Genomic DNA, 115343 nt, shown 5'->3' on the forward strand with positions numbered 1-115343 from the left:
TGGTGGGCCGGGCCAGCCGGGCCAACGACATTCAGCTGGCCTTCAATCCGCGCTACCGTACCCAGGTCCCCACTTGGTGGGTGCAGACGAACACCTCCGGCGCCACGGCCACGGACGAGATCTTCACCTACTTGGTGGGCGCGGACAGTTTGTGGTCGGGCAACGAACTGCTGGAGGTGGTGCCCGACACCTTTCAGGACCTGCTGGTGGGGCGGATCTCGGTCTACAACGGGACCCAGTTGACGGACTACCTGCGCAAGCATCGGGAATACCGCGAGCGCAGCGTGCCCGGCAAGTGGATGGAGACCCAGGTCATGGCCGCGGACGGCGGCAACGACCAGGTTTTCGAAGTGGGTAATGAGTTCATCGTCCGGGGCGTCATTCCCGAGGCCTATCCGGCGGCGGAAATCCACGTGCGGGCCGATTCCCCCTACCACGGCGGGGCGTTGGATTTCATCGACCTGTTCAATGACGGCTGCACGGTGCTCAACTACAACGGGCACGGCGCCATCGGCATCCTCTCCTCGAGCAGCCTGTTCCGGGCCACGGATATCCGCTTCCTGACCAATCGCGGCAAGTATCCCATCAGTTTCGCCTGGTCCTGTCTGGTGGGCTATTACGACGACCCGGACTCGGCCTCCATGGCCGAGCTGCTGCTGCGCAAAGCCAACGCGGGCTCCATCGCCTTCTACGGCTCCTCGGCCAAGGCCACCATCAACGTGGACAACCCGTTGATGATGCAGTACTTCTACAACCAGTACGCCGAGGAGCCCCTCACGCTGGGCCAGATCGTCCAGTTGACGGAGAACAGCCTGCTGCTCACCGGCAACACGGCGGACATCATCCACATGTACAACCTGCTGGGCGACCCGGCCCTGGTGCCGGCCTTCCCGCGCCACCACCTGCGGCCCGAGCCCGGGCTGCTCCAGCTGGACGGCGGCCAGCCGGCCCAGTTCATCCTGCGCACGGATCCGCCGGGGCTCAGCGGCACGCTGGAGGCCACCTTCCTGCCCCACGCCCGGCGGCCCAGCAATTTCCAGGGCAGCAACCTGCGCACCTACAGCCTGGCTTTCAGCGACGGCCAGAGCGTGAGTTTCAACCTGCCCACCATCAACGAGACCCGGGAAGCCAAACTGCTGCTGGCCCTGAACACCAGCCAGGGCCGGGCGGTGGGCGCGCTGCCGCTCTTCCTCAATGCGCCCTATGCCGCGCTGGGCAGCCACAGCCCGGAGCGCGGGCTGGCGGGCGCGCCGCTCCAGTTCCGCTTCGAGTCGCCCCTGGCCGTGGACTCGGTGCGCGTGCTCACAAATCTCAGCGAGTCCTCGCTGGCCAGCATGAACATGGGCTCCCTGGGCGGCGGCGTGTTCGTGCGCCAGATCGACGCGCTGCCGGCGACCGGCCCGAACACCTACCTCGCCCTGACCGCGGACTGGCTGCAGGGCTGGAACGTGGAGGTGGAGGACTACCCCTACTTCCAGTCCGGCGGCCTGATCTACCGCTTCCGCATTTTCGACGGCGAGCCCTGGACGGATGCCGACGGCGACCGCCGCCACGACGCGGAGGAGGCCTACGAGGATCACAACGGCAACGGCCAGTGGGATCCGCCAGGGGAGCCCTTCGTGGACGCGGACGGCAGCGGCGCCTGGAGCCCGGGCGAGAGCTGGACGGACGTCAACGCCAACGGGCTGCGCGACGGCTGGATCGACCTGGACGGCCGCTACGTGAGCATCCTGGAGAATGAGCGGATCGCCGCCGTGGACACGTTGATCGCCGTGCGGCAAGGCGCAGGCGGCCTGAGCGCCGGGCTGCGCTGGACGGCCTCCGTCAACCGGCCCCTCAACCAGGCCAGCGCGCGCATCACGCGGCAGGACGGCGAGACGTGGACGCCGGTCTGGGAAGGGCGCGTGCCTGCCGTGACGGGTCCGCAGACACTGGAAGCCCTGGTGGCGCTGGCCCCGGGCGCCCAGCGTCTGCGCTGCGTGGTGGGTCCGCTCTGGCAGGACGACGTCGCCCTGGGCGGCGTGGACAGCCTCGTCCTGGCGGACGCCTTCACCCTGCTCACGCCGCTGGCGGGTTCGGGCGGCGGGCTACCCCTGGACGCCGCGGGCCATTGGAACCTGCAGGTGCCGGCCGGTCAGCTGCAGGCTCCCGTGCAGCTGGATCCTGTTCTGCACGACGTGGCCGTGCCGCCCCTGCGCGAGGCCGAGCAGGGCCAGCCCGGACTGGGTCTGCTGCGGGCCTCCGACACTCATCCCAACCTGCGCGCGCTGGATCTGGCCCCTCGGCCGGCCGAGCGCTCCGCCGCCGACCGTCAACCGGCGTCCTCCAGTCTGGCCTGCAGCCTGCCCGCCGGCCCGCGTTTCCAGTTCCCCGACGCCGTGCTGGGCGACAGCCTGCCGCTGGCCCTGGCCCGCTGGGTGCCGGAGCGCGGCCTCTGGGTGGTCCAGCCGGGTAGCGCCAGCCAGGACGCGGGTACCTGGCGGCTGGAGAGCGCGCTGACCTTTGAGGACGGCTGGGTGCTGCCCGTGGCCCTGCGCGACCAGCAGGGACCCGCGCTGAGCATCCAGGCCGCCGGCCAGTGGTTCGCGCCGGGCGACGTGGTGCCCAGCGAGCCGACCTTCCAATTCCTGCTCAGCGACCCCGACGGGCTGGACCTGGGCGAGGGCCTCTCGGCGCCCCAGCTTCTGCTGGACGGCGTGGCCGTGCCCGCCGAGCAGCTGCAGGTGGGTGAGGGCACCACGGGCGTCCAGCTGCAGTGGAGCCCGGGCCTGCAGGCGGCGGGCTCGGAACACCAGCTGACCCTGCGCAGCTGGGACGCCCTGGGCAACGAAAGCGAGCTGGTCACGCCCTTCCGCGTGGCCACGGGGCTGCGGATGGAGTTCTTCGCCAACCACCCCAATCCCTTCCAGGACGAGACCACCTTCGCCTGGCAGCTCAGCAACGTGCCGCGCAGCCTGCGCTTCGAGATCTACACGGCCGCCGGCCGGCTGGTGCGGCGCATCCAGATCCCCACGCCACGCATCGGCTACGACGAGTACACGTGGGACGGGCGCGACCAGAAGGGCCGCGACGTGGCCAACGGCGTCTACTTCCTGCGCGTGGTGGCCGACGGCAGCGCCGCCGTCGACGAGGTCTACAAGCTTGCGAGGCTCCGCTGATGACGACCCCCACCTGCACTTCGCGTCCGGGGCGGCGCGCGTCCCGGCTCGCCGGCGGCTGGACGCGCCGGGCCCTCTGCCTGCTGCTGCTCGGTCCCGCCGGACTTCAGGCCAGCGAGTACGCGGCGGACTTCATCCACCTGGGCACGGGCGCCGACGCCGCGGGCATGGCGGGCGCCTGGAGCACGAGCAAGTCCTACGCCACCAGCTTCTTCTGGAATCCCGCACTGGTTGTGGACGACCAGCCGCTCAAGGTCTATGCCGAGGGCGTCAGCCTGTTCGACGGCCTCTCGTCCTACCAGAGCGCGGCCCTGCAGTGGCAGGTCCGGGAACGCTGGGCGCTCAGCGCCGGAGCCCAGGTCAACCTGGTCACGGACATCCCGCGCTACGCGGCCCTGGCCGACGGCCGGGATCCCAGCAACCCCGACGACCGCTCCAACGGCGCCACGAGCGGCAGCGCCTTCGACAGCCGTTCCACGGCCCTCACCGTGGGCCTCAGCCGCGAATTCTGGTTCGACATCCTGCTGGGGCAGGGTCTGCTGCGCAACCGGCTGCCCGCGCGCCTGGCCGTGGGGTCCTCCCTGCGCCTGGTGCGCGAGAACCTGGACGAGGTGGGGGCCAGCGGCAGCGGCGTGGACCTGGGTATCAAGCTGATGGTCGCCGAACCGGCGCGGGTGGGCGAGCGCGGCCGGCGCGAGTTCGTGCTGGCCGTGGCCCGGCACAACCTGGTGGCCCAGGACCTGGACTGGGACACGCCCTCGGGCCAGCAGGACGCGCTGCCCGGCGGCATGCGGGCCGGCTTCTCCTACCAGGACGAGTGGCGCCGCCTGGCCTTGGGCTGGCGCGTGGCGCTGGAGTACGACGACCTCTACGACGGCACCTGGCATCTGGGCACGGAGTGGGATCTGCGGCGCGTGCTGATCCTGCGCGGCGGCGTGGCCGCGCCGGACTTCGGCGAGGCCCAGCTCAGCCTGGGGGCGGGCTTCCACCTGCGCCACGCCCAGGTGAACTACGCCTTCACCCAGCACGAGCTGGGCGGCAGCCACCGGGTGAGTCTGGAACTGCGCTACTGAGCGACTGAGCGACTGAGCGACTTCAGGTCCTTCCGCCCTTGACCCCGGGGCGGAAGGACCTTATGTTATCACCAAAACAGAACTAAAATAGTCCAAGAAGGAGAACCCCTCATGACCTGGTCCGACATGCCGAGCTACGATCCCGTGGCCGTCCAGCCCATGCGCGAGGAACTGCTGGCCGTGGGCTTCCGCGAGCTGCTGGATCCCGCCGCCGTGGACGAGGCCCTGGCGCAGACCGGCGGCAGCACGCTGGTGGTGATCAACAGCGTCTGCGGCTGCGCGGCGGGCAACATGCGTCCGGGCGTGGCCCTGGCCCTGCAGAACGGCCGGATCCCCGACCGCCTCTGGACCGTCTTCGCCGGGATGGAGAAACTGGCCGTCCGGCGCGTGCGCGAGCACCTGGGCCCCCTGCCCGAGTCCAGCCCCTTCCTGGCGCTGTTCCGCGACGGCGAGCTGGTCTGGGCCCTGCCCCGGCCCCAATTGGAGCAGCGCACGGCCGTGGACGTGGCCGCCGCCCTGGTGGAGGCCTTCGAGCAGCACTGCCAGCGCAGCGGGCCCTCCATTCCGCCCGCGCAGTTCGAGCAGCTGGGATTCACGGCCACCTGCGGCTGCTCGCTGCAGGCCTAGGCTCGAGTTCCGCGGCCGTTCGCGGCGGGACAAGCAAAAGGGGAAGGCCGGGCCTTCCCCTTTCTCATGGCTCGAAATGACGTGGGACTTAGCGGCCGGCGCTGGCCGCGGCCCGGGCCGCGCGGACCGTCCGGGCCCAGCCCGCGCCCTCGGCCGCCAGCCGGGCCGCGCAGGCCTCCGTGTCCACCAGCAGCAGGGTCGAGCCCTGCACCAGGGGCAGCGGCTTGCGGGGCAGCGCTTGGCCGCAGGCCAGGCAGTCCTGCAGCGGATAGTCGGGCCCGTCCCGCTTGAGCAGGGCCTTGGTGATCGTCTTGCGGAACAGCTCCTCGCGCTCCTGGGCCTCGGCGTTGCAATGGTCGCAGCAGAGCTGCACGCTCAGCCCGTGGAGGTCCAGCTGGATGACTTCGCCCATGCTGCCCAGCGGTGCGCCCGTGATCAGGCAGCGGGTCAGCGGATAGCGTTCGGGCTCCAGGACAGGCCCGGCGCTGGCCGCGCTGTCGGGCACGGCTACGGCGGGCAGGGCGGGGGTCGGTTCCGCGCCCACCTGGGCGCGCCCGGCGGCGCCCAGCAAGAGGAGGAGCAGCAGGCGGACGAGGGGCTGGTTCATGACGGTTCTCCCACGCTGTTGACCCGCCCGGGCGGGCCGGAAAGAAACCGTCTCAAGGGCGCAAGCGCAACGAGGCGGGCGACCGAGCTTCGGTCCAGATTTCTACTTTCTGGCAGTTCAAACCACAGGACCCGCCATGAAGACCCTGCTGATCCTCCTTCCTGCCTGGCTGGCCACCGGTGCTTTCGCCCAGGTGGTCACGCTGGAGCCCGCCGCGCCGCTGGTCGGCCAGACCCTGACCATCACCTACGACGCCGTGGCGGGCGCCCTGCCCGACGCGCCGGCCCAGGTCAAGCTCCACTGGGGCCTTTACGACCCCGACACGGGCGGCTGGAGCCTGCCGCCGGCCGCCAACTGGCCCGCCGGCTCCGTCTCGCCGGACGGTTTCGCCCTGCAGTCGCCCCTGCTGGCCCAGGGCGGCGGGCTGTTCCAGGTGGCCGTGCCCTCCGTCGAGCCGATGGAGCACATCGCTTTCGTCTTCACCGACGGCGCCAACTGGGACAACAACGGCGGTGCCAACTGGATCGTCGATTACATGGCCAGTGACGTGGCCTGCTGGTGGACGCCCCTGGAGCCCGAGACGGGCGACGTGGTGAGCGTGTTCTACAACACGGGCCCGGGCACCCTGCCCGGCGGCCCGGTACTGCTGCACTGGGGCGTGAACGAGTCCGGCGCGGGCAACTGGGTGGAGCCGCCCCAGGCCGTCTGGCCCGCGGGCACAGTGGCCGTCGGGGACGGGATGGCCGTCCGCAGCCCGATGGTGGACGAAGGCGGCGGGGTCTGGTCCATCCAGCTCACGGCGGTGGAGGAGATCAACAGCCTGCACTGGGTCTTCACCAACGGCAGCGCCTGGGACAGCAACGGGGGCGGCAACTGGAACCTCTTCGTGGGCGAGCCGCCGGTCTTCGCCCAGGTCTGGCACCGCTTCCGGCTGGATCCGCGCTCGAGTTTCTACACCGGTCCGGCGCAGATCAGCACGGTGAATCTGGCGGGCACCATGAACGGCTGGAACTCCACGCTCACGCCGCTCAGTCTGGGCGCGGACGGCACCTGGAGCGTCGAGCGCGTGCTGCAGGAGGGGGCCTACCAGTACAAGTTCGTGGTCAACGGCAGCGATTGGTCGTCCGACCCGGACAACCCGCGCATGAACGCGAACGACAACAACAACAGCATGCTGGACCTGGCGCCTGCCCCCGGTCCGCGGGCCACGGGCTGGTCCCGGCCCGACGGCCTGGTGCGGCGAGAGCCCGCCAGCCTGGAGCTGGCTCTGGGCGTGCGCGCCCCGGACGGCGGCGAGGAGCTGAACCCGGCGGCCTTCACGGCCCGGATCAACGGCGCGCTGGTCGCCCACAGCTGGGACGGCGACTCGCTGCGGCTGACCGTTCCCCTGACCCAGGCCGGCGAGGCCCGGGTGGAGGTGGGCCTGGCCGACATGGACGGCGACCTGGCCACGGCGCGCTGGTGCGCGGCCCTGCAGCCCGAGGGCTGGCTGCGCCTGGACGCCGACCGCGACGACGACGGTCCCGGCTTCTACGGTTATCCCACGCCGCCTGGCGGCTACGCCGACCTGGAGGCCGTGGAGCTGCGCGAGGCGGCCCTGGGCGACTCGCTGCAGGTGCGCGTGCGGCTGCGCCTCTTGCACGATTACAGCCGGGTCAACCTGCTCCTCTTGCCCACGCTGGCGGCGGATCCCTCCGCCGATCACCTGCGCGACGAGCTGGAGACCCCGGACTGGGCCACGGCCGGGCTCTTCCTGTCCCTGCTGAAGCCCACCTCGCCGCACCTCAACCCGGAGCAGGACAACCGCCTGCTGACGGACTACAATCCGCTGATCGCCGGCGCGCCGCTCAGCGTCTGGACCAGCGGCCAGACCCTGGTGGCCAACCTGCCCATGGACCTGCTGGAGGAGCGCCTGGGCAGCTGGCAGGAGGATTGGTTCCTGGGCTGCTTCGCCACGATCACGGGCGTGGCGCCGTTGGAAGGCGGCGTGACCGAGGTGGGTCCCGGCCAGGGCGGCCTCAGCGAAGCCTGGGACTGCGACGTCTACGATGCGGCCTGCGTCGAGCCCGCCGGGTGGGAGGACGTCCTGCTGGCCAACAGCAGCCTGGGCCGGACGGCTCGCCTGGACGCGGCGGGACGCGGCTTCGCGCCTGTGCTGCCGGAGGACGTGGGTCCGCACATGGCCTCGCCCGGCCCCGTGGTGCGCTTCCTGACCCAGGGCGGCTCCACGACCCTGGCCGCGCGCACCGTGCGCGGCACGGCCACGCCCAACACCGCCGGCAGCGTGCGGCTGGTGCGCCAGGCGGGCGCGCTGGCGGACTCCATCGAGGTGGCCCTGGTGGATGGAATCTGGAGCACGAACCTGACGCTGCTGGACGGTCTCAACCGCTTCCAGGCCAAGGCCCAGGACGCGGACGGCTTCTGGGGGTCCAGCTCGGCGCTGGAGATCACCCTCCTGCGCGAACACGCGCCCCAGCCCCAGATCAGCCTGCTGCTGCAGGAATCGGTGCTGCAGCTCTACGGCACGGCCACGGTGGATATCGACGGCGACATCACGGGCTGGCTCTGGGAGATGGAGGAGGGCAACCCCGAGGCCGTGGCGATCACGAACTCCGGCTCGATGGTGGCCTCCGTTCCGCAGCTGCCCGCCACGGACGGCGCCTACTGGTTCCGGCTGACCGTGACGGACGCCCAGGGCCACACGGGCACGGCCCGCGGCCTCTTCGAAGTTGAAAACGGCCGCACCCGCCCGGTGGGCCAGAACGACTACCCGCTCTGGGTGCGCGACGCCATCGTCTACGAGATCTTCGTGCGCAGTTTCGACTCCCGCCGCAACCTGGCCGCCGTCACCGAGCGCCTGGACGAGATCGTCGAGCTGGGCGCCAACACCATCTGGTTCATGCCTGTCTTCGAGGGCCCCAGCGACCACGGCTACGCGGTGAACGACTACTACGCCGTGGAGCAGGATTACGGCACCGAGAGCGACCTGCGCACCCTGGTGGAGGAGGCCCACGCCCGGGGCCTGCGCGTGGTGCTGGACATGGTGCTCAACCACAGCTCCATCGACCATCCCTGGATGCAATCGGCATTGGAGTACGGCGACGACAGCCTCAACCGCGGCTGGTACATGTGGAATCAGGACGGCACGCACCAGTATTACTACGACTGGAGCAGCCTGCCCAACTTCAACGTCTCCCATCCGGACTACAAGCGCGAGGCTGCCCAGCTCAGCCGCTACTGGATCGAGGAGGTGGGCGTGGACGGCTACCGCTGCGACGTGGCCTGGGGCCCGCAGGAGCGCGACGGGCAGTTCTGGCGCGACTGGCGCCGCTCCATCCGCGTGACCCGGCCAGACCTGCTCCTCTTGGCGGAGGCCGGGGCCGACGACTTCTCGATCTTCGACGGCCGCTTCAACCTGGCCTACGACTGGCCGCTGTTCTGGAACGCCCTGCAAGAGATCAACAATGTGGCGCCCTCCACGGTGCAGGACCGTGTGAGCAACGTGGGCTTCTGGTACCCGGACAACGCCCTGCCCTTCCGCTTCCTCGAGAATCACGACGAGGCGCGCTTCTACCCCGCGCACAACGCGGACCAGACCCGCTGCGCGGCGGCCCTGCTCTTCAGCCTGCCCGGCGTGCCGCTGATCTACGCCGGCCAGGAAGTGGGGGAGACCACCCCGCGCGGCCTGATCAACTGGAGCGATCCCCAGAATCTGCGCCCGTACTACCAGCAGCTCTGCCGCACGCGCGGCGCCTGGCCCCAGTTCCGCACCAACCGCTCCCTGCAACTGGTCAACAACGATCCCAGCCAGGTCTACAGCCTGGCCCGCGTGCCCGAGGACCCCGCCACGGACGGCGTGATCCTCTGCGTCTACAACTTCAGCGACAACACGCGCAGCGCCCAGTTGACGCTGCCGGTGGCCGACTGGGGCATGGAGGCGGGCACCTGGTATCTGACCGACTTGTTCGGCGGCGGCGTGCACGAGTACACGGGCGGCGTGGACACCCACGTGAGCGTGGATCTGGCGAACTGGGACGCGCGCTGGTTCATCCTGGGCAACGAGGCCGTGGACGTCAGCCCGCCCGACCCGGCGGTGCTGCCCGTGGAGTTCCAGCTGGGCGAGCCCTGGCCCAACCCCTTCAACCCGCGGGTCTCCATTCCCCTGACGCTGCCCGCGGCCGCCCAGGTGGAGCTGGAGATCTTCAACCTGGCCGGCCAGCGCGTGGCCACTCTGGCGGACGGCTGGCTGCCCGCCGGGCGTCGCGTGTTCCACTGGAACGCCGGCCACCTGGCCAGCGGCACCTACGTCGTGCAGGCCCGCGCCGGCGCCTGGCGCGGCTCGCGCAAGCTCAGCCTGGTGAAGTGAGATGAGAGTCCTTGCCCTGTTGACGATGCTGTCCCTTCTGCCGGCGGCGCAGGCCCAGCGCGTGGAGTGGGACACCCCCACGGAGCTGCGGGTGAGCGGCGCGGACAAGCTCAAGCTGGACGGCGCGCGCGTGGCGGAGTGGCGCCAGAACGGCCCGGAAGCCCTGCTGCCCCTGAGTGTGTCACAGGAAGGGCCGGACTGGCGCCTGCGCAGCGCCCGGCCGCTGGACCTCCAGGCCCAGCACGCCCTGCTTCTCAAGAACGGCAAGCGCCTGCCCGTGATTCCCGCCGGCGTGCTCGACGCTTTCGTCTGCACGGAAGCGCTGGGCGTCTCCGGCGCCGGCCCGCGGGTCTTCCGGCTGTTCGCGCCCCGGGCCACGGCCGTGCGCCTGCACGTCTACGCCCGGCCGGACGACGAGCAGGCCCTGTTGGTCCGCGAGGCCGTGGCCGCCGCCGACGGCAGCTGGAGCGTCGCCTGTCCCGAGGCCGCGCCGGGCATGGCCTGGACCTGGTCGCTGAGTTCCGCCACGGGCGTGCAGGACTGGACCGATCCCGCGAGGGAGTTCGCCGACCCCTGGGCCACGGCCGTGGCCACGCGCAACCACTACACACACTCCGGCCGCGCCCTGCTGCTGGACGAGAGCTTTGCGTGGACCTGCGCAGACTGGACGCCGCCCCCGGCGGACTCGCTGATCATCCTGGAGACCCACCTGCGCGACGCCACGGCGGGGCCGGGCGCCGGCGCCGGCGCCCTGGCGGGCACTTACCCGGGCTACTGGAGCAGCAACACGGGCGGGCTGGCGCACCTGAAGAAGCTGGGCGCCACCGCCGTGGAGTTCCTGCCCCTGCAGGAATTCGGCAACTATGAGATGGACTACAAGAACCCCAAGGCGCCGCTCTTCAACGACTGGAACCCCTACGCGCGCAACCACTGGGGCTACATGACCAGCGCCTTCCTGGCGCCGGAGGCCTACTTCGCCAGCGAGCAGAACCTGAAGCCCGGCGGCTGGTGCGGGCTGGACGGCCGCCAGGTGCGCGAGCTCCAGGAGCTGGTGGACCGCTGCCACCAGGCGGGCGTGGCCGTGATTCTCGACGTGGTCTACAACCACGTCTCCCAGTACGACCACAACCCCTTGAAGATGATGGACACGGCCTACTGGTTCCGGCTGGGTGACGACGGCGGGATGAGCTCGGCCTCAGGCTGCGGCAATGACCTGCAGACGGAGCGTCCGCTGGCCCGCCGGCTGATCCTGGACTCGGTGACCCATTTCGCCGAGGTCTACCGCGTGGACGGCTTCCGCTTCGACCTGGGGGCGATGATCGACGACGAGACGCTGCGCCAGCTGCACGAGTTCTTCGCGGCCCGTGGCCTGTTCCACACCGCCGAGCCCTGGGGCGGCGGGGCCTACGAGCCCGAGACCTTCGCCCGGCTGGGCTGGTCCTGGTGGAACGACCAGTACCGCGTGGACCTGCGCGGCCGCCAGCCCGCCGAGGCCCGGGGCTTCCTGTTCGGCTCCCTCCACCCCGAAAGTTCGCCGGCGCGCCTGGTGGCCAACCTGGCGGGCTCGGCCGCGAGCCTGGGCGGGCTCAATCCCGATCCGCGCCAGGCCGTCAGCTACGTGGCCGCCCACGACGACCACGATCTGGCCGACTGGATCAAGCTGGGCCTGGGGCTGGCCAGCGAGGACACGGTGGTGGCCGACCGGCTGGCTTTCCAGCGTCTCACGCCCGCCGAGCTGGCCCTGCACGGCGTGGCCGCCCTGCACCTGCTCTCCAGCGGCGGCGTGCCCATGCTGCACCTGGGGCAGGACCTGGGGCGCAGCAAGCTCATCGCCCGGGGCTGCGAGGCGGAGACCCGGGTGGGGCGCATCGATCACAACAGTTACGACAAGGACAACGCCACCAACTGGATCGACTGGCGCCTGCTGACCCTGAACAAAGCGTTGGTGGAGCTCTACCGCCAGGCCGTGGTCTTCCGCCGTTCCCATCCGGGGCTGGCCGCGGCCCGGCGCGACGTGCTGGAGGAGAGCCTGACCGGCGCGCAGCTGGCCTGGACCAGCGCGGACGCCGGCGCGGCGGCGGCCTTCAACACGCACCCCGACAACACCTGGACCCTGCGCCTGCCGGGCACGGCCCGGGTGGCGCTGGCCTCGGGACGCGTGGAGCTGGATCTGGACGGGCACACGCTGCGGGTGGGACCGCGCAGCGCCGTGCTGCTGGACTGGACGCCCTGAGTCCGCTCGGACGCCCGCCCGGAGCGGCGGGCCGCGCGCCAGGGTGAACGCGGAGGGGAGGGTGTTCGGAGGTGGGCGGGCTGTCCCACCTGCGCGTGGTTTTGGGCGCCTCGCGTCTTTTCTACATTCAAGCGTCGCACACGCCGTGTCGTGATCGCCGCGCTGCCGGCGCCGCGTCGCCCACGGGCCAAGTCAGGAAACCAGATGGCAGCCATTCAACTGGAACGCCTCCGCAAGGTGTATCCCAACGGGTACGTCGCCGTGGAGACCTTCGACCTGGAAATCCGGGACGGCGAGTTCCTGGTGCTGGTAGGGCCGTCGGGCTGTGGCAAGTCCACCACCCTGCGGATGATCGCCGGGCTGGAGGAGGTCTCCTCGGGCCGGATCGTCATCGACGGCCGCGACGTCACCGAGATGGCTCCGGCGGACCGCGACATCGCCATGGTCTTCCAGAACTACGCCCTCTACCCGCACATGTCCGTGCGCGAGAACATGGCCTTCGGCCTGCGCATCCGGAAGCTCCCCGAGCGGGAAATCGACGCCCGCGTGGGACAGGCCGCGGAGATCCTGTCCGTGGAGTCCCTGCTGGAGCGCCGGCCGCGCGAGCTGTCCGGCGGCCAGCGTCAGCGCGTGGCCCTGGGCCGGGCCATCGTGCGCCAGCCCAAGGTCTTCCTCTTCGACGAGCCCCTCTCGAACCTGGACGCCAAGCTGCGCGTCCAGATGCGCACGGAGCTGGCCCGCCTGCACGCCCAGCTGGGCACCACCATGATTTACGTCACCCACGACCAGGTGGAGGCCATGACCCTGGGCGACCGCATCGTGGTCCTGCACAAGGGCGTGATCCAGCAGGTGGACACCCCCATGGCCCTCTACCAGCGGCCGGCCAACCGCTTCGTGGGGGGCTTCATCGGTTCGCCGGCGCTGAACGTGCTGCCCGGCGAGCTGCGCGCTGGCTGCTTCCGGCCCACGGGCTCCGAGCGCGATCTGCCCGTGGCCCCCGGGCTGCCCGAGGGGCCGGCCCTGCTGGGGCTGCGGCCCGAGGGTCTGGACCTGGATCCCGGGCTGCCCGCGCTGGGCGAGGTCAGCCTGGACGTGGTGGAACGGATGGGTCACGAGACCCTTGCCTATTTCCAGTTGTTCGGCCAGCCCTGTGTCGCCCGCCTGGCCCCCGACGCCACCCTGGCGATGGGCAAGCGCGTGACCCTGGGTCTCAAGCCGGCCGGTTGGCACCTCTTCGCCGCGGAGGGAGAACAGCGGCGTCTGAGCGGAACACAAGCATGACGTACCCACGCCGTGCCGGAACCGGATCCCGCCCGCGCCGCGGGCAGACCGGCCCCCGGGCGGCAGGACAAGCAGAGAGTCGCCGATGAGAACCGCCATCCGCGTGTTGTGCAGCCTGCTGCTGCTGGCCCAGGCCTGGGCCGGCGTGACGGGCAAGATCACGGGCCAGGTGAAGGACCCCCAGGGTCAGCCCCTGCCCGGAGTGAACGTGGTCGTGCTGGGTCAGACCCGCGGCGCCGCCACGGACTTCGACGGGGAGTACTCCATCCTCAACGTGCCGCCGGGAACCTATACGCTGGTGTTCAGCAGCGTGGGCTACCGCGGCCTGCAGGTGGACAAGGTGGGCGTCAGCGTGGACCTGACCACGCGCCAGGACGCCACCCTGCAGGAGAGCATGGTGCAGGGCGAGACGGTGACCATCGTGGCCGAGCGTTCGCTGGTCCAGGTGGACCAGACCTACAGCGCCAGCTACGTGGACGCCAACAAGCTCAAGAGCATGCCTGTGACCGAGCTCTCCCAGGTGGTCAGCCTGCAGGCGGGCGTGGTGGACGGCCACTTCCGCGGTGGCCGCTCGGGCGAGGTGCTCTACCTGGTGGACGGCATCCCCGTCACGGACGTCTACGACGGCTCCCGCGGCGTGGACGTGCAGGTCTCCATGGTCCAGGAGCTGCAGGTGCTCTCGGGCACCTTCAACGCCGAGTACGGCCAGGCCATGAGCGGCGTGGTCAACACGGTGACGCGCGACGCCGGCGACAAGCCCGACGTCACGGTGAGCGGCTGGCTGGGCGACTACGTCAGCAACCACAAAAAGCAGTTCTACAACATCGACGAGCTGGATCCCCTCAACCTCTCCAACGTCGAGCTGGGCTTCTCCTCGCCCACGCCGCTGCCCTGGCTGAGCGTGAACGGCAGCCTGCGCTACTCGGACAACAACGGCTGGCAGCAGGGCCGGCGCCTGTTCAGCCCCCAGGAGCAGATCGGCGCCTGGGAGTCCGACGGCGTGCCCTACCGCTTCTTCAACGCCAGCGAGGTCATGGGCTTCCAGATGGACGACATGTTCGGCGGCCACTTCTTCCTGGTGGACGCGCTGATGGACAGCGCCTTCACGGCCACCATCCAGCAGGGCTTCTATCCGATGGAGGACGCGGCGGACAGCGCGGTCGTCCAGTCCGTGCTGGAGTGGGCCGACGGCCGCAGCCGCCAGCTCTATGAATCGGCCTCGGGGGACGGCGAGGACGTGCCCATGGACGTGGAGGTCAAGCGCAGCGCGCAGCTCAAGTTGCGGGCCGACCTGGGCCCGGGCAGCGTGCTGCGCGCCATGTGGCTGGGCAGCGACCGCAGCTACCAGGAGTACAGCCACAGCTGGCGCTACACGCCCGACGGCCGCCTGCGGCGTTACAGCCGCAGCCAGCTGCTCAGCCTGAAGTGGGACAAGGTGCTGAACCCGGAGACCTTCATGGACCTGGCCCTCAGCCAGACCCTGAACACCTACAACCACCGGCTCTACAGCAGCATCATGGATTCGCGCTATCGCTCGGACGAGTGGTTCCCGGCGGAGAGCGGCTTCTACTACTACACGTTCAACGAGGCGGACCCGCAGAACCCCGTCCGCTATCCCGACGACGTCTACGTGGGCTTCGCCCAGATGGGCGGCACGGAGAACGAGCACTTCGAGCGCCGCACGGACACCTGGGATTTGAAGGGCAACCTCAGCCGGCAGTGGGGCAAGCGCCACCTCTGGAAGGGTGGCTTCGAGTTGCGCAGCCACCGGCTGATCTTCGACCAGCGCAGCGTGAGCTTCAACGGGGACCAGATCGTCGCCCCCCAGGGCGCCAACGACAACCGCTACACGCGCTATCCCTGGGAGGCCTCGACCTACCTCCAGGACAAAATCGAGTTCAGCGACGTGACGGTGAACGCGGGCGTGCGCCTGGACGTCTTCGACGCCAACGCCAGCCTGCCCGCCGACCTGCGCGACCCCACCAACGCGACCCTGGGCCGGGACGAGATCGCGCCCAAGTGGCAGCTCAGCCCGCGCCTGGCCATCGCCTACGTGGTCTCGGAGAACGGCGTGCTGCACTTCAGCTACGGGCACTTCTTCCAGCGCCCGGCCTTCGACGTCCTTTACCAGAACCCGGACTTCGAGCTCACCGGCCTGAACACGGTGGTGGGCAACCCGGACCTGGACGTGGAGCGCACGGTGCAGTACGAGATCGGCCTGCAGCAGAAACTGGGCGAGGACGTGGCGCTGGAACTGAGCTTCTACAGCCGCGACATCCGCGACCTGGTCTCCACCGACCTGCAGATCGAGACCATCAACGTGGACAAGTACTACATGTACACCAACCGCGACTTCGGCAACATCAAGGGCTTCGTGCTCAGTCTGGACAAGCGCTACCAGGGCGGCTTCAGCGCCGGCCTGGACTACACGTTCCAGGTGGCCGAGGCCAACGCCTCCAGCGCCGACGCCGCGCGCAACGCCGTGGAGGCGGGCAAGGAGGTCAACAAGTACCTCATCCCGCTCAACTGGGACCGCCGGCACACGCTCAACGGCAACATCTCGCTGGACCGCGGCGGGATCTGGGGCCTGAGCCTGCTGGGCAGCTACGGCAGCGGCCTGCCCTACACGCCCACGCCCAAGAGCGAGGACCTGGTGGTGGGCCTGCTGGAGAACAGCGGGCGCAAGCCGACCTACGTCAACTTCGACTTCTCCGGCTACTGGAACGTCCTGAAGTCGCCGGACCTCCAGCTCAACATCCAGGTCAAGAACCTGCTGGACCGCCTGAACGAGAACAACGTGTTCGCCCGGACGGGGCGCGCGGGCTACGACATCGACTGGCAGGACACCCAGTCGCAGCTGGTGGTGGATCCCGGCAACTACTCGCGTCCGCGGGAAGTCATCCTGGGCTTCCGCCTGTCCCTGTAGCACGGCGCACGGCCTTCAACCTCGAACGGCGAGAGGATTTACATGCAGCGCACCCTCATCCTCCTGATCCTGGCCGGCGGCCTGGTCCGGCTCACCCCCGCGGCCTGGTACGACGACATCTGGTCCAGTCCGGAGGCCAAGAAGAAGAACCTGCACTCGGGCAACCTGGTGCAGACGACCTTTTACAACACCGGTCTGGTGGGCCGCGTGGGCGCCGAGTACTCCTTCGAGTGGCCCAAGGGCACGGGGGACGAGTACATCGGCGACATCTCCATCTGCGTGGGCGTGGAGTACTTCAACAAGCTCCTCAACAAGCCCGTCCGCAGCGTGGCCGTCACCCAGAGCCCGGCCCGCGGGCGCGACGAGGTGAACCCGGCCAACCCGGCCGAGTACTGGACCTTCATGCCCCTGCCGGGCTTCGCCAACCCGGAGACCACCCTGGTGGGCATGAGCCACCAGCGCCTCTCCTGGCCCGACGTCTGGCCGGACAAGGGCTGGCCGGGCTCGTGGAACGGCTACTTCGGGCGCGACGTGAACAACGCCGACCAGGAGAGCTACTTCTGGGTGGACGACAGCCGCGACCGGGAGTTCCTGGGCACCCAGTGGGCATTCCGTGACACGGTGGAGACCTACTTCCCCGGCCTCTGGGCCCAGACCTTCCCCGGCGAGCCGGACTCCATGCTGGTGCCGCGCATCCAGCCCTGGGCGGACGACACGACCCACGCCGGCCTGGGCCTCAAGGTGGCCGTGCGCGGCTTCCAGTGGTCCCACGCGCTGGCCGAGGACGTCACCTTCTGGCTCTACGACATCACCAACACCAGCGAGATCGACTACGACAAGGTGGCCTTCGGCATGGTCTGCGGAACCCTGGTGGGCGGCGACGGCGACTCGGGCGACGACGTGAACCAGTTCTCGCGCGACGACGAATTCACCTACACCGAGGACTTCGACGACCGCGGCGCCAGCGGCTGGACGCCCGTCCACCCCGGCGTGCGCAACGTGGGCATCGTGGGCTACGCCTTCCTCGAGAGCCCGGGCAACTCGGTGGACTGGCTGGACAACGACGGCGACAGCCGGGCCACGGATCTGCCGCGCCTGACCCTGGACCGGCTGGCGGCCTGGGTGGACACCACCAGCGTGCTGGCCGCCGACCAGGTGGTGGTGGCCATCGACTACAACGATCCGCTCTACCCGCGCCATCTGGTGCGCGTGCCTGTCCCCAGCGTGCCGCCCCAGGCCGCGGACACCCTGGTGCTGACCTGGCGCAACCTCGAGATCCCGATCTACGCGGGCAAGGTCGTGCGCGAGGATCCCAGCAACCTGGTGGACGACAACTTCAACGGCGTCATCGACGAGAGCGACGCCTACCTGGACGCCGTCTACGTGGACTGGACCCTGCTGGGCCTGAGCGAGCCCGCCGCGGGCTCGACGGAGATGGTGGAGGTGCCGCTGGCCCTGCTGCAGGAGTACGACCTGCTGGTGGACGAGCGCCGGGACGACGGCCTGGACAACGACGGCGACTGGAACGCCGAGTTCGACGACGTGGGCGGCGACGGCCAGCCGGTCACCGGTGACACGGGGGAGAACGACGGGCTGCCCACCGCGGGCGAGCCGCACTACGACGCCCTGGACATCACCGAGAGCGACCAGCTGGGCCTGACCTCCTTCAACGAGTTCACCTTCAGCGAATTCTCCAGCCGCAACGACGACGACATCTGGCTGCGCATGGTGCCCGGCGAGTTCGACAGCACGGCGGGCGCCCCGGCGGACCACGACTTCCTCTACGGCGCCGGCTACTTCCCGCTGCGCTCGGGCGAGACCCAGCGCATCAGCCTGGCCGTGGTCTTCGGCGAATCCCGGGATGACATCTTCGGCAACCTGGCCACGGTCCGGACCATCTACAACGAGAACTACAACTTCATCCAGCCCCCCAGCAAGCCGGCCGTGCAGGCCGTGCCCGGCGACGGCCGCGTGACCCTCTACTGGGACGATCGCGCCGAGCGCAGCGTGGACCGGATCAGCCACCTGCGCGACTTCGAGGGCTACCGCATTTACCGCGCCACGGACCCGGGCTTCCTGGACACCTACAACATCACCGACGGCCGGGGCAACGCGGCCTCGTTCTCGCCGGTGGCCCAGTTCGACCTGATCAACGAGGTGGAGGGCTTCTTCCCCATCGCGCTGAACGGCACGCAGTACTACCTGGGCAGCAACAGCGGCCTGGTGCACAGTTGGACGGACACCACGGCGGTCAACGGCCAGAACTACTTCTACGCCGTCGCGGCCTATGACCGGGGCGATCCGGAGTCCGGCTTCCTGCCCGCGGAGACGGCCAAGCAGGCCAGCATCGACGCCGCGGGCCGCGTGACCCTGGACGTCAACACGGTCTACGTCAGCGCCGCCGCCGCCGCCTCCGGCTACCAGCCCGGGCTGGTGCAAGAGGAGGCCGAGCACCTGAGCGGCAGCGCCACGGGCGGCGTCATCCCCGAGATCGTGGACGAAACCCGGCTGGTGGACGGCGCGCGCTACCAGGTCAGCATCCTGGCCGACACCACGGCGCGCATCCAGGACGTGCTGGGCTGGCAGTACACGGCCTGGCAACCGGACACGACCTTCATCTGGAACGCGGACATCGGCGGCTACGTGGCCCACATCGACAGCGTGGGCTACGATTCCACCCGCGTCCTGCTGGGCGAGGTGATCGTGCCGGCCTTCGCGTTCTCCATGCGCCGGGACGGGATGGAGCCGGTCATGGAGAGCTTCCCGATCAACACCGACACGCCGCAGCAGTCGCTGACCTACTCGGGCGTGGACGTGGACTTCTTCAGCGCCCGGCGCCTGGACACCGGCGACACGCTCCACGTGCGCGTGCGGCTGGACACCGGCGACACCCTGCGCGCCGACGGCGAGTTCGACTTCGATTTCGATCAGGGCAAGGTGATCTACACGCCGGAGTTCCTGGCCGGCGTGCCCGCCGGGCTGGTGGAGGTGCTGTTCTACTACCGGCACAACCTGGTCCACAAGCACCTGGTGCCCAACCTGACGGGCTACGCCACCGTGGTCCAGGCCTACGATCCGGTGGTGGAGGGCCTGCGCCTGCGCTTCCAGAACGACTGGTTCCTCCAGGCGGACCCGACCTTAAGCGGCTGGCAGGACGCGCCGGCCAACATGCTGCCCTGGACCCTCAGGACCGTGACCATGCTGGACAACAGCGCGGGCTTCACGCGGGAATTCACGGGCACGGCGCTGCCCCGCGACTACCGGATGGAATTCGTGGGCGAGGAAGCGGGCAGCGTCAGCCTGTCCCCCGCCCTCTTCCCGGACCAGAGCATGAACACGCTGTTGCCGCGCATCGTGCCCAGCCTGCAGACCAACTACCGCATCTGGGACATCACCGATCCCGACGCGCCCCAGCCCGTGGAGTTCTGGGTCTACAACCCGAACCTCAACCAGGGACCGCCGCCCTTCGGCCGCAACACGACGGACTCCTTCGAGTACCGCGACTTCATCCTGCTGGCGGCGGACGATCCCGCCCACCCGGGCACGCGGCTGGTCAGCTGGGCCTTCGGCGTGGCCGTGGACATCCCCACCAACCGGATCGGGGACTACACCCTGCCCGCGGCGGGGGACCGCTACACGGCCGTCACCAAGAAACCCTTCACGGATGAGGACCGCTACGCCGTGGACGTGGCGGCGCCTTCCTACAGCCTGGCCCAGGCCGCGCGCGAACTGTCCCGCGTGCGCGTGGTGCCCAATCCCTACCTGGCCACCGCGGAGTGGGAGCCCAAGCCCATCAAGGGCAACCGCGGGGACCGCAAGATCCAGTTCACCCATCTGCCGCCCACGGCCACAGTGCGCATCTACACGGTGCGCGGCGAGCTGGTGGCCACCCTGCACCACGACTCGGAGGCCTGGGACGGCAGCCTGGACTGGAACCTGAAGAGCAGCGAAGGCCTGGACGTGGCCTACGGCATGTACATGTACCACGTGGACAGCCCGGCCGGCGAGAAGACGGGCAAGTTCGCCCTGATCAAGTAGGAGGCCCACCATGCGCGCACTGATTGGCTTGACGGCGCTGCTGGGCGGCGCTTTGGCGGCGGGTCCCGCGCTGGCGGTGAGCCGCGTGGGCACCACGGCCGCGGCTTTCCTGGGCATCGGCGTGGGCGGACGGTCCCTGGGCATGGGCGGCACGGGCACGGCGTCCGTCAACGACGCCTCCTGCCTGTATTGGAACCCCGCCGCGGCGGTGAACCTCCAGGGCAACGAGGCCCTGTTGGTGAAGACCAATTGGCTGGTGGACACGGACCTGCATTACCTGGGCATCGTCTCGCCCTTGAGCGAGAACCTGGTGGTGGGCCTCTCGGCCACCTACCTGGACTACGGGGACGAGGAAGTGACCACCCTGGCCGAGCAGGACGGCACGGGCGAGTTCTACGAGGCCAGCGACCTGGCGCTGGGCGTCAGCCTGGCGCTGCGCATGACTGACCGCTTCAGCTTCGGCGCCACGGCCAAACTGGTGCAGACCAAGATCTGGCACAGCAGCGCCTCCAGCGTGGCCTTCGACGTGGGCACCCTCTATCGGACGGGGTTCCGCGACATGCTGCTGGGCATGAGCATCCAGCACGCCGGCCTGAACATGGAGATGGCGGGCACCGACCTTTTGCTGGGACACGACATGGACGAGACGGAGAACGGCGACAACCCTGCCGTGCCCGTCAACCTGGACGTCTACCGATGGCCCCTGCCCATCACCTTCCGCATCGGCGCGGAATTGCCTGTCTACGAAAGCCCGGAACACTCCCTCGTGCTGGCGGCGGACGCCGTCCACGGCGTGGACCGGGCCTCCGAATCCGTGTCCCTGGGCACGGAGTACAGCTTCCGCGAGCGCTTCCAGCTCCGCGGTGGTTATCGCGACCTGTTTCTGCATGATCGGGAGGGCGGTCTTGCCTTGGGAGCCGGATTCACCTATCCTTTGGGGGCAGGCAGTCGCCTGCAGGTGGACGCTTCCTGGGAGGACTACGGCCGGCTGGATTCCGTCCTGCGCTACAGCCTGGCCTTCCGCTGGTAATCCTTGAACGTTCCAATTCTGAGGAGAGAGTGACATGAAGAGACTAGCCAACACCCTGGGTCTGCTGCTGCTGGCCGGCTGGGCCTGCGCCCAGAACCCGGTGACCTTCCAGATCCACATGGACATCCAGCAGGAGCTGGGCAACTTCAACCCCGACACCGACCAGGTGGTGGTGCGCGGAACCTTCAACGGCTGGGGCGGCGCCAATCCCACCCTGGTCAATGCGGGCGACATGCTCTACACCGGCACCTACGACATGCCCGATGAGCTGTTGGGCACGCTGGTGGAGTTCAAGTACGTGACCCTGCCCGCCGGCGGCGCGGACAACTGGGAGAGCGTGGACAACCGCTCCTTCACCCTGGTCGCGGGCGCCACGACGCTGGAGCCCGTCTACTTCAACAACCAGGACTCGGCCGGAGAGTTGACCAACGTGGAAGTCCTGTTCCAGGTCAACATGCAGGTAATGACGGCCAACGGCACCTTCGACCCGCTGACGGATTGGATCGTGCTGCGCGGCGGCCACGCCAACCTGGGCAACTGGGGCGGCGCCGTGGTCATGAGCGAGGAGGGCGGCAACCCGGGCCACTACTACCTCAACATCCAGTTCGACAACGTCGAGGTGGACTCCAACCTGGAGTTCAAGTACGTCATCCTGGAAGACCAGAACGAAGCCTCCGCCCGCTGGGAGAGCGTGGCCAACCGGCTGATCCCCATCACCACCGGCCTGCCTGACAACGACAGCGACGGCTACGGCGAGATCGTGCTGGGCGAGGCCTGGTTCGACGACGTGACCTGGAACGACATCATCGCCCAGGACGTGACCGTGCACTTCGGCGTGGACCTCTGGCCCGTCCAGGCCTGGTTCGTGGAACATCCGGGGGAGACCAACCAGGGCCTGAGCTCCTATGGCGAGATCACCTACACGTCCATCTGCGGCCCCTGGAACAACTGGCCCTGGGACCTGGTCCCGCCGGCCTACCAGCTGGTGAACACCACGGGCACGCTCTTCGAGGGCGACGTGCTCTTCACCCAGTTCAGCTCCCGCCGGATCACCTACAAGTACGGCGCCAACGGCCACGACAACGAGGCCGGTTTCCAGGCCGACCACGTGGTGGTCATCGACGACACCAATCCCACCTACGACGTGCTCAACACCTTCGGCGAGCTGGGCGACTGGTGGACCCTGACCGACGTGGATCCGGCCCTGAGCCGTCCCGCGGCCCTCGAGCTGCGCGAAGCCTATCCGAACCCCTTCAACCCGGTCACCACCCTGCGCTTCGTCAACCGTGAGGCGGCGGACCTGCGCCTGAGCGTGATCAACCTGGCCGGCCAGGAAGTGGCCGTCCTGAGCCAGGGCCTGCACGCCGCCGGCGAGCACCAGGTGAGCTTCGACGCCTCCGCGCTGGCCAGCGGCCTCTACCTGGCCCGGCTGGAAGGCCAGGGCGTCAGCGCCACCCAGAAGCTGCTGCTGGTCAAGTAAGCGGCGGCCTCCCTTCGTGAGACAAAGCGCCCCGGCATTCGTCGGGGCGTTTTCTTGTGGGGGAAGCGGAGGTGGCGCACTCAGGCCGAGGGCTCGAGCTCGTCCAGCAGGGTCTGCACGCAGTGGCGCAGTTCGACCATCTGGTGGCGCGTGGCCCGCTGGCCGCGTTGGGCGATCCCATGCAGGAGCAGCAGGAGCAGGCCGGCGCCGGGCAGCGCCCAAAGGATGGTGGGCCGGCCGCCCAGCAGCCAGACGGAGCTGCCCCAGAGCAGGGCCAGCCCCGCGCAGAGCACGGTGAAGGCGTAGAGGGCCAGGAAGAGAGTCCAGGCGCCGGGCGCCGGTCCGAACTGGCCGCTGATCCGCAGCCGCCCCGCGGCCTCTTCTCGCAGCTGGAGTTCCAGCACGGGTGACCAGAGGCGGCGCCTGTCCTTGGGCAGGCTGAGCCAGATGTGGTCGCTCAGTACGGCGCCGGCGAAGGGACAGTCCGGCCGGCCCAGTCGTTCCCGGGCCGCGTGCACGAGCGTGGCCCGGGCCACCGCGTGTTCCGTCTCGAAGCGGGGCCGCAGGCCCGGGGTCTAGGGCGTGTCCGGTGCGACGGTCATGAGCTTCCTCCCGATTCCGGTGTCCCCTTCACGGTAGGAATCGCGGGGGGGAGTCGCCCGCCCGAGCGGCGGGTGCCAGGAATTTGACAGCCCCGCCCGCGGGGTGCTCGTGGAGAAGGGGCTTCGAAATCCCCCGCCGACAGGCTACCTTGGAGCCCTGAACACAACTTTGGAGTCATCCATGCATGCCAAGAGCATTGAACTGTTGAACCGGGCCGTGGCCGACGAACTGGCCGCCGTCCACCAGTACATGTTTTTCCATTTCCACTGCGACGACCAGGGCTTCGAGCTGCTCTCCAGCCTCTATCGGCGCATCGCCATCGAAGAGATGATGCACGTGGAGCGGCTGGCCGAGCGGATCCTGTTCCTGAAGGGCGAGGTCCTGATGAAAGCCGGCCACGAGGTCCAGCCCGTCACGGACGTGCGCGAGATGCTGGCCATGGCTGCGCGCATGGAGCAGGAGAGCGCGCGCGACTACAACCTCTGGGCCAACGAGTCCGGCGCCAACGCCGACTCCGCCACCAAGAAGATCTTCGAGGGTCTGGTGGAGGACGAGGAGCGCCACCTGGAGCAATTCGACCTGGAGACCCAGAACCTGAGCCGCTTCGGCGACCGCTATCTGGCGCTGCAGTCCATCGAGCGCGCCAAGAAGAGTTCCATGGGTCCCGCTGCCTGAACCGGACAGGCCCGGCTCCGGCCGGGCCTTCGTTCTCCCTATGGACGCCGCCTCCTTCTGGCCCCCCAGTCTGCCCCCGCCCCGCGCGCTGGAAGTGCGGCCGGGCGCCGCGCTCCACCCAGGCCAGGCCTTTCACCTCCACTTCACTCCGTCGGAAGCCGCGCAGGAGCTGGACCCGGAGGCCCGGGCCCGGCTGCTGGCCCATGCCCGGCGGCGCGCTCTGACACCGTCGGATGCGCGGGAGCGGATCCCGCTGGACCTGAGTCTGCGCCCGGACCTGGAGCCGGAAGGCTTCGAACTGGAGCTGCGGGCGGAGGCCTCGACGCTGGCCGCCGGCGGCGAGGCGGGCCTGCACGCGGGCCTGGAGACCCTGGCCCGGCTGCGGACTTGTGACACGGCGCTGCCCGCCCTGCGGGTGGCGGACTCCCCGCTTCAGGCCTGGCGCGGCGTGATGCTGGACTGCGCGCGCCATGCCTGGCCTGCGCCACGCCTGCACGCCCTGCTGGAGGAAGTGGCCGCCGGGCGCGGCAACCGCCTGCACCTGCACCAGACCGACGACCAGGGCTGGAGCCTGCCCCTGCCTGGCCGGCCCGAGCTCGCGGCCCTCTCCCCGCAACTGAGCGTGGACGAACTGCGCGCCCTGGTGGCCCACGGCCGCGAGCTGGGCGTGGAGATCCTGCCCGAGGTGGACCTGCCCGGGCACTGCGGCGCCCTGCTGGAGGCCCGGCCCGACCTGGCCTGCCCCGGTCGGGGCGGTCCGCGACCCCGCGCCTGGGGCTGCCACGAGGCCCTGCTCTGCCTGGGGAATCCCGCCTTGCCGGAGTTCATGGGCGAGCTGCTGGACGAACTGGCCGCGCTCTTTCCCTTCGGCGTCGTCCATCTGGGCGGCGACGAGGTGCCCGCCCGGGCCTGGGCGGGCTGCCCGCGCTGCCGCGAACAGGCGCGCCGGGCCGGCCTGCCGGGCGTGGAGGCCCTGCCGGGCTGGTGGCTGCGCCAGCTGGAACCGCTCCTGCGCGAGCGCGGCCTGCGCGGCGCCTTCTGGGACGAGGCCCTCGACGGCCCGCCACCCCCCGGCTCCCTGCTCTTCGCCTGGCGCGGCGCCGCCGCCGTGGAACGCTGCTTGGCGGCGGGCTTCGCCACCGTGGCCTGCCCCCAGCACCCGTGCTATCTGGATCATTACCCGGGTTCGGGGAGCGAGCAGCCGCGGGCCATCGGCGGCTGGAATTCCTGGCAGGACCTGCGGGCCTTCGATCCTGCCGGTGGAGCCTCGGCCGCCGGGCTGCTGGGCGCCCAGGGCAACCTCTGGAGCGAGTACGTGGCGGATGAGGACCTGCTGATGGAACGCCTGCAGCCGCGCCTGGCCGCGCTGCTGGAGACGCTTTGGGCCGGGCCGCGGGGTGCTGCGGACTTTGCTGGCCGTTTGCCCGCCCTGCTGCGCGATCAGCAGGCCCGGGGCTGGCGGCCCCGGCTGGATCCGCCCCACGTGTCCGGCGCCCCGCTGGCCCTGAGCGGCGAGTCCCTCGACCTGCGCATCACCCGTTGCCTGCCGGAGACCGAGTTGGAGGCGCGCTGGGACGACGGCGACTGGGAGCCGCTGGCGGAGGGGACGCTACGAATGGCTCCCATGGCCGGGCGGCGCCGGCTGGCCCTGCGCCAGCGCCTGGGAGTGCTCGGCAGCCGGCCGCTGGAGCTGGAGCTGAACTGGGTCGAACCTTGGCCCGCGCGGATTCCGGCCGCGTCGGAATCCATCGTCACGGCCCGCTGGCTGCTGGCCGCCGAGCCCGACTGGCGCCTGGTGGCGCCGGATTCCCAGGCGGAGTTCACGCTGGAGACGCTGGACTGGCCGCGGGCCGCCGTGGAGGAGCGCTGGGCCGAGCCGCTGTCGCCCCCGCCGCCGCCCGCCGAACCCTGGGTCTCCGGGCCCGCCACGCCTACCCTGCCGCCGCTGGCACCCTGGGGTCCCGTGCGCGGCTTGCAGCGCCGCACGACGATCACGGTCCCCCACAGCGGCATCTGGCGCTTCCGGCTGGAGAGCTACAGCCTGGCGCGGCTCTGGCTGGACGGCCACCTGCTGCTGGACCACGATGGATTCCAACCGGCGGCGTGGCTCGAAGGCTGGGCGCCCCTGGCAGCGGGCGCGCACGAGCTGCGGCTGGACTGGCTGGACCTACGCGGCGGGAGCTGCCGGCTCGAGTCCGGCGCGGCTCCGCCACTCCCTGCCTGAGCGTTTCTCTCGAATCGTCCTTAACCCTGGACCGCGTCCCGGGCCGCTTGCTCCGAGAGCCGGCCGGCCGCCCGCAGGCTCTCCACCTGCAGCATGGGCTCGTCGGCCTCGAGTTCCACCCGGCCCTCCAGGTGGAAGGGACCCGGATCGCGGCAGAGCAGCGCGTGGCGCTCCCAGACGGCGGGGAAGAGCACGGCCTCGAAGGTGCCGCTGGCGTCCTCCAGCGAGAGGAAAGCCATCCGGGCCTGGTCGGTGCGCGTGCGGATCACTTTGCGCGCGAACACCCAGCCCAGCAGGCCCACCCGCTCCCCCACGTGGGCACCGAGTTCCGCCGCCCGCACACAGCGCTCAGGCAGCGCGCCGAAATCGAACAGCTCCAGCGGATGGCGGCAGAGCCCGAAGCCCAGCGCCTCGCGCTCCCGCGACCAGGTCTCGATCCAGCTCCAGCGGCCCTGGCCGGCAGGCACGCGGTCCTCTGTGGCGAACAGGCCGGGCTCGTCGCGCCGGATGTCAGGGGCCAGCTGCAGGTGCCAGAGCAGGGCCGGGCGCCGCTCGCGGGGATCGCCCGAGCCCGCCAGGGCGTCCAGCGCCCCGCTGTGGATCAGGGATTCCAGCTCGCCGCGGCCCGCCCCGCTGCGCCGGCGGAAATCCGCGAAGCCGCGGAAGGGCGCGCGCCCGCGCTCCCGCAGGATGCGCCGCCGGGTCGCGCGTTCCAGCCCCTTCACCTGCTGCAGGCCCACCCGCAGGCGGCCGGACCCGCCACTGTAGCGGTCGGCGCCGTGGACCACGCAGGGTCCGTCCACGCTCAGGCCCAGCCGCCGGGCCTCCTGCACGTAGGCCGCGCTGGAGAAGAAGCCGCCCTGGTTGGTGAGCACGGCGGCCATGAATTCCGCCGGCCGGTGGGCCTTGTACCAGGCCAGCCGGTAGCTGAGGACGGCGAAACTGGCGCTGTGGGCCTTGCAGAAGGCGTAACCCGCGAAGGAGGCCACCTGGCGCCAGATCTCGCGGGCCACGGCCTCGGGCACCCCGCGTCCGGCGCAGCCGCCCAGGAAGCGTTCTTCGAAACTGACCAGGGCCAGCTTGTCCAGCCCCTTGCCGCTCATGGCGCGCCGCAGCAGGTCGCCCTCGGCCAGGCTCATGCCGGCCAGGCCGCTCACCACGTGCATCACGTCCTCCTGGTAGACCATCACGCCGTAGGTGTCCTCCAACAGGTCCTGGAGCAGCGGGTGCGGGTACTCCACGGGCCAGGGGGCGCCGGGGGGCAGCGCGGCCACCGCGCGGTGCCGCTCCACGAAGGCCTGCATCATCCCGGACTCGGAGACGCCCGGGCGGATGATCGAACTGGCGGCCACCAGATCCTCGAAGCAGCCGCAGCGCAGCTTGCGCAGCAGCGACTGCATGCCCGGCGACTCGATGTAGAAGCAGCCCATGCTGCGCCCGTCGCGCACCAGGGCGGCGGTGGGCGGATCCAGCTCCAGTTCGTAGGGCGTGCGCGGCGGCGGCGGCAGGCCGGCGGCCGCGCCCTCCCGCGTCAGGTCGCTGTAGACGCCCAGCCCGCGCTGGGCCAGCAGGTCGATCTTGAGCAGGCCCAGCTCCTCCACGGGGTGCATGTCCAGCTGGGTGACGGTCACGCCGCGCCCGGCGCGCTGCAGGGGCAGCCAGGTGGTGATGGGTTCGGGCGTGATCAGCACGCCGCCCACGTGGATGCCCAGGTGGCGAGGCAGGCCCACCAGCCGCCGCACCCAGGGCAGCAGGCCGCGCAGAGGTTCCTGCTCGGGCTTCAGGCCGTGGCGCTCGGGATGCTCCAGCACCTCGCGCTCCCAGTCGCCCGGGGAGCGCGGAAAGTGCCGGGTCAGCTCCTCCAGCTCCCGGCCGCCCAGCCCTTCCACCTTGGCCAGTTCGCGCAGCGCGCCCCGCGGACCCAGGGTCACGGTGGTGCAGAGCAGCGCCGCGTGCCGGGCTCCGAAGCGCTCCAGCACGAAGCGCAGCACCTGGTCGCGGTCGGCCCAGGAAAAGTCCAGGTCGATGTCCGGCGGCGTGGAGCGCCAGGGATTGAGGAAGCGCTCGAAGGAGAGCCGGTGGCGGATGGGATCCACCTCGGTGAAGCCCAGGCAGTAGGAGACCAGCGAGTTGGCCGCGCTGCCGCGCCCGATCATCGGCAGCCCCTGCTCCTGCACGAAGCGGACGATCTCGCGCACCACCAGGAAGTAGCCGGCGAAACCCAGCCGGCCGATCACCTCCAGCTCGCGCTCCAGGCGCTCCCGGGCGCGGGCCGGATCCGTCTGGCCCACGCTGCCCGGCCGGCCGTCCGGTCCGCGGCGGCGCCAGGGTCCGGGGGCCGGGTAGCGGCGCGGCAGGGCCTCCAGGCAGTGGGCGCGCAGCCGCTCCAGGTCGTCGCCGGGTTCGTCCAGGCGCGGCAGGTGCAGGCGGCCGGTCTCCACGCCCGGCGAGCAGCGCTCCCAGAGCGCCTCCAGCCGCCGCAGGGCCGCGGGCAGGCGGGCGAAGGGCCGCTGGAATTCGCCCCAGGTGGGCAGCGCGCCCCGGGGGTTCCAGCGCCCGCTGGCCAGGATGCGCTCCCGGCTGGTGTTCTCGTGCAGGGCGCGGACGCGCTGCTGCAGGGGGGCGTCGGCCTCGTCCAGGTAGTCGCAGACGCCGTGGGCCAGCACGGGCAGCTCCAGTTCCCGGGCCCGGCGCCAGAGCCGGTTGGCCGCCCCGCGGTCGGCGGCGGGGTCCAGGGCCACGCTGAGCCGGTCGCCCTCCGGGCGGAAGGAGTCTCCGGCCTCCGGCACGAGCAGAGCAAGCGCCGGTTCCGGCAGCACCAGCTGGCAGTGCCGCAGTTCGCGGCAGGCCGCCAGCAGCGCCCCGCGCCACTCGTCCTCCCCGACGGGCGGGGGGGCCTCGGCGCTCGCCGGGTCTTCGTCCACGCTGCCCTCGTCCGCGGGACCGAGCTCGTCCGCGGGGGTGGGAAGCGCCAGCGGGATGTCCCGCCCAGCCCAGCCCAGGGGCGGCCGCGTCTCCCAGCCCGGCCCCAGCTGATCCAGCGTGGTCAGGCGGCAGAGCTCGGCCAGGCCCGCGGCGCCCTCGGCCAGCACCAGGGCGCCCCCCAGCCGCGGGAAGCCGGCCCCGAGTACGGGGCGCAGGGGGATGCCCTCCTCGGCCAGCCGCGTGCTGGCGCGCTGGAGTTCCACCATCCCGTAGAGTCCGCGCCGGTCACAGAGGCTGAGCGCCGGCCAGCCCCGGGCCGCCGCCGTCCGGGCCAGTTCCTCCACGGACGCGCAGCCCTGGCCGAAGCTGAAGTGGCTGTGCGCCTCGAGCACGGCATCACCAGCCGGGCACGAAGAGGCGGTGGATCCAGTGCCCTAGGGTGAAGAGGGCCTCCCGGCCCAGTCCGAGGGTCGTCAGCCAGAGGGGGCGGGCCCGCCGCAGGGCGGGCGCGTTCAGGGTCCAGGCCAGGGTCGTCATCGTCGGCTCCATCGCTTATGATTCGTGTCACGCTGCGTCCAAGGGTCCGGCGTCCGCCTGCCGGGGTCCCAGCCGCACCACCTGGGCCCCCCAGCGCCGCCGCAGCTGGCCCAGCGCCTGGTCCAGCCGCCGCTCCCGGTTCTCGGCCCGTCCGTTCTCCTGGAAGAGCGGCAGCTGGGCGGACTCGGCCTCCAGCTCCAGTTCCAGTTCCAGTTCGCGCACGCGCAGGCGGCGCGCGGCCAGGGCCTGCCCGAGCAACTCGCGCCCCACGCGCCGCAGGGACTGGCGCCGGCTCTCCCCGTCCCGGACCCGCAGCCGCCGCCCGCCCAGGCTGCGCTGGCCGTCGTTCCAGACCAGCCGCAGCAGCAGGCGCCGGGGCTGGCCGGCCGCTTCCCGCGTGCGGCCGAGCAACTCTTCGAGCAATTCCAGCAGCACGTCGCCCAGCCGGGCCGGATCGGCGCTGTCCGCGGCCAGCCGGCGCCGGGCCCGCAGGCGCTCGGGCGCGGCGACCCCGGCGGCCGGATCCAGCTCCTCGAGCAGGGCGCGCAGCCGCCCGCCGGCCTCGCCGTGCAGGCGCTCCAGCTGCTCGGCAGGCAGGGCGCGCGCCTCCCCCACGAAGCGGATGCCCCCCCGGGCCAGCGCGGCCAGCAGGCTTAGGGAGAGGTCCGGCAGCCCGGCCAGGGGCAGATCGTCCAGGATGCGCCGCTCCTGGGCCCCGTCCACGGCGTGCAGCTCGCCCGGGCCGGCGCGCCGGGCCAGCAGTTGCGCGGCCAGGGGCGAGGACCCCAGCCCCGCGGCGGCCAGCACGCCTTCGCGGACCTGCAGGGTTTCCAGCAGCCGGCGCCCCAGCGCGCGCTCGTCCGGGTGCAGCAGGCCGCTGCCGCGCAGGTCCAGCAGGAAGAGCCCGTTGCGCGGCGAGCGCACCTGGGGAACCAGCTCTTCCAGTCGGAGCCGGATCCCCGCCAGCAGGGCCTCCACGCGTTCCGGCCGGCCCTCCAGCACCAGCAGTTCCGGCTGCCGGCGCAGCCAGGCGGCCAGCGGCGCCCCGGGCTGGAGGCCGCCGCGGCCCAGGGCGGGGGAGAGCCCCAGCACCTGGGCGCGGGATTCCCGGCTGGTGGCCACCACGAAGGCGCGTTCCCGCAGGGCGGGATTCAGGCGGATTTCCACCTGGGCGAGCAGGTGGGGAATGCGCAGTGCCAGGGTTCGTGCGACCATCATGCTGTCCTTTTGTTCACATCATAGTGAACAGATGCACAGCAGGCAAGAACAATCCGCTGCGCGGGCACCATCGGCGCCCGCTGCGATCAGTGGCGATCCCCGACCACCTGTTGATTGTTTCACATAAAAACCCCACACTCAGGTAGCAGAACAGCCGACGCTGGGTTGCGGAGAGGAGGAGGCATGAGCGAGGAAAGAGCCCCGCGCGGCGGAGGCGGAATCCGGGCCCGCTGGGTGGCCCTGGCCCTGCTGGGCGGCCTGGCCCTGGGAGTGGGGGCCTTCACCTTCCACTACGCCGAGGGCCTGTCCTACTTCAGCACGGATCCGGCGGCCTGCATGAACTGCCACATCATGCGGCCCCAGTACGACTCGTGGCTGAAGGGCAGCCACCATCAGGCGGCGGGCTGCGTGGACTGCCACCTGCCCGTGGCCTTCGTGCCCAAGTACCTGGCCAAGGCCTCCAACGGCTGGCACCACTCCAAGGGCTTCACCCTGGAGAACTTCCACGAACCCATCCTCATCAAACCCGGCAACAGCGCCATCCTGCAGGAGAACTGCCTGCGCTGCCACGGCGAGCTGGTCCACCCGCTGCTGGCCGGCGCGCGCACGGACCGGGACGCGGTGAGCTGCGTGCACTGTCACGCGGCGGTGGGACACGGCGAGAGCGCGGGCCTGGGCGGCCCGGAGCGCGGAGAACAAGCGGAAAGGACGCAGCATGAGTGACGCGAATTCCTTCACCCGGCGCCCGGTCTTCTGGGGCCTGCTCCTGGGGACGGCGCTCGCCGCGGCGGGCGCCACGGCCCTGCTGGTGACCATCGTCGAGCGCAAGGGCGAGGCGGCCGCGCCGCTCACCCGCGTGGTGGAGGTCACGGAGGACACCACGGATCCGGCGGTCTGGGGCAAGAACTGGCCGCGCCAGTACGACGCCTACCAACGCACGGCCGTCACCACCCGCACGCGCTTCGGCGGCCACGGCGGCAGCGAGGCCCTGCCCGACGAGAAGATCGAGCGCGACCCCTGGCTCAAGCGCATGTTCCTGGGCTACGCGTTCTCCATCGACTACCGCGACCGGCGCGGCCACGCCTACATGCTGGCGGATCAGGAGGCCACCCAGCGCCTGAGCAAGCCCCAGTCGGGCTCCTGCATCCACTGCCACGCCTCGGTGATGCCCCTCTACCGCGAACTGGGCGGCGGCGACGCGATGAAGGGCTTCGCGGAATCCTACAAACTCAGCTACCAGGAGATGAGCCAGAAGCTCCACGACGGCGGCCACGCCCATCCGGTGAGCTGCGTGGACTGCCACGACCCGGCGACGATGGCGCTGCGTGTGACACGGCCGGGCTTCATCCTGGGCATCCAGGCCCTGGCGGCCTCGGACTCTCCCGTGCCCATGCTGCCCTCGGTGGAGCGCTGGCGCCAGGGACCCAAGAGCGCGCCCTACGATCCCAACACCGACGGCACGCGCCAGGAGATGCGCTCCTTCGTCTGCGGGCAGTGTCACGTGGAGTACTACTGCTCGACGAAGATGCCGCTGGAGTTCCCCTGGTCCAAGGGACTGAAAGTCGAGGACCTCGAGACGCACTGGAACGGCACCACCTTCCCCGACGGCGCTCGCTTCTTCGACTACAACCACAAGGAGTCCGGCGCGCAGATCCTCAAGGCCCAGCACCCGGAGTTCGAGCTCTGGAGCCAGGGCGTCCACGCGCGCAGCGGCGTCTCCTGCGCCGACTGCCACATGCCCTACATGCGCGAGGGCGCCACCAAGGTCAGCGACCACTGGGTGCGCAGCCCGCTCCTGAACATCAACCGCGCCTGCCAGACCTGCCACCACTTCCCGGAGGAGGAGCTGAAGGCGCGCGTCGACCTGATCCAGGACCGCAACCAGAAGCTGCTCCAGCAGAGCGGCGCGGCGTTGATGGACCTGCTGGACGCCGTCCAGGCCGCCAAGGCCGCGGGCGTGGACAGCCTGGCCCTGAATCCGGCCCGCGAGCTGCAGCGGGCGGCCCAGTGGCGGCTGGACTACATCGCGGCGGAAAACTCCATGGGCTTCCACGCCCCGCAGGAAGCGGCGCGCATCCTGGGCGAATCCATCGACCTGGCGCGCCAGGGACAGATCGCGGCGCTGAAGGCGACGAAGAAGTAGCGCCTTGCTTGGCTTGAACCCGAGGCTCGGGAGTCGACTCTGCGGAGGAGATTCTCGAGCTTCGGCGTGTCCAGGCGTCACAGGCGAGCCGGCCGGACGCGGCAAGCGGAAGCGAGGGACTCATGTGCGGACGCTACGCCTTCAGTCGAGTGGACAAGCACCTGCTCGAGCGCCTGGCTCTCGAGCAGGACGAGTTGCCTGAGGGGCTGGAGCCGCGCTGGAACCTGGCGCCCGGCCAGTCCGCGGCCGCCCTGCGCCTGCTCGCGGGGAAGCGCCGGTTGGAACGCCTGCACTGGGGCGTCAAGCACCCGGCGCGCCCCATCGGCCTGCTGATCAACGCCCGCGCCGAGACCGCCGCCCGCTTGCCCGCCTTCCGCCTCGCCTTCGCGGCCGCTTCTGAGGAGGCTGGTCGCTGTCTGGTGCCCTGCGAAGGCTGGTACGAGTGGCAGCGCGAGGGGCGCATTCGACGCCCCTGGTTCATCCGGCCCGCCGCCGGCGAGGTCGCGCTCATGGCCGGGCTCTGGTGGGAGGCGCGCCAGGGTTCGGGACGCGCCTTCACGATCCTCACCTGCGTGGCAAGCGCGCCGATCTCCCACATCCACGAGCGGATGCCGGTGGTGATGGCGGAAGCGGACTGGGCGAGCTGGCTGGGCGGACTGGGCGGCGAGTCCGAGTGGCGCGACCGGCTGCTGCCCTGGCCGGCGGAGCACCTGGAGTGCTGGGAAGTGGGCCCCGAGGTCAACGGTATCGCCAGCGACCATCCCGGGCTGATCGAGCCGGCGACGGCCGTCCAGGGCTCCCTGTTTCCCTGAGCGCCGCTGGATCTCCGCCGGGTGCCCGTCTGCCTGAAAAAGAGCACAAACGGGCCGCGACCGGGCGCTCCGGCGTCTTCTCCCTCTTGACAAACTGCCCCGCGCGCTGTTACTTGTTGGCACTCGCAGCAAGTGAGTGCTAACAGACAGCGATCGAACCTCTTTCAATACTCAACCAATCGAACGGAGGAAGCCATGAAGCTGAAGCCCATGGACGACCGGGTCATCGTCACCCGCCTGGACGAGTCCATCGAGAAGAGCGCCGGCGGGATCATCATCCCGGACACGGCCAAAGAGAAGCCCCAGATGGGCAAGGTGATCGCCGTGGGCAACGACGCCCCCGAGGGTCGCAAGCCCATTCAGGAGCTGGTGAAGGAAGGCGACAAGGTGGTGTTCGCCAAGTACGGCGCCACCGAGGTGAAGGTGGACGGTGAGACCTACCTGATCCTCAGCCGCAGTGACATCCTGGCCGTGGTCGAGTAGTTCTTCAGAAGAAAGGAAGCGAATCATGGCAAAGGCCATCACCTATAACACCACCGCCCGCACCGCCCTCAAGGCCGGTGTGGACAAGCTCGCCGACGCCGTCAAGGCCACCCTGGGCCCCAAGGGCCGCAACGTGGTCATCGACCGCAAGTTCGGCGCTCCGCTGGTCACCAAGGACGGTGTCACCGTCGCCAAGGAGATCGAGCTGAAGGACCCCATCGAGAACATGGGCGCCCAGATGGTGCGCGAGGTCTCCAGCAAGACCAGCGACCAGGCCGGCGACGGCACCACCACGGCCACGGTTCTGGCCCAGGCCATCCTGCGCGAAGGCCTGAAGAACGTCACCGCCGGCGCCAACCCGACGGAGCTCAAGCGCGGCATCGACGCCGCCGTCGAGGTCGTCTGCGCCAACCTGAAGGCCATGTCCGTGCCGGTCCAGGGCAAGGAAGACATCGCCCAGGTGGGCGCCATCTCCGCCAACAATGACAAGAAGATCGGCGACCTGATTGCCGACGCCATGGACAAGGTGGGCAAGGACGGCGTGATCACGGTGGAGGAGAGCAAGGGCAACGAGACCTACGTCGACACCGTGGAAGGCATGCAGTTCGACCGCGGCTACCTGAGCCCCTACTTCGTCACCAACCCCGAGTCCATGGAAGTGGAGCTCGAGGATCCCTTCATCCTGATCTACGACAAGAAGGTCAGCACCATGCGTGACCTGCTGCCCGTGCTGGAGAAGGTGGTCCAGAGCGGCCGTCCGCTGCTGATCATCTCCGAGGACGTGGAGGGCGAGGCCCTGGCGACCCTGGTGGTGAACAAGATGCGCGGCGTGCTGAAGGTCGCCGCCGTCAAGGCGCCGGGCTTCGGTGACCGCCGCAAGGCCATGCTCGAGGACATCGCCATCCTGACGGGCGGCACGGTGATCAGCGAGGAGACGGGCTTCAAGCTGGAGAACGCCGGCGTGGAGCACCTGGGCCAGGCCAAGCGCATCAGCATCGACAAGGACAACACGACCATCGTCGACGGCGCCGGCGCCAGCGCGACCATCAAGGGCCGCGTGGACCAGATCCGCAAGCAGATCGAGGACACCACGTCCGACTACGATCGCGAGAAGCTCCAGGAGCGGCTGGCCAAGCTGGCCGGCGGCGTGGCCGTGCTGCACATCGGCGCCGCCACCGAGGTGGAGATGAAGGAGAAGAAGGCCCGCGTCGAGGACGCCCTGCACGCCACGCGCGCGGCGGTGGAAGAGGGCATCGTCCCCGGCGGCGGCGTGGCCCTGCTGCGCTCCATGTCCAAGGTGGACGAGCTCAAGCTGGACGGCGACCAGAAGGTGGGCGCCCGGATCGTGCGGCGCGCGCTGGAGGAGCCCATCCGCCAGATCGTGGCCAACGCCGGTCTGGAAGGCGCGATCATCGTGCAGGAAGTCCTGAGCAAGTCGGACGTCAACTACGGCTTCAACTGCGCCAGCGAGACCTACGGCGACCTGAAGGCCATGGGCGTGATCGATCCGGCCAAGGTGACCCGCACGGCGCTGGAGAACGCGGCCTCCGTGGCCGGCCTGATGCTGATGACCGAGATCACGATCCACGAGATCCCGGAAGAGAAGTCGGGCGGGATGCCCGGCGGCGGCGGCATGGGCGGCATGGGCGGCATGGACGGCATGATGTAGGTCGTCCCCTACGACGACGACGACGGACACCCCGGCCGCGGTCGGGGTGTCCCTGTTTTTGGCCACACGGACGGGGTTGAAACCCCGGAGTGGCGGATCAGCCCCGGGCCTCGAGAGATTCCGGATGCGATGCGTACTTTCACGACGTGTGAAAGGTCCCTGTCGCCTGACGCATCAGCCGACTCAAACCGTTGACCAGCAAGAGATGAACCGGACGGTCCATCCGACGGATTGTCCCGGACGATTCTTCGGCCATATTGGGACCCAGAATCGACCGACACACCAGTCAGGGAGAATTCCATGGACGGACTTCTGCATCCAATGATCGTGCACGTGCCGCTGGGTCTGGCGATCCTCCTGCCCCTGCTGTTGCTGCTGCTGGCGATCCTGGACGGCAAGGGCAAACTGACTCCCTCCGCCTGGCTGGCCGTGGTGCTGGTCCAGGTCCTGCTGACGGCCGGCAGCCTGGCCGCCCTGCGCAGCGGCGGGGACGAGGAGGAGCGCGTGGAGCGCGCCGTGCCCGAGGCCGCCCTGCACGCCCACGAGGAGGCGGCCGAGGTGTTCCTTTGGAGCACCGTGGCGGGCCTGGTCCTGAGCCTCACATTGCTCTTGCCGTTGGGCGCCACTCTGCGCCGGGTCCTGCCCTTCCTGCTGCTGGGGGTGTCTGTGGTCAGCCTGGCCCTGGCCCTGCGGACGGGCAAGGCGGGCGGCGAACTGGTGTATCAGCATCAAGCTGCCGCCGCCCGGGCGGGCCTGGCCCTGCCCGCCGCGGACGGGGCGCCGGCCGCCGGAACCGGCGCCGGGGAGCATGCGGATGGGGACGAAGACTAAGGTTCGGGCCAAATCGGGCGATTTTTTCCAACAGGAGTGCAGCCAGCGGACTCTGGTGACGATCTGGTATTCATGACAACCTGCAAGGAGCTCGCATGACTGTTCGTCGTCACGCCCCCTGGCCCGGCCGCCTGCGCGGCCTGTTGATCCTGCTGTTCGTGCTGTGGACCGCGCCCGCGCTGCGGGCGGCGCCCGTCCTCGGCCAACCCGCCCCGGAGATTCAGCTGCCCGGCTTGACGGGCGAGCTCAGCCTGGCCGCCCTGCGCGGGCAGGTGGTGCTGGTGGACTTCTGGGCCTCGTGGTGCGCGCCCTGCGCCCAGTCCTTTCCCTGGCTGAACGAGCTGCAGCAGAAGTACCAGGCGCAGGGCTTCCGCGTACTGGCTGTCAACGTGGACAAGCAGCGCAAGAAGGCCGACGCCTTCCTGGCCCAGCATCCGGCCCGCTTCCCCGTGGCCCTGGACCCCGCCGGCACGGCCGCCGGCCGCTATGAATTGCCCGGCATGCCCAGTTCCTATCTGGTGGACCGCGCCGGCGTGCTGCGCCGCCTCCACACGGGCTTCCGGCCTGAGGAAACCCAGGAGTTGGAGGCCTTCATCCGCACCTTGCTGGCGGAGCCGGCCCCCGTGGTCGGGGAGAACTGAGCATGCGCCGCCTTCTCCTGCTGGGCGGCCTGCTCGGGCTGGCCCTGGGCAGCTCGGGCTGCCTCTTCACGCGCGTCCAGCCCTGGGAGCGCGATCTGCTGGCCGAGCCCGAGATGCTGGCCGCGCCGGATCCGCTCGAGACCAGCCTGGACGAGCACGTCTATTTCAGCAAGGAAACAGCCCACGGCGGCGCGGGCGTGGGTGGGGGAGGCTGCGGATGCAACTGAACTCCGCCCCCGCCGGACCCACGGGCCAGGCCGCCGGGCTGCTGGCCCTGGCCGTGGCGCGCCTGCTGGGCGCTCCCGCGGCCCAGGCCCTGGACCTGCACGGTTTGAGCATCGAGCAGGCCACCCTGGTCTACCAGGAGCAGGGCCGGATCGCCGTGGTGGAGCCCGTGCTGCAGCTGCGCCTGCCCCTCAAGGGCGAGCAGTCCCTCGGCCTGCGCTACGGCTTCGACGCCATGAGCGGCGCCAGCCCCAACGGGGCCGCGCCCACCGCCACGCACCAGACCTTCACCTCGCCCTCGGGCCAGCACTATTCGGCCGCCACGGGCGAACTGCCGGTGCGCAGTTTCCGTGACCAGCGGCACGCCGTCTCCCTGGACCTGGAGCGGCCCCTGACCCACACGCTCAAACTGAACGCCGGGCTGAACGGCTCTTTCGAGACCGACTACCGCAGCCTGGGGGCCAGCGCCACCTTCCACCAGGACTTCAACCAGCGCCTGACCACCCTGACCCTGGGTTTCAGCCTGAGCGAGGATCTGGTCACCCCGTCGGGCGGGCTGGCCGAGCCGCTGGGCGACTATCAGAACCGCGTGAGCGTGGGCGACAGCGACGTCAAGCACATCCAGGACGTGCTGGTGGGCGTTTCCCAGGTCATGAACCGCCGCTGGCTGACCCAGCTCAACCTGGGCTTCGGCCGCGACGCGGGCTACCTGACCGATCCCTACAAGGGCGTGAGCCTGGTGGATGCCGACGGCGAGCCGGTGAGCTGGGTGAACGAGAGCCGGCCCGACTCCCGCAGCCGCTGGACCGTCTACTGGGGCAACGCCCTGCACCTGGGGCGCGACGTGCTGCACGCGGATTACCGGCGCTACCAGGACGATTGGGGCGTCGCATCCAACACCCTGGATCTGCAGTACTGGTGGAAGCCCGACGCGGGCCTGCCCGGGCTGCGCGTCCGGCCGCAGCTGCGCTACAGCGACCAGACCCGAGCGGACAGCTACGCCCACAGCCTGCGGCGCAGCGACTACAACGCCCGCGCGCCTGAATTCCTGACGGCGGATTCGCGCCTGGCTGACTTCACCTCCTGGACCTTCAGTCTGCGCGTGGATCTGCCCGAGGCGGACTGGGGCCAGTTCTGGCTCAAGCCGGCCGTGATGACCCAGCGCTTCGATCTGTCGCCGACGCCGGTGGGCGTGCAACACAACCTGGATCTCGTGCCGGATCTGCAGGTCTGGATGCTGACGCTGGGTTTCCGCACGACCCTCTGACGAACGGGAGCGGCCCGATGGACCAGGAGTCACCCCGTCTCTCGGGGACTCAGGGCGAGCTGATTCTTGAAGCGGGCGAATCCAGCTGGATCGCCCGTTTTTCCTGTTTTGCCGGACCCTGCGAGATCCACCTGCGAAACTGCCCGCGCAGCCGGGCCCTCGCGCTGGCGCAGGCCGGCGCGGCGGAGGCCTGGCGCATCCAGACCCGCTTCAGCCGCTATCGGACGGACAGTTGGCTGGGACGCCTGCACGCCGCCGCCGGCGCCTGGGTGGAAACGGACGCGGAAATCGAGGGCCTGCTGGACTTGGCTGACGTGGCCTATCAGGTGAGCGGCGGGCGCTTCGATCTGAGCAGCGGCGTGCTGCGCCACGCCTGGCGCTTCGAGGCCGGGGCCCGGCCGCCCACGGCCGCCGAGCTGCGTCCGCTGCTGGCCCGGGTGGGCTGGAACCGGGTGGAGCGCGACCGCGCCGGCCGGCGGCTTCGACTGCCCGCGGGTTGGGAACTGGACCTGGGCGGGCTGGGCAAGGAATATGCCGTGGACCGGGTGGCCGCCCAGCTGGCCGAGGCCCCCTCCTGGCTGGTGAACTTCGGCGGCGACCTGCGCGCCGGCGGAGGTGGCCCGGGGGAACCGCCCTGGCGCGTGGGCCTGGACGATCCGGCCGCCAGCGGACAAGCCGCCCGGGGGGGCTTCGAGTTGCGTTCGGGCGCGCTGGCCACTTCGGGCGACGCCCGGCGCGGCCTGGAGCACGGCGGCCTGCGCCTGGGCCACATCCTCGACGCCCGCACGGGCTGGCCGCCGCCCCAGGCCCCGCGCAGCGTCACGGTCCAGGCGCCCACCTGCAGCCAGGCGGGCCTCTTGTCCACCCTGGGACTGCTGATGGGCGCCGCCGCCGAGGTCTGGCTGGCCGAGCAGGGCGTGGCTCATTGGATCCTGCGCGACGAAGCGGCCGGAATCTGAACCCATTCACCTTTCCATTGCTTTTCCGCTGCCCGCATCCCTTCTTTGCCCCCGCTTGTCGTCCAGAAGACCGACTTTCAGCCCGAGGAGCGCCATCGCGTCTGGTTCCCCGTTGTTCGCTTGTCGTGAGCCATCACCGCCCGCCGCCCGGCCGCGCCGGTCGGCGGCAACTCGGGGGTTGTCATGCGTCCCGGTCCTTCGCCCAAACCACGATCCACCTGCTGCCAGGCATTTCACGTCTGCCTGGCGCTGATCCTGCTACTCACCTCGCTGGGCTGTTCCCTGACGGAGTCCGACCCGGCGCCGGATTCCAGTCTGCCGCCCGGCGAGCTGGAGTCGCCCATCCACGACATCCGCCTGGCGGAGTGGAACTTGTGGTCCGGCATGCCGACGTCGGTGGAGGTCTTTCTGCCCGTGGACGACCGCGACGGCTGGACCTATGAGTGGCGTGCGGGCGGCGGCCAGCTGGCCGGGGCGGGTCGGGAAGTGGTCTGGACCACGCCGCTGGCGGACAGCGCCTGGATCGAATCCACCCTGCGCCGGGGAGACAGCGAGTACATCTGCCGCAGATGGATCGCCCTGCGCAACGACTCCCTCACGCTGCGGCTGGAACTGGCCCCGCTGGGCGTGCAGGTCGGGGCCGTGGAAGTGGAGGCCCGGTTCAACCGGCCCTTGCCCGAGCAGGCCCTCTGCGTGTGGGGCGAGGACGCCGGCGCCCATTTGAGCGGGACCTCCACCCGCTGTCTCTGGGAAGTTTGCGCCCGTGGATCGCATCGGGTGTGGGCCGCCGTGGAATTGGCGGGCCGCCTGGTGGCGGACACGCTGGAGATTGAGATTCCCAACTACGCCCCGCAATTGGGACCTGGCTATGGAGATAACTGGGGTCCCTACCCGGTGGGCAGTGTGTTTGATGATTGGGTGCATGTGGACGACCCCAATGACGATGCCTTGCAACTGGAATTGCTGGACATGGGCGGTCTGGAACTGCTGGATTCCACCTGGATCCCCAACGACACGTGGGATTTCCAGGGCACCTGGCACCTGCAGCTGCGGGATACCGGCACGGAGCCGGGCCAGCGGTCCCTTCACTTCCAAGTGGGCGACGGCGAGCTGTGGTGTCCCGGCACGCTGGGCTACCAATTTGAGTGATCCACAGGGAGCGGGTCCCTACCTTCCCCCGGCGGTCCGGACAACCTGGACGGCGCAACCAGGGGGAATCATGCAGATCCGCATCACCTACTGCCAAGTTTGAAACTATCAGCCCCGGGCCGCCGGTCTGGCGGAGTATCTGGGGTTGCACGGGTTCGAAGACATCACGCTGACGCCCGGCTCCGGCGGCGTCTTCGACGTGGAGGCCGGGGGGCGCCTGCTCTTCTGCAAGCACGACGAGGGGCGCTTTCCCACGCCGGAGGAAATCCTGGAGCGCCTGCGCGCGTGACACAAGACGACGAACTGCGCCAGTGCCGCGAGTTGCTGGGCCGCCTGTCCTCGGAGCTGACCCTGGCCGAGGAGCGCCAGCGCCGCGAGCTGGCCGAGCACCTGCACGACCACGTGGGCCAGGCTCTGGCCCTGCTGCGCCGCAAGCTGCTCACCCTGCGCGACCGGGCCCTGTTCACCGGGCTGGAGAAGGACCTGGACGAGCTGGTGGACCTGTCCGCGCGCACGGTCCACTCCATCCGCAGCCTCAGTTTCGACTTGAGCCCGCCCGTGCTCTACGAGCTGGGACTGGCGGCGGCGCTGGACTGGCTGGCCGAGCGCCACGACGGCCAGGAGGGCGTCAGGGTGAGCTTCCGCGCCGGCGCGCGTCCCGCCCCGCCGCTGGAGCCCGACCGCCGCGTGCTGCTCTACACCTCCGTGCGCGAGCTGCTGCTCAATAGTTTGAAACACGCGGCGCCCAACCGGGTGGAGCTGGAGCTCTGGGAAGAGGCGGGCCAGGTCCACGCGAGCGTGCGCGACGACGGGCGCGGCTTCGAGCCCGCCGGGCTGGACCCGCGCCGCCGCAACGCGGGCTTCGGCCTCTTCAGCATCCGCGAACGCGTGCAGAGCCTGGGCGGCAGCCTGCGGCTGGATTCCGCGCCGGGCGCCGGCACGCGGGCCGAATTGCGCATCCCGGTCCAGGAGGCCCCGCGATGAAGATCCTGCTGGCCGAGGACCACAAGCTGTTGCGCGACACGCTGGCTCCGGCCCTCCAGGCACGCTTTCCCGGCTGTCACGTGCTGGAGGCCGCCGACGGCCGCGCGGCGCTGCACCAGGTTCGCGAGCACCAGCCCGAACTGATCCTGATGGACATCTCCATGCCCGGACTCAACGGCCTGGACGCCGCCCGGCAGATCCTGGCGGAGTTCCCCGTCAGCCGCATCGTGTTCCTCTCCATGCACAGCGACCGGCGCTACGTGCAGGCGGCCTTCGCCGCCGGGGCGCGCGGCTACTTGAGCAAGGACGCGCCGCTGGAGGAGGTGACGCGCCTGCTGGCGGAGGCCCTGGCCGGCCGGCGCGTGGTCAGCCGGGAACTGGAGGGCCTGCTGCTGGAGGACTACTCGGAGCTGGCCCGCGACCGCCACGGGGTGCCGGCAGCGGGATCCTCGCGGCTGGACCGCTTGAGCTCGCGCGAGCGCGAGGTCCTGCAGCGTCTGGCCGAGGGCGCGGGCACGCGCCAGATCGCCGAGAGCCTGCACTTAAGCCCCAAGACCGTGGAAACCCACCGCGCCCAATTGATGGAGAAGCTGGGCCTGCACAGCGTGGCTGAACTCACCAAACTGGCCATCCGGGAAGGCCTCACTCGGCTGGAGTGAACCACCACAGAGGCACAGAGACACAGAGCGTGGTTTGGGTTTGCGATTCGCGTGTCTCCGAGTTGATCCGAGTCGACTGGCTGTCGCCAGAACTCCTTCCGGAACATCCCTCAAGTCTCTATGCCCCCTGTGTCTCTGCGTCCCTGTGGTGCTTCCCTCCGCCCGGCCTGTCAAAAAACCGACAGAATCAGGCGATGCCTGGGCTGGAATCAGGACTTCCCTGAGCCCGCGACTGCGCGCCTCACGCCATTCTCATGGCCGTGGCTCCCCCAAAAGGCGGAGCGCCTGGAATCCAGTTCGGGAGGACGCATGTTCGACACGGGCAATACTGGCTTCATGCTGGTGGCCACCAGCCTGGTGATGTTGATGACGCCGGGCCTGGCCTTCTTCTACGGCGGTCTGGTGGGGCGCAAGAACGTGCTCGCCATCATGATCCAGAGCTTCGTCTCCATGGGCCTGACCACCGTGCTCTGGTGGGCGGCGGGCTATTCGCTTTGCTTCAGCGGCGGCGAGGGCGGGATCATCGGCAACCTGGACCACGCCTTCCTGCGCGGCATCGACCCGATGTCGGTCTACGCCTCCTCCAACATCCCCACCTTCGTGTTCATCGCCTACCAGATGATGTTCGCCATCATCACGCCGGCGCTGATCACCGGCGCCTTTTCCAACCGCGTGCGCTTCGGGCCCTACTTGATCTTCCTGACGGGCTGGCTCTTCTTGGTCTACTTCCCCTTCGTCCACATGATCTGGGGCGGGGGTTTCCTGCAGAAGTGGGGCGTGCTGGACTTCGCCGGCGGCATCGCCGTGCACAACATCGCCGGCATGGCGGCCCTGGCCAGCGTGCTGTTCGTGGGCAAGCGCCGCGCGCCGGACGCCGAGCCCCACAGCATTCCGCTGGTGGCGCTGGGCACGGGTCTGCTCTGGTTCGGCTGGTACGGCTTCAATGCGGGCAGCGAGCTGCAGGTGGACGCCATCACGGCCCTGGCCTTCCTGAACACGGACATCGCCGCCTCGTTTGCGGCCTTCGTTTGGCTGATGCTGGCCTGGAGCCTGGAGAAGAAGCCCAAGTTCGTCGGGCTGCTGACGGGCGCCGTGGCGGGCCTGGCAACCATCACGCCGGCCGCCGGGTTCGTCTCCCCCAGCACGGCCGCGCTCATCGGCGCCGTGGCGGGCATCGTCTGCTACTGGGCCGTGGCGCTGAAGAACAAGCTGGGCTGGGACGACGCCCTGGACGTCTGGGGCGTGCACGGCGTGGGCGGGGCCCTGGGCATCCTGCTGCTGGGCCTCTTGGGCTCCACGGCCTGGAACCCCGCCGGGCAGGACGGCCTGTTCCACGGCGGCACGGCCTTCTTCGGCAAGCAGGTGGCCGCGCTGGTGTTCTCCTCGATCTACGCCTTTACCTTCACCTACGGCATGCTCTGGCTGATCAACAAGGTCACGCCGGTGCGGACCAGCGAAGCCGAGGAGGCGGGCGGCGTGGACGCGGCCCTGCACGGCGAGACGGCCTACGAACCCAACACCTTCTGATGATCGCAGGGCGGGATCCGGTGGCGGCGTCCCCTGCGCCACCGGATCGCCGGCTTGCCCGGATCTATTTTAGACAAGGAGTCAGCATGCGCAGATCGTGGATCAACCTGGCCCTGCCCATCGGCCTGCCCATCGGCCTGCTGGCCGGCCTGCAGACCGCCGCGGCCGGCGAGCCCTGCTGCCCGGCCCCCGAGGGGCTGCGGATCGCCGGATTCGTGGACGCCAGTTACTTGGGCAACCTGCAGCAGCGCGGGGACAGCTTCCGCCTGGACCAGGTGGAACTGGACCTGGAACACCACGCGGCCGACGGCCTGGTGCTGCGGGCGGATCTGCAGACGGACGGCGACGGCGAACTGGCCGTGGAGCAAGGTTTCGTGAAACTGCCGCTGCCGCTGGTGCCGGCCTACGCGCTCAGCGTGGGCAAGTTCAACGCGCCCATGGGCGTGGAGCTGCTGGACGCCCCGGACATGTTCCAGTTCTCCCACTCGCTGCTCTTCGACTTCGGCCTGCCCACCAACTTGACCGGCGCCCTGCTGGAGGGCCCGCTGGCCGGTCCCGTGGACCTCAAGCTCTTCGTGGTGAACGGCTGGGACGTGAACAACGACACCAACGCCAGCCGCAGCTTCGGCGGCCGGGTGGGCGCCGACCTGGGATTGTGGGGTGCGCTGGGCGCCAGCTTCATCAGCGGCCGCGAGGACGGCGTGAAGACCGGCGGGCCGGAGGATCTGCAAGTCTTCGACCTGGATTACCTGATCCGGCCCCGGGACAACCTCTGCCTCTTCGCCGAGCTGAACCTGGGCAGCGTCAAGCCCGTGGGCGGCAGCTCCCTGGCCTGGAGCGGCGCCCTGCTGGGCGGCCACTACGACTTCACTCCCGTCTGGGGCGCCACCCTGCGCTACGACTGGCTCACCGACGACGACGGCGTGCTCTTCGGCCCGGTGGGCACGGAGAACCAGACCCGCAGCTCGCTGACCGCGGCTCTGACGGCGGCGGCGGCCCCGGGCCGCACGGTGTTGCTGGAAGTCCGGCTGGACGGCTCCGATCAGGACGCCTTCCAGGACGCCGACGACGCGCCCGCCTCCAGCACGCTGGGCCTGGCCCTGGAGTTCACCCAGACCTTCTGATCCGGCGCGGCGGTCCCCTTCATGCGAGGGGGACCGCCGCCGCCCCGTTCGCCTGAGGCGATTGGTTCCGTCCGGCGACCTGTCTGGTCTTTCTGCCAGTTTTCCCCGAGTTCGCAGTCCCGGCGGGGGCCTCTGACAAGAGTTCCAGACAGCAGTTGGTGCCCGCCCGGGGACCGCCCAGCCGCGTCGCCGGAGAATTCAGAGTTTCAAAGCAGGCCGATCTCGATTTTCAGACGGATTTCCGCTCTCCTGCGGCCAACTGTGTGTTAATTTTTACGAGCTGTGAGATTTCTCTGGCACAAGCAGGGGCAAGCTTCTATGTTTTGCCTGCCAATTGAGAGGTCCAAGATGAGCCGCATTCTTCTACTCAGTGCCGTGCTGGTCCTGCCTATCTTCAGCCACGCTGGCAATCTGCCGGTGGATCAACGGGATTGCGACCTGATCCCCGGGGATTTCGGCAAGCCCGTGGTCATCACCCTGATCCCAGGCGCGAAGGAAGATCCGACGCAACAGGACGATCCCGACATCATCATCGATGAGGACGGGCCGTCGGAGGACGACCAGGGCATGATCTACATCGGGTTCAGCGCTTTCCTGCAGGCGCAGCGCCTGAAGCCGGCGACCCCAGTGGGCCTCGACCACTAGCTGAAGGCACACCCCCCCATGAAGTGTTTGCGTTCTTTCAGCGAGTTCTTCGAGCATTCCCCCGGGATGCGCCTGTTCGACGAACGCCAGTTCGCCAAGGCCCTCGAACATTTCGAGACCGAAGTGCAGAAGGCCTCGGAGCGGCGCGTGCGCGAGTTCGCCCGCTTCCACGCGGCCAAGTGTTGCTACGTGCTGGGGCAGTACGGGCGGGCCAAGCGCAACCTGATCCTGGCCAACAAATGGGCCGGCAAGTCGGAAGAACGTCCCCTGCGGATGGCCTGCGTGTTCACCCTCGCCACCTTGGAAGTGGCCATGGGCAACTACGACAAGGGCCTGAGCATCTTCGAGAAGTTCCGCATCCTCTATGAAAGCCGGCTGGAGCCTTACGATCGCACCATGCTCCTGCTGAACCTGGCGCTGACCCACATCCGCCTGAAGAATCTGGAAGAGGCGGATCTGCTGCTGGATCGGGCCCAGGAGTACGCGCTCAAGGCCGCCGACATCCACCTCGACACCTTCGTCCACTACTACCGCGCGCTGCTCTACCAGCGCCGCAACGAGCACGGCTCGGCCCAGGAACACCTGGAGGCGGCCCTGGAACTGGCGGACCAGAGCGGGGATCCCTACGACCAGGCCCGCTGCCAGTGGCAGATGGGCAACTTCTGGCTGCGCCGGGAGCGCTACGACAACGCGCTCAAGGCCCTCAAGAAGGCCATCCGCATCTCCAAGCGGGCGGGCTTCAAGGTGGAATCCGCCAAGTGCCTCAACGACTACGCCTGGACCTTCTTCCGCAAGGGCCGGCTGGGGGAGGCCAAGAGCTACGCCGAGGAGGCGATCCTCACGGCGCGCGAGGCCGGGCTGGACACCTCCAACTACCTGGACACGCTGGAGCAGATCAACGCCCACATCAACGACTTCTACGAGGAAGAGAAGCTCATCGCCGAGCTGGAGCGGGAGACCGCCCGGGAGTTCGAGCTGGTGGGCTACAGCGACCCGATCATCCAGCTGACGGACGCCATCAAGACCTTCGCCCCCTGCAACGATCCCGTGCTGATCTACGGCGAGACGGGCACGGGCAAGGAACTGGTGGCCCACGCCGTCCACATCACCTCCCCGCGCCGGGACCGGCCCTTCATCAAGCGCAACTGCGCGGCCATCCCGGAGAACCTGATCGAGTCCGAGCTGTTCGGGCACGTGAAGGGCAGCTTCACGGGCGCCACGGCGGACCGCAAGGGCATCTTCGAGGAAGCCAACGGCGGCACGCTCTTCCTAGACGAGATCGGCGAGATGCCCGCCAGCCTGCAATCCAAGCTGTTGCGCGTGCTGGAGAACGGCGAGTTCTACCGGGTGGGCTCCTCCGACTTGATCCGCGTGGACGTGCGCGTCATCGCCGCCACCAACCGCATGCTGGTGGCCGAGATGCAGAAGGGCAACTTCCGCGAGGACCTGTTCTTCCGCCTCAACACCATCAAGCTGGACATCCCGCCGCTGCGCGAGCGCAAGGAAGACATCTCGGTCCTGGTCAATCACTTCCTCTTCGGTCTGAACGAAGAGTTCGACAAGTACTACAAGGTGCTGAGCGAGGACGCCCTGTTGTCGCTGGAAGGCTACGCCTTCCCGGGCAACGTGCGCGAACTCAAGAACATCATCCGGGCCGCCTACCTGACTTCCAAGGGCCGGATGATCAACACCGCCGACGTGACGCGCTTCTATCAGGCCGGCATGCCCACCCAACTGCGTCAGCTGGCGCCCGCGCCCCTGCCGGAGCCGCAGGAGGACTTCGAGCCCGTGGCCGAGGCCGCGCCGCTGGAGGCCTTGGAGGAGGAGGGGCGCGTGGTGCCCTTCGCCAGCACCGAGCTGATGGAGAAGGCCAGCCTCAAGGACTACGTGCTGGCGGCGGAGAAGCGCTACCTGATCAGCGTGCTCAAGCACTGCGACAGCGTGAACAAGGCCTGCGCCGTGCTGCAGATCTCCCGCCCCACCTTCTACCAGAAGCTGAAGGTGCACGCCATCTCCCTCAGCAACAAGCGCCTGGTTTAGAACCAGAAGCCCATCCGATTCTCGCAAGGGGAGCCGCGGCTCCCCTTTTCTTTGCCGGCTTGTAGTGGGGGCACGTCGGCACGGAACGACTCAACACAGAGGCACAGAGTCACAGAGTTTGAGTTTGGGTTGGCCTGGGTTGGGTGCAGCTCGTTCGAGTGGGTGTTTGAGCACGAAGACGGGAAGACTCAAAGACATTCGTGTCACGTGAGGTGAAGGCCGCAAGCCTGATATCGATTCTTGTGGTTTTTCAACACAGAGACTCAGAGACACAGAGATGGAATTGGGTTTGGCCTGGGTGGGTGCAGCTCGTTCGAGTGTGTGTTTGAGCACGAAGACGGGAAGACTCAAAGACAGTTGGGTCACGTGAGGTGAAGGCCTTCAGGCCTGAACCAGAACCAGGTGGTGACGCCGTCAGGCGGAACCAGCTACACGGAGACAGGAAGGCCAAACGGCGGCTAGCGGAAGGCCACCGCGAGGTGGCCTGACTCTAGCCGTTGAGAAAAAGCGCCTCTTTGGCTCCACCTTTCTGGCGCCAGCAGAAAGGTGGAAAACAAGGGCTCCCAGCAGTTGGCCGGGACGCGGAAAACCCCCATCCCAACCTTCCCCCTGCAGGGGGAAGGGGCCGCTGCCGGGACAATCATTGTTCCGATCTCGCATGGCCTGCGCAAGGCCTGATCACTTCTCGATGCTGCGCCGATCCTTCTTGGTGGGGCGGCCCTGGCCCTTGCGCGAGGCCTGGGCGGCCCGGTCCATCAGCTTCATCAGCTTGACCGTCTCGCGCTGCTCGGGCGTCAGGGACTCCAGCCGGTCCGTCTCCTCGCGCACCGTGTAGAGTTCGCGGGCCAGTTCCGCGGCGATGGGCTTTTCCGCCAGCCCCACCACCGTCAGGAAGAGCCGGCGCGAGCCCTTGGTGACTTCCAGCACCTCGCCCTTCTTGAGCACGTGCCCGGCCTTGACCCGCGTGCCGTCCAGCTTCACGTGCCCGGCGTCGATGGCTTCGCCGGCCTGGGTCCGGGTCTTGAAGATCCGGGCCACCTGCAGCCACTTGTCCACGCGGACCTGGGGCTCCGGCCGGAGGGCGCCGCCCGGTTCCTGTCCTCGATTCATCGCTCCTCCCACATCCTTCGAACGGGACTCCCACCGTGGAAAAGCGCCCGGCCCGGGGCGCTTTGCTCCGGGGCGCGTTTTCTAAGCGGGCTGAAATGTCGATATTTACGCGCTCAGCGGCATGGTTGACAGCGGACTTCCGCTGCGCGCCCTGCGGTGGGGGTCGTCCGAGGGCGGGCGGAGCCACCGGCCGGGGCCGCTCTAGGTTGGAAATCTGGAAGGACGTCCGGTGAAAGCCATCCTGCCCGTCGCCGGCAAGGGCACGCGCCTGCGGCCCCTGGCCCACACCTATCCCAAGGCCCTCATTCCCATCGCCGGCCGCCCGATGATCAACTGGATCCTCGACCCGCTGGTGGAGGCGGGGCTGGACGAGGCGGTGTTCATCGTGGGCTGGCTGGGGGCTGAGATCGAAGCCCATGTCCGGCAGCACTATCACCACCTGAACTTGAGTTTCGTGCCCCAAGGCGAGATGCTGGGCCTGGGCCACGCGATCTTCCTCGGCCTGCAGCCGGGCGACCAGGAAGTGTTCATCATCCTGGGCGACACGCTCTTCGAGGCGGACATCGCGGCCATCCGCGCCGCGCCGCACTCGGTGCTGGGCGTGAAGGAAGTGGCCGATCCGCGCCGCTTCGGCGTGGCCGAACTCAGCCAGGGCCGGATCGTCCGGCTGGTGGAGAAGCCGGCGGAGCCGCGCAGCAACCTGGCGCTCATCGGACTCTACAACATCAAGGACGGCGGGACCCTGCACGGTGTGCTGGAGCGGATGATCCGCGACGACATCCGCACCCGGGGCGAGTACCAGATCACCGACGCCCTGCAGCAGATGATCGACCGCGGCCACGTCTTCGAGCCCTGGGGCATCGAGGGCTGGTACGACTGCGGCAAGAAGGACACCCTGCTGGAGACCAACCGTCACTACCTCAGCCGGCTGGACAAGCGGCGCGAGGCCGTCCGGGTGGGGGACAGCCTGTTGATTCCCCCCGTCCACGTGGGGGAGGGCGTGCGCCTCTCGCGCTCCATCGTGGGTCCCAACGTCAGCGTGGGGGACGGGGCGGACATTCGCGACGCCGTGGTGGAGGATTCGCTCCTCTGCGAAGGCGTGCACCTGCAGGGAGTGGTGCTCAAGGACGCCGTGCTGGGCCGGGACGCGCTGGTGCGTCAGCCCGCCCGCGCCCTGCACCTCTCGGACAACACGGAAGTGGACGGCTAGGCGAGGCGATCCTCGCCGTCAGCGTAGAAAGGACCGCAACATGGGACACCTGTTCACCAGTGAGAGCGTGACCGAGGGTCACCCGGACAAGCTCTGCGACCGGATCAGCGACAGCATCCTGGACGCCTGCCTGGCCCGCGACCCCCATGCCCGCGTGGCCTGCGAGACCTTCGTGAAGGGCTTCGAGGACCGCACCCGGCTGGTGGTGGGCGGCGAAATCAGCCTGGACAAGCGAGTGATCAAGAAGGGCCAGACCCCGGACTACGAGGCCATCGCCCGCCAGGCCGCCGCGGAAATCGGCTACACGGACCAGGCCTGGGGCATGGACGCCGCCACGGCCCAGGTCGAGCTGTGCATCAGCACCCAGAGCGCCGACATCGCCCAGGGTGTGAACGAGGGCAGCGGCCTGGATCTGGAGCAGGGCGCGGGCGACCAGGGCCTGATGTTCGGCTACGCCTCCAACGAGACCGACAGCCTGATGCCCATGCCCATCGACCTGGCCCACCGGCTGGCCCGGCGCCTGGCCACGGTGCGCAAGGAAGGCCTGTTGCCCTGGGTGCTGCCCGACGGCAAAACGCAGGTCAGCGTGCGCTACGAGGACGGCCGCCCCAAGGTGGTGGAGACCGTGGTGGTCAGCACCCAGCACAGCGAGGGTCTGGGCCGCAAGCTGCCGCCGGCGGGCGCCAAGGCCAAGTGGCAGCGCTTCGACGAGGAGGTGCTGGCCCAGGTGCGCGAGGAGATCATCCGCGACGTCATCGACCCGGTGATCCCGGCCAACCTGCGCGACCGCAAAATGAAGATCCTGGTCAACCCCACGGGCAAGTTCGTCATCGGCGGGCCCTACGGCGACGCCGGCCTGACCGGCCGCAAGATCATCGTCGACACCTACGGCGGGATGGGCCGGCATGGCGGCGGCGCCTTCTCCGGCAAGGATCCCAGCAAGGTGGACCGCAGCGCGGCCTACGCCTGCCGCTGGGTGGCCAAGCACCTGGTCAAGGCCGGGCTGGTGGAGCGCTGCGAGATCCAGGTGGCCTACGCCATCGGCATGGCCCAGCCCGTCTCCATCGACGTGAACAGCTTCGGCACGGGCACGGTCTCCGACGACCAGCTGGTGAAACTGGTGCGCAAGCACTTCGACCTGCGTCCGGCGGCGATGATCGAACGCCTGGGCCTGCTCAGCCCGATCTACACGGAGACCTCGGCCTACGGCCACTTCGGCCGCGCCGAGTTCCCCTGGGAGCAGCTGGACGCCGGCTTGTTGAAGAAGCTGGGGCGTTGACGCCGGCGGCAGACCACGTGTCCGGGCCGGCCGGCAACAGCATGAGAACCAGAACGAGGATGAAGGGACCCAGATGAACGACTACAAGGTCGCGGACCTGAGCCTGGCCGCCTTCGGGCGCCGGGAGATCGAGATCGCCGAGAAGGAGATGCCGGGCCTGATGGCCGTGCGCCACCAGTACGGACCCGCCCAGCCCCTCAAGGGCCAGCGCATCACGGGCAGCCTGCACATGACCGTGCAGACCGCCGTGCTGATCGAAACCCTCAAGGCCCTGGGCGCCGACGTGCGCTGGGCCAGCTGCAACATCTTCAGCACCCAGGACCACGCCGCCGCGGCCATCGCCGCCGCGGGCATTCCCGTCTTCGCCTGGAAGGGCGAATCGCTGACGGAGTATTGGTGGTGCACGCGCCAGGCGCTGACCTTCCCCAACGGCCAGGGGCCCACCCAGATCGTCGACGACGGCGGCGACGCCACCGTGATGGTCCATCGCGGCGTCCAGGCCGAGAAGAGCCTGGCGGCCGGCCAGGGCTGGCCCGAGTGGCCGGCGGGCAGCGAGGACGAGCGGGCGCTGACGGCGGACTTGAAGGCGGCCCACGCCGAGGACCCGACGCGCTGGACGCGCATGGCCCCGGGCATCCGCGGCGTCTCCGAGGAGACCACCACGGGCGTGCACCGGCTCTACCAGCTGCTGGAGGAGGGCAAGCTGCTCTTCCCGGCCTACAACGTGAACGACAGCGTCACCAAGTCCAAGTTCGACAACCTCTACGGCTGCCGGGAGAGCCTGGCCGACGGCATCAAGCGCGCCACCGACGTGATGGTGGCCGGCAAGACCGTGCTGGTCTGCGGCTACGGCGACGTGGGCAAGGGCTGCGCCCAGTCCATGCGCGGCTTCGGCGCGCGCGTGCTGATCACCGAGATCGACCCGATCTGCGCCCTGCAGGCCGCCATGGAGGGCCACGAGGTCACGACGGTGGAGAAGGCCCTGCCCGAGGCGGACATCTTCGTCACCGCCACGGGCAACCTGGGCGTGATCACGGCCCAGCACATGCTGGGCATGAAGGACCAGGCCATCGTCTGCAACATCGGGCACTTCGACAATGAGATCCAGGTGGCCGACCTGGAGGCCCTGCCCGGCGTGCGCAAAGTCAACATCAAGCCCCAGGTGGACCGCTACGAGTTCCCCGACGGCCACGGCATCTACCTGCTGGCGGAAGGCCGGCTGGTGAACCTGGGCTGCGCCACGGGCCACCCCAGTTTCGTCATGTCCAACTCCTTCACGAACCAGACCCTGGCCCAGCTGGCCCTGGCCCGCGAGGACCACGCCCTGGGCGTCTACATGCTGCCCAAGAAGCTGGATGAGGAAGTGGCCCGCCTGCACCTGGCGCACCTGGGCGTCACCCTCACCACGCTGACCCCGGCCCAGGCCGCCTATCTGGGCATCCCCGTGGACGGGCCCTACAAGCCGGCCCACTATCGTTACTAATCCCCGGCGCCCGCGGTCCCTTGGGGCCGCGGGCGACCTGTTCCCCCCCCCAAACCGGGGAGTTGGCATGCGTCTGCGCCTGAACCCCTGTTCCCGACTCCCGTTCCTACTCCTGCTGCTCGGTTGGGTCTCCTGCGCCCTGAAGGACCCGGCCGGCACCTCCTGGACCACGGCCCTGACCGTGGAGGCCCAGCCTGAGACCCTGCGCGTCGCGCGCATCCTCGAGAATCCCAACACCCTGCTGGAGGGCGACTCGCTGCTGGTGTTCCGCCAGGAGCTGGATGTCAGCTACGCGCGGCTGGGGGACAGCCTGGGCTGGGAGGGCGTGCATCAGACCCTGCGGCTGGAGCTGGGTCCCCTGGACCTGCACGGACTGGGCTCCGTCCCGCTGGCGCTGCCCTTCACGGCGGCTTGGCCGCAGTACGCCGCCTGGGTGGGCCAGCAGACCCAGATTTCAGGCCAGGCCGAATTCAGCCAGCTGCTGACCCTGCCCGACTGGTCCGAGCTGGACTGGGTGGCCTATTCCCAGGCCGGGTTCCGCCTGGACCTGCTCCACCACTGGCCCTTTCCCCTGCAGTGGCTGGAAGTGGAACTGCTCAACGCCCAGGACCAGCGCCTGGGGCTGACTCACTGGGAGCCCGCCGGCGGCCTGCCGCCGGAGCAGGCCCTGCAATCCAATCTGCTCGTCAGCGGCCTGCTCACCCGGGCCAGCCGCCTGCGGCTCAGAGCCCGCCACCTGCCCATGGCGGCCCCGGCCCTGATCCAGGACGGCGCCCTGAACCTGACCCTGACCCAAACCATGGGCCTGGCGGATTCCGCCCGCGCCCGGCTGCCCGAGCTGCAGCTGGTCTGGAGCGATTCCGTCTGGACGGCCTCGCGCCTGCGCATCCTGAGCGCACTCACGGCCCCGGCCCGCCTGCGGCTGGCCGCCGTCAATGAGCTGCCCGTGCCCCTGGACCTGGAGCTGGAACTGCCCCAGCTGCGTACGGGCGCCGGCGACGGACTGGGCCTGGCCCTCAGCGTTCCTGCCCTGGGAACGGCCCAGACGCTGGAGGAGCCCGGTTCCCTGCTGGTGGAGGACGCCGACGGACTGGACTGGCTGGACGTGCAGGGCCTGGGTCGAACCCCGGCCAGCGCCGGGTTGGTGACGGTGCGCGCCCGCGACGCCCTGCGACTGGATCTGGAGGTGGAGCCGCTGGAGCTGGAGGAGTTCGAGGGCTGGTTCCTGCAGGAATGGCGCGTGCCCTTCGCGGCCTCCGAGACTCCGGTGGAGGAGTGGCCCGTGGAGCTGGCGGCGCTGGATCTGCGCGGTCTGGAGTTGCGCCTGCACCTGGAGAACCAGGACGGACCCGACCTCGAGGGCCACTTCGAGCTGCGGGCCACGGACAGCCGGCTGGGTCTGCCCGACACGCTCTTCGTCTCCGACCTGGATCTGCAGGCCGCCGACACCCTGCTGCTGCTGGGCGGCGCCGACCGGCTGATCGCGCGTCTGCCGCGCCACCTGGGACTGGAGGGCTACTACCGCGTGCCGGCGGGCAGCGTCGTGCACGTGCGGCGCGAGAGCCGCGTGGGACTCAGCGCCCTCAGCCTGCCCGCCCGGGCCCAGGTGAACGGCCTGCACTGGCAGAGTCTGCCCGAGCGCCACGAGGACTCCCTGCCCGAAGAGGCGGAGCAGGTCCGGCTGCAGGGCGAGGTGGAGAACCGCCTGCCCGCGGGCGGCACGGTCCACGGCTGGGTGGCCGCCGCCGTGGACGGCGTGCGGGTTCCGCTCTTTGAACTGGAGATCGCCGCCGCCGGTTGGGACGGCAGCCAGGCGGAGCCCGTGCTCAGCCAGCTGGAACTGGAGCTCAGCGCAGCAGCTCTGGACGTGTTGCGCGGCGGGTCCTGGATCCTCTGGTACGAGTTCGAGGCGCAGCCCGGCGCCGGGACGGTGGAGATCCACGCCGACCAGTGGCTGGCCCTGCGGGCGCGGATCCAGGTCCTGGTGGACGTGACGGTGGAGGGCGGGGAATGAACCGGCTCCGCTTCCTGCGCTCTTTGGGCCTGGGCGTTGGCCTTGGCCTTGGCCACCTGCTGCTCGCGACCCCGCCGGTCCGGGCCGGCGTGCTGCCCGGCGCCTCGCGCCTGCAGGAGCCCCTGGCCGGCGCCCTGTTCCTGACCCCCGTGCTGCCGCCCGGCCCCGCCGCCTTCAGTCTGGGCTGGAACGGCTCCGCCTCGCTGCGCAGTGACCACCTCTCCCCGGCCCTCTGGAACCGCTACGCCGGCCGGCGGCTGGAGGAGCGGGACAAGCGCGAGTTGCTGGCGGAGCTGGGATCCACGCTGACCACGCGCGCCGAGGCCCGCCTGGTCCTGCTGGAGGGTGCCTGGAACCGGCCGGACGGGAGCCGGCTGGGCGCCTGCTTGGAGCATCTGGCCAGCGCGTCGCAGCAGCTGGACGCCACCCTGCTGGAGACCGTGCTGCTGGGCAACGACCCCACTCAAGCGCTGGTGGTGCGGCAGGCCGAGCTGGGAGGCGAGGTCCTGCAGCGGCTGCGGCTGGCCTGGAGCCGGCCCCTGCCCGCTGACTGGGCCGCGCACCTGGGTTTGGGCACGCTGGAGGGCGGGCTGGGCCTGTTCGTCGAGCAGGGCAGCTGGCTGTCCCGCACCCGCGCTTTCCAGGCCCGGGCGGAAGCGCTCCAGGGCCAGGTGTCCGCCCGCTTCGAACACGAGCAGGAGAGCGCGGGACCGGGCCTGGGCTGGGGTCTGGATCTGGGCGCCCGGGGCAGCCTGCCCCTGGCTGGCCGACCGCTGTTCCTGCACGCCGCCCTGCGCGGCCTGCCCCACCTGCAGGTCTGGCGCCAGGTGCAGCGCACCACCCGGAGCTACGAACTGCCCGCCACGCCCGTGGACGCGACCTTCGACTACGAGGCCTTCAGCGTGGAGCTGCTGGACAGCACGTGGACGCGCTCCGCCCACGACCTGCACCTCAGCCGGCGGCCGGGCTGGCTGCTGGGCCTGGACTGGACGGCCGGCCGCTGGCGGCACAGCCTGCTGGGCGAACAACTGCCCGAGGACGCCCGGGGGGCGGGCCTGCGCCGGCTCTCGGCGGCCAGCCGCCTGGCGATTGGGCCGTGGTTCGGCCGGCTGGAACTGGCGGGCGGCGCCGGACGCGGGCCGGCCCTGGGCGCCGAGGCGGGCTTCACCAGCCGGCACTGGAGCCTGGTCCTGGGCGGGACGGGCTTCGCCGGCCTGGGCGCCCAGTCCCGGGGCGGGCAACTGGGCCTGGAGTGCCGATGGCTGCTGAACTGAATCCGCCCCTCATCCGGCTGGAGGCCCTGGTCCGCCACTATCTGGTGGGCGGCGAGACGGTCCGCGCGCTGGACGGCGTGGACCTGGAGCTGGCGCGCGGCTCCTACACGGCCGTGATGGGTCCCTCGGGCAGCGGCAAGAGCACGCTGATGAACCTGCTGGGCTGCCTGGACCGGCCGGATTCCGGCGCCTACTGGCTGGACGGCCACGCCGTCCACGCCGAGAGCGACGACCGCGTGCTCAGCCGCCTGCGCGGCCGGATGATCGGCTTCATCTTCCAGACCTTCAACCTCCTGCCCCGCCTGAGCGCCGCCGAGAACGTGGAGCTGCCGTTGATCTACCAGGGCGTACCCGCCCCCGTGCGCCGCCAGCGGGCCGAGCAGGCCCTCCTGCGCGTGGGGCTGGCCGACCGCGCCCGGCACCGCCCCGCCGAACTGTCCGGCGGCCAGCGCCAGCGGGTGGCCATCGCCCGGGCCCTGGTGGTGGAACCCGGCCTGCTGCTGGCCGACGAGCCCACGGGCAACCTGGACAGCCGCACCACGCGCGAGATCCTCGATCTCTTCGACCTGCTGCACGCCGAGGGCCAGACCCTGGTGGTGGTCACCCACGAGGACGAGGTGGCGGCCCGGGCCGGCCAGATCGTCCACCTGCTGGATGGACGGGTGGCGCGCTGGGAATCCCGCTGAGCGCCCGTCTCCCCGCGCCCGCCGCCGGATGCGGCGGAACTCCCGAAAAAACAAACCCGATCCAAAAAAAACCCTTGTCCAACTGAATTTCAGCTTTGGCGATGCCGACAAGACGGAAGCCGAAGTCCGGCGGATCCGTTTGGCGGACCCGCCCGTCGGCCCTTGGGCGGTTGAGCTCGTTCAAGGCTTGGTGATGAGGGCGGTTGGGACGCCCCGGGGCGGGGCGGTCGGGTGTGCAGCCCAGGGTCCATCCGGAGTGGGTTGCACAGGATCGCGGTCAACTCTGCGCGGCCTCAACTGAACTGTGTGTGCCTTCACACCCACACATGGCTCCGGGCTGGACGGTCCGGGACGAGTTCCCGGAATCCGCGCCGGCCTGTTGAAGTGGAGGACGGACTCATGAAGATCTTCAGTTCCGGGCTGGCGGGGGTTCTGCTGACGGCCGCGCTGGCCGCCGCGGAGCCGCCCCAGATTCAGCCCATCCCCGACTGGGTCATCGAAGAGGACGCCATGCTGACGGTGTCCATCGAGGTCCAGGATCCCGATTCGGACACCTTCCTCTTCTGGGTGGAGACCGACACGCCCAGCATGACCGTCAACTTCGACGAGGAAAACCTGCAGGTCCACTGCCAACCGGCCGCCAACTGGAGCGGCCGGGCCGTGGTCACCGTGGGCGTGGACGACCGGGAGGAGGCCCGCACCCTGACCACCGAGGAGTTCGAGATCCTGGTGACTCCGGTGAACGACTGCCCGCGGCGCTACACGAGCGTGCCCGACATCATCCTCAACCTGGTGGAGGACCAGTGCCTGGAGCTCAGCCCCGCCACGCTCCGGGCCTTCTTCCGCGACTCCGACTGGAACTTCGAGGGCGACACGCTGGACTTCGAGAACCTGGTGTTCTCCGCCGGAACCGTGGAGGCCACGGCGGGCGGCTGGCGCCTCTGTCCCGCGGCCAACTGGAACGGCAACGCGTCGCTTAGCCTGCGGGCCACTGACGGCGAGTGCGCCATCAATTCCAGCATCACGGCCCGGGTGGTGGCGGTCAACGACTGCCCCGTCCAGGTGGCCGAGTGGGAGCCGGTCAACGGCTTCGAGGACACGGACCTCGTGCTGACGGACCTGCTGGACGCCTTCAGCGACGTGGACAACGACAACCTGAACTTCTGCATCATCGACGACGGCATGAACGGCTTCAGCACCGACTGGAACCGCTCGGGCACCCTGACCCTGCATCCGCCCGCGGAGATGAGCGGCACTTGGTCGATCTACATCTGTGTCACGGACGGCACCTGCCAGCTGGGCGACGAGCTGGTGGTCACCCTGGCGCCCGTGAACGATCCGCCGGCCCTGCCCGCCGCGGTCAATCTGACGCTGGACGAGGACGGCAGCCTGATCCGCTCTTTCCCGGTCAGCGACGTGGACAGCCCGGATGTCTTCGTGACCGTGAGCTCCAGCGCGCCGGAACTGACGGCCTCCTGGAACGCCGTCTCGGGCCTGCACGTCCAGCCGCTGGCCGACTGGAACGGCGCGGCCACGCTGACCGTGCGGGCCTGCGACGCCCCCGATGACGGCGGCGCCTGCAGCCAGGTGCTGCTGCCGGTCACGGTGAATCCCGTCAACGATGCGCCTGTGCTGGCGGCCCTGGCGGACACGCTGCTGGCCGAGGACGGCCTGCTGACCCTGCGGCCGGACTTCACGGACGTGGATTCCCCCAGCCTCACCGTCCACGCCACCAGCGGAGCCGCCGAGTTGGCCGTGCAGTGGCTGGAGGCGAGCGGCGAATTGAGCTTGAGTCCCGCTGCCGACTGGTTCGGCTCGACCCAGGTGACCGTGAATGTGGAAGACGAGCAGGGCGCTGAGGCCCAGGCCGAGTTCCAGGTCCTGGTGAGCGCCGTGAACGATGCGCCCGTGCTGCCCGCCGCCCAGGCCCTGGCGCTGGACGAGGACGGCAGCCTGCAGCTGGCCTGGCCCATCCTGGACGTGGACGGCCCGCAGCTGGACGTCGAGGTGGTCTCGAACACGGCGGGCCTGAGCGCCCAGTGGCTGGAGTCGGGTGAGTTGCGGTTGCTGGCCGTCGACGACTGGAACGGCGCGGCTGAGCTGACCCTGACCGCCTGCGACGGCGCTCCCGAGCTGCCGGCCTGCGTGCAGCAGACCCTGGCGGTGAACGTGCAACCTGTGAACGACGGCCCCACCATCAGCGAGCTGGGTCCCGTCAGCCTGCCCGAGGACGGCCTGCTGGAGCTGCCCGTCAGCCTGGAGGACATCGACTCCGCCGAGCTGAGCGTGGAGGTCGCCAGCAGCGCGCCGGAACTGGCCGTGCTCTGGCTGGACGAGGGCGCGCTGCGCCTGACGCCGGCCGCCGACTGGAACGGCCAGGCCCAGTTGACCCTGACGGTGAACGACGGCGCGGCGCGCACGCTGGCCCAGGCGGTCTTCACGGCCACCGTGCTGCCGGTGAACGACGCGCCCGTGCTGCCCGCGGCCCTGCCGCTGGAGATGGCGGAGGACGGCAGCCTGGAGGTGGAATTCGCGCCCCAGGACGTGGACGGCCCCCAGTCCAACGTGACCCTGACCTGCGACAGCGCGGCCGTGAGCCTGACCTGGCTGCCCGAGAGCGGACGCCTGCGCATCGTGCCGGCGGCGGACTGGTCCGGTGAGGCCCAGATCCAGGTGACGGTCTGCGACGGCGACGCCCAGGCCGAGCTCTGCGCCGGGCGCGTGCTGAACCTGACGGTCCTGCCCTTGAACGACGCCCCCGTGCTGCCCGAGTTGGCGGCCCTGGAGATGAACGAGGACGCCGCCCTGTTGGTGGACGTGCCCGTCCTGGACGTGGACGGCCCGGCCAGCGAGTGGACGGTGAGCTGCGACCAGCCGCAGGTGAGCGTTGCCTGGCTGCCCGAGAGCGGGCGCCTGCAGATCCATCCCGAGGCGGACTGGAACGGCCAGGCCCTTGTGAGTCTGGCGGTTTGCGACGGCGATCCCGTCACCCCGCTCTGCGACCAGCTCAGCCTGGCCCTGACCGTGCACGCCGTCAACGACGCGCCGCTCATCGACGCCCTGGCGGACCAGACCCTGCCCGAGGACAGCACGCTCAGCCTGCCCGTGGTCCTGCATGACATCGATTCGGGCGAGCTCTTCGTGACCACCGCCATCGACCGCGCGGAGGTGAACCTGCTCTGGCTGCCCGAAGAGCGCCTGCTGCAGGTGACGCCCCAGGCCGACTGGTCCGGTCAGGCTCAGGTGACGATCACCGTGAGCGACGAGGCGGCGCGCCTGCTGGCCGCCACGAGCTTCCAGCTGACCGTGCTGCCCGTGAACGACGCCCCCGTGCTGGCCGACCCGGGCGCCCTGCTGGTGGTGGAGGACACGCCGAGCCTGGTGACCCTCGACGCCAGCGACGTGGACGGCCCCACCCTGGCGATCAGCGTGCTGTGTGACACGCCCGAGCTGCAGGCGACCTGGCTGCCCGAGAGCGGCCAGCTGGAGCTGGTGCCCGCGGCCAACTGGACGGGACAGGCGCAGCTGACGCTGCGGGCCTGCGACGAGCATCCCGACACGCCGGCCTGCGCCGAGCTCCTGGTCGCGGTGACGGTGAGCGCGCAGAATGACGCGCCCTGGATCGGCGAGGTGGCGGACCAGACTCTGTCCGAGGACAGCAGCCTGCAGCTCGCGCTCGAGCTGTCCGACGTGGACAGCCAGGAACTCGTCCTGGGCTGGAGCGTGGAGCCCGCCGTCCTGGAGTTGACCTGGGACGCCCAGGCGGGCCAGCTGAGTCTGGCGCCCGTGGCTGACTGGCACGGCGCCTGTACGGTGACCTTGAGCCTGGATGACCAGACGGAGCGCACGGTGGTGGAGCGCAGCTTCAGCGTGACCGTCAGCCCCGTGAACGACGCGCCCTACGTCCGGCCCTGCGTGGAGTGGACCTGCGGCGTGGTGGAGGACGCAGCGGGCTTCCGCGAGCAGCTGCTGGCGGGCGGCCTGACCGTGGACCTGGCCGACGTGGACGGCGACGGACTGGAACTGGTCTGGTTCGTGGACGGCGCCGAAGTGGCCCGGCACGCCGTCAGCGCGGGGGCGGACACCCTGTCCTGCTGGAGCCTGCCCGCCCCGCCGGCGGACCTGCTGGCCGGCAACATCGTGCTGCACGCCGAGCTGAGCGACGGCACGGTTTCCCTCAACCCGGGCGGCGCGACCTGCGCCTGGGAACTGGACTTCAGCGGCCTGAGCGGCACCACGCCGCTTGTGCTGGCCCTCGAGCCGGCCTGGCCCAATCCCTTCAACCCGTCCACGCGCCTGCCCTTCGTGCTGGCGGCGGCGGGACCGGTGCGGCTGGCGGTCTACGACCTGCGCGGCGCCCAAGTGGCCGTGCTGGCGGAGGGCTGGCGGGCCGCGGGTCGGCACGAAGTGCGCTGGGAGGCGGGACGCCTGGCCAGCGGCGTCTACCTAGCCGTGCTGGAGACGGGCGGCGAGCGCCGCGTCCAGCGCCTGACCCTGCTCAAGTAAGCGACGGCATCCCGGAAGGCTCCAGCCCCGCGCGGCATCCACCGCGCGGGGCTTTTTCTACCTTGGAGCCGGCGCGCCGTGTGTCACGGCGGGCCGGGGGGAGGCGGGCCTGTTTCGAGTGCTGGACTATTTCTTCCTGACGCGGCCGGTCCTGGTGGCCGTGGTCTGGATCTTCCCCCTGGTGGGCGCCCGCGGCCTGGACGGGCACGGGCTGGAGCTGGCCCTGCTGCTGGCCCAGTGCGCGGGCCTGGCGGGCAGCGCCTTCGTGCTGAACCAGCTGCACGACCAGGAGGGGGACCGGGTCAACCGCAAGTGTGAATCCCTGGCCCGGGGACTGGTCAGCCCGCGCGGGGCGCGAATCCTGCTGGCCGGCCTGCTGGCCGGGGGCCTGGCGGCGGCCGCCTGGCTGGGACCCTGGCACCTGGGCGCGGCCCTGGTTTTCTTCCTGCTTGCGGCCGTGGGCTACAACCTGCCGCCCCTGGTGGCCAAGGACCACCCCGTCCGGGCCCTGGCCCTGGCGGCGCCGGCCTACCTGCTGTTGGTGCTGCAGGGAGCGGCCTTGGAGGGCCGGCTGGCGTTGGCGCTGGCGCCTTTCGGCGCGCTGCCCGTGGTGCTGGCCGGGTTGTCCCTCAGCCTGCTGGCCACCGTGCCCGATCTGGCCGGAGACCGGCGGGCCGGCAAGCGCACCTGGGCCGTGAGCTACGGCGCGGATTCGGCCTGGCGCGCCGCCCTGCTCCTGATGGGCGCGGCGGCCCTGCTGGCCCTGGCGGGCCGGGACGGCCAGGTGGGGTTGCCCGCGCTGTTCTCGGCGCTGCTGATGGCCTGGGGGCGCGGGGAAGGGGAATCCGGCCGGGCCGTGGCCGTGCTGCGCTGGTCCGTGGCCATTCAGGGCCTGGCCCTGGCGCCGTCCTGGCCGCGGCTCTGTCTGGCCCTGCTGCTGCTCGGCTGGCTGTCGCGCTTCTATTACCGCCGCCGTTTTCAAATGAGTTACCCCAGCCTGGGGTGGGAAAGGAAGTGAGTCCATGGCCCTGCGTTTCTACAACAGCCTGACCCGCTCCAAGGAGCTGTTCCAGCCGCTGGTGCCGGGCCAGGCCGGGCTCTACACCTGCGGTCCGACGGTCTACAATTATGCGCACATCGGCAATTTCCGGACCTTCGTGTTCGAGGACCTGCTGCGCCGCGTGCTGGCCTTCCGCGGCTACCGGGTCACCCAGGTGATGAACTTCACCGACGTGGACGACAAGACCATCCGCGGCTCCCAGGCCGCGGGCGAGTCGCTGGAGGTGTTCACGGCCCGCTACAAGCAGGCTTTTTTCGAGGACCTGGACACCCTGCGCGTGCAGCACGCGGAGGTCTACCCGGCTGCCACCGAGCACGTGGAGGAGATGGTGGAGCTGATCCGCCGTCTGCGCGAGCGCGGCCACACCTACGAGGACGCGGGCTCCGTCTATTTCCGGCTCTCCACCTTCCCCGGCTACGGGCGGCTGGCCAATCTCAACCCGGACCAGATGCGCACCAGCGGGCGGGTGGACAACGACGAGTACGAGAAGGAGGATGTGCGGGACTTCGCCCTCTGGAAGGCCTGGACCCCGGAGGACGGGCCGGTTTTCTGGGAGACCGAGCTGGGCAAGGGGCGGCCGGGCTGGCACATCGAGTGCTCGGCCATGAGCATGAAGTACCTGGGCGAGCAGTTCGACATCCACACCGGCGGCGTGGACAACCGCTTCCCGCACCACGAGAACGAGATCGCCCAGAGCTGCTGCGCCACGGGCGGGCCCTTCGCCTCCACCTGGCTGCACAGCGAGTTCCTGCTGGTGGAGGGCAAGAAGATGTCCAAGAGCCTGGGCAACTTCTACACCCTGCGCGACCTGCTGGAGAAGGGCCTGGATCCGGTGGCCATCCGCTACACGCTGCTCTCCGTGCACTACCGGGCCCAGCTGAACTTCTCCTTCGAGGGGATCGAGGCCAGCGCCCAGGCCGTGCGCCGCCTGCGCGACCTGAATGCCCGGCTGGGGCGGACGCCCGCCGGCCCGGGCAGCGGCGACAAGGCCCGCCACCTGACCGCGACCTGCGAGAGCGAGTTCACCGAGGCCCTGGACGACGACCTGAATCTGGCCGGCGCGCTGGGTCACCTCTTCACCTGGGTGCGCGAGGTCAACGCCCTGCTGGATTCCGGCAGCCCGGACGCGGGCGAATTGCAGCTGCTGCAGGCCTGGCTGGGCCGGGTGGACGGCCTGCTGGATGTGTTGCGCGAGGAGCAGGACGAGTCCGCGGAGGGGCGGGTGGCGGAGCTGGTGGCCCAGCGCGCGGCGGCCAAGCAGTCCCGGGACTTCCCGGCGGCGGACCGCCTGCGGCTGGAGATCGAGTCCCTGGGCTGGGTGGTGAAGGACACGCCCCAGGGCCCGGTGTTCCACCGGCGCTGAGCCGGGCGGCGGGCCGGACAAAGGCCGGCGCGCGCCAAACGGACTCCTTCGGACCATACGAAAAGGGCCGTCCCGAGGGACGGCCCTTTCAGAACCGGTGAAGCCGGGATCAGAGCGCGTTCACCAAGCGCGTCAAGGCCGACTTGCGATTGGAGGCCGAGTTGGTCTTGATCACGCCCTTGATCACCAGACGATCGAGCAGGCTGGTGACCTGACGCAACTGACTCTCGGCTTCCTCACGCCCCGTCAGTGCCCGAAGCTTCTTGATCTCCGTGCGCATGCGGGAGCGATACTGCCGATTGCGCTCGTTGGCTTCGCCACTGGTACGGATCCGCTTGATGCAGGACTTGTGATGCGCCATGACTTCTTCCCGTTGCTTCAACCAAAATACCGGGGGCGGGACTTGAACCCGCATGTCCAAAAGGACACACGCACCTGAAACGTGCGCGTCTACCAATTCCGCCACCCCGGCGCGAAGCGACAAATCTAGCCCAGCCAGCAGGCAAAGTCAATGCCTTGGGCAGGAAAAATGCGAAGAAGTCCCGCCGCAGCGCACCGACTTGTCTTGGGCCGCCGGGGCGCGTATCCTACTTTTCGGCCTCGCCGCCGGTCGGCGGCGGCGCCTTGTCGGAAGTGGGTCCAAACCGTCGCCCCGAGTGGCCGAGGATGGATTGAGCTTATGTCCTATACGTTTCCCCAGGCACATGCCGTGATCCTGGACATGGAGTGCCCGGATCGCACCAGCCTGATCCGGACCATGGCGGCCAGTCTGGCCGACTGTCCGGACGTGGTGGATCTGGAATCCTTCACGCGCCAACTGATCCGCCGTGAACTGGAAACGCCAACGGGCCTTGAGTACGGCTGCGCCCTGCCCCACGCGCGCAGCGCGGCCGTGGAGGAGATTGTGCTGGTGGTGGGCCGCAGCCGGGAGCCGATCGATTTCGGTGCCGCCGACGGCCCGGCCCGCCTGTTCTTCCTCTTCGGGGTTCCGGAGCATTGCATCACCCAGTACCTGAAGCTGGTGGCCAAGTTGTCCACCCTGCTCAAGTCCGCCGAATTCCGCCAGCGCCTGCTGGAGGCGCGCGACGAGGGCGAGCTGCGCGCGATTCTGGAAGAGGGTCGCAAGGCCTAGGAGGTCATGATGATGGGAATTGGTTGGGGTGAGGGGATCCTCATCGTGCTGGTGATCACCCTGCTCTTCGGGGCCAAGCGGATTCCCGAAGTGGCGCGGAGCATGGGTTCGGCCATTGGCGAGTTCAAGAAGGGCATGCGGGGCGAACTGGACACCTTGAAGAAGGACATCGACCCGCCGGCGGAACCGCCCGAAAAGAAGTCCTGACGGACCACCCGCCGCCCGATGAGTCACGCTCCCGCCCTCGAGCTTTCATCTGCCCTGGCCGCCCTGGAGTGCGGCGGGGTGCTGCTCTTGCCCGTGGACACGGTTCCCGGGCTGGCGGTGCGGGCCGACGAGCCGGCGGCCTTGCAAGCTCTTTATGAACTGAAAGGGCGTCCGCTGGACAAGACCCTGTCGTTGGCCTTCCGGGACCTGGAGCAGGTCCGCGAGTGGCTGGATCCCCCAGCGCCTCAGTGGGAGCGGCTGGGCCGCCTGCTGCCCGGTCCGCTGACCGTGGTGCTGGCGGGGTCGGAGCGACTGGGCCGCCACTGGCCGGCTTGGGGCGTCTCCGTCGGCCTGCGCCTGCCCGGCCCCTGCCCCTGTTCCGCCTTGTTCGCGCGGCTGCCCTGGCCCGTGGCCCTGAGTTCCGCCAACCGCTCGGGTCAGCCCACTCCGCGCCGCCTGGACGAGGTGGATCCCGCGTTGCGCTGCCAAACGGCCGGCGTCTGGCCGGGGGAGTGCCCGCTGGGCCAGGAGAGCACGGTGCTGGACCTGCGCACGGATCCGCCCCGGCTGCTGCGGGAAGGCGCGCTGACCGGCCCGCGATTGGCCGCCCTGCTGGAGGCCCGATGAAGCGACTGAGCCCGCCCCTCCACCTGATCCTCGGCCTGGGTCTGCTGATTCTGCTCAGCCTGCCCGGCCTGCCCGGCGGGCCGGCGGCGGCGTGCCGGGCCCCCAAGCTGGCGCCCGTGCCCTTTTCCGTGGGCGAGCGGATCACCTTCAGCGTGGACTGGGGCCTGGTCAACGCCGGCACCAGCTCGCTCACGGTGCAGGACACGGTGCGCGTCAACGGCCACCTCTGCTGGCGGATCCAGAGCCAGGCCCAGTCCAACGAGGTGCTGGGCAAGCTCTACCCGGTCAAGGACAAGGTCCTGACCTGGATGGACTGCCAGGGCCTGTTCAGCCGCGGGCTGCACAAGAACCTGCGCGAGGGGACCTACCGCAAGGTGCGGGACTACGCCATCCTGCCGGAACGGAACATGATCATCAAGCAGAAGGACGGCGCGGCGGTGGACACCCTGTTCATCCGCGGGCACGTTCAGGACGTGCTCTCCGCCTTTTACTGGGTGCGCGCCCAGCCGCTGTCCGTGGGCAAGGTCCTCGAAGTCGAAGCCGTGGACGACCTGAAGGCCTACCGCCTGGCCATCAAGGTGCTGGCCAAGGAAAAGGTCAAGCTCAAGGGCGGCACGCGGGACTGCTTCAAGATCCAACCCATCCTGCTGGGCGAGGGCCTCTTCAAGGCCAAGGGCGAGGTTTTCATCTGGGTGACCGCGGACGAGCGCCGCATTCCGGTGAAAATGAAATCCAAGATCTTCATCGGGGCCATCAGCGCCACGATGACGGACTACGTACCCGGCCGCTGACGCGCCTCAGGCCACTGACGCGCCCCCGCCCGTCGGCTCTCTCTTGACCCCGGCCACTTTCCTGTTGAATTCCTGACAGGACTTCCTTCACTTACCGCCGTCACACACCCCTACCAGCGAGACATCATGCAGACACCCCTGCCCTTGTGGACCCGTCCGGGTCCGCAGCTTGCGGCATACGCGCTGTTGTTGATCGTGACTCCCTTCCTGCTGTTGCGGGCCTACCTGCAGCAGGCCATCGGCGAGCTCTCCCGCACTCCCCTGCCCGGCGGGGACGGGGAGTTCCTGCTCATGCCGTGGCTGGCCTTGCTGGCCGCGGGCGCAAGCGCCTGGTTGCTGCGCCGGCAGCTCAGGCCGCGCAGCCTGGCCGTGCTGGCGGGAGTGCTGGCGCTCTGGGCGGCGGGACACCAGGTGGCCGACTACTACTTCGGCCATCTGCCCACCGACCTGCAGCAGAACTGGCACACCCTGGCCTACCTGATCTTCGCCGGCCTGTTCTGGCGCTGGCACGTGCGCCGGGGCCGTCCCGCGCATCTGGCCGCGCTGCCCGGACTGGGGGCGGCCCTGCTCCTCTCGGCCTGCGACGAGACGATCCAGGTCTTCATCAGCAGCCGGATCTTCGACGTGGGGGACATCGGCAAGGACGCCTGGGGCGCGGCCATCGGGCTGGGGGCCGTGACCGTCCACCAGGCCTGGCCCGCGCTGGCGCGGGAAGGTTGGCGGCCCTGGCGCCCCCGCTGGCGTGACTACCGCCAGGCCGCCGTGCCCCAACTGGCGCTCAACCTGGGCGCGGCCTGGCTGCTGTTGGGCGTGGGCTCGCTGCTGACCGACCTGCGCTACCTGCCCTGGGCCCTGCTGGGCTGGCTGGGACTGACCGGCGGCGCCGTCCTGCTGGTACACGGCCTGGGTCGGCCCGGCTGGCGGGTCCTGTTGGGTGGATTGCTATCGCTGGGCGCGTTGGGACTGGGGGCCAGCCACCTCCTGCAGCCCCGGGATCGCATCCAAGCCTGCGGACGCCACTGGATCGTGTACAGCGGGCTGCCCCTGCCGGCCTTCGACGTGCTGATCCGGCCGGACGGCGGCTTTCGGCTGGTGGACAAGAAGCACGCCTTCGGCACCCGCGACCAACAGACCCTCTTGCGACTGCCCGCGGACATCCTGCTCATCGGCAGCGGGTTCACGGGCCAGGGCGGACTGGGCTTTCCCGAGGGCTTGCCCGTGCAGTTCCTGCCCGGCCTGGAGCTGGAGCGGGCCGTGCAATTGATCGTGCTGCCCACGCCCCAGGCCTGCGCCGTCTTCAACCGGTTGAAGGACGAGGGCCGGCGGGTGACCTTCGTGGTGCACGTCTCATGCTGAAACACGAACCCCCTGCCCGCCCGGCGGCCCGCATGGGCGCGCTGGACCGACTCATCGGACGCTTCATCCTGGCCTGCTGGCTGGCGGCGGGCTCGCTGGGCCTGCTCTCCTGGTTGGAGCCCGGCTGGTTCATGGACTGGGTGGAGCCCGGCCGCCTGACCGAGGCCCGGGACTACAAGAGCCTGGGAGACCAGGCCCTGCGACGGCAGCAGTGGGAGTTGGCCGCCCGGATCTATCAGCGGGCGCTGACGCTCCATCCCGAGCAGACCGACACCCGGGGCAACCTGGGCATCGCGCTGCTGAAGCTGGGACGGCTCGACGAGGCCGAGACTCTGTTGTTGCAGTGCCTGCGGGACAATCCCGCCAACCGGGAGATCACCGCCCTGCATCTGGGCACCCTGAATGAACTGCGCGGACGGCGCGCCGCGGCGGCGGACTGGTTCCTGCGCAGCGCGGACGACGCGGCCTACCCCGCGGCGGTTCTGCGTCAGGCAGGCCGTCTGCTGCTGAAGGATGGGCGGCCCGCCGAGGCCCTGCCCCTGCTGGAGCGCTCCCTGGCGCTGGAGTCGTCGCTGGACGGACTCTTTGAGGGCATGCTGAAGCGCCGCTTGCCCGCGGACAGTCTGGGCGGCGAAGCTCCGCTGGTCCGCTTGAGCCGACGGCCCCTGACCCCGGCGGATCTGGCGCCCTTCGCCGCCTGGGTGCCGGACTGGCTGGCCAGCCAGAGTCGGGACGCCGCCCGCAGCCACCTCCTGCTCTCCCAGGCCTACGCCGGATTGGGCCAACCCGAGTTGGCGCGCGCCGCCTGCCAGCGGGCCCTGGCCTGTTGGCCCGGCTGGGGCGAGGCCGTCACCTGGCAGCGCCGCCTGGAGGAGATTTCGCTGGTGTCGGCGGTTCGACCTTAACAGCCCCTTGGTCACCACCAGCGCCGGAGGAGCCGAGCTGGAGCTTGTTGCTTGGTGGATTTTCGGAACAAAGGATGAGCAGAACCCGCGCCGGGCCCTGGTCCGGGCGGGTTCTTGCGTTAAATTCTTGCCAGTTTTTTCTAAAGACCATAGAAGATCAGGTCGATAGACACTATGTTTGGCGCACCAAAGAAGCGGGGACGACATGACTCTGGCGGCGTTGAAGCCCGGCGAAGAAGCTCTGATCCTGACGGTGTCCGGCGAGGGCGCCATCGCGCGTCGGATGGCGGACATGGGCGTCGTGCCGGGCCAGCACGTGCGGATGCTGCGCGTGGCGCCGTTGGGGGATCCCCTGGAACTGCAAGTCATGGGCTACCACCTGTCCCTGCGCAAGGCCGAGGCGCTGCGCGTGCAGGTGCGCCCGCTGGAGCATCATGTTTGAACCCGAGAGCCTGCTGATCGCCGCGGCCCTGCTGGGGGCCCTCTGGCTGGTACGGCGCGGCCTGACGGAACCCTCGCCCGTGGCGGTGCGCGCGGACGGCAAGCGTGACTGCGGAGGCTGCGCGGGCTGCGACCTCGCCGCCCGCTGTGAGCGGACCCCACGGTGAACTGGCCGGAGTGGCTGGGCGCCCTGACCCGGAGCGCCACGGAGCCCTGTCACTATCTGCAGGAAGCGCCGGAGACCGCTCCGCTCTCCGTCCCGCCCCGCGGTCCCGCCCGCAGCGCTGTTGTGGCCCTGGCGGGCAATCCCAATTCCGGCAAAACCTCCGTCTTCAATGGCCTGACCGGTTCCACCCAGCATGTGGCCAACTTTCCCGGCGTGACCGTGGAGCGCAAGGAAGGCCGCTGCCGCTTCGGTTCTTGGAGTTGGGCCGTGCTGGACCTGCCCGGCACCTACAGCCTCTCCGCCTACTCCATTGAGGAGATCGTCGCCCGGGACGTGCTTGTGGAGGAGCGGCCGGATCTGGTGGTGGACGTGCTGGACGCCTCCAACCTGCAGCGCAATCTCTACCTGGCCACCCAGCTGCTGGAGCTGGGCCTGCCCCTGGTGCTGGCCGCCAACATGCTGGACGTGGCCTGGCGGCGCGGCCAGCGGCTGGACCTGGAGGAACTGGGTCGCCGGCTGGGCCTGCCCGTGGTGGCCGTGGCCGGCCACCAGGCGCGGGGCCTGGAGCGGCTGAAGGCGGCGGTGGCCGCGGCCCTGGAAGCCGGCCCGGCGGCGCTGGCGGGCGCCGCGCAGGTGGACTTCGGTCCCCTGGTGGAGGAGGCCCTGGCGGAGATTGGCGCCGGACTGGCCCGCCTGGACGGTCTGCCCCGGCGCTGGCTGTCCCTGCGCCTGCTGGAGGGCGAGGCGCGCGCGCGGGAGGAGGTGGCCCGCCGGCTGCCGGACTCCGCCGATCTGCTGGAGCGGATCGCCGCCTGGCAGGCCCGCATCGAGCGCGAGAGCGGCCAGCGCGTGGAGCTGACCTTGGCGGCCCGCCGCCACGAGTTCATCCAGAGCCTGATCGAGGCCTGCCGGCCCGTGGGTCCCGACCCGGCCCGCCGTCATCGCAGCGACCTCACCGACCAGCTGCTGCTGCACCGCTGGCTGGGCCTGCCCATCTTCCTCTTTTTCATGTACCTGATCTTCCAGCTGACCTTCAGTCTGGGCGAACTGCCCATGGGCTGGATGGAGACGGGCTTCGGCGCGCTGGCGGCCTGGGTGGACGGCCACTGGCCCTGGCAGGCGCCGCTGCTCAAGAGCCTGGTGCTGGACGGCGTCCTGGGCGGGGTGGGCGGCGTGTTGATCTTCCTGCCCAACATCGTGCTGCTCTTCCTGGGCCTGACCCTGATGGAGGACACGGGCTACATGGCCCGGGCGGCCTTCCTGATGGACCGTCTGATGCAGCGCATCGGCCTCCACGGCAAGAGCTTCATCCCGCTCTTGACGGGCTTCGGCTGCAGCATCCCGGGCATCATGGGCACGCGCGTGCTGGAGAACCAGCGCGACCGCCTGCTGACCATGCTGGTCCTGCCGCTGATGAGTTGCGGCGCGCGGCTGCCCATCTACCTGCTGATCATCCCGGCCTTCTTCCCGGCGCACCTGCACGCCCGCATGCTCTTCCTGATCTACGCCATCGGCGTGCTGCTGGCGGTGGGCATGGCCAAGCTGCTGCGCATCTCCGTGCTCAAGGGCGAGGAGAGCCCCTTCGTGATGGAGTTGCCGCCCTACAAGCTGCCCACCTGGAAGAGCCTGGGGGCGCAGGTCCGCCTGCGGGCCTGGCTCTACCTGCGCAAGGCCGGCACGTTGATCCTGGGCGTCTCGGTCCTGCTCTGGGCCATGGCCTCCTGGCCGCCCGCCCGCCACGACGCGGCCCGCCAGGCCGAGCTGGCCGCCGCCCGCGCCGCCGGGGACGCGGCCCGCGTGCAGGTGCTGGACAACCAGCGGGCGGAGGAGGATCTGCGCGCGTCGCTGCTGGGGCGGGTGGGGCAGGCCCTGGAGCCCGTGATGGCGCCGCTGGGCTTCGACTGGCGCATCTCCAGCAGCCTGCTGGGCGCCTTCGCCGCCAAGGAGTTGTTCGTGGCCCAGTTGGGCGTGGTCTATGCGCTGGGGGAGACGGCCGAGGGCTCCGAGAGCCTGCGCCACGAGCTGCGCAGCCGCTACACGCCTCTTGTAGGCTTCTGCATCATGCTGTTCGCGCTGATCTCCACGCCCTGCATGAGCACCTTCGCCGTCACGGCCCGGGAGGCCGGCGGCCAGCGCTGGGCCTGGTTCCAGTTGCTGGGTCTGACGGCCCTGGCCTGGATCCTGACCTTCCTCGTCTTCCAGCTGGGTTCCGCGCTGGGCTACTAGGGGTGGGAACTTGTAACACAGAGACACAGAGGCACAGAGACAGGAAGAATTGGAGTAGAGAATACAGCGAGGCAGTCCTCGTGCCGCTCTTCTACATCCAACTCTTTCTCTGTGACTCTGTGTCTCTGTGGTGATTCCCCGAAGCGGCTCAGGGTTCGACCCAGCGGCCCTGCTCGCGGATGAGGGCCACCAACTGGTCCACGGCCTCCGCCTGGGGCACGTTCTTCTGCACCACGTCCCGGCCCACATAGAGGTCGATCTTGCCCGGCGCGCTGCCCACGTAGCCGAAGTCGGCGTCCGCCATCTCCCCCGGACCATTCACGATGCAACCCATCACGGCGATCTTCAGCCCCTTGAGGTGGCTGGTGGCCGCCTGGATGCGGGCCGTGGTCCCGTCCAGCTCGAAGAGCGTGCGCCCGCAGCCCGGGCAGGAGACGTACTCCGTGGCGAACAGGCGCGCGCCGGCGCCCTGCAGCACGGTGAAGGCGAACAGCCGGCTGCCCGTCATGGCCACGTCGCCTTCCAGGGTCAGGCTGTGGATCAGGCCGTCGGCCAACAGCGAGCCCAGGATGGCCGCCAGGGCCAGCGGGTCCTTGCACTGCTCGCGACCGGCGAAGAAGTCCAGCGGCAACCGGCTGCCCAGTTTGCGCAGGGCCAGGTCCAGCAGGCGGTAGGCCGTGACGGGGAACTCGCTCTCGATGGAGAGCACCGTGCGTCCGGCCGGGAAGTGCTCGTGGATGTAGCGCACCAGGCTGTGGATCTGCGGCAGCTGGCGCGTGGTGATGTGGAACTGCAGGATCTCGTCCACGTCCTGGACCACGGGCGCCCAGCTGGAGACGTCGTCCTGGATGACCTCCACCGGGATGATCCGCCGCACCACGTTGCTCTCCACCACGTCGGAGCGGTAGAGGGTCACCGGGCGTCCGCCCGCCCGCCGGCAGGCCGGGGCGGCCTCGCCGGGCGTGCGCGGCAGGTAGCTGTCGGCGTCGGGCAGTTGCGCGAGCAGCGGGGAGAGCCCGGGCACGTCCTGGGCGGCCTCGGAGAGGGTGACCGGGAAGACAGCCCCGCCTCCGGTGCGGAAGCGGCTGCCGCGGTCGCCCGTCAGGTGCGTGGGCCGCGGACTCCAGCTCAGCCAGTCGTGGCCGCACTCGGGGAAGTCCAGCCGGCTGTCGGGCAGCGGGCGCGAGTAGCGCTCCGCCAGGGCCCGGGCCGGGGCGATCTCCATCTCCGGCGGATCCGTCAGCGAGACGCGGATGGTGTCGCCCAGGCCGTCCTCCAGCAGCGCGCCGATGCCCTGGGCGCTCTTGAGGATGCCCTCGATCCCGCCGCCGGCCTCGGTGACGCCCAGGTGCAGGGGATAGCTCAGCTCGCGCTCGCGCAGCTGCTCCACCAGTTCACGGTAGGCGTAGATCATCACGCGGACGTTGGAGGCCTTCATGGAGAGGATGACGTCGTGGAAGTTCTCCTCGCGGCAGAAGTCCAGGTACTCCAGCGCGCTCTCCACCATGCCCGCGGTGGTGTCGCCGTGGCGGTAGACCATCCGCTGGGACAGGCTGCCGTGGTTGACGCCGATCCGCAGGGCGCGGCCTTCCTGCTTGAGCAGCCGGAGCAGCGGCAGAAAGGCCTTGCGGGCCTCCTGGCGGCCCTGCTCGAATTCGCGCTCCTCGAAGGCCGCCTCCGTGCCCGTGCGTTCCTCGCGGCCGGGCCGGCCGGAGAAATTGCCCGGGTTGATCCGGATCTTTTCCACGTGCCGGGCCGCTTCCAGGGCTGCGCGCGGACTGAAGTGGATGTCCGCGCAGAGCGGCACGCGGCAGTTCTGGCGCTTCAGCTCGCGCCGGATCTCGCCCAGGGCCTGGGCGTCGGCCACCGTGGGCGCCGTGATGCGCACCAGTTCGCAGCCCGCCTGGGCCAGCCGCAGGGTCTGGGCCACCGTGGCGGCCACATCCTGGGTAGGTGTGGTGGTCATGGACTGGACGCGAATGGGATGCTGCGCTCCGATTCCCAGCTCGCCCACCCGGACTTCCCGGGTGATCAGGCGGCGTGGGCGCAGCCGGTTGGGCAGGTACATGCGGGGCCTTTCCGTGGCAAACGCTGGCAATCTATCGCCGACCGTGGGCTTTGGCAAACGAGGCGCCCCCGCGGGCGCTCCGGGCCGGCGGCGGGCGGCGGACCCTCCCGCGAAAAAGGAATGGGAGAGAACAGTTCCTTACCTTCGAGCCGCATCAAGCAAAGGAGCCCATTGTGCCTGCCCAGAGCCTGCCCGACATCCATCGCATCGCCATTTCCACCAGCGGCGGCGACGCCCCGGGGCTGAACGCCGTCATCCGCGGCTTCACCAAGGCCGCCATCCTCAAGTACCGCTGGGAGGTGGTGGGTCTGTTGAACGGGCTGGAAGGCCTGGTGGACACGGCCAAGACCATCCCGCTGACCCTGGAGGCCGTGCGCGGCCTGCTGCCCCGCGGCGGCACCATCCTGGGCGCGGCCTCCCACGGCAATCCCTTCCAGCGCAGCGTGGTGAAGGACGGCCAGGCCGTGGAGGAGGACCTGCGCCCCCAGATGGTCAAGAATTTCCGCTACCTGGGACTGGACGCCCTGGTCTGCATCGGCGGCGAGGGCACCATGAAAATCGCCGCGGACCTGGGCGAGCGCGGCATCCCCGTGGTGGGCGTGCCCAAGACCATCGACAACGACCTGGCGGGCACCGAGCTGACCTTCGGCTTCCACACCGCCGTCCAGACGGCCATGGAGGCCCTGGATCGCCTGCAGACCACGGCGGCCAGCCATCACCGCGTGATGATCCTGGAGTTGATGGGCCGCTACGCGGGCTGGATCGCCCTGATGGCCGGGATCGCCGGCGACGCGGACATCATCCTGATCCCCGAGATCCCCTTCGAGATGAGCGAAGTGGTGGACGCCGTGCTCAAGCGCAACCGGCGCGGCGCCAGCTTCTCGATCATCGTGGTGGCCGAGGGCGCCCGGGAGAAGGCCGGTGACCTGCACGTGATGCGCTGCGCCAGCGAAGGCACTTACGCAAATGAGCGATTGGGTGGAATTGGCGATTGGCTTGCCGATAAGATCCATGAGCAGACCGGACTGGAGTGCCGCTCCACGACGCTGGGCCACATCCAGCGCGGGGGCTCGCCCATCGCCTTCGATCGCATCCTGGCCACGAAGTTCGGTGTGAAGGCCGCCGGGATGATCGCCAAGGGTCGCTTCAACCACCTGGCCGTGCTGGAAGGAGGCGAGATCATCGCCCGCCCCTTCAGCGAGGTGGTAGGGCGCGAAAAGAACGTGGATCCTGAGGGGCAGACGGTCCGCTACGCCGAGCGCATGGGCGTCAATTTCGGCCGGACCAACCGCGAAGTTCGCTTGTAGGTGGTGCCGGCCCCGGCGGGGCGCTGACCCGTCCCCTCGAGGCCGTCCGACTCCCGGCCCCCCCAGAACCGGAAGCATGGTGAGTGTGTACGTCATGGCCCAACACATTCGAGTGGATCAGCTGAAGCTGGGCAGCCGCCTGGCTGCGGATGTCTACGAAACCACCACCGACGGGCACTCGCTGCTGCTCTACGCCCGGGATCAGGTGATCTCCAGCGATTGGCAGTTGAACCGCCTGCGGGAGACGGGCATGGCCGCCGTGGCCGTCACGCCGGATTCCGTCCGCGAGGGCCTAGTCGCGGAGTGCGCGCCCGAACTACGCCGGCGCACCCTGGAGCTGCGCCTGGCCGTGGACGAGGCCCGGCCCCGGGAGGCCGCGGCCGAACAGGACCTGCTGGAGGTGTTCCGCTCCGTCCAGGCCTCGGGCAAGCCCGACCTGGCCCCGCTGGAATCCCAGGGTGAAGAGCTGGCCCGGATGGGGCGCGAGGATCCGGAGCTGCTGGACGTGCTGGCCCTGCTGCGCGAGGCGCTGCCCGCCGTGTTCCGCCACAGCCGCAACGTGGCCAGCCTGGCCCTGCGCGTCTCCCTGTTCCGCCGGCCGGACTCCGGGGACGAGGAACTACGGCGCGTGGCTCTGGGAGCCCTCTTGCACGACGTGGGCCTCATGCATTGCCTGTCCACCGACCAGCTGACCCAGCACGAGCTGGACGAGACCGCCGACCAGTACCGCGACCATCCCGATTTCGGCGTGGAGATCCTGAGCGGCCTGCCCGGCGTGCCCGGCGAGGTGCGCCGCGCGGTGGGCGAGCACCACGAGCGCATCAACGGCAACGGTTTCCCCCAGGGTCTGAACGGCACGGACGTCCATCCCCTGGCGGAGCTGGTGGCCATCTGCGACACCTACGATCGCCTGACCCACGGCATCAGCTACCGGCGGGCGCTTTCCCCGGTGGCGGCCCTGAACCTGATGCAGGGCTGGGCCGGCCGCGAATTCCACCCGGAACTGGTGATGGATTTCACCCGCGCGCTGGGTCCCTGGCCGCTGGGATCGCCCGTGGAGCTGGAGAACGGGCTGCGGGGCCGGGTCAGTTCGCGCCGGAATCCCCACGCCCCCGTGGTGGCCTGCAAGAGCCCCCAGGGCCTGCAGCTGGTGGACTGCGCGGCCAGCGGCCTGGCCATCCGCCGGGGACTGGCGCCCAGCCTGTCCGAGCTGCATCCCACCGAGATTTTCTAGCCTGCGTTCATGACATTGGATCGGCAAGCGCCGCGGCCACCCGCGGCGCTTCGTGTGTAGGCCTGGGCAGTCTCAGGGAGTGGGCGTGATCGGAGTCTTGGGAGTGATCCCGGCCCGCTGGGCCTCCAGCCGGTTCCCGGGCAAACCGCTGGCCCTGCTGCAGGGCAAACCCATGCTGCAGTGGGTCTGGGAGGCCGCCCGCCAGGCCCGCCTGCTGGACCGCCTGCTGGTGGCCACCGACGACGAGCGCATCCGCCAGGCCGCAGAAACGTTCGGGGCCGAGGTTCTGCTCACCCGTGCCGATCACGCCAGCGGCACGGATCGGCTGGCCGAGGTGGCCCAGCGCGTGCCGGCGGCCATCGTGGTGAACATCCAGGGCGACGAGCCACTGCTGCAGCCCGGGATCATCGACGCGACCATCCGCCCGTTGCTGGACGACCCCCAGCTGGATTGCGCCACGCCCGTGACCACCTTCCGGGACCTGGACGAGCTGCGCAGCCCGGACACGGCCAAGGTGGTGGTGGACGCCCGGGGCCGGGCGCTCTACTTCAGCCGCAGCGTCGTGCCCTTCGACCGGGAGGGCGGCGCGGCCCTGGAGCTCTGGCGCAAGCACGTGGGACTCTACGTCTACCGCGCCGGGCTGCTGGCGCGCTTCTCGTCGCTCAGCAGCCACCTGGAACAGCTGGAGATGCTGGAACAGCTGCGCCTGCTGGAGAACGGCATCCCCATCCAGACCGTGCCCGTGGAGTACCAACCCCTGGGCGTGGACCGACCCGCGGACCTGGAGCGGGCGGAGGACATGCTGCGGCGCGCCGGCACGGCCGGCCCCGCGGCCCAGCGCTGAGGACCCCCATGAGCCGCACTCCGCGTCTTGGCTGCAAATTCGTCTTCATCACGGGCGGCGTGGTCTCCTCGCTGGGCAAGGGCGTGACCATCGCCTCGCTGGGCATCCTGCTCAAGCTGCGGGGCCTCAAGGTCAACGTGATCAAGCTGGATCCCTACATCAACGTGGATCCGGGCACCATGAGCCCCTACCAGCACGGCGAGGTCTATGTCACCGACGACGGGGCCGAGACCGACCTGGACCTGGGGCACTACGAGCGCTTCCTGGACATCAGCACCAGCCGGCTCTCCAACGCCACCACGGGGCAGATCTACGACGCCGTGATCCGCCGCGAGCGCGCCGGCGACTACCTGGGCGCCACCGTGCAGGTCATCCCGCACATCACAGACGAGATCAAGCGCCGGATCCTTGAGCTGGCGCGGGCCGAGAAGAACACGGACATCGTGCTGGTGGAGGTGGGCGGCACGGTGGGCGACATCGAGAGCCTGCCCTTCCTGGAGGCCATCCGCCAGTTCGCCCTGGAGGTCGGGCGGCGCAACAGCGTGTTCATCCACCTGACCCTGCTGCCTTACATCCCCATGGCCGGTGAACTGAAGACCAAGCCCACCCAGCACAGCGTCATGCGCCTGCGCGAGATCGGCATCCAGCCGGACATCCTGGTCTGCCGCAACGACCAGGGCATCCCGCGGGACGCTCGGGCCAAGATCGGCCTGTTCTGCAACGTGCAGGCCGACGACGTCATCGACGCCCGGGACATGGGTTCGGTCTACGAGGTGCCGCTGGAATACGAGCGCCAGGGCCTGGCGGACAACGTGCTGGACAAGCTGGGGATCAAGGCCCAGCCGGCGGACCTGGAGCCGCTGGAGCGCCTGGTGGGCACCATCCGCGGGCTGACCCGCGAGGTGGAGGTGGCGGTTTGCGGCAAGTACGTGCGGCTCACCGACGCCTACAAGTCCATCAGCGAGGCCTTGTATCACGCGGGCTTCGAGCTGGAGCGCAGAGTGCGCATCCGCTGGGTGGACTCGGAGAAGGTCACGGCGGAGAACGCGGCGGAGCTGTTCGCCGGCGTGGGCGGGATCCTGATCCCCGGCGGCTTCGGCGAGCGCGGGATCGAGGGCAAGATCCAGGCCGCCCGCCACGCCCGGGAAAACGGCATCCCCTACTTCGGCATCTGCCTGGGCATGCAGGTCCTGGTGATCGAGTTCGCCCGCCACATCTGCGGGCTGAAGAGCGCCAACTCCACCGAGTTCGCCCCGCGCCTGCGCTACCCCGTGGTGGACCTGATGCAGGACCAGCGCGGCGTGAAGGTCAAGGGCGCCAGCATGCGGCTGGGAGCCTGGCCCTGCGTGCTCAAGCCGGGCAGCAAGGCCTTCAAGGCCTACCGCCGCGAGGTCATCCAGGAGCGCCACCGCCACCGCTACGAAGTCAACAACCGCTACCGCGACCTGCTGCGCGAGGGCGGCCTGCTGCTCTCGGGCCTCTCGCCGGACGAGCACCTGGTGGAGATGGTGGAAGTGCCGGAGCATCCCTGGTACCTGGGCTGCCAGTTCCACCCGGAGCTGAAGAGCCGCGTGATGCGTCCGCACCCGCTCTTCCGGGAATTCGTCAAGGCCTGCATGCGGCAGACCGAGGCCGGCCAGGAGTAGGCCCGATCCACTTTTTTCACCACAGAGACACAGAGACACAGAGACACAGAGACACAGAGAGAGAAAGAGAGAAGTTCTGGGTCGCGTGAGGTGAAGCCCGCAGGGCTGAACCAGAACCAGGTGGTGACGCCGTCAGGCGGAACCAGCTACACGGTTTCAGGAAGCCCAAACGCCGGCCAGCGGAAGGCCACCGCGAGGTGGCCTGACTCTGGCCGCTGAGAAAAAGCGCCTCTTTGGCTCCACCTTTCTGGCGCCAGCAGAAAGGTGGAAATCACGGTTTCCCGGCAGACGCCGGGACGAGCGAGAGCGTGCCGCGCCGAGCGCGGAAGGGCCGCGCGAGGCGCGGAGAAGGGATGAGCGATGTCGAACAACATCCAGGTTGGCAAGCTGACCATCGGCCGCGGCGGCCCCCTGGCCCTGATTGCCGGGCCCTGCGTCATCGAGAGCCGCGAGGTCTGCCTGCGCGTGGCCGAGCACGCCCGCCGGCTGGCGGACGAACTCGGCCTGCCGCTGATCTTCAAGAGCAGCTACACCAAGGACAACCGCAGCACCATCACGAGCTACCAGGGACCGGGCCTGGAGGAGGGCCTGAGAGTCCTGGAGGAGGTGCGCGCGGCCTTCGACGTGCCCGTGCTCTCCGACGTGCACACGCCCGAGGAGTGCGCGCCCGCCGCCGAGGTGCTGGACGTGCTGCAGATCCCGGCCTACCTCTGCATGCAGAGCCAGCTGGTGATCGCCGCCGCCCGCACGGGCAAGGCCGTCAACGTCAAGAAGGGCCAGTTCCTCCATCCGCTGGACATGAAGAACGTGGTGGGCAAGCTCGAGGCCTGCGGCAACCGCAACATCATGCTGACGGAGCGCGGCACCTGCCTGGGCTACCACAACCTGGTGGCCGACATGCGCAGCCTGCCCATGATGCGCAGCCTGGGCTATCCCGTGGTCTTCGACCCCACCCACACCGTGCGCAAGTACGGCGTCTCGAGCTCCGATCCGGCGGGCGGCGAACCCCAGTACATCCCGCACCTGACCCGGGCCGGCGTGGCCGCGGGCGTGGACGTGCTGTTCCTGGAGACCCACCCCGACCCGGCCAGCGCCCTCTGCGACGCGGCCTCCATGCTGCCGCTCTCGCGGCTGGGCGACCTGTTGCGGGACTGCGTGCGCCTGCACGAGATTGCCCGGGAGGCCGACGAGCGCGACGCGGCCAGCGGACCCTTCGCGAGCTGCGGATGATCCGCCTGGACCCCGCGGAGTTTGGCCGGCGCGCCCGGGCCCTGCAGCTGCTGATCCTGGACGTGGACGGCGTGCTGACGGACGGCCGGATCACCCTGGACGGCGGCGACTCCGACGTGAAGGCCTTCCACGCCCAGGACGGACTGGGCATCACCCTGGCCCGGGCGGCGGGCCTGCGCGTGGCCATTCTGACGGGACGGCGCTCGGCGGCCGTGGAGCGCCGGGCCCGCGAGCTGGGCGTCGAACACCTGCTGCAGGGGCGGCCGGACAAGGGGCGGGCCCTGGAGGAGTTGTGCGCCGCGGCGCGGGTGACGCCCGCGGACTGCGCGGCCATGGGCGACGACTGGATCGACCTGCCACTCCTGGTCCGGGTGGGTCTGGCGGCCTGTCCGGCGGACGCCCGGCCGGAGCTGCCCGCCCACTGCCACTTCCAGTCCGCCCTGCCGGGCGGACGGGGCGCGGTGCGCGACTTCGTGGACGAATTGCTCAAGGCCCGCGGCCAGCACGGGGAACTGCTGCAGCGCTACCTGGCGGGAGCCGGACCCGCCGCCAGCGCCCCGGACGCGGGCCAGGAGGGAACTCAATGAACGAACAGGCCGAGTTGGACATCCTGCGTCAGGTGGTGCGCATCGAACGCGAGGCCCTGGAGCGTCTGGAGACGCGCCTGGACGACTCCTTCCTGCGGGCCGTGGAGCTGATCCTCAGCACCTCGGGGCCGGCGGGCGGGGCGCGCACCGGGCGCCTGATCGTCTGCGGACTGGGCAAGTCGGGCTTCATCGCCCGCAAGATCGCCGCCACCATGACCTCCACCGGGACGCCCGCCTTCTTCATCCACCCCATCGAGGGCGCCCACGGGGACTTCGGGCTAATCCAGCCCGGCGACTGCGCGCTGGTGATCTCCAAGTCCGGCGCCGGAGACGAACTCAACACGCTGCTGCCTTTCCTCAAGCGGCGCGGCGTGCCGGTCATCGCCGTGACCCACGACCTGCAGAGCCCGCTGGCCCGCCACGCCGAAGTGCTGCTGGACGCCTCCATCGAGCAGGAGGCCTGCCCCAACGGCGTGGCCCCCACCACCAGCAGCACGCTGGCCCTGGTGATCGGCGACGCGCTGGCCGTCTCGCTGATGACCCGGCGCGGCTTCACCAAGGAGGACTTCGCTTTCTTCCACCCGGCCGGCGCGCTGGGCCGCCAGCTGCTGCTGACGGTGGCCGACGCGCTGCCCGAGGGCCGCGGACTGCCCGTGGTGGGGCTGGAGGCCACGCTGCCCCAGGTGATCGTCAGCATCACGGGCAGCCGCTGCGGCGCCACCCTGGTGCTGGAGGAGGGGCGGCTGACCGGCCTGATCACCGACGGCGACCTGCGCCGCCACATGTTGACCTCCGTCGATCTCTCCCAGCTCAAGGCTCGCGACTTGATGAGCCTGCGGCCCAAGACCATCGAGAGCGGGCGCCTGGCCGTGGAGGCCCTGAGCCGGCTGAACCAGCACAAAATCCAGCAGCTGGTGGTGGTGGACGGGGCGGACGCGCCGGTGGGCATCCTGCACCTGCACGATCTGCTGGCGTTGGGGATCCGGTGACCCTGAGCTCTCAGTCGCGGCGAGTCCGCTCGCTCACCGCCCTGGCCCTGCTGCTGGCCCTGGGCTGCGGGGGCGCGCCCGTGCCGGAGTCCATTCCCGCCGCGCAGGCCAACCGCCCGGAGCAGGTCTTCCTGGAGGCCCGGGTGGAGCTGCAGGAAGGCGGACAGGTGCGCGGCGCCATCACGGCCCGGCGGATGGAGCAGCAGCGCCGCCGCTCGCTGATCCGCATGCGGGACTCCGTCGAGGTGGTGAGTTGGGACAGCCTGGGCCGGGTGGAGAGCCTGACCCTCTGCGACTCGCTGCTCTATCGGCGCGACCGCCAGGACCTGACGGCGGAGGGCAACGTGCGTGTGCTGGCCGCCTCCGATCCCAAGGGACGCCGGCTGGGGGACGCCGCGCTGGGCGCCGATCTGGGCGCGCTGCGCCGCAAGCCGCCCTTCAAGCTGATCACCAGCCGCCTGGATTGGGTCCAGCGCCTGCACAAGATCCAGACCGAGGAACGGATCACCTTCTACACGCCCTTCGACACCTTGCGCGGCGTCGGCTTCCGCAGCGATCGCAACCTGCGCAACTGGGAGATCGACTCCCCCGAGGGCGTGACCCACCGCGCCCCCGCCCCGCGTCCGGCCGCTCCGGCCCGGAAGGCCTCGTGAGGCCCCGGACGCCCAGTCGCCGGCTTGGCTCCGGGCGCTTCCACGTGCTGCTGGCCATTCTGCTCGTGCCCGGCCTGCTGGGAGCCCAGGGCCTGTTCGGCCTGCGCAAGCGCGACGACAAACCCTCGCCCAAGACCCGCGGCGCGGTGGTCGGGGCGCCCGGCGCCAAACGGCCCGCCCCGCCCGTGGGCCCGCCCGCCCCGGAGCGCGAGACGCCGCCGCCAACGGGTTCGGCCATCGTGCTGGACCGGGCGGACATCATGCGCACCGTCGAGCTGGACGGCCGCACGGTGCGCGAGCTGGAGGGCCACGTGCGCGTGCTGCACAACGGCCGCGTCTTCACCTTCGGCCTGGGCCGCTACGACCAGGCGGCCGGCACCCTGGTCTGCACGGAGCAGGTGAAGGTCGTCGAGGGCGAGCGCGTGGTCACGGCCGATGAGGTCAGTTACGACGAGCGCCGGGAGACGGTCAGCGCGCGCGGCCACGTCCACAGCTGGGGCGACAGTCTGGAGGCCTGGGCGGACAAGGGCAACTGGCACAACGGGCTCAAGCAGGGCGAGCTGCAGGTCCAGGCCCGCATCCGCGATCACCGCCACAAGGTGGAGCTCAAGGCCGGCCAGGTGGACGCGGACCACGAGGCCGGCGTCTACACGGCCACGCGCCAGCCGGAGCTGACGCTGCTGGAGACGCCGCCCACGGTTCTGAACGCCCGCCAGATCCAGTGGCGCAGCTCGGACAGCCTGGCCATGGCCCGGCGCGACGTGCGCCTGACCCGGGACGACTTCCAGGCCACCTGCGACAGTTTGTTGTGGAGGGAACAGAGCGAGCGCATGGACTTCCTGCTGAACCCCGTGCTCACGCGCGGCGAGCGCCGGGTCCAAGGCGAGCGCATGACCGCCCTGCTGCGCGACCGCAAGGAGCTGGACTCCCTCTGGGTGGAGGGCGCGGCCCTGATGGACAGCCCCTCGGACAGCGTGTCCACGCGCCTGCGCGACGTGCTGCAGGGCCGGCGGATGGAGCTGGACTTCACCGACGGCAAACTGGAGTCGGTCTACGTGGACGGCCAGGCCCGCAGCGTGATCTTCCTGAAGGACGAGGACGGCCGGCCCGGCATGAACGTGGCGGACGCCGCCCGGATCTGGCTGGTGCTGGACGACCAGAAACTGCGCAGCGTGCAGATGGGCGGCGGCATGGAGGCGCGCTGGGTGCCCCTGGCCGAGCCGCCGGCCCCGCCTCCACTGCCCGCGGTGGTGCCGGCCGCGGCGGCGGCCACGGACAGCCCGGCGGGTCCGCCGCCGGAGGTTCCGCGGCCCCAGGGAGCCGCCGTGATCAGCGCCCCGCCAGTGGCGCCGGCCGCGGATCCGCAACCGGAGCCGCGGCCCGCCGGAGCGACGCAACCCTAGAACGGCCGGGCCGGCGTGGCCCGCGGGAGAAGTGGATGAGCGAGTCTGCGACGACGGGCGAGCGCGTGTTCCGCAGCGCGGACCTGGTGAAGACCTACGGCCGCCGCACGGTGGTGGGCGGGGTCTCCATCGAGGTGCGCACCGGGGAGATCGTGGGCCTGTTGGGCCCCAACGGCGCCGGCAAGACCACCACCTTCTACATGATGACCGGGATGATCCGGCCGACCCAGGGCCGGATCTGGCTGGACGAGAAGGACGTGACGGGCATGCCCATGTTCCGCCGGGCCCGGGCCGGGGTGGGCTACCTGGCCCAGGAGGCGAGCATCTTCCGCAAGCTCTCCGTGGAGGACAACGTGCTGGCCATCCTGGAGACCATGCCCCTGAAGCGCAGCCAGCGCCACGAGCGCCTGGACAGCCTGCTGGAGGAGCTGCGAGTCTCGCACCTGCGGACCCACAAGGCCTACACCCTGTCCGGCGGCGAGCGCCGGCGGGTGGAGATCGCCCGGGCGCTGGCCTCCGACCCGGCCTTCATGCTGCTGGACGAGCCCTTCGCGGGGGTGGATCCCATCGCGGTGGGTGACATTCAATCCATCGTCCATGACCTCAAGCGACGAAAGATCGGGGTGCTGATCACCGATCATAATGTCCACGAGACCTTGAGCATCACGGATCGGGCCTATCTGCTCTTCGAGGGCCGGATCCTCAAGTCGGGCACGGCCGAGGAGCTGGCCGAGGATGAGCAGGTGCGCCGGGTCTACCTGGGTGACAATTTCCGGCTCAATCGATAGGTTCTGCGGCCCCCCGCGCGGCCGGTGTCGGGATTCACCCAGCAACATTGGACCTTGCTCCAGGCCCGCACGCGGCCGTGGACCGGGGTTCCGCCTGATTCAAAGGGTAGAAAGGGTCTGTCGCCCATGATGTACCTCCGCCAGGAAGTGAGCATGCGCCAGGACATGGTGCAGACTCCCCAGCAGATCCTGCGCAGCGAACTCCTGCAGTTGCCCGTGATGCTGCTCGAGGCGCGGTTGAAGCTGGAGGTGGAGGAGAATCCGGCGTTGGAGTTCGCCGAGGCCGAGCTGGGGGTGGAGGATCTGCGCGAGCCGGGCAAGGAGGACGACGAGCCCGACGACGACCAGACCAAGGAAAACGTCGAGATGGACGAGGCCCTGAGCGACGAGGACAATTGGGACGAGTTCATCAACGAGGACAACCTGACGCCCTACGGCCGCGAACCGGCCTCCCAGTCCACCCAGGAACTGCTCGACATCCCCCGGCCCCAGATCCAGACCCTGCAGGAGCGGCTGGCCGACCAGATGCAGATGGACCCGGCCCTGGACTACGAGGACCAGCGGCTGGGGCTGGAGATCATCGGCAACATGGGCGACTCGGGCTACCTGGAGTGCGGCACGGACTACCTGGCCCTGCTGCTGGAGGCGCCCGTGGAGCGCGTGGAGCGCGTGCTGGCCCGCATCCAGCGCTACGACCCCGTCGGCATCTGCGCGCGCAACCTGCGCGAGTGCCTGCTGGTGCAGCTGGAGGTTCTGGCGGAGAACGGCCACGCCAACCCCATCGCCCTGCGCATCGTGCGCGACCACTACGAGGAGTTCAGCGGCAAGCGCTACGAGAACCTGGCCCGCCTGCTGGGCGGCAGCCTGGAGGAGATCCGCGCCGCCTTCGCCTTCATCGCCCGCCTGAACCCCAAGCCCGGCCAGGGCGAGCTGAAGGAGAAGGAGAACTACATCATCCCCGACCTGGTGGTGGAGCGCGTGGAGCACGAGCTGGAGGACGGCACCCGGGAGGAGGATTTCGTGGTCAGCCTGGTGGACGGCAGCATGCCCACGGTGCGCATCAGCCGGGCCTACGAGGAGCTGATCCGCTCGCGCAAAAAGATGGAGAAGAGCGTGCGCGAGTTCGTGGTGCGCAAGGTGGAGAGCGCCCGCTGGTTCCTCTCCGCCATCCAGCAGCGCCGCGAGACCATGCTGCGTGTGACACGCTCCATCGTCAAGCTGCAGATCGAGTTCTTCCGCTACGGCAAGGAAGCCATCCGCCCGATGATCCTGCGCGACGTGGCGGAGGACATCGAGATGGACATCTCCACCGTCAGTCGCGTGACCAACCGCAAGTACGTCCAGACGGAGTGGGGCGTCTTCGAGCTGAAGTACTTCTTCAGCGAGCGCCTGGCCACGGACTCGGGCGAGGACGTCTCCACCAAGATCATCCGCGACCGCCTGAAGGCGATCATCGACGGCGAGGACAAGAAGAAGCCCCTCTCCGACCAGACCATCGCCAACCTGCTGAAGAAGGAAGGCTACCACGTGGCCCGGCGCACGGTGCAGAAGTACCGCGAGCAGCTGCGGATCCCCGTCAAACGCCTCCGGCGGGAGATCTAGCCCCGGGGAAAGCTCTCACCACAGAGACACAGAGACACAGAGGCTCTTAGAGAATCGCTGGCGGGCCTCTTCGCGTAGTACCAGCAGACCGACTGCACTTGGTTCCCCTATCATTCCATTCTGTTTCTGTGCCTCTGTGCCTCTGTGTTGACTCCCCGAGCGCAAAGCCCACTTCAGCTGCCAACTCTTCTTTGAGTCTTTAGCTCTTTGTGCTCACAAGAACGCGGAACGTGGAGCAGGCCGGCCGCCGCCCGCGAGTCCTGGTCGTAGCAAGCCCTGTCCAGCAGCGGAAACCCACATGACCCTGCCCATCGCCATCACCGGAGGAATCGGTTCGGGCAAGAGCCTGCTGGCGGACTGGCTGCGCGCCGCCGGCCACCCCGTGCTGGACGCGGACGAAATCGGGCGCCGGGTGGTGGACGAGAATCCCGCCCTCCAGGCCGCCCTGGCGGCCGAGTTCGGCGCCGAAATCCAGGGTCCGGCGGGCCTGGACCGGGCCGAGCTGGGACGGCGGGCCTTTGCTTCGGCGGCCCGGCTGGAGCGGCTGAACGCGCTGGTCTTTCCTTACCTTTGGGACGCGCTGGAGAGCGGGCTTGGCGCCTGCCGGGCCCCGGCCTGTTTCGTGGACGCTGCGCTGATCTTCGAGTGGGGCGTGGCCGGGCGCTTCGCCGAGATCTGGGTGGTGACGGCTCCGGCCGCCCTGCGCCTGGAACGGGCCGCCCGCCGGCTGGGCCGGCCGCCGGAGGAGCTGTTGGCCCGCCTGGAGCGCCAGTGGCCCCAGGCAGAGAAGATCCGCCGGGCCAGCTGCGTGCTGGACAACAGCGCCGCGCCGCTCCAACTGTGGGAGCAGGCCGACGAACAGCTGCGGCGCCTCGCGTTGGCTGGCTTGCCGCCCCACACCCGCCCGGTCGGAGCGTGACCGGGCCCAGCGAAAGACCGGGCATGCGCGCCTTTCCCCTTCTCCTCGGTTGGCTGTCCCGGCTGAGCCTGCTCGGCCTGTTGCTGGCCGGCCCGCTCTGGGGCTTCGGCCAGAACAAGGTCCAGTACGGCGGCAAGGACTGGTCCTTCATCCAGACCGGGCACTTCGACGTCTACTACTACGAGGGCGGCTACGAGCAGGCGGTGTTCACGGCCCAGACGGCGGACAGCGCCTACAACCTGCTCAAGCTCGACTACAACTGGGAGCTGCCCGAAGGCGAGCGCATCGTCATCATCACCTACCAGAGCCACAACGATTTCTCCAACACCAACCTGACGGGCTCCGTGGTCCCCGAGAGCGTGGGCGGATTCACGGAGTTCTACAAGAACCGCGTGGTGGTGCCCTTCCAGGGCTCTTGGGAGGACTACCGGCACGTGATCCACCACGAGCTGAACCACGCCTTCCAGCTGGCCATGTTCTACGGGGAGAACGTGCTGCAGGGGGCGATCCGCTTTCCCCTCCCCCTCTGGTTCGCCGAGGGCTGCGCCGAGTACACCAGCCGCGGCGGCTGGGACCGCGAGGCCAATATGTTCATGGCCGACGCCGTGGTCTCGGGCTACCTGCCGGACATCCCCTACCTGGGCGGCTTCCTGGCCTACAAGGGCGGCCAGAGCGTCTTCTGCTACCTGGAGGACGAGTTCGGCCGTGAGCGCTTCGCCGAGCTGATGCACAAGGTGCGCAGCTCGCGCAGCGTGGAGCGCGGGATGGAGAGCACGCTGGGCTTCGGCGTGGAGGAGCTCTCGCGCCAGTGGAAGGACTACCTGCGCCGGCTCTACTGGCCCGAGATCCAGGACCGCGTCCGGGCAGGCGAGTTCGCCGACCGGGTGACCGACCACCTGGAGCTGGAGAACTTCATCAACAACAGCCCGGCCATCAGTCCCGACGGGGACCGGATGGTCTTCCTGAGCGACCGCACGGGCTACTTCGATCTTTACCTGGCGCACATCACCGAGCCCCAGAAAGCCCGGCGCCTGCTGCGCGGCCAGCAGTCCGGCAAGTTCGAGGAGCTGCACTGGCTGCGGCCGGGCATCGCCTGGTCTCCGGACGGCGAGCGCATCGCCTTCGCCAGCAAGGCCGGCGACGAGGACGAGCTCTTCCTGCTGGACGCGCGGGACGGCTCCATCGAGCGGAGTTGGTCCTTCGGCCTGCAGGGCCTGTTCAGCCCGGCCTTCAGTCCCGACGGGCGCTGGGTGGCCTTCGTGGCCCAGCAGGAGGGCCAGAGCGACATCTGGCTGCTCGAGGTGGTGAGCGGCCAGCTGCGGCGGCTCACTTCCGACCGCTACAGCGATTTCGACCCCAGCTTCAGCCCGGACGGCGCCCAGCTGCTGTTCACCAGCGACCGCGGCGACGACCTGAGCCGCAGCGGCCGGGACGGCATGGCCGGCAAGAGCTACCGCACGCTGGAAGTCTACCGCGCCGGGCTGGCCGGCCTGCTGGCGGACAGCAGCGCGGCCGTGCCGCTGGAACGGCTGACGCGCTCGCACTACGCCAAGCGCACGCCGGTCTGGGTGCGGCACGCGGCGGAGGCTGCGGGGCCCCGCGAAGAGATCTTCTTCGTCAGCGACGCCGGCGGCGCCTGGAACCTCTACTCGCTGGACGCCCAGGCGCGGCCGGACGCGGGCGCTCCGCCCGTTCCCGAACGGCGCACGCGCATGCTGACGGGCGTCTTCCAGCCCTCCGTCTCCCGCCAGGGCAAGCTGCTCTTCAGTTCCTTCGAGAACGGCGGCTACGACATCTTCCTGCACAAGGACATCGACCGCCTGGAGCGGCTGGGGCCCATGCCCGCCGACGATCACGACCAGCTGCCCTTCAACCGCCTGCACGTGCGCCGGCAGCCGCCCCGCCCGGCGGAACTGCTGCCCGGCCCGGCGGAGGACGAGCGCTGGCGGCAGGTGGATTTCAGCGACCTCTCCACCTTTGGCAGCGAGACCTATGAGCGCTGGATGAACCGCGGCCAGCGCAAGTCCGAGGAGTCCACCCAGCTTGAGGCCCGGGTGGAGGCGCCGCGCGTGGACGCCCAGGGCCGCTACGTGCCCAAGCCCTACAAGCTCCACTTCAGCCCGGACATGTCCCAGGCCTCGGCCCAGTACGACGACCTGTTCGGCCTGCAGGCCGTCAGCCAGCTGGTGTTCAGCGACCTGCTGGGCAACCACCACATCTACTGCTATCTCAACTTCTACAACCGCATCGAGTTCTCGAACATCTACAGCTACTACCAGTACAGCGCGCAGCGCCTGCAGGTGCTGGGCGGCGCCTTCCGCTACGTACACTACCTGGCCGGCGAGGTGCCGGACCGCTACTACCGCGACGGGCTCTCCGGCGCCGAACTCAGCCTCTCCTACCCGCTCTCGCGCTTCACGCGCCTGCAGCTGGACAACCGCTTCAGCTACGTCCAGCGCGACAGCGTCAATGCCAACAACTACCAGAGCGACCAGTACGACCAGCCGGTCTACAAGGCCTATCAGCGCGGGCGCTTCCTCACCAGCGGCCTCTCGTGGGTCTTCGACAACACGCTCTGGGGGGAGATCAGCCCGGTGAACGGCTGGCGCGGCACGGCCGACTACACGCGGGGCTTCCCGGTCAAGGGCTCGGCGGACGCGGGCAACGACTTCCACACCCTGACCCTGGACCTGCGCCGCTACCAGCGGATCAGCAACGACGTCCAACTGGCCCTGCGCGCCACGGGCGGCCTCTCGGCGGGGGAGACGCCCCAGCGCTTCTTCCTGGGCGGGGCGCGCAATTGGATCAACACGCGCTACTTCCACTCCAGTGACGACCAGCGCAACAACAACCTGCGCTCGAACATCGAGGAGCTCTACTACGCCGAACTCGTGCTGCCCCTGCGCGGCGCGGCGCTCTACCAGCGCGAGGGCGACCGCTACCTGCTGGGCAACGCCGAGCTGCGCTTCCCCATCCTGCGCTACCTCGTGACGGGCTGGCCCGTCACGCTGGCCTTCCAGAACCTGCGCGGCGTGGTCTTCACCGACGTGGGCGGCGCCTGGGACCACGGCGGCTCCTGGAACGCCACCGACTCCCGCGGCCACCTGGAGGACCTGCTCCAGAGCTACGGCTGGGGCTTCCGCGTCAACCTGGGCGTGGTGCTGCTGAAAATGGACTGGGCCTGGGTCACCACCTGGAACGGCAACCCCGACGGCCCGCAATTCGTGCTCACCATGGGCACCGATTTTTAGGGAATCCCCCGCATGTCAGATCCCCGCAATCCCCAGCTGGCGGTCGGCCAGGAGCTGCACGGGTACACGGTCCTGTGTCACGCCGAGGCCCCCAACATCCGGGCCCACACCTGGGAGCTGCGCCACGCGCGCACCGGCGCCCGGCACGTCCACATCAGCCACGAGCTGGAAGAGAACACCTTCATCACCTGCCTGCGCACCCTGCCCGTGGACTCCACGGGCGTGGCGCACATCCTCGAGCACGGGGTGCTGGAGGGCTCGCGCCGCTACCCGGTGAAGATGTTCAACCAGCTCACCGGCCGCAGCCTGAACAGCTTCCTCAACGCCTTCACGAGCCCGGACCGCACGGCCTATCCCTTCGCCACCCCCAACGCCGAGGACTGGGACAACCTGCTGACCCGCTACCTGGACGCCGTCTTCCACCCGTTGCTGGAGGAGGAGGCCTTTTTGCAGGAGGGCTGGCGGCTGGAGTTCAGCCGCCCGGAGGATCCGGACAGTCCGCTGGAGATCCGCGGCGTGGTCTACAACGAGATGAAGGCGGCCCTCTCCAGCCCGGACGCGCAGTTCAGCCGGCGCTTCCGGCGCGAGCTGCTGCCCGGCCTCTGCTACCGGCACGAGTCCGGCGGCGATCCGCAGGCCATCCCCGAGCTGAGCTACGCGGAGTGGAAGGCCTTCCACCGACGCCACTACCAGCCGGGCAACAGCTGGACTGTCACTTTCGGCAGCCTGCCGCTTGCACCCACCCTGCAGCGGTTGGACGAGTGCTTCGCCGGCCTGGAGGGCGGACCCGCGCTGGAGCTGGGCCCGCAGCCCCCGCTGGGCGCGCCGCGCCAGCTGCGGGCGGGCTATCCCACCCTGGCCGGAGGAAAGGCGCCGCGCTACGCGGCCGTGGGCTGGCGCTTGAGCCCCCAGCTGGACCTGGCCGAGTCCCTGCGTCTGAGCTTCCTGTTCGACGTGCTCTGCGGCGGATTGGCCGCGCCGCTCAACCACGCGCTGCTGCAATCCGGCCTGGGCCCGGCCCTGGCCCCGGTGGGCTTCGACAGCTCCTTCTCCCAGTTGACCTTCGGCATCGGCCTGAAGGACGTGGCGCCCGGGGCCGGCCCGGAACTGGAGGCCAAGGTGCTGGAGATCCTGGGCGGGCTGGCCGCGGAGGGCCTGGAACCCTCCGCCCTGACCGCCGCCCTGGACCGCTTCGAACTGGAGACCCGCGAGCAGAGCCGGGCCTGGGGCATGCCCTGGGGCCTCGGGCTCTCCTATTTCGGCCTGCCGCACTGGATGGCCGGCGGTTCGCTCAGCGCCACCCTGCGCAACGACCTGCTGCTGGAGGACTTGCGCCGCGAGGCCGCCGCGCCGGACTTCCTGCCCGGCCTGATCCGCCGCTGGCTGCTGGACAACCCGGAGCGCCTGCTGGTCGAACTGGAGCCCGAACCCGGCGCCGTGGAGGCCCGGGAGATGCGTCTGAACCGCAGCCTGGAGGCCCGCCGGGCCGCACTGGGGGAAGAGGAACGCCAGGCCCTGCTGGCCCAGGCCGAACGCGTGGCCGCCTGGCGCGCCGACGAGGGCGACCTGTCCTGCATGCCTGAGCTGGATCCCGCCCGCCAGCCGCGCACGGGCCTGACCTGCCGCCACGAGGAAATCGCGCTGCCCGGCGGCCGCCTGCTACTCCAGGACCAGCCCGTCAACGGCCTGGCCCATCTGCGCCTCTCGCTGCCGCTCTCAGCGACGGATCCCGACCTGCCCCTGGTGGACTTGCTGGGCTGGCTGGCCCGCCTGAGCCACGCGGGCCTGGGCGTGGAGGCCAGCGAGCGCCGGCTGCGCTCGCTCACCGGGGGCATCGCGCTGGGTTCGCACCACAGCCTGCCCGCCCAGGGCGACCGCGCCCTGCACCGGCTCTCCGTGGCCTTCCACGGGCTGAGTCGACGGACGACGGAGTGGCTGGGCCTGCTCGAGGACCTGCTGCTGCGCCCGGATCTCCAGGACGTGCGCCGGCTGCAGGAACTGCTGCGCATGCGCCAGTCCAGCCTGCGCAGCCAGGTGATCAGCGGGGCCTCGCACATCGCCCTGCAGGTCGCCCAGGACCGCATCTCGCCCATCGGACGCATCCAGTCCGAGGTGGAGGGGCTGGGCTTCCTGCGCCGCCTGCACGGCCTGGACGCCGAGCGCGACGAGCTGGGCGCGCGGCTGCGCGGCCTGCTGGAACGCGCCCTGGCCGGCGAGGGGCGCCTGCTCTCCCTCTGCGCCGAGGCGGAGAACTTCCCGCCCGCGCTGGACGGGCTGCGCTCCTTCTTGGGGAGCCTGCCCGCCCGGCCGGCCGGGCCGGATAGCGAGCCCGGACCCGTGGGTGGGCCGCGGGCGACGCTGCAGGCCTGCACCACCGAGGTGGACGGCGCCTTCGTGGCCGAGAGCTGGCCGGCCCCCGCGCTGGGCGAGGCCGACGCGGCGCGCTTGACCCTGATCGGCACCTGGATGCAGCTGCCGCTCTACGAGCGCATCCGCGCCCGGGGCGGGGCCTACGGCGCCCAGGCCTCCTACGATTGGAGCCAGCGCTGCTTCAGTTTCCTCTCCTGGCGCGATCCGCGCATCGCGGGCACCTACGCGGACTTCGACGAGGTGCGCGGTCTGGTGCTGGCCGGACGGATCGGCGCCGAGGACCTGCGGCGCGCCAAGATCGAGGCCCTGCGCCGGCTGGACACGCCCCTGCTGCCCCACGAACGCGCCAATCGTTGTTTCCAGCACCGGCTGCATGGTTCAGGTCCCGAGCTGCGCGACGCCTTCCGCGCCCAGCTGCTGGACGCCACGCCGGCGGAGCTGGCCGCCGCGGCCGGACGCTGGCTGTCCCGGGAGGACGGCCGCACGCGGGCCGTGGTCTGTTCGCCCGCCCTGCTGGAACCCGCCCGGCTGGACGGCCTGGCGGTGGAACAAGAGGAGATCCTGCCCGCATGACCCAGTTGCGAATCCACTCCCTGCGCCACGAGGACCTGCCGGCCTGGAGCCGCTGCGAGCCCAATCCCACCCGGCGCAAGGCCTGCCTGAACGAACTCAAGGCATTGTTCCAATCCGGCGCCAGCTCGGTGGGCCTGCTCTGGTGGGCCCGGGAGGACGAGAATGTGCTGGCCCGCCTGCTGCTCGTGCGCGAACCCGGCGGCGTCTGTGCCGGGCTGCTGGAGCTGCCCTGGAGCGGCGCCTGGCGCGGCCTGCTGCGCCGCGTGCTGGAACGCGTGACCTACATCCTCGAGCGCCAGGGTCACACGCGCCTGGAGATCGGCGAGGAGGCGCTGGCCGGTCAGCGGGTCCCCCTGGAGGAACTGGGGCGCGAGCTGCTGGGCCAGGGCTTCCAGCCTACCCCGTCGCGCGCCGTGGTCCGGCTGCGCCGCACACGGACGGCGTCGGCGGAGCTGGCGGGCACTCTGCCGGCCGGGGCCGAACTGGACGGCGACGACGGCGGCGTTTGGCGGCTGGAGAGCCTGCCCCCGGCCGCCGAACTGGCCGCCGGATTGGCCGCCCTGGCGGCCCAGGGCGCCCTGGAACTGCGGCTGGAATGGCCGGGGGATCCCGCGGAACTGCCCGAGCCTCCCGCCGCGGACTGGCAGCGGCTGGAGGGCCGGATCCGCCGCGCCTGGAGCCGCCCGCTGGCCCGCCCGCAGGCGGAGGCCCCGACGCCCGCCGACCCGGCGCCCGTCGCCGACTGAGCCCAAGCGAGGAGACCTGATGTTCCGCAAACTCCTGATCGCCAACCGGGGCGAGATCGCCCTGCGCGTGATCCGCAGCGCCCGGGAACTGGGCATCGCCACGGTGGCCGTGCACTCGGAGGCGGACCGGGGCGCGCCGCACGTGCAGCAGGCCGACGAGGCCGTCTGCCTGGGACCGGCCCCCAGCCGCGAGAGCTACCTGCGCGGCGAGCGGATCCTCGAGGAGGCCCGACGGCTGGGCGTGGACGCCATCCATCCGGGCTACGGCTTCCTCTCGGAGAACGCCGACTTCGCCCGGGCCTGCGGGCAGGCCGGGATCGTCTTCGTGGGCCCGCCCGCGGAGGTCATCGAGGGGATGGGCTCCAAGACCGCCGCGCGCCAGGCCATGCTGCGGGCCGGCGTGCCCGTGGTGCCGGGGACGGAGGCGGCCATCGTCGATCCCGCCGAGGCGATCCGCGTGGCGGAGGGCATCGGCTTTCCCGTGATGCTCAAGGCCGCGGCCGGCGGCGGCGGCAAGGGCATGCGCCGGGTGGAGGGCGCGGCGGACTTTCCCGCCGCCCTGGAGGCCGCGCGCCGCGAGGCGCTGGGGGCCTTCGCCGACGGCGCCGTCTACCTGGAGAAGTACCTGGAGGAGCCGCACCACGTGGAGGTGCAGATCCTGGCCGACGGCCGGGGGAACGTGTTGCACGTGGGCGAGCGCGAGTGCAGCATCCAGCGCCGGCACCAGAAGGTGGTGGAGGAGAGCCCTAGCCCCTTCATCAGCGCCGAGCTGCGTCAGGCGCTCTGCGAGACCGCCGTGCGCGCGGCCCGGGCGGTGGGCTACGTCAACGCGGGCACCATCGAGTTCCTGGTGGACGGCCGGCAGAACTTCTACTTCCTGGAGATGAACACGCGCCTGCAGGTGGAGCACCCGGTCACCGAGTGGGTCTCGGGCCTGGACCTGGTGCGCGAACAGCTGCGCATCGCCGCGGGCCTGCCGCTGGAGCTGGGCCAGGCCGACCTGCGGCTGCGCGGGCACGCCATCGAGTGCCGGATCTGCGCCGAGGATCCGCTGGCCGGCTTCCTGCCCGACACGGGCCGGGTGACGCGCCACGTGCCGCCGGGAGGGCCGGGCGTGCGGCTGGACTCCGGCGTGGAGAAGGGCAGCGAGGTGGGCGTGCACTACGATCCGCTGCTGGCCAAGCTCAGCGTCTGGGCCCAGGACCGGCCAGCGGCCATTGAGCGCATGCTGCGGGCACTGGGCGAGTACCGCCTGCACGGACTGCGCACCAACTTGGACTTCTGCCGCTGGGTGCTGGAGCACGAGGTCTTCCGCGCCGGGCGCTACGACACGGGCTTCATCGCCACCCACTTCCAGCCCGAGCGGCTGGCGGACGATCTGCCGCCGGAGGCCCTGCTAGCCGTGGAGACCGCAGGGCTGCTGGAGCGTCTGGCCGGGGAGGAGAGTTGCTCGCACACCCGCCGCCGGCGCTCCACGGGTCTGGATTGTCACGAGTGCGGCCAGCGCGAAAGCGCCTGGCGCCTGCAGCACCGGAGGCTCACATGAAGCGCTTTGTCGGGTTGCAGGGTCCGGCGGCACGCGCCCTGGGCTGGGTGGGGGACACGCAGTCCGGTCAGCTGCACGAGGGGGGCGAGATCCGCAGTGTGGACGCCTGCCCGGGCGAGGGCCTGCTCTCGCTGCGCCTGGGCGATCGCCTGTTCCGCGTCGAAGCGCTGGGCGGCCACCGCTGGCGCGTCAACGGCCGGGAGGTGGAGAGCCGCGTGCTGAGCGAGCTGGAGCATCGATTCGCCGGGTTCGGCGCCGGGGACGACGACGACCAGGCCCACCGCCTGGAGGTCCCCATGCCCGGCCGCGTGGTGCGCGTGCTGGTCCAGCCCGGGGACGAGGTGCTGCGCGGACAGGGCCTGGTGATCGTGGAAGCCATGAAAATGGAAAACGAGCTCAAGGCCCCGCGGGCGGCGCGGATCTCCGCCGTGCACGTGCGCGAGGGCCAGGGGGTGGAGAAGGGCACGCTGCTGCTGGAGTTCGCCTGATGGGCCAGGTGCGGGTTCGCGCGACCCCGGCCGCGCCGGACACCCTGACCCGGGAGTGCTGGCTCGTGCCTTTCGCCGCGCCGCCCCAGCCGCGCACGCTGCGCAGCCGCGTCCGGCTGGCCAACGGGCGCCTGACCGTGCGCTACGTGCTGGAGGGCGCGCTGGAGGATCTGGAGCTGCCCCGGCCGGTGGACCCGCCCCGGCGCCTGGACGGGCTCTGGCAGGCCACCTGCTTCGAGGCCTTTCTGTCCTCGCCGCCCGCCGCCGGCTACCGCGAACTCAATCTGGCGCCCGCCGGGCACTGGGCCTGCTACCGCTTCTCGGCGCCCCGGGAGGGCCTGCAGCTGGAGCCTGCGCTCGCGGCTCTGGACTGGAAGACCCACCGGGTGCCCGGGCACTTCGCCATCCGCTTCACCCTGCGGACCGCCGAGCTCGAGCTCGGCGGACCCGCCCTGCGCCTGGGCCTCTCCGCCATCCTCATGCGCCGGGACGGCGTGCGCGAGTTCTGGGCCCTGGACCATCCGGCCGCCGCGCCGGATTTCCACAATCCCGCCGGCCACCTGCTGGAGCTGCCCCTTTGATTTCGGCGCGGGGGTCGGGAATTCACCACAGAGACACAGAGACACAGCCAGGCAGATTGTGGATGTCCGCCCCGTACTCTCCAATCATGTTGCTGTGCCTCTGTGTCTCTGTGTTGAGAACAGTTCCCCAGCTACGGTTTGTGGAAAAGGATCACCCGCCCCTCGCGCTCCAGAACCCAGCCGAAGCGCTGCGCCAGCCACTCCAGCGTGCGCGGCCGGGCCACGCAGACGTGGGCCGGGTCGCGCGCGTAGCTCCAGCCCGGGAAGGCCGCGTCCGTCTCCAGCAGACCCGTGGAGAGCGCCAGCCAGCCGCCGGGCGCCAGCCAGTCGTTCCAGCGCGTCAGCTCCTCGAGGGGCCGGGACAGGTGTTCGAAGACCTCGCAGGCGCTGAGCCAGGCCTGACCGGGCGTCGGCGGTTCGGCAGGCTGGAAGAGCGGATCCCAGCCCCGGGCCGTCAGGCCCGCCGCGCGCAGCAGTTCCACCAGCACGGGCTCCGGGCCGCAGCCCAGGTCCACGCCGGCGGCGCCCGGCGGCAGGCGCCGCGCCAGCTCCTCGGCCAGCGGCCGCAGCCAGTCGCGGTACCCCGCGTCCATGCCCGAGTTCCGGTGCAGGCGCAGGCGCGCCTCCGCCGCGGCGGCGTCCAAGTGCTGGCCCGGCTCCAGCTGGATCAGCCCGCAGTCCGGACAGCTGCGCCAGCGGCGGCCCTGCTCGGCGTGGAACGGTTGGGCCGCCGCGCCGCACAAGACGCAGGGCCCTTCCTGTTGCTCCGCCGCCGGCTCAAGGGGACGAAGCGCCGCCGGCTGCGCCGTGCCCAGGGCCAGCTCCGCCCGCCGCGCCGCGCGCTGGCGCCAGGCCTTGCCGGGCTTCAGCAGCACGCCGTCGAAGAGCGGCGGCGCGGCGGTCTCGGCCATGGGATTGGGCAGACCCAGGGCCGCCAGCACGCGCTCCAGGTCCGGATCCAGCCGCGTGCGCAGGCGCAGGGCGTCCTCCCCCGCCGTCACACCCGTCAGCTCCAGTTCCACGCAGCAGAGGGCCAGCCGGCTCAGACCGACCTCCCGGGCCAGGCTGCGGTTGAGATGGCGGTCGCCGTGCTCGCCGTCTCCCAGCAGGGGATGGCCGATCCCCGCCAAGTGGCGGCGGATCTGGTGCATGCGCCCGGTGGACGGCCGGCACTCCAACAGGGAAACGCGCGTGGCCGGATGGGTGTGCGCGCCGCGGCCGGAAGGGAAGGGCGCCTCCACCCGGGCCAGGCAGCGCCAGGCGGTGCGGGCCTCCTGCAGGGCGGGTTCCTGGCTGGCCGGATCCATGTCCTTGAGGGGGCGCTCGATCAGGCCCTCGTCCAGCCACTCGCCGTCCCGGGCCGGCCAGCCCCGGCAGAGGCAGAGGTAGCGCTTGCCCACCCGGCGCTCGCGGAAGGCCTGGATCAGGCGTCCGGCCGCGCCGGCCTCCAGGGCGAAGAGCAGCAGGCCCGAGGCGCCGCGGTCCAGCCGGTGCACGGACCAGACCCGCCGGCCCAGCTGCTGGCCCAGCCAGCGGGCGGCGCTATCCTCAGCGGGGGAGAGGGCGCTGGGATGGGTGTGCAGGCCCGAGGGTTTGTGCACGGCCAGCCAGTCCGCCGCCTGGTGCAGGATGGGCAGGCGGGGCGCCCCGGCAGGCAGGTCCGGCGCATCGGGCACGGGAGGCGCGCCTATTCGGGCAGAACTTCCAGCCAGCCGCCCAGAATCTCGATCAGCTGCTTGGCCTGTTCCGGGCTGCTGATGTTGAATTTGGACTGCTGGCGGAACACGTCGTTCTGCTTCTTGTAGCGGGCGATGCGGTACTTCACGGCGCTCCACTCGGCCGTGCCCGAGCTACGGTCCCGGTAGCGGAAGACGATGGTCGTCCAGGCGCCGCGCGTCAGGAAGGCCTTGTCCAGCTCGCGAACCAACTCATCGCCGCTGGCGGGATCGGAATACGCGATGGTGATGTCGTCCAGTTTCTCGGCCATGGGGCTCTCCTCTGGGGTCCGGGCGGGCGGCGCGCGGACGGATGGTGGTGCGGCTTCAAGGTATGGAACGCCGGCTGGGGGCGGAAGCGGGCCCGCAAGCCGGCCCGGCTTCCAGCTGTTGCCCGTTGAACAGGCGAGCTTTGGTTAGGTAGATTGGGGCAAACAGGAGGTCCAGATGTCCGATCCAGCTTCGCGCGCGCCCGCCCCGGACCCGCAGGAAACCAAACCCCGCCGCCGCTTCAAGTTCTCCGCCATCAAGACCGTGTTCGCGATGGAATACGTCTTGCAGGGCCTGGCCAACCCCTTCCAGGGCATCACCTACCAGCCCTTCTTCCGGCACTTCCGCTTCGACTACGGTCTGAGCGAGGCGGCCACCCAGAGCCTGTTCTCCAAGTCCTACCTGGCCTGGAGTTTCAAGCCCCTGATCGGCTTCCTGATCGACGCCTACGGCAAGACGCGCACGCTGCTGATCATGCTGCTCAGCGCCGTGACCCTGGGCTACTTCCTGGTGCCCTATGTGGACCGCAGCTACCTGGTCTTCTTCGCCTTCATGTTCGGCCTGTCCATCGTCATGGCCGCCACGGACGTCTCCGTGGACCGCGCCACGGTGATCGAGGGCGACGAAGAGGCCAAGGCCACGGGCAAGAGCAAGGCCTCCACGGTGGGCCTGAACCAGGCCATCTGCTGGACGGCCATTTACGGCACGGGCATCCTGGCCGCCGTGCTGGGCGGCTGGATCGCCGAGAACCTCGAGTTCAACTTGTTCATCCGCTTCCTGTGCATCATGCCCCTGATCACCCTGGGCTTCGTGCTGCTGATGCCCAAGGACAAGGCCAAGCCCATCCCCGTGCGGCGCTCCGTGCGCAACTTCTGGGACGGGTTGAACAGCGGGCCGATCCTCTGGATCATGCTCTTCTACTTCATCTTCCACTTCCAGCCGGCCCTGGGCGCCCTCTGGACCAACCACCTGATCGAGAACCTGCACTTCTCCCAGACCCAAATCGGGCTGGCCGACGGCGCCAGCAACTTCGGCTACTTCCTGGGAGTGATCCTCTTCGCCGTGGTGGGCATCAAGTGGCAGGACAAGATGGGCCTGCGCAAGCTGTTCAAGATCTACATCCTGCTCAGCGTGGCCGTCAACCTGACCCAGTACCTGCTGGTGGATCCCTGGTTCAGCCGAGTCACCGGCGGCCTGCACGCCCTGATGCCGGGCGTGCCGCTGGAGAACGTGCGGCTGGGCTGGCTGGCCACCTACAACTTCCTGCTCTCCATCGCCGCCAGCATCATCCGCATGAGCACGTTCAGCCTGGTGGGCGCCGTGATCCCCGTGGCCGCGGCGGGCAGCCTGTTCGCCGGCTTCATGAGCGTGGCCAACCTGGCCTATTCTTTCTGCTACGCCTCCGGCGCCTGGCTCTACACCAACGGGATGAACTTCGGCGTCCTGCGCAGCATCCAGGACTCGGTGTTCGGCATACCCGGCCGGCCCGGGGACGAGTTGTCCATCAGCATGCTGATCCTCATCGGCTCGCTGGCCTATCTGCTGAGTTTCGTCGCCACCCGCATGCTGCCCGACAAGCGCCAGACCCTGCAGGGCGTGGATGAGGAAGAGCAGCAGGACGGCCCGGAGCGCTGGCTGCGCCTGCCCGCCATGACCAAGGGGCTGGTGGACAAGAGCACCCTGGCGCTGGGCAGCTTCCTCTTCCTCTTCTTCAGCTGGAACTGGTTCGCCGATCTGGGCCCGATCCAGCAGCTCGAGGAGGCCATCGGCGTCTACATGCAGCCCGGCTTCGGCCTGGGTTTCGATCCCATCTCGGCCCTGCTGATCTGCTTCTTCGGTCTGACCTTCGTGCGCAAGCTGACGCTGGACTCGCTGCTCAAGCGGCAGGCGGCGTGATTCTGACCTGACGAAAGCCGGAGGGCCCGCGGGTCCTCCGGCTTTCCCTTTCCTGGCGGGACGCCGTGGCCGATCAACCCCAACTGGTGCGCGCCCTGCGCCTGCTCCGCCTGCTGGGAGGGTCGGGCTGGACCACCGTGCGCGAGCTGCGCCAGCGGCTGGGCGGCCGCGAGACCGCTCGCACCGTGGCCCGCACCCTGGAGGCCATCGAGGCCGCGGGCCTGCACCTGGAGCGGCGCGTGGTGGCCCACGGCGAGCACGAGCTGCGCCTGCCCTTCAGCCTGAGCGTGCCCCCCGACCTGCTCAATCCCGACGAGGCCCTGGCGGCCCTGGTGCTGGCCCAGTTCGGCGAGCACTTCGTGGGCAGCCGGGTGGGCGAGGTGCTGGACGGCCTGCTGGACAAGGTCGAGCAGCTGCTGCCCGGCGCGGGGCTGATCGCCCATGCCGGGCTGGAGCAGGCCCGGGACGCCGTGGGCGTCAAGCAACCCGGCCAGGTGACCGGCGGCCCGGGGGAGGGCCTGCTCTTGCGCCTGCTGGCGGCGATCCTCGAACGGCGCTGCTGCCGCGTGGACTACCACCGGCTGGACGGCCCGGAGACCCGCCGCTTCACGGTCCATCCCTACAGCCTGATCTTCCACTCCGGCGCCATCTACGCCCTGGTCTGGCAACCCGACCACCAGTCCTGGCTGCACCTGGCCCTGCAGCGCCTGGCGGGCCTGGAGGCGCTGTCCGAGCGCTTCGAGCGCCAGCCGGACTTCCGCCTGGCCGACTTCATCAACGGCAGTTTCGGGATCTGGCACGCCGAGCCCTGCCGGGTCCGCCTGCGCTTCGACGCCCGGCTGCGCGCCTTCCTGCTCGAACGGCAGTGGCATCCCAGCCAGCAGTGGAGCGAAGAGGAGAACGGCGACCTGCGGCTGGACATGCAGGTGGGGCTCTCCCCCGAGTTGCGGGCTTGGGTCCTGCGCTGGGGCGCCCACGTGGAGGTGCTGGAGCCCCCGGCCCTGCGCGAGGACGTGCGCCTGCAGCTGGTGCTGGCCGCCGCGCGCTACCTGCCCGAGCCCCGCGCCACCGACTGAGCCGCCCCGGCCCACCCGGGCCCGCTTCCGCCGGCCTGGCGTGTTATTCCGAAAAAATTAGTGAACAAAGCCCGTCAGCAGGACGTGTCCTGACCATCTGGCCTTGCATCTTGGCGGCAGGTAGCGGGGGAAGGATGGATGGACCGGGCTGCGGCCGCAGCCTGCGTCCGTCTGGCGGGGCGGTCCGGGGGGGCACGCCCCGTCTCATTTCGGGCTAGAAATCCTCCAGGCTCTCGAAGCTGGAGCCGGGCTGGACCTCGCGCTCTTCGATGGCGTTGTTCTCCTTGAGCACGCGCACGGTGCCGATCATCGCTCCCAGGGCCTGGACCTGGGCCGGCGCCTCCTGCAGGATCTCCTTCAGGTCGGCGGGAATGGCCAGGAATTCCTGGTGGTAGGCCGCCAGGCTGACCCAGGCCAGCGCGCCGTTCCAGCCGCCGTTGTCGAACAAATCCTGCTTGACCCGCTGGAAGTCGCGCGAGATGGACGTGGAGTGGCGGATGGCCAGGTTGTCGCAGACCACGCCCACGCCCAGATTGTAGAGCAGCAGGCCCACGCGCTTGGCCTGGTCGCCGCTGAGTTTCTTCTTCTGCAGCGTGCCGTCCGCCTTGGCCCGCTCGATGGCCTCGTCCTGCAGGCGCCGCCGCTCGAGGATCAGGTCGCCCGCGCTGGAATCCGGGGTCGCGGCCAGCCGGCCGTCCAGCTCCTTCAGGGCCTTGAGCTCCTCCCCCGTGGCCGCCAGCCCGAAGATCTCCTGGCGCGTGTTGTCCAGGCTGCGCCGGGCGGCTCCCAAGTTGAGCTTGATCACGCGCACGCGCCAGATCGCCCGCTGCACGCTGCCCTCGTCGGGATCGATGCCCACGTCCTGGGCGGCCAGGCGCAGCAAGGAATCCAGCCCGGCCGCCTCCGCCGCCTCGCCCGCCAACTGGATCTGCAGCTGCGAGTCTTCCGCCTTGTCGTCCTGCTCCGCGCCGCCGCCGGCCTGGGCATGGGCCTCCCGGGCGAGCTCGCGCAGGGCCTGGCGCAGTTGGGGATTGTCCACGCAGCCGCCCTGGAACAGGGCGGCCACACCGAGCAAAACACCCGCGAGGGTCGTGGAGAGTCTCATGGCCGCAATGTGGCACTGCCGGAAAGCCGGGGCAACGCTCCTTGGAGAAGGCGCGGGCGGGCGGTACCTTCCCTGCGGTTACTGGGAGCCCGCATGCCGCCCACTGTTCCGGCCGCGTTCCGCACCCCCATGGAGAGCGCCACCCTGGCCCGTCTGGCCTGGTTGATCGCCATGCGCTGGATCTTTGTGTTGGGCATCGTGCTGGGCGCCGCGCTGGGCGCGCGCCTGTTGCCGGGCTTCCACGTCTGGCCCATGCTCCTGCTGGCCGCCTGCACGGCCGGCTTCAACGCCCTGCTGCACGTCCTCTACGTGCGCATCGCCGGGCTCAACGGCCCGCGCAAGCAACCCATCGTCACCAGCCTGATCCAGCTCCAGATCCTGGCCGACTGGCTCGTCCTGCTGGTGTTGATCCACTACACGGGCGGCGTGGAGAGCCCGCTGCTGCACTTCTTCATTTTCCACCTGGCCCTGAGCGCGGTCTTCCTCAGCCCGGGCTTCACGGTCTTCGCCCTGCTGTTCATCGCCACGGCCACCAGCCTGCTCTTCGCCGCGGAGACCCACGGCCTGCTGACCCCCGTCGTGCTGCCCGGCCTGACCAGTCCGGAGAAGCAGCACTCGGCGCTCTACATCCTGCACTTCTGCTTCTGGTATTTCTCCACCCTGGCCGTGATGACCCTGCTGCTGGGGGCCGTGATGCGCGGCCTGCGGCGCCGCGAACAGGAGGCGCTGCGAATCCGCCGGCGCCTGGAGGAGGTGAACCAGGAACTGACCCGCAGCGGCGTGGAGCGCATCCGGCTGATGCACACCATGGGGCACGAACTGCGCTCGCCCCTGGCCGCGGCCCAGTCCATGCTGAGCGCCCTGGACCTCAGCCAGGGCCAGGACCTGCCCCCGGCCGTGCGCACCATCCACCAGCGGATCCGCGAGCGGCTGAAGGGCCTGACCGGGCTGATCGGCGAGCTGCTGGAGCTGGCCGAACAGCGCCGCGGCGCGCCCCTCCAGGCCCAGCGCCGCATCGAGCTGGCCCAGTTGCTTCAGGGCCTGTTGGAGGACCACGCCGAGCGGGCCCGCGAGCAGGGGCTGGAGCTGCGGGCCGAGTGGACCGCCGGCCGCGAGGCCTGGGTGGGCGGGGATCCGGAGCGCCTGCGCCGGGTCTTCGAGAACCTGATCTCCAACGCGGTCAAGTACAGCCGCCCGGGCGGCGTCGTGCACGTGGGCCTGGAGCCGGGCGCCCCGTCCGGCGGCGAGGCCCGCTGGGTGCGGGTCGCCGTGCGCGACGAAGGCATCGGCATCGCGCCGGACCAGCTGCCCCGGCTCTTCCAGGAATTCTACCGCACGCCCCAGAGCCGCCGTCACACCACCCAGGGCACGGGACTGGGCCTGGCCATCACCAAGGACCTGGTGGAAGCCGCGGGCGGGCGCATCGAGGTCGCCAGCGTCCTGGAACAGGGCAGCACCTTCGAAGTCTGGCTGCCGGCCCTGCCCGACCCCGCCCCCGCTCCCGCCCACCGCCCAGCGGGCGTTCCGGAGCGCTCGGGAGCGGCCAGCGGCTGGGCGGCGGGCTCTGCCTGAGCCCGGCGGTCCACTCGGCACTTTCTACCCGCCCCGGCCCGGTCCCCGTCCAGCCTCCGCCACCAAGCCCGCTGGCGGCAAGGGTCTCCCGCCCCGCGTCCCCCTCTCCCTGCTCGTGGCACGGAACTTGCCAGTCCGCCTTTGAAAGTTCGGGAGTTCCATGGCTTCGATTTCGGAAGACCTGCTGTTCAAGCGCACCATGCTGCCCCTGATGCACAGCGGCCTGGATGCCTACGCCCTGCGCCAGAAGGCCATCGCCAACAATCTGGCCAACAGCGAGACCGACGGCTACGTGCGCCAGGCCGTGCGCTTCGAGGATGCGCTGGACCAGGCGCTGGAGAGTTCCGGCGAGGGGCTGAGCCGCACCCATCCGGACCACCTGCCGCACCCCTCCGAGGCCGGCACGGCGGCGCCCGAGCTGGTGGCGGATGAAGAGGGCAGCTACTTCAACGGCCACAACAACGTGGACGTGGACCAGGAGATGACCGAACTGGCGCGCGCCACCTTGAGCTACCGCTTCGCCACCCGCCAGGTGCGGCACGTGGTGGAGACCCTGGACCGCGCCATCCGCGGCGGCCGCGGCGGTTGATCCCGACTCCGGACTCGAACAGGACACGAAGAACACGAAGAGATAAGAAGAACACGGAGTGGGCGGATGAGTGGATTCACAACACGCGTTGTCTGGCAGCGGACAGAAAGCGTGAGACCGGCCTCTTCCGATTCTTCCCGCTCTTCTCTTCCCTTCGTGAACTTCGTGTCCTGCTCGTCCCCAAGTCAGGCCAGAGGAGGAGGCGGACGGTGAAAATCGAGGATCCCACGGCCTTCCATCACTTGAACATCAGCCACTCGGGGCTGAGCGCCCAGCGGCGCCGGATGGACGCCATCAGCGAGAACCTGGCCAACCTGCAGACCACGCGCGGCAAGGACGGCGGCCCCTTCCAACCCCGCGTGGTGGTGATGAGCGAGGGCGAGGAGCAGGCCGCCTTCAGCACGGTGGACGGCCCGCGGCCGGCGCGCCTCTGGACCACGCACCCCGAACACCTGCGGGCCACGGACCAGGGACAGGACGAGGACGGGCTGCGCGGCGTGAAGGCCGAGGTGCTGATCCAGAACCGCCGCCCGCGGCTGGAATACGATCCCGAGCATCCCGACGCCGACGAGAACGGCTACGTGGCCTATCCGGACATCAACGTGGTGGAGGAGATGACCCACCTCATCGCCGCCAGCCGGGCCTACGAGGCCAACCTGACCGCCATCGCGGCGGCCAAGGACATGGCCGGCAAGGCCCTGGAGATCTGACATGGCCCTTGTGACTCCTTCCATGCGCCTCTACCAGCTGGCCGGCGAGCAGCGCCCGATCTCGGCCTCCATGCTGGAATCCGCCCGGCAGACGGACCTCCTGCGCAAAGGCCACCAGGCCGGCAGCCTGGGGGCCAGCTCCCTCGAGGCACCGGGACTGGCCCAGCCCGGCGGTGCGGACGGGGCGGGCGAGGCCGGCCGCAGTTTCGTGCAGACCCTGAAGGACGCTGTGGAATCCGTCAACCTGCAGCAGGTGCAGTCCGACGACACGGCGGCGCGCTTCGCCGCCGGCCAGGTGGAGGACGTGCACGACGCCATGATCTCGCTGGAGAAGGCCTCGCTCTCCTTCAAGTTCATGGTGGAAGTGCGCAACAAGCTGCTGGACGGCTACCAGGAAATCATGCGCATGCAGGTGTAGCACGCGCCTGTTGACGACGTCGACCCCAATCGCGGAGCCCGTGAATGCCTGAGTGGCTGAACGCCTTTTGGCTCAACCTGAAACGCACCTGGAACAGCCCCCAGCGCGGGCGCCTGATCTTCATGGGCGGCGCGGCGGCCACCCTGCTGGTGGTGCTGGGCGTCACCTTCTGGTGGGCCTCCCAGCCCGACTGGGCGCCGCTCTACTCCGGCCTGAGCGAGGTGGAGGCGGCCAAGATCGTCTCCAAGCTCGAGGAGCAGAAGGCCCCCTTCCGGCTCAGCCAGGGCGGCGGGACCATCGAGGTGCCCCGGGCCGACCTCTACCGGCTGCGCGTCAAGCTGGCCGCCGAGGGCGGACCCAAACCCGTCATCCCCGGCTACGAGCTGCTGGACCAGCAGAAACTGGGCATGAGCGACCGCGAGATGGACGTGATGCAGAAGCGGGCGCTGGAGGGCGAGCTGGCCAAGACTCTGGACGCCCTGGAGTGGGTGCAGGGCGCCACGGTGCACATCGTCCAGCCCAAGCCCTCGCTCTTCTCCGACGAGCAGCTGCCCACCACGGCCAGCGTCACCGTGGTCACCGACAAGTCCTACGCCGTGCCCAAGAGCGAGGTGCAAGGCGTGGTGGCCCTGGTCAGCTCCGCCGTGGAGGGCCTGCACCCCTCGCGGGTCACGGTGGTGGACAGCCAGGGCAAGCTGCTCACCGAGCCCGTCGAGGACGACGAGGGCCTGGGCCGCTCGTCCAAGCAGATCGAACTCACGCGCAAGATGAACTCGTACTACACCCAGCTGGCCCAGGACGTGCTGGACAAGGTGCTGGGCGCCGGCCGCAGCGTGGTGCGGGTGACGGCGGACCTGGACTTCGGCTATCTGGAGCGCACCAGCCGGATCTTCGACCCGGAGAAGAAGATCGTCCGCAGCCAGGAACTCAACGAGGAGAGCTCCACCGGCGAGGACACCACGGCCACCCAGGAGGAGAAGCAGATCACCAACTACGAGGTGGACGAGGTGCTGGAGCACATGCGCGGCCAGCAGGGCGCGCTCAAGCGGCTCAGCATCTCGGTGGTGGTGGACGGCACCTACACGGCGGGCAAGAACGCCGACGGCGACGAAGTGATGAACTACGTGGCCCGCAGCCCGGAGGAGATGACCAAGCTCGAGCAGATCGTGCGCACGGCGGTGGGCTTCAGCGAGCCGCGCGGGGACCAGATCCAGGCCCACAACCTGGCCTTCGACAGCTCGACCCAGGAGAACGACCTGGGCGCCCTGCGGCGTGAGAAGCTCAAGGACCTGGGCCTGGACATCCTGCGCAAGGCCCTGTTCATCGGCGGGATCATCGCCTTCCTGTTCCTGCTGCGCTCCACGCTGGCCCTGGTCAACTCGCGCATCAGCCAGGCCTTCGACGACAAGCGCGCCCTGATGCTGGCCTCCGCCCGCGGCGAGACCTACGAGGAGGAGGTGGAGGAGGAGGTGCCGCTGCTGCTGGAGCTGGAGGCGGCCCGCTCCCCCGAACAGCGCCAGATCGCCCGCGTCCACAAGAAGGTGGTGGACTACTGCAAGGAACACCCGGATGACGCCGCCCGGCTGGTGCGGGCCTGGTTCTACGAAGGGAACTGATGGAAGGCACCGAAAAATTCCGCGAGATGGGGGGCGTCCAGCGGGCCGCCACCTTCTTCGTCTCCATCGGTCCCGAGGCGGCCTCCGAGATCGTCAAGTTCCTCGAGCCCACCGAGGTCGAGGAGATCGCCCGCGAGATCATCAAGCTGGGCAACCTGCCCACCCCCGTGCTGCAGGCCGCCGAGGACGACTTCTACGAAATGGCCATCGCGGCCGACTACATCAAGGAGGGCGGGCTGTCCTACGCGCAGAGCCTGCTCCAGTCGGCGCTGGGCGAGGTCAAGGCGCTGGACATCATCAAGCGCATCAAGTCCAGCCTGCAGATCCGCGGCTTCAACGTCCTCAAGAACGTGGACTCCAACGAGCTGCTCAGCTTCCTGCAGCGCGAGCATCCCCAGACCATCGCCCTCGTGCTCACCCAGCTCTCCCCCAGCCAGGCGGCGATCATCATCGCCAACCTGCCCGCCGACATCGCCAAGGAGGCCATGCTGCGCTTCGCGCGCATGGAGCGCGTCTCGCCGGAGAACATCGCCGCCGTGGAGCAGGTGCTGGAGAGCCGCATCGACTTCAGCCAGATGGGCTCCAAACTGGGCGGCGTCAAGGCCGCGGCGGACATCCTCAACCTGACCGGCCAATCGGTGGAGAAGTCCGTGCTGACCGCGCTCTCCGTCGATGCGCCGGAGCTCTCGGCCGAGATCAAGAACCTGATGTTCGTCTTCGAGGACGTGATCCACATGGACGACCGCAGCATCCAAAAGGTGCTGCGCGAGGTGGACAACAAGGACCTCACGCTGGCGCTCAAGGCCTGCACGCCGGACCTGGCGGAGCGCCTGCTGGCCAACATCTCCAGCCGCGCCGCGGAGATGATCCGCGAAGAGCTGGAGTACATGCCGCCCGTGCGCCTGCGCGAGGTGGAGGAGGTCCAGCAGAAGATCATCGACATCATCCGCCGCCTGGAGGACGAAGGCCAGATCTACATCACCAAGACCGCCGACGAGGGCGACATGATGGTCTAGCCCGGCTTGCCCGGTCGGGGGTCCCCCGCCCGGCGCCGCGCGGCCGGAACTGACGTGAGGAAGCCGTGAGCCTGTTCGTGTCTCTGCCCGTTGCCCTGCCGGCCCGACCCCGCCGGGGCCGAAGCCGTGGCTCCGGAACCCGCGCCCGATGAGCGGGCAGCTCCTCAAGGCCGGCAGCGTGCGGCTGGAGGGCGTGGCCTGGGTGGACACGGGCACGCACGCCGAATCCCGCGGCGACCAGGGCGAGTTCCAGCGCTCCAGCACGGCGCTGGCGTTGTTCCGCCGGCGCATCGAGGCCCTGCGTGCGGAGAACACCCAGCTGCGCGCGGAGATGGCCGCGCTGCGCGAATCCGTGGCGGAGCGCCAGGAACAGTCCCGGGCCGAGGGGCACCTGCTGGGCCTGGAAGAGGGCCGCCTGCGCGTGGAGGACGAGCTGCTGGAGGCCTTCCACCTGCTGGAGATCCAGTCGGAGGCCTTCCGCGCGGAGGCGGCGCGCTACCACGAAGGGGCCGATCGCGAACTGGTGGCCCTGGCCCGCTGGCTGGCCGAGCAGGTCCTGCGGCGCGAGCTGCCGCTGGACGAGGAGCGGCTGGCCCGCCAGGTGGCCGCCCTGCTGGAGGCCTGCCTGGACCAGCAGGTTCTGCGCCTGCACCTCCATCCGGGGGATCGGCGCCGTCTGCTGGGCGAGGAGCTGCTGGAGCGCCTGCCGCGCCTGCGCACCCTGCTGCAGACCCTGCAGGGCCGGCTGGAGTGGGTGGAGGCCGCGGATGTCCCGCCCGGGGCCTGCCGCGTGGAACTGCACGACGGCCTGCTGGACGCCGCGCCCGCGGGCATGCTGGATCACCTGGAGCAATCCCTCGTGCGGGCCCTGGAGGCCCGGCAGCCATGAGGGCGCTGCAGGACTGGCGCGAGGCAGGCGCGCGGCTCGCCCACTGGCCGCGCCACGGGCTGGTGGAGCGGGTCACGGGCCTGGTGGTGGAGGGCCGCGGCCCCCACGGCGGGCTGGGGCAGTCCTGCTGGATCGGCGAGCGCGACGGCGAGCTGGAGGCCGAGATCATCGGCTTCCGCGGCTCGCGCACGCTGCTGATGCCGCTGGGTCAGCTGACGGGCGTGCGGCCCGGCCAGCTGATCCGCCTGCGGCCGGACCCGCCCCAGGTGCCCACGGGCGAGCTGCTGGTGGGCCGCGTGCTGGACGCCATGGGCGAGCCCATCGACGGCAAGGGCCCGCTGGCGGTGAGCGGGCGCGCGCCCCTGCACCGGGCGGCCCCGCCCGCCCTGGAGCGGCCGCGAATCGACCAGGTCTTCGCCACGGGCGTGCGCAGCATCGACGGCCTGCTGACCTGCGGCCGCGGCCAGCGGCTGGGGATCTTCGCCGGCGCGGGCGTGGGCAAGTCCGTTCTGCTGGGGATGATCGCGCGCCAGTCCGATGCCCAGGTCAACGTGATCGGTCTGATCGGCGAGCGCGGGCGCGAAGTGCGCGAGTTCATCGAACGCGACCTGGGCGAAGAGGGGCTGAACAAGAGCGTGGTGGTGGTGGTCACCAGCGACCAGGCGCCCCTGCTCAAGCGGCGCGGCGTGCAGCTGGCCACGGCCGTGGCCGAGAGTTTCCGCGCGCGCGGGCTGGACGTGCTGCTGCTGGTGGACAGCCTGACCCGCGTGGCCATGGCCCAGCGCGAGATCGGCCTGGCCGCGGGCGAGCCCCCCGCCAGCAAGGGCTACACGCCCTCGGTGTTCGCCCTGTTGCCCGGCCTGCTGGAGCGGGCCGGCCGCACGCCGGAGGGCAGCATCACGGGCTTCTACACCGTGCTGGTGGACGGCGACGATCTGACGGACCCGGTGGCCGACGCCGCGCGCAGCATTCTGGACGGGCACCTGCTGCTCTCGCGCCGGCTGGCCGAGCGCGGGCACTGGCCGGCCGTGGACGTGCTGGGCTCCATCAGCCGCGTGCGGCCGGACCTGGTGGACGAGGCCCACGACCAGGCCGTGCGCCGCTTGCTGCGCTGGCTGGCCGCGCACCAGGAGGCGGAGGACCTGATCCAGGTGGGCGCCTACGTCAAGGGCACGGATCCCGACGTGGACCAGGCCGTGGCGCGCATGCCCAGGACCCGGGACTGGCTCTGCCAGCGCCAGACCGAGCACACGGACTACTTCGAGACGGTGCGGCGCCTGCGCGAGCTGGTGGCGTGAGGGTCGCATGGATCGCGTGAAACGGTTGGACCGCCTGCTCAAGCTGCGCCTGCGCCGGGAGCGTCAGGCCAGCCTGCAGCTGGCCCTGGGCCTGCGCGAGGACGAGGAGCGCCGCCGCGCCCTGCTCGAATCCGAGGGGCAGCTGGAGGAGGCGCGCCGGATCTGGCAGGACGAACTAGGCGGCGGACTGGCCGCCGCGCGCCTGACTCTGCTGCGCAGCTACCTGGATCAGCGCCAGCGGGGCCTCACCCAGCGCGAGCGGCTGGTGCGGGACTGGCAGCCGCGGCTGGGCGTCCTGCGCGTGGAGCTGGGCAGCGCGGCCCGGGAGCGCCAGGCCCTGGAGCACTGGCGCGAGCGGCTGCGGATCCGCCTGCGGCTGGAGGAGAGCCGCGCCGAGCGGCGGGCGCTGGATGAGATCGGCCTGCGCGAGAATCGGCGCCGCAACGATCCTGAACACGGAGAGGACTGATGGCCAAGGACCCGAGCAAGACCAGGGGCAAGGACATCGAGGAAGAGGTCGAGGCTCCGCCGCCCCCGCCCCCCAAGAAGAAGCTGGGAGGCCTGCTGATCTGGGCCGGCTACTTCATCCTCAGCACCACCATCATGGTGGGCGTGGCCCTGGTCATCGTGCAGAAGCGCCGGGCCCAGGCACCGGCGGCCGCGGTGCCCCACGCCGCCGTGGACAGCCTGCAGGTCCCCGCCGACAGCGCGGCCCACGCGGACAGCCTGAAGCGGCGACCCGTGGACAGCCTGAAGACCCACATCCAGGAGCTCAAGCAGGTGGTCAGCCAGCGCGAGGACTCGCTCCACAAGACCGTGGACACCACGCGCCGCCTGCAGACCCAGATGGAGCGTCTGCAGCAGGAGCTGGACACGCTGCGCCAGCGCGACGTCATGCTGAGCAGCGCGGAGGCGGCCCGGCTGGCCCGGGTCTTCGGCAGCATGCAGCCGCGCAAGGCCGCCCCCGTCCTGCAGAAGATGGACAACGCCTCCGTGGCCGCGATCCTGCTCTCCATCGAGGAGCGCACCGCGGCCAAGATCCTGGCCGCCATGCCGCCGGACCGCGCTGCGGGCATCAGCACGCTGATCCGCGAGCAGGCCAAGGAGAAGGCCCGGCGCGTCAAGGCGAAGGGCTGAGGGCCGTGGGCACGGCCTCCCCCGGCCCGCTGCCGGCCGCCGGCCCGGCCGCGCCGGCACCTGAATCGCGGACGCCGAATTCCGGCGCCCGGCGCCGGCGCCGCTTGGAACCCGGCGGGGCGGAGGGCGAGGCCCTGGCCCAGCTGCTGATCCGGCCCCGGGACCCGCGCAGCCCGGCTTCCGCGGCGGCGGACTCCGCCTCCCCGTTGCGCCGCGCCAACACCGCCAAGCCGCCGGGCGCGGGCGTGGGCGGCTCCCAGGCGTCCCGTGTCTCCTGCTCAACCCGTGTCGCTGCCGGGGCGCAGGCGGTCCCCCGCGACCCGGCCGGCCCAACGGAGCCGAAGCCGGCGCCTTCCGCGTCGCCGGCTGACCATCCTGCATCCACTGCCAAATCGACGCAAGCCCTGCCAGCACCCGTCCCCGGTCACCAACTGCCCGCGGCCGACGCGCCGGACAGCCGGCAGGCGGTGATCCAGTTCCGCGCGCAGGCTCCGCCCGCCGTCCTGGCGGACCAGGTCCGCGCCCGGGCCGCGTGGCGCGAGGCCCGCTTGCGCGAACAGGCCGGCGAGCGGGCCACCCCGGCAGCCCAGCCGGCGCGTGAGACAGCCGATCGCTCTGCCAGCCAGGCCGAGCACCGGCCGGAGGCGGGCACCACGCCGGATCCCGCCCCGGCGCCGTCGAACCCGGGCCACGCTGCGCCCCTTGCCACCGCGGAGCGCTCAGCGGCCCAGGAGAGCGCCACCCGGCCGACGCCCGAACCGTCCGCAGCGCCCGTGTCACACGCGACTCCGCCGGCCGACGCGAGCGCGGGCCCGTCTCCAGCACCCGTGGCGCTGCCGCCGGTTCCGCCGCCGGCCATCGAATCCCGACCCGCCGCGACCGCGACCGCAACCGTGGCCGGCCGCCTGGCCGCCGCCCGGAACAGCACCGTCCTCACGGAGGCCCGCGCGGGCTGGAATGCCCTGTTGGAGCAGCTCCAGGGCCGGGTGGACCAGCTCCGGCTGAGCGATGGCGGCCAGGCCCGCCTGAGCCTTGAACCCGCCGAACTGGGGCATCTGGACCTCCTGCTGGAGCGCGCGGAGGGGGGCTGGCGACTGGAGATCCGCGCCGGCAGCGCCGACACGGCCCGACAATTGCAGAATCAGGCGCAGGAGTTGCACGACCGGCTCCTGGCGGCGGGCGTGCGGCTGGACGAGCTGCGCCTGCAGTCGCCGGGCGCCGGCGTTGGCACGGAGCCGCCCGGCCCGCTCCCGGCTTTGTCCGAGGACGTTCCGGCCACGGCCACGGATCCGGACTCGTCCGGCAAGCGGCGCGCGCCCGACGAGGCGGAGGGCGAGGCGGCCGGGGAACGAAAATCCCCATCGGGTCCGCCCGGGGAAGAATTTGCCAGCCGCCTGGAGAGCCTGTTGCGGCGCGGCGGCGCGGGAGGAGCGAGATGAGCACGGTCACGGGAGTGGGGTCGAGCAGCTATCTGGGCAGCCAGGTGGCCTCCGCCTCGAGCATGGGCAAGAGCGAGTTCCTCAATCTGCTGGTCACCCAGCTCTCCAACCAGGATCCGCTCAATCCCATGGACAACCAGCAGTTCGCCGCGCAACTGGCCCAGTTCAGCAGCCTAGAGTTGATGACCAACATGCAGGGCACGCTGGAAGACAACCTGACGGCCAGCCAGTCCGTGGCCACGGCCCTCCAGGGCGGGATGGCGGCGGATCTGGTGGGCAGCACGGTGACGGCCCTGGACGACCGCGTGGTGCTGGCGGACGGCGCGGCCACCCTGCGCTGGGAGACGGAGTCCACTCCCGCCAGCCTGGAGATCGAGATCCTCGATTCCACGGGCGCCGTGGTCCGGCGCCAGACCCTGAGTGCGCCGGAGGAGTCGTCCTGGAACTGGGACGGCAGCGACGGCGCGGGCGAGGAGTTGGCGGACGGGACCTACACGATCCGCCTGAGCGCCACGGACAGCGCGGGCGAGGACCTGACCGTGCGGCCGCTCTGGAGCGGCCGGGTGGACTCTGTGCGCTTCCGCGAGGGCGTGCCCTACCTGGTGAGCCGGGGGGAGGAGTTCACCCTGGGCCAGGTGAGTGAGGTGAGCGCGGACGAGGAGGACGGCTCCCCGGCGCAGGACGCGAGAAACGACTGGAATTGGTGAAGCGGCCAAGGAGGCACGGATGAATCGCAGTTTGTACACCGGAATTTCGGGCCTGCTCGGCCACCAGCAGAAGCTGGACGTGGTGGGCAACAACATCGCCAACGCCAGCACGGTGGGCTTCAAGCGCAGCCGCGTGAACTTCCAAGACGCCTTCAGCCAGACCCTGCGCTACGCCTCCGAGCCCACCGGCACGGCCGCGGGCAAGGTTCCCATGCAGGTGGGGCTGGGCACCAAGGTGGCCAGCATCGACCGCATCTACGAGCAGGGCAACCTGGAGCTGACGGGCAACACCACCGACCTGGCCATCTACGGCGACGGCTTCTTCGCCGTCCAGGACGCCTCGGGCACCTACTACACGCGCAACGGCGCCTTCCAGATCAACCCGCTGGGCGCGCTGGTCACGGCGGACGGCCAGTCGGTGCTGGGCCTGAACGCCGACGCCGGCGGCAACCTGCCCGCCGTGACGGACATGGGCGCCGTGGTGCTGCCCCTGACCGAGGCCTCGCCGGCCCAGGCCACCAGCGAGGTGGTCTTCTCCCAGAACCTCAACGCCGAGATGACCGAGAGCGACGCCAGCCTGGTCAGCCTGGGCAATTCGGCGGGCGTGACCGGCGTCTCCGGCCGCGCGGTCAACGGCCTGGGCGGCACCTGGAACGTCACCGTGACCGGCGCCGCGGCCACCCAGAGCCGCTTCACGGGGACCAACGCCAGCCAGCCCGGCGCGCTGACGGGCAGCATGACCCTGGGTTCGCTGGGCGTGGACACCTTCGGCTCGCTGAGTCTCACGGTGGACGGCGGCACGCCTGTGGAGGTGACGGGCTTCGACGCCGAGACCACCTTGTCGGAGTTCATGGCCCTGGTGGAGTCGCGAGTGGGCGGCGTGGACCTGAGCCTCGAGAACGGCGAACTCGTGCTCTCGCGCACGCGCTTCGGCGTGGGCACCGGCAACAACGTGGCCCTGAGCGAGACGAACGGCAACGCACTGGCCCAGTTGTTCGGCGCGGCCTCCATCACCGCCGACAACGGGACGGACTCCACCCTGGCGGCCTCGGGCGTGTTCACCACCACCC

Annotated in this window: 90 protein-coding genes, 1 tRNA gene and 1 pseudogene (2 of these 92 cut by a window edge); 80 read left to right on the top strand and 12 right to left on the bottom strand. The window is 70.1% G+C overall.

What is annotated here, in order from left to right:
* From WC326_01030 to WC326_01040, 3 genes are all read left to right on the top strand, one after another.
* Nucleotides 1–3158, top strand: partial view of a C25 family cysteine peptidase gene (locus WC326_01030; protein MFA7329632.1) — the 3' portion only. The gene continues 1987 nt to the left of window position 1, outside the view; 3158 of the gene's 5145 nt are visible here — the last part of the coding sequence; its start codon lies off the left edge, out of view; it ends in the stop codon at nt 3156–3158.
* Nucleotides 3158–4231, top strand: a complete 1074-nt coding sequence (locus tag WC326_01035) for a hypothetical protein (GenBank protein MFA7329633.1) — start codon at nt 3158–3160, stop codon at nt 4229–4231. The genes WC326_01030 and WC326_01035 overlap by 1 nt, the downstream gene beginning before the upstream one ends.
* Before the next feature lie 111 nt (nt 4232–4342).
* Nucleotides 4343–4858, top strand: coding sequence for a BrxA/BrxB family bacilliredoxin (locus WC326_01040; GenBank protein MFA7329634.1), 516 nt, complete (start codon nt 4343–4345; stop codon nt 4856–4858).
* Nucleotides 4859–4946: 88 nt separating this feature from the next.
* On the opposite strand, the gene WC326_01045 is transcribed toward WC326_01040, so the two are convergent.
* Nucleotides 4947–5465 carry a hypothetical protein gene (locus tag WC326_01045; GenBank protein ID MFA7329635.1) on the bottom strand — a complete coding sequence of 173 codons (519 nt, stop codon included), beginning with the start codon at nt 5463–5465 and terminating at the stop codon, nt 4947–4949.
* Nucleotides 5466–5601: 136 nt separating this feature from the next.
* On the opposite strand from WC326_01045, the gene WC326_01050 reads away from it, so the two are divergent.
* The 7 genes from WC326_01050 to WC326_01080 all read left to right on the top strand — a co-directional run bounded on the left by WC326_01050 (nt 5602) and on the right by WC326_01080 (nt 22819).
* Nucleotides 5602–9831 (top strand): alpha-amylase family glycosyl hydrolase, encoded by a 4230-nt coding sequence (locus tag WC326_01050; protein ID MFA7329636.1) that lies wholly within the window; start codon nt 5602–5604, stop codon nt 9829–9831.
* 1 nt (nt 9832) lies between these two features.
* Nucleotides 9833–12064 carry an alpha-amylase family glycosyl hydrolase gene (locus WC326_01055; GenBank protein MFA7329637.1) on the top strand — a complete coding sequence of 744 codons (2232 nt, stop codon included), beginning with the start codon at nt 9833–9835 and terminating at the stop codon, nt 12062–12064.
* Nucleotides 12065–12268: 204 nt separating this feature from the next.
* On the top strand, nt 12269–13345 hold the full coding sequence (ugpC, locus tag WC326_01060) for a sn-glycerol-3-phosphate ABC transporter ATP-binding protein UgpC (protein ID MFA7329638.1): 1077 nt from the start codon (nt 12269–12271) through the stop codon (nt 13343–13345).
* An 85-nt stretch (nt 13346–13430) separates the two neighbouring features.
* Nucleotides 13431–16271: a TonB-dependent receptor gene (locus tag WC326_01065; GenBank protein MFA7329639.1), complete on the top strand. Its 2841-nt coding sequence runs from the start codon at nt 13431–13433 to the stop codon at nt 16269–16271.
* 42 nt (nt 16272–16313) lie between these two features.
* The gene (locus WC326_01070) at nt 16314–20309 is read left to right on the top strand and encodes a hypothetical protein (protein ID MFA7329640.1); all 3996 of its coding nucleotides are present in this window, start codon (nt 16314–16316) and stop codon (nt 20307–20309) included.
* Between the two features lie 10 nt (nt 20310–20319).
* Nucleotides 20320–21339 carry a PorV/PorQ family protein gene (locus tag WC326_01075; protein ID MFA7329641.1) on the top strand — a complete coding sequence of 340 codons (1020 nt, stop codon included), beginning with the start codon at nt 20320–20322 and terminating at the stop codon, nt 21337–21339.
* Nucleotides 21340–21373: 34 nt separating this feature from the next.
* Nucleotides 21374–22819 carry a carbohydrate-binding module family 20 domain-containing protein gene (locus WC326_01080; GenBank protein ID MFA7329642.1) on the top strand — a complete coding sequence of 482 codons (1446 nt, stop codon included), beginning with the start codon at nt 21374–21376 and terminating at the stop codon, nt 22817–22819.
* An 80-nt stretch (nt 22820–22899) separates the two neighbouring features.
* Here WC326_01080 and WC326_01085 read toward each other — a convergent pair whose 3' ends face one another.
* Nucleotides 22900–23355 (bottom strand): hypothetical protein, encoded by a 456-nt coding sequence (locus tag WC326_01085; protein ID MFA7329643.1) that lies wholly within the window; start codon nt 23353–23355, stop codon nt 22900–22902.
* Between the two features lie 247 nt (nt 23356–23602).
* Between WC326_01085 and WC326_01090 the strand changes: the two genes are divergently transcribed.
* Nucleotides 23603–24097, top strand: a complete 495-nt coding sequence (locus WC326_01090) for a ferritin-like domain-containing protein (GenBank protein ID MFA7329644.1) — start codon at nt 23603–23605, stop codon at nt 24095–24097.
* A gap of 40 nt (nt 24098–24137) precedes the next feature.
* Nucleotides 24138–26321, top strand: coding sequence for a family 20 glycosylhydrolase (locus tag WC326_01095; GenBank protein MFA7329645.1), 2184 nt, complete (start codon nt 24138–24140; stop codon nt 26319–26321).
* Nucleotides 26322–26341: 20 nt separating this feature from the next.
* Here the strand turns inward: WC326_01095 and dnaE are convergent, their stop codons facing one another.
* The 3 genes from dnaE to WC326_01110 are packed head-to-tail and all read right to left on the bottom strand — an operon-like array spanning nt 26342 to nt 30998.
* Nucleotides 26342–29638 (bottom strand): DNA polymerase III subunit alpha, encoded by a 3297-nt coding sequence (gene dnaE / locus WC326_01100; protein MFA7329646.1) that lies wholly within the window; start codon nt 29636–29638, stop codon nt 26342–26344.
* Nucleotides 29639–29642: 4 nt separating this feature from the next.
* On the bottom strand, nt 29643–29783 hold the full coding sequence (locus tag WC326_01105; GenBank protein ID MFA7329647.1) for a hypothetical protein: 141 nt from the start codon (nt 29781–29783) through the stop codon (nt 29643–29645).
* Nucleotides 29784–29810: 27 nt separating this feature from the next.
* Nucleotides 29811–30998 (bottom strand): hypothetical protein, encoded by a 1188-nt coding sequence (locus tag WC326_01110; protein ID MFA7329648.1) that lies wholly within the window; start codon nt 30996–30998, stop codon nt 29811–29813.
* Nucleotides 30999–31184: 186 nt separating this feature from the next.
* On the opposite strand from WC326_01110, the gene nrfH reads away from it, so the two are divergent.
* From nrfH to WC326_01200, 18 genes are all read left to right on the top strand, one after another.
* Nucleotides 31185–31724 (top strand): cytochrome c nitrite reductase small subunit, encoded by a 540-nt coding sequence (nrfH, locus tag WC326_01115; GenBank protein MFA7329649.1) that lies wholly within the window; start codon nt 31185–31187, stop codon nt 31722–31724.
* Nucleotides 31717–33144, top strand: coding sequence for an ammonia-forming cytochrome c nitrite reductase subunit c552 (locus tag WC326_01120; protein ID MFA7329650.1), 1428 nt, complete (start codon nt 31717–31719; stop codon nt 33142–33144). Before nrfH ends, WC326_01120 begins: the two co-directional genes overlap by 8 nt.
* Before the next feature lie 122 nt (nt 33145–33266).
* The gene (locus WC326_01125) at nt 33267–33956 is read left to right on the top strand and encodes an SOS response-associated peptidase (protein ID MFA7329651.1); all 690 of its coding nucleotides are present in this window, start codon (nt 33267–33269) and stop codon (nt 33954–33956) included.
* A 195-nt stretch (nt 33957–34151) separates the two neighbouring features.
* Nucleotides 34152–34439, top strand: coding sequence for a co-chaperone GroES (locus WC326_01130; GenBank protein ID MFA7329652.1), 288 nt, complete (start codon nt 34152–34154; stop codon nt 34437–34439).
* Between the two features lie 22 nt (nt 34440–34461).
* Entirely contained in the window at nt 34462–36108 is a 1647-nt protein-coding gene (groL, locus tag WC326_01135; GenBank protein MFA7329653.1) for a chaperonin GroEL, read from the top strand.
* A 300-nt stretch (nt 36109–36408) separates the two neighbouring features.
* Nucleotides 36409–36939 (top strand): DUF2231 domain-containing protein, encoded by a 531-nt coding sequence (locus WC326_01140; GenBank protein MFA7329654.1) that lies wholly within the window; start codon nt 36409–36411, stop codon nt 36937–36939.
* 95 nt (nt 36940–37034) lie between these two features.
* Nucleotides 37035–37580 (top strand): TlpA disulfide reductase family protein, encoded by a 546-nt coding sequence (locus WC326_01145; protein MFA7329655.1) that lies wholly within the window; start codon nt 37035–37037, stop codon nt 37578–37580.
* Nucleotides 37581–37582: 2 nt separating this feature from the next.
* Nucleotides 37583–37807, top strand: coding sequence for a DUF4266 domain-containing protein (locus WC326_01150; GenBank protein MFA7329656.1), 225 nt, complete (start codon nt 37583–37585; stop codon nt 37805–37807).
* Nucleotides 37798–39072, top strand: a complete 1275-nt coding sequence (locus tag WC326_01155; GenBank protein MFA7329657.1) for a DUF3570 domain-containing protein — start codon at nt 37798–37800, stop codon at nt 39070–39072. The genes WC326_01150 and WC326_01155 overlap by 10 nt, the downstream gene beginning before the upstream one ends.
* 17 nt (nt 39073–39089) lie before the next feature.
* Nucleotides 39090–40031, top strand: coding sequence for an FAD:protein FMN transferase (locus tag WC326_01160; GenBank protein MFA7329658.1), 942 nt, complete (start codon nt 39090–39092; stop codon nt 40029–40031).
* Nucleotides 40032–40214: 183 nt separating this feature from the next.
* Nucleotides 40215–41180 carry a hypothetical protein gene (locus WC326_01165; protein ID MFA7329659.1) on the top strand — a complete coding sequence of 322 codons (966 nt, stop codon included), beginning with the start codon at nt 40215–40217 and terminating at the stop codon, nt 41178–41180.
* A gap of 70 nt (nt 41181–41250) precedes the next feature.
* The gene (locus WC326_01170; GenBank protein MFA7329660.1) at nt 41251–41469 is read left to right on the top strand and encodes an Rdx family protein; all 219 of its coding nucleotides are present in this window, start codon (nt 41251–41253) and stop codon (nt 41467–41469) included.
* A complete protein-coding gene (locus WC326_01175) occupies nt 41466–42164 on the top strand; it encodes an ATP-binding protein (protein ID MFA7329661.1) in 699 nt (232 codons plus the stop codon). The genes WC326_01170 and WC326_01175 overlap by 4 nt, the downstream gene beginning before the upstream one ends.
* On the top strand, nt 42161–42823 hold the full coding sequence (locus WC326_01180) for a response regulator transcription factor (GenBank protein ID MFA7329662.1): 663 nt from the start codon (nt 42161–42163) through the stop codon (nt 42821–42823). Before WC326_01175 ends, WC326_01180 begins: the two co-directional genes overlap by 4 nt.
* A 309-nt stretch (nt 42824–43132) precedes the next feature.
* Entirely contained in the window at nt 43133–44350 is a 1218-nt protein-coding gene (locus tag WC326_01185; protein MFA7329663.1) for an ammonium transporter, read from the top strand.
* A gap of 86 nt (nt 44351–44436) precedes the next feature.
* Nucleotides 44437–45474, top strand: coding sequence for an outer membrane beta-barrel protein (locus WC326_01190; protein ID MFA7329664.1), 1038 nt, complete (start codon nt 44437–44439; stop codon nt 45472–45474).
* Between the two features lie 348 nt (nt 45475–45822).
* On the top strand, nt 45823–46119 hold the full coding sequence (locus WC326_01195) for a hypothetical protein (GenBank protein ID MFA7329665.1): 297 nt from the start codon (nt 45823–45825) through the stop codon (nt 46117–46119).
* Nucleotides 46120–46137: 18 nt separating this feature from the next.
* A complete protein-coding gene (locus tag WC326_01200) occupies nt 46138–48159 on the top strand; it encodes a sigma 54-interacting transcriptional regulator (GenBank protein MFA7329666.1) in 2022 nt (673 codons plus the stop codon).
* Nucleotides 48160–48837: 678 nt separating this feature from the next.
* Here the strand turns inward: WC326_01200 and WC326_01205 are convergent.
* A complete protein-coding gene (locus WC326_01205) occupies nt 48838–49269 on the bottom strand; it encodes a S4 domain-containing protein (GenBank protein ID MFA7329667.1) in 432 nt (143 codons plus the stop codon).
* A 229-nt stretch (nt 49270–49498) separates the two neighbouring features.
* On the opposite strand from WC326_01205, the gene WC326_01210 reads away from it, so the two are divergent.
* The 9 genes from WC326_01210 to cysS all read left to right on the top strand — a co-directional run bounded on the left by WC326_01210 (nt 49499) and on the right by cysS (nt 64144).
* Nucleotides 49499–50479 carry a sugar phosphate nucleotidyltransferase gene (locus tag WC326_01210; protein ID MFA7329668.1) on the top strand — a complete coding sequence of 327 codons (981 nt, stop codon included), beginning with the start codon at nt 49499–49501 and terminating at the stop codon, nt 50477–50479.
* Nucleotides 50480–50519: 40 nt separating this feature from the next.
* Entirely contained in the window at nt 50520–51758 is a 1239-nt protein-coding gene (locus WC326_01215; GenBank protein MFA7329669.1) for a methionine adenosyltransferase, read from the top strand.
* Between the two features lie 73 nt (nt 51759–51831).
* On the top strand, nt 51832–53241 hold the full coding sequence (ahcY, locus tag WC326_01220) for an adenosylhomocysteinase (protein MFA7329670.1): 1410 nt from the start codon (nt 51832–51834) through the stop codon (nt 53239–53241).
* Between the two features lie 67 nt (nt 53242–53308).
* Nucleotides 53309–55255, top strand: a complete 1947-nt coding sequence (locus tag WC326_01225) for a hypothetical protein (protein ID MFA7329671.1) — start codon at nt 53309–53311, stop codon at nt 55253–55255.
* Nucleotides 55252–56529 (top strand): hypothetical protein, encoded by a 1278-nt coding sequence (locus WC326_01230; protein ID MFA7329672.1) that lies wholly within the window; start codon nt 55252–55254, stop codon nt 56527–56529. Before WC326_01225 ends, WC326_01230 begins: the two co-directional genes overlap by 4 nt.
* On the top strand, nt 56514–57215 hold the full coding sequence (locus tag WC326_01235; protein MFA7329673.1) for an ABC transporter ATP-binding protein: 702 nt from the start codon (nt 56514–56516) through the stop codon (nt 57213–57215). The genes WC326_01230 and WC326_01235 overlap by 16 nt, the downstream gene beginning before the upstream one ends.
* 399 nt (nt 57216–57614) lie before the next feature.
* Nucleotides 57615–61721, top strand: a complete 4107-nt coding sequence (locus WC326_01240; GenBank protein ID MFA7329674.1) for a tandem-95 repeat protein — start codon at nt 57615–57617, stop codon at nt 61719–61721.
* Between the two features lie 118 nt (nt 61722–61839).
* Nucleotides 61840–62739 (top strand): UbiA family prenyltransferase, encoded by a 900-nt coding sequence (locus WC326_01245; protein ID MFA7329675.1) that lies wholly within the window; start codon nt 61840–61842, stop codon nt 62737–62739.
* 4 nt (nt 62740–62743) lie between these two features.
* Nucleotides 62744–64144, top strand: coding sequence for a cysteine--tRNA ligase (gene cysS / locus WC326_01250; protein MFA7329676.1), 1401 nt, complete (start codon nt 62744–62746; stop codon nt 64142–64144).
* 109 nt (nt 64145–64253) lie between these two features.
* Here the strand turns inward: cysS and rpsT are convergent, their stop codons facing one another.
* Nucleotides 64254–64505, bottom strand: coding sequence for a 30S ribosomal protein S20 (gene rpsT / locus WC326_01255; protein MFA7329677.1), 252 nt, complete (start codon nt 64503–64505; stop codon nt 64254–64256).
* Nucleotides 64506–64532: 27 nt separating this feature from the next.
* A tRNA-Leu gene (locus WC326_01260) sits at nt 64533–64616 on the bottom strand.
* Between the two features lie 207 nt (nt 64617–64823).
* Between WC326_01260 and WC326_01265 the strand changes: the two genes are divergently transcribed.
* The 9 genes from WC326_01265 to feoB all read left to right on the top strand — a co-directional run bounded on the left by WC326_01265 (nt 64824) and on the right by feoB (nt 71995).
* Complete coding sequence (locus tag WC326_01265; protein MFA7329678.1) at nt 64824–65276, top strand: PTS sugar transporter subunit IIA; 453 nt, start codon at nt 64824–64826, stop codon at nt 65274–65276.
* Nucleotides 65277–65285: 9 nt separating this feature from the next.
* On the top strand, nt 65286–65483 hold the full coding sequence (locus WC326_01270; protein MFA7329679.1) for a twin-arginine translocase TatA/TatE family subunit: 198 nt from the start codon (nt 65286–65288) through the stop codon (nt 65481–65483).
* 18 nt (nt 65484–65501) lie between these two features.
* Nucleotides 65502–66110 (top strand): L-threonylcarbamoyladenylate synthase, encoded by a 609-nt coding sequence (locus WC326_01275; protein ID MFA7329680.1) that lies wholly within the window; start codon nt 65502–65504, stop codon nt 66108–66110.
* Nucleotides 66107–66901 (top strand): DUF3108 domain-containing protein, encoded by a 795-nt coding sequence (locus WC326_01280; GenBank protein MFA7329681.1) that lies wholly within the window; start codon nt 66107–66109, stop codon nt 66899–66901. Before WC326_01275 ends, WC326_01280 begins: the two co-directional genes overlap by 4 nt.
* A 126-nt stretch (nt 66902–67027) precedes the next feature.
* On the top strand, nt 67028–68257 hold the full coding sequence (locus WC326_01285; protein MFA7329682.1) for a VanZ family protein: 1230 nt from the start codon (nt 67028–67030) through the stop codon (nt 68255–68257).
* Nucleotides 68251–69162 (top strand): tetratricopeptide repeat protein, encoded by a 912-nt coding sequence (locus WC326_01290; GenBank protein MFA7329683.1) that lies wholly within the window; start codon nt 68251–68253, stop codon nt 69160–69162. The genes WC326_01285 and WC326_01290 overlap by 7 nt, the downstream gene beginning before the upstream one ends.
* 205 nt (nt 69163–69367) lie before the next feature.
* On the top strand, nt 69368–69604 hold the full coding sequence (locus WC326_01295) for a FeoA family protein (GenBank protein MFA7329684.1): 237 nt from the start codon (nt 69368–69370) through the stop codon (nt 69602–69604).
* Nucleotides 69597–69770: a hypothetical protein gene (locus tag WC326_01300; GenBank protein ID MFA7329685.1), complete on the top strand. Its 174-nt coding sequence runs from the start codon at nt 69597–69599 to the stop codon at nt 69768–69770. The genes WC326_01295 and WC326_01300 overlap by 8 nt, the downstream gene beginning before the upstream one ends.
* A complete protein-coding gene (gene feoB, locus WC326_01305) occupies nt 69767–71995 on the top strand; it encodes a ferrous iron transport protein B (GenBank protein ID MFA7329686.1) in 2229 nt (742 codons plus the stop codon). Before WC326_01300 ends, feoB begins: the two co-directional genes overlap by 4 nt.
* Nucleotides 71996–72143: 148 nt before the next feature.
* Here feoB and ispG read toward each other — a convergent pair whose 3' ends face one another.
* A complete protein-coding gene (ispG, locus tag WC326_01310) occupies nt 72144–74063 on the bottom strand; it encodes a (E)-4-hydroxy-3-methylbut-2-enyl-diphosphate synthase (protein MFA7329687.1) in 1920 nt (639 codons plus the stop codon).
* A gap of 173 nt (nt 74064–74236) precedes the next feature.
* Between ispG and WC326_01315 the strand changes: the two genes are divergently transcribed.
* The 17 genes and pseudogenes from WC326_01315 to WC326_01395 all read left to right on the top strand — a co-directional run bounded on the left by WC326_01315 (nt 74237) and on the right by WC326_01395 (nt 96820).
* A complete protein-coding gene (locus tag WC326_01315) occupies nt 74237–75370 on the top strand; it encodes an ATP-dependent 6-phosphofructokinase (GenBank protein ID MFA7329688.1) in 1134 nt (377 codons plus the stop codon).
* 79 nt (nt 75371–75449) lie between these two features.
* Entirely contained in the window at nt 75450–76604 is a 1155-nt protein-coding gene (locus WC326_01320) for an HD domain-containing phosphohydrolase (GenBank protein MFA7329689.1), read from the top strand.
* A gap of 85 nt (nt 76605–76689) precedes the next feature.
* Nucleotides 76690–77448 carry a 3-deoxy-manno-octulosonate cytidylyltransferase gene (gene kdsB / locus WC326_01325; GenBank protein ID MFA7329690.1) on the top strand — a complete coding sequence of 253 codons (759 nt, stop codon included), beginning with the start codon at nt 76690–76692 and terminating at the stop codon, nt 77446–77448.
* A gap of 8 nt (nt 77449–77456) precedes the next feature.
* The gene (locus WC326_01330) at nt 77457–79094 is read left to right on the top strand and encodes a CTP synthase (protein ID MFA7329691.1); all 1638 of its coding nucleotides are present in this window, start codon (nt 77457–77459) and stop codon (nt 79092–79094) included.
* Between the two features lie 360 nt (nt 79095–79454).
* On the top strand, nt 79455–80324 hold the full coding sequence (kdsA, locus tag WC326_01335) for a 3-deoxy-8-phosphooctulonate synthase (protein MFA7329692.1): 870 nt from the start codon (nt 79455–79457) through the stop codon (nt 80322–80324).
* Complete coding sequence (locus WC326_01340; protein MFA7329693.1) at nt 80321–80911, top strand: HAD family hydrolase; 591 nt, start codon at nt 80321–80323, stop codon at nt 80909–80911. Before kdsA ends, WC326_01340 begins: the two co-directional genes overlap by 4 nt.
* On the top strand, nt 80908–81900 hold the full coding sequence (locus tag WC326_01345; GenBank protein MFA7329694.1) for a KpsF/GutQ family sugar-phosphate isomerase: 993 nt from the start codon (nt 80908–80910) through the stop codon (nt 81898–81900). The genes WC326_01340 and WC326_01345 overlap by 4 nt, the downstream gene beginning before the upstream one ends.
* Nucleotides 81897–82553, top strand: a complete 657-nt coding sequence (locus WC326_01350) for a hypothetical protein (GenBank protein MFA7329695.1) — start codon at nt 81897–81899, stop codon at nt 82551–82553. Before WC326_01345 ends, WC326_01350 begins: the two co-directional genes overlap by 4 nt.
* Nucleotides 82550–83956 carry a hypothetical protein gene (locus WC326_01355; protein MFA7329696.1) on the top strand — a complete coding sequence of 469 codons (1407 nt, stop codon included), beginning with the start codon at nt 82550–82552 and terminating at the stop codon, nt 83954–83956. The genes WC326_01350 and WC326_01355 overlap by 4 nt, the downstream gene beginning before the upstream one ends.
* Nucleotides 83957–83991: 35 nt before the next feature.
* Nucleotides 83992–84744: an LPS export ABC transporter ATP-binding protein gene (gene lptB / locus WC326_01360; protein ID MFA7329697.1), complete on the top strand. Its 753-nt coding sequence runs from the start codon at nt 83992–83994 to the stop codon at nt 84742–84744.
* 129 nt (nt 84745–84873) lie between these two features.
* Nucleotides 84874–86346 carry an RNA polymerase factor sigma-54 gene (rpoN, locus tag WC326_01365; GenBank protein MFA7329698.1) on the top strand — a complete coding sequence of 491 codons (1473 nt, stop codon included), beginning with the start codon at nt 84874–84876 and terminating at the stop codon, nt 86344–86346.
* Between the two features lie 298 nt (nt 86347–86644).
* Entirely contained in the window at nt 86645–87265 is a 621-nt protein-coding gene (gene coaE, locus WC326_01370; GenBank protein MFA7329699.1) for a dephospho-CoA kinase, read from the top strand.
* Nucleotides 87266–87288: 23 nt separating this feature from the next.
* Nucleotides 87289–90516: a BamA/TamA family outer membrane protein gene (locus WC326_01375; GenBank protein ID MFA7329700.1), complete on the top strand. Its 3228-nt coding sequence runs from the start codon at nt 87289–87291 to the stop codon at nt 90514–90516.
* A 12-nt stretch (nt 90517–90528) separates the two neighbouring features.
* Nucleotides 90529–93459 (top strand): insulinase family protein, encoded by a 2931-nt coding sequence (locus tag WC326_01380; protein ID MFA7329701.1) that lies wholly within the window; start codon nt 90529–90531, stop codon nt 93457–93459.
* On the top strand, nt 93456–94205 hold the full coding sequence (locus WC326_01385; protein MFA7329702.1) for a hypothetical protein: 750 nt from the start codon (nt 93456–93458) through the stop codon (nt 94203–94205). Before WC326_01380 ends, WC326_01385 begins: the two co-directional genes overlap by 4 nt.
* A gap of 19 nt (nt 94206–94224) precedes the next feature.
* Nucleotides 94225–96239: pseudogene (locus tag WC326_01390) on the top strand (acetyl-CoA carboxylase biotin carboxylase subunit).
* Nucleotides 96239–96820 (top strand): DOMON-like domain-containing protein, encoded by a 582-nt coding sequence (locus WC326_01395; GenBank protein ID MFA7329703.1) that lies wholly within the window; start codon nt 96239–96241, stop codon nt 96818–96820. The pseudogene WC326_01390 and the gene WC326_01395 overlap by 1 nt, the downstream one beginning before the upstream one ends.
* 131 nt (nt 96821–96951) lie before the next feature.
* On the opposite strand, the gene WC326_01400 is transcribed toward WC326_01395, so the two are convergent.
* Complete coding sequence (locus WC326_01400; GenBank protein ID MFA7329704.1) at nt 96952–98496, bottom strand: pseudouridine synthase; 1545 nt, start codon at nt 98494–98496, stop codon at nt 96952–96954.
* An 11-nt stretch (nt 98497–98507) separates the two neighbouring features.
* The gene (locus WC326_01405; GenBank protein ID MFA7329705.1) at nt 98508–98807 is read right to left on the bottom strand and encodes a hypothetical protein; all 300 of its coding nucleotides are present in this window, start codon (nt 98805–98807) and stop codon (nt 98508–98510) included.
* A gap of 175 nt (nt 98808–98982) precedes the next feature.
* On the opposite strand from WC326_01405, the gene WC326_01410 reads away from it, so the two are divergent.
* Together WC326_01410 and WC326_01415 are read left to right on the top strand one after the other, a co-directional pair.
* A complete protein-coding gene (locus WC326_01410) occupies nt 98983–100701 on the top strand; it encodes a hypothetical protein (protein ID MFA7329706.1) in 1719 nt (572 codons plus the stop codon).
* 65 nt (nt 100702–100766) lie between these two features.
* Nucleotides 100767–101777, top strand: a complete 1011-nt coding sequence (locus tag WC326_01415) for a WYL domain-containing protein (GenBank protein MFA7329707.1) — start codon at nt 100767–100769, stop codon at nt 101775–101777.
* A 214-nt stretch (nt 101778–101991) separates the two neighbouring features.
* Here WC326_01415 and WC326_01420 read toward each other — a convergent pair whose 3' ends face one another.
* A complete protein-coding gene (locus WC326_01420; GenBank protein MFA7329708.1) occupies nt 101992–102882 on the bottom strand; it encodes a hypothetical protein in 891 nt (296 codons plus the stop codon).
* A 93-nt stretch (nt 102883–102975) separates the two neighbouring features.
* Here WC326_01420 and WC326_01425 point away from each other — a divergent pair, with 93 nt between their 5' ends.
* The 13 genes from WC326_01425 to WC326_01485 all read left to right on the top strand — a co-directional run.
* Nucleotides 102976–104454 (top strand): HAMP domain-containing sensor histidine kinase, encoded by a 1479-nt coding sequence (locus tag WC326_01425; GenBank protein ID MFA7329709.1) that lies wholly within the window; start codon nt 102976–102978, stop codon nt 104452–104454.
* 160 nt (nt 104455–104614) lie between these two features.
* Nucleotides 104615–105043: a flagellar basal body rod protein FlgB gene (flgB, locus tag WC326_01430; protein ID MFA7329710.1), complete on the top strand. Its 429-nt coding sequence runs from the start codon at nt 104615–104617 to the stop codon at nt 105041–105043.
* A 209-nt stretch (nt 105044–105252) separates the two neighbouring features.
* A complete protein-coding gene (flgC, locus tag WC326_01435) occupies nt 105253–105753 on the top strand; it encodes a flagellar basal body rod protein FlgC (protein MFA7329711.1) in 501 nt (166 codons plus the stop codon).
* 1 nt (nt 105754) lies between these two features.
* Entirely contained in the window at nt 105755–106171 is a 417-nt protein-coding gene (gene fliE, locus WC326_01440) for a flagellar hook-basal body complex protein FliE (GenBank protein ID MFA7329712.1), read from the top strand.
* Between the two features lie 44 nt (nt 106172–106215).
* Nucleotides 106216–107787, top strand: a complete 1572-nt coding sequence (fliF, locus tag WC326_01445) for a flagellar basal-body MS-ring/collar protein FliF (GenBank protein ID MFA7329713.1) — start codon at nt 106216–106218, stop codon at nt 107785–107787.
* Entirely contained in the window at nt 107787–108803 is a 1017-nt protein-coding gene (gene fliG / locus WC326_01450; GenBank protein MFA7329714.1) for a flagellar motor switch protein FliG, read from the top strand. The genes fliF and fliG overlap by 1 nt, the downstream gene beginning before the upstream one ends.
* Nucleotides 108804–108951: 148 nt before the next feature.
* Nucleotides 108952–109692: a FliH/SctL family protein gene (locus tag WC326_01455; protein MFA7329715.1), complete on the top strand. Its 741-nt coding sequence runs from the start codon at nt 108952–108954 to the stop codon at nt 109690–109692.
* On the top strand, nt 109689–110990 hold the full coding sequence (locus WC326_01460; protein MFA7329716.1) for a FliI/YscN family ATPase: 1302 nt from the start codon (nt 109689–109691) through the stop codon (nt 110988–110990). The genes WC326_01455 and WC326_01460 overlap by 4 nt, the downstream gene beginning before the upstream one ends.
* A gap of 7 nt (nt 110991–110997) precedes the next feature.
* Nucleotides 110998–111459 carry a flagellar export protein FliJ gene (gene fliJ, locus WC326_01465; GenBank protein MFA7329717.1) on the top strand — a complete coding sequence of 154 codons (462 nt, stop codon included), beginning with the start codon at nt 110998–111000 and terminating at the stop codon, nt 111457–111459.
* Nucleotides 111459–112127 (top strand): hypothetical protein, encoded by a 669-nt coding sequence (locus tag WC326_01470; protein MFA7329718.1) that lies wholly within the window; start codon nt 111459–111461, stop codon nt 112125–112127. The genes fliJ and WC326_01470 overlap by 1 nt, the downstream gene beginning before the upstream one ends.
* 467 nt (nt 112128–112594) lie before the next feature.
* A complete protein-coding gene (locus WC326_01475) occupies nt 112595–113566 on the top strand; it encodes a flagellar hook-length control protein FliK (GenBank protein MFA7329719.1) in 972 nt (323 codons plus the stop codon).
* Nucleotides 113563–114273, top strand: a complete 711-nt coding sequence (locus WC326_01480; GenBank protein ID MFA7329720.1) for a flagellar hook capping FlgD N-terminal domain-containing protein — start codon at nt 113563–113565, stop codon at nt 114271–114273. Before WC326_01475 ends, WC326_01480 begins: the two co-directional genes overlap by 4 nt.
* A 19-nt stretch (nt 114274–114292) precedes the next feature.
* A protein-coding gene (locus WC326_01485) for a flagellar hook-basal body complex protein (protein MFA7329721.1) crosses the window boundary here: on the top strand, nt 114293–115343 show its 5' portion. 863 nt of this gene lie beyond the right edge of the window; 1051 of the gene's 1914 nt are visible here — the first part of the coding sequence; its start codon is at nt 114293–114295; the stop codon falls past the right edge of the window.

It is taken from the genome of Candidatus Delongbacteria bacterium (genome assembly GCA_041675285.1).
In the GTDB taxonomy this organism is placed as follows: domain Bacteria; phylum CAIWAD01; class CAIWAD01; order CAIWAD01; family CAIWAD01; genus CAIWAD01.

What these genes read in the sequence shown, in the direction of transcription:
- WC326_01035 (MFA7329633.1), top strand. Translation starts at nt 3,158, where the DNA reads ATGACGACCCCCACCTGCACTTCGCGTCCGGGGCGGCGCGCGTCCCGG.
- WC326_01040 (MFA7329634.1), top strand. Translation starts at nt 4,343, where the DNA reads ATGACCTGGTCCGACATGCCGAGCTACGATCCCGTGGCCGTCCAGCCC.
- WC326_01045 (MFA7329635.1), bottom strand. Translation starts at nt 5,465, where the DNA reads ATGAACCAGCCCCTCGTCCGCCTGCTGCTCCTCCTCTTGCTGGGCGCC.
- WC326_01050 (MFA7329636.1), top strand. Translation starts at nt 5,602, where the DNA reads ATGAAGACCCTGCTGATCCTCCTTCCTGCCTGGCTGGCCACCGGTGCT.
- WC326_01055 (MFA7329637.1), top strand. Translation starts at nt 9,833, where the DNA reads ATGAGAGTCCTTGCCCTGTTGACGATGCTGTCCCTTCTGCCGGCGGCG.
- ugpC (MFA7329638.1), top strand. Translation starts at nt 12,269, where the DNA reads ATGGCAGCCATTCAACTGGAACGCCTCCGCAAGGTGTATCCCAACGGG.
- WC326_01065 (MFA7329639.1), top strand. Translation starts at nt 13,431, where the DNA reads ATGAGAACCGCCATCCGCGTGTTGTGCAGCCTGCTGCTGCTGGCCCAG.
- WC326_01070 (MFA7329640.1), top strand. Translation starts at nt 16,314, where the DNA reads ATGCAGCGCACCCTCATCCTCCTGATCCTGGCCGGCGGCCTGGTCCGG.
- WC326_01075 (MFA7329641.1), top strand. Translation starts at nt 20,320, where the DNA reads ATGCGCGCACTGATTGGCTTGACGGCGCTGCTGGGCGGCGCTTTGGCG.
- WC326_01080 (MFA7329642.1), top strand. Translation starts at nt 21,374, where the DNA reads ATGAAGAGACTAGCCAACACCCTGGGTCTGCTGCTGCTGGCCGGCTGG.
- WC326_01090 (MFA7329644.1), top strand. Translation starts at nt 23,603, where the DNA reads ATGCATGCCAAGAGCATTGAACTGTTGAACCGGGCCGTGGCCGACGAA.
- WC326_01095 (MFA7329645.1), top strand. Translation starts at nt 24,138, where the DNA reads ATGGACGCCGCCTCCTTCTGGCCCCCCAGTCTGCCCCCGCCCCGCGCG.
- WC326_01105 (MFA7329647.1), bottom strand. Translation starts at nt 29,783, where the DNA reads ATGACGACCCTGGCCTGGACCCTGAACGCGCCCGCCCTGCGGCGGGCC.
- WC326_01110 (MFA7329648.1), bottom strand. Translation starts at nt 30,998, where the DNA reads ATGGTCGCACGAACCCTGGCACTGCGCATTCCCCACCTGCTCGCCCAG.
- nrfH (MFA7329649.1), top strand. Translation starts at nt 31,185, where the DNA reads ATGAGCGAGGAAAGAGCCCCGCGCGGCGGAGGCGGAATCCGGGCCCGC.
- WC326_01120 (MFA7329650.1), top strand. Translation starts at nt 31,717, where the DNA reads ATGAGTGACGCGAATTCCTTCACCCGGCGCCCGGTCTTCTGGGGCCTG.
- WC326_01125 (MFA7329651.1), top strand. Translation starts at nt 33,267, where the DNA reads ATGTGCGGACGCTACGCCTTCAGTCGAGTGGACAAGCACCTGCTCGAG.
- WC326_01130 (MFA7329652.1), top strand. Translation starts at nt 34,152, where the DNA reads ATGAAGCTGAAGCCCATGGACGACCGGGTCATCGTCACCCGCCTGGAC.
- WC326_01140 (MFA7329654.1), top strand. Translation starts at nt 36,409, where the DNA reads ATGGACGGACTTCTGCATCCAATGATCGTGCACGTGCCGCTGGGTCTG.
- WC326_01145 (MFA7329655.1), top strand. Translation starts at nt 37,035, where the DNA reads ATGACTGTTCGTCGTCACGCCCCCTGGCCCGGCCGCCTGCGCGGCCTG.
- WC326_01150 (MFA7329656.1), top strand. Translation starts at nt 37,583, where the DNA reads ATGCGCCGCCTTCTCCTGCTGGGCGGCCTGCTCGGGCTGGCCCTGGGC.
- WC326_01155 (MFA7329657.1), top strand. Translation starts at nt 37,798, where the DNA reads ATGCAACTGAACTCCGCCCCCGCCGGACCCACGGGCCAGGCCGCCGGG.
- WC326_01160 (MFA7329658.1), top strand. Translation starts at nt 39,090, where the DNA reads ATGGACCAGGAGTCACCCCGTCTCTCGGGGACTCAGGGCGAGCTGATT.
- WC326_01165 (MFA7329659.1), top strand. Translation starts at nt 40,215, where the DNA reads ATGCGTCCCGGTCCTTCGCCCAAACCACGATCCACCTGCTGCCAGGCA.
- WC326_01180 (MFA7329662.1), top strand. Translation starts at nt 42,161, where the DNA reads ATGAAGATCCTGCTGGCCGAGGACCACAAGCTGTTGCGCGACACGCTG.
- WC326_01185 (MFA7329663.1), top strand. Translation starts at nt 43,133, where the DNA reads ATGTTCGACACGGGCAATACTGGCTTCATGCTGGTGGCCACCAGCCTG.
- WC326_01190 (MFA7329664.1), top strand. Translation starts at nt 44,437, where the DNA reads ATGCGCAGATCGTGGATCAACCTGGCCCTGCCCATCGGCCTGCCCATC.
- WC326_01195 (MFA7329665.1), top strand. Translation starts at nt 45,823, where the DNA reads ATGAGCCGCATTCTTCTACTCAGTGCCGTGCTGGTCCTGCCTATCTTC.
- WC326_01200 (MFA7329666.1), top strand. Translation starts at nt 46,138, where the DNA reads ATGAAGTGTTTGCGTTCTTTCAGCGAGTTCTTCGAGCATTCCCCCGGG.
- WC326_01205 (MFA7329667.1), bottom strand. Translation starts at nt 49,269, where the DNA reads ATGAATCGAGGACAGGAACCGGGCGGCGCCCTCCGGCCGGAGCCCCAG.
- WC326_01215 (MFA7329669.1), top strand. Translation starts at nt 50,520, where the DNA reads ATGGGACACCTGTTCACCAGTGAGAGCGTGACCGAGGGTCACCCGGAC.
- ahcY (MFA7329670.1), top strand. Translation starts at nt 51,832, where the DNA reads ATGAACGACTACAAGGTCGCGGACCTGAGCCTGGCCGCCTTCGGGCGC.
- WC326_01225 (MFA7329671.1), top strand. Translation starts at nt 53,309, where the DNA reads ATGCGTCTGCGCCTGAACCCCTGTTCCCGACTCCCGTTCCTACTCCTG.
- WC326_01230 (MFA7329672.1), top strand. Translation starts at nt 55,252, where the DNA reads ATGAACCGGCTCCGCTTCCTGCGCTCTTTGGGCCTGGGCGTTGGCCTT.
- WC326_01235 (MFA7329673.1), top strand. Translation starts at nt 56,514, where the DNA reads ATGGCTGCTGAACTGAATCCGCCCCTCATCCGGCTGGAGGCCCTGGTC.
- WC326_01240 (MFA7329674.1), top strand. Translation starts at nt 57,615, where the DNA reads ATGAAGATCTTCAGTTCCGGGCTGGCGGGGGTTCTGCTGACGGCCGCG.
- cysS (MFA7329676.1), top strand. Translation starts at nt 62,744, where the DNA reads ATGGCCCTGCGTTTCTACAACAGCCTGACCCGCTCCAAGGAGCTGTTC.
- rpsT (MFA7329677.1), bottom strand. Translation starts at nt 64,505, where the DNA reads ATGGCGCATCACAAGTCCTGCATCAAGCGGATCCGTACCAGTGGCGAA.
- WC326_01265 (MFA7329678.1), top strand. Translation starts at nt 64,824, where the DNA reads ATGTCCTATACGTTTCCCCAGGCACATGCCGTGATCCTGGACATGGAG.
- WC326_01270 (MFA7329679.1), top strand. Translation starts at nt 65,286, where the DNA reads ATGATGGGAATTGGTTGGGGTGAGGGGATCCTCATCGTGCTGGTGATC.
- WC326_01275 (MFA7329680.1), top strand. Translation starts at nt 65,502, where the DNA reads ATGAGTCACGCTCCCGCCCTCGAGCTTTCATCTGCCCTGGCCGCCCTG.
- WC326_01280 (MFA7329681.1), top strand. Translation starts at nt 66,107, where the DNA reads ATGAAGCGACTGAGCCCGCCCCTCCACCTGATCCTCGGCCTGGGTCTG.
- WC326_01285 (MFA7329682.1), top strand. Translation starts at nt 67,028, where the DNA reads ATGCAGACACCCCTGCCCTTGTGGACCCGTCCGGGTCCGCAGCTTGCG.
- WC326_01290 (MFA7329683.1), top strand. Translation starts at nt 68,251, where the DNA reads ATGCTGAAACACGAACCCCCTGCCCGCCCGGCGGCCCGCATGGGCGCG.
- WC326_01295 (MFA7329684.1), top strand. Translation starts at nt 69,368, where the DNA reads ATGACTCTGGCGGCGTTGAAGCCCGGCGAAGAAGCTCTGATCCTGACG.
- WC326_01300 (MFA7329685.1), top strand. Translation starts at nt 69,597, where the DNA reads ATGTTTGAACCCGAGAGCCTGCTGATCGCCGCGGCCCTGCTGGGGGCC.
- ispG (MFA7329687.1), bottom strand. Translation starts at nt 74,063, where the DNA reads ATGTACCTGCCCAACCGGCTGCGCCCACGCCGCCTGATCACCCGGGAA.
- WC326_01330 (MFA7329691.1), top strand. Translation starts at nt 77,457, where the DNA reads ATGAGCCGCACTCCGCGTCTTGGCTGCAAATTCGTCTTCATCACGGGC.
- kdsA (MFA7329692.1), top strand. Translation starts at nt 79,455, where the DNA reads ATGTCGAACAACATCCAGGTTGGCAAGCTGACCATCGGCCGCGGCGGC.
- WC326_01340 (MFA7329693.1), top strand. Translation starts at nt 80,321, where the DNA reads ATGATCCGCCTGGACCCCGCGGAGTTTGGCCGGCGCGCCCGGGCCCTG.
- WC326_01345 (MFA7329694.1), top strand. Translation starts at nt 80,908, where the DNA reads ATGAACGAACAGGCCGAGTTGGACATCCTGCGTCAGGTGGTGCGCATC.
- lptB (MFA7329697.1), top strand. Translation starts at nt 83,992, where the DNA reads ATGAGCGAGTCTGCGACGACGGGCGAGCGCGTGTTCCGCAGCGCGGAC.
- rpoN (MFA7329698.1), top strand. Translation starts at nt 84,874, where the DNA reads ATGTACCTCCGCCAGGAAGTGAGCATGCGCCAGGACATGGTGCAGACT.
- coaE (MFA7329699.1), top strand. Translation starts at nt 86,645, where the DNA reads ATGACCCTGCCCATCGCCATCACCGGAGGAATCGGTTCGGGCAAGAGC.
- WC326_01375 (MFA7329700.1), top strand. Translation starts at nt 87,289, where the DNA reads ATGCGCGCCTTTCCCCTTCTCCTCGGTTGGCTGTCCCGGCTGAGCCTG.
- WC326_01380 (MFA7329701.1), top strand. Translation starts at nt 90,529, where the DNA reads ATGTCAGATCCCCGCAATCCCCAGCTGGCGGTCGGCCAGGAGCTGCAC.
- WC326_01385 (MFA7329702.1), top strand. Translation starts at nt 93,456, where the DNA reads ATGACCCAGTTGCGAATCCACTCCCTGCGCCACGAGGACCTGCCGGCC.
- WC326_01395 (MFA7329703.1), top strand. Translation starts at nt 96,239, where the DNA reads ATGGGCCAGGTGCGGGTTCGCGCGACCCCGGCCGCGCCGGACACCCTG.
- WC326_01405 (MFA7329705.1), bottom strand. Translation starts at nt 98,807, where the DNA reads ATGGCCGAGAAACTGGACGACATCACCATCGCGTATTCCGATCCCGCC.
- WC326_01410 (MFA7329706.1), top strand. Translation starts at nt 98,983, where the DNA reads ATGTCCGATCCAGCTTCGCGCGCGCCCGCCCCGGACCCGCAGGAAACC.
- WC326_01420 (MFA7329708.1), bottom strand. Translation starts at nt 102,882, where the DNA reads ATGAGACTCTCCACGACCCTCGCGGGTGTTTTGCTCGGTGTGGCCGCC.
- WC326_01425 (MFA7329709.1), top strand. Translation starts at nt 102,976, where the DNA reads ATGCCGCCCACTGTTCCGGCCGCGTTCCGCACCCCCATGGAGAGCGCC.
- flgB (MFA7329710.1), top strand. Translation starts at nt 104,615, where the DNA reads ATGGCTTCGATTTCGGAAGACCTGCTGTTCAAGCGCACCATGCTGCCC.
- fliE (MFA7329712.1), top strand. Translation starts at nt 105,755, where the DNA reads ATGGCCCTTGTGACTCCTTCCATGCGCCTCTACCAGCTGGCCGGCGAG.
- fliF (MFA7329713.1), top strand. Translation starts at nt 106,216, where the DNA reads ATGCCTGAGTGGCTGAACGCCTTTTGGCTCAACCTGAAACGCACCTGG.
- fliG (MFA7329714.1), top strand. Translation starts at nt 107,787, where the DNA reads ATGGAAGGCACCGAAAAATTCCGCGAGATGGGGGGCGTCCAGCGGGCC.
- WC326_01455 (MFA7329715.1), top strand. Translation starts at nt 108,952, where the DNA reads ATGAGCGGGCAGCTCCTCAAGGCCGGCAGCGTGCGGCTGGAGGGCGTG.
- WC326_01460 (MFA7329716.1), top strand. Translation starts at nt 109,689, where the DNA reads ATGAGGGCGCTGCAGGACTGGCGCGAGGCAGGCGCGCGGCTCGCCCAC.
- fliJ (MFA7329717.1), top strand. Translation starts at nt 110,998, where the DNA reads ATGGATCGCGTGAAACGGTTGGACCGCCTGCTCAAGCTGCGCCTGCGC.
- WC326_01470 (MFA7329718.1), top strand. Translation starts at nt 111,459, where the DNA reads ATGGCCAAGGACCCGAGCAAGACCAGGGGCAAGGACATCGAGGAAGAG.
- WC326_01480 (MFA7329720.1), top strand. Translation starts at nt 113,563, where the DNA reads ATGAGCACGGTCACGGGAGTGGGGTCGAGCAGCTATCTGGGCAGCCAG.